Annotated in this window: 118 protein-coding genes, 1 pseudogene and 1 riboswitch; of the genes and pseudogenes, 84 read left to right on the forward strand and 35 right to left on the reverse strand. The window is 36.3% G+C overall.

Translation table 11 applies throughout. The features are described 5' to 3' along the window. Positions 1-282 precede the first annotated feature (282 nt). A complete protein-coding gene (locus tag ACFVT8_RS14100) occupies positions 283-1,464 on the reverse strand; it encodes a pyridoxal-phosphate-dependent aminotransferase family protein (protein ID WP_387081063.1) in 1,182 nt (393 codons plus the stop codon). 200 nt (positions 1,465-1,664) lie between these two features. Here ACFVT8_RS14100 and ACFVT8_RS14105 point away from each other — a divergent pair, with 200 nt between their 5' ends. Continuing rightward, entirely contained in the window at positions 1,665-2,744 is a 1,080-nt protein-coding gene (locus tag ACFVT8_RS14105) for a DUF1835 domain-containing protein (RefSeq protein WP_387081065.1), read from the forward strand. 132 nt (positions 2,745-2,876) lie between these two features. Here ACFVT8_RS14105 and ACFVT8_RS14110 read toward each other — a convergent pair whose 3' ends face one another. Further along, positions 2,877-3,206 carry a hypothetical protein gene (locus ACFVT8_RS14110; protein ID WP_387081066.1) on the reverse strand — a complete coding sequence of 110 codons (330 nt, stop codon included), beginning with the start codon at positions 3,204-3,206 and terminating at the stop codon, positions 2,877-2,879. Between the two features lie 264 nt (positions 3,207-3,470). Between ACFVT8_RS14110 and ACFVT8_RS14115 the strand changes: the two genes are divergently transcribed. The 4 genes from ACFVT8_RS14115 (at position 3,471) to ACFVT8_RS14130 (ending at position 7,737) form a co-directional block, all read left to right on the forward strand. Next, positions 3,471-5,090: an amidohydrolase gene (locus tag ACFVT8_RS14115; RefSeq protein WP_387081068.1), complete on the forward strand. Its 1,620-nt coding sequence runs from the start codon at positions 3,471-3,473 to the stop codon at positions 5,088-5,090. Positions 5,091-5,108: 18 nt separating this feature from the next. Next, entirely contained in the window at positions 5,109-5,960 is an 852-nt protein-coding gene (locus ACFVT8_RS14120; RefSeq protein ID WP_387081069.1) for a nitrilase-related carbon-nitrogen hydrolase, read from the forward strand. Positions 5,961-6,058: 98 nt separating this feature from the next. Then, positions 6,059-6,256 (forward strand): DUF3311 domain-containing protein, encoded by a 198-nt coding sequence (locus ACFVT8_RS14125; RefSeq protein ID WP_387081071.1) that lies wholly within the window; start codon positions 6,059-6,061, stop codon positions 6,254-6,256. Continuing rightward, positions 6,256-7,737: a sodium:solute symporter family protein gene (locus tag ACFVT8_RS14130; RefSeq protein ID WP_387081073.1), complete on the forward strand. Its 1,482-nt coding sequence runs from the start codon at positions 6,256-6,258 to the stop codon at positions 7,735-7,737. Before ACFVT8_RS14125 ends, ACFVT8_RS14130 begins: the two co-directional genes overlap by 1 nt. 219 nt (positions 7,738-7,956) lie before the next feature. On the opposite strand, the gene ACFVT8_RS14135 is transcribed toward ACFVT8_RS14130, so the two are convergent. Next, positions 7,957-8,445, reverse strand: a complete 489-nt coding sequence (locus ACFVT8_RS14135; protein WP_387081074.1) for a hypothetical protein — start codon at positions 8,443-8,445, stop codon at positions 7,957-7,959. Between the two features lie 456 nt (positions 8,446-8,901). Here ACFVT8_RS14135 and ACFVT8_RS14140 point away from each other — a divergent pair, with 456 nt between their 5' ends. The 4 genes from ACFVT8_RS14140 to ACFVT8_RS14155 all read left to right on the forward strand — a co-directional run bounded on the left by ACFVT8_RS14140 (position 8,902) and on the right by ACFVT8_RS14155 (position 10,619). Next, complete coding sequence (locus ACFVT8_RS14140; protein WP_387081076.1) at positions 8,902-9,588, forward strand: nuclease-related domain-containing protein; 687 nt, start codon at positions 8,902-8,904, stop codon at positions 9,586-9,588. Between the two features lie 16 nt (positions 9,589-9,604). Beyond that, a complete protein-coding gene (locus ACFVT8_RS14145) occupies positions 9,605-9,928 on the forward strand; it encodes a pyrophosphohydrolase domain-containing protein (RefSeq protein ID WP_387081078.1) in 324 nt (107 codons plus the stop codon). Between the two features lie 106 nt (positions 9,929-10,034). Continuing rightward, positions 10,035-10,262, forward strand: a complete 228-nt coding sequence (locus ACFVT8_RS14150; RefSeq protein WP_387081079.1) for a YdbC family protein — start codon at positions 10,035-10,037, stop codon at positions 10,260-10,262. A gap of 240 nt (positions 10,263-10,502) precedes the next feature. Beyond that, positions 10,503-10,619 (forward strand): putative holin-like toxin, encoded by a 117-nt coding sequence (locus tag ACFVT8_RS14155; RefSeq protein WP_387081080.1) that lies wholly within the window; start codon positions 10,503-10,505, stop codon positions 10,617-10,619. 211 nt (positions 10,620-10,830) lie between these two features. On the opposite strand, the gene ACFVT8_RS14160 is transcribed toward ACFVT8_RS14155, so the two are convergent. Then, a complete protein-coding gene (locus tag ACFVT8_RS14160) occupies positions 10,831-11,457 on the reverse strand; it encodes a nitroreductase family protein (protein WP_387081082.1) in 627 nt (208 codons plus the stop codon). A gap of 138 nt (positions 11,458-11,595) precedes the next feature. Beyond that, the gene (locus ACFVT8_RS14165) at positions 11,596-12,840 is read right to left on the reverse strand and encodes a ferredoxin reductase family protein (protein ID WP_387081084.1); all 1,245 of its coding nucleotides are present in this window, start codon (positions 12,838-12,840) and stop codon (positions 11,596-11,598) included. Positions 12,841-13,063: 223 nt separating this feature from the next. On the opposite strand from ACFVT8_RS14165, the gene ACFVT8_RS14170 reads away from it, so the two are divergent. Further along, the gene (locus ACFVT8_RS14170; protein WP_387081086.1) at positions 13,064-13,552 is read left to right on the forward strand and encodes a metal-dependent hydrolase; all 489 of its coding nucleotides are present in this window, start codon (positions 13,064-13,066) and stop codon (positions 13,550-13,552) included. Positions 13,553-13,611: 59 nt separating this feature from the next. Here the strand turns inward: ACFVT8_RS14170 and ACFVT8_RS14175 are convergent, their stop codons facing one another. Beyond that, positions 13,612-14,433 carry a squalene/phytoene synthase family protein gene (locus tag ACFVT8_RS14175; RefSeq protein WP_387081088.1) on the reverse strand — a complete coding sequence of 274 codons (822 nt, stop codon included), beginning with the start codon at positions 14,431-14,433 and terminating at the stop codon, positions 13,612-13,614. Positions 14,434-15,320: 887 nt separating this feature from the next. Between ACFVT8_RS14175 and coaW the strand changes: the two genes are divergently transcribed. The 4 genes from coaW (at position 15,321) to ACFVT8_RS14195 (ending at position 17,122) form a co-directional block, all read left to right on the forward strand. After that, positions 15,321-16,157, forward strand: a complete 837-nt coding sequence (gene coaW / locus ACFVT8_RS14180; RefSeq protein WP_387081090.1) for a type II pantothenate kinase — start codon at positions 15,321-15,323, stop codon at positions 16,155-16,157. Positions 16,158-16,292: 135 nt separating this feature from the next. Next, complete coding sequence (locus ACFVT8_RS14185) at positions 16,293-16,529, forward strand: hypothetical protein (RefSeq protein WP_387081092.1); 237 nt, start codon at positions 16,293-16,295, stop codon at positions 16,527-16,529. A gap of 23 nt (positions 16,530-16,552) precedes the next feature. Next, positions 16,553-16,696 carry a hypothetical protein gene (locus ACFVT8_RS14190; RefSeq protein WP_323656514.1) on the forward strand — a complete coding sequence of 48 codons (144 nt, stop codon included), beginning with the start codon at positions 16,553-16,555 and terminating at the stop codon, positions 16,694-16,696. Positions 16,697-16,807: 111 nt separating this feature from the next. Continuing rightward, positions 16,808-17,122: a DUF3889 domain-containing protein gene (locus tag ACFVT8_RS14195; RefSeq protein ID WP_387081094.1), complete on the forward strand. Its 315-nt coding sequence runs from the start codon at positions 16,808-16,810 to the stop codon at positions 17,120-17,122. A 38-nt stretch (positions 17,123-17,160) separates the two neighbouring features. Here ACFVT8_RS14195 and ACFVT8_RS14200 read toward each other — a convergent pair whose 3' ends face one another. Further along, complete coding sequence (locus ACFVT8_RS14200) at positions 17,161-17,715, reverse strand: DJ-1/PfpI family protein (RefSeq protein ID WP_387081095.1); 555 nt, start codon at positions 17,713-17,715, stop codon at positions 17,161-17,163. Between the two features lie 249 nt (positions 17,716-17,964). Here ACFVT8_RS14200 and ACFVT8_RS14205 point away from each other — a divergent pair, with 249 nt between their 5' ends. Together ACFVT8_RS14205 and ACFVT8_RS14210 are read left to right on the forward strand one after the other, a co-directional pair. Beyond that, complete coding sequence (locus ACFVT8_RS14205; RefSeq protein WP_387081097.1) at positions 17,965-18,363, forward strand: MarR family winged helix-turn-helix transcriptional regulator; 399 nt, start codon at positions 17,965-17,967, stop codon at positions 18,361-18,363. Between the two features lie 5 nt (positions 18,364-18,368). After that, the gene (locus ACFVT8_RS14210; RefSeq protein ID WP_387081099.1) at positions 18,369-19,559 is read left to right on the forward strand and encodes an MFS transporter; all 1,191 of its coding nucleotides are present in this window, start codon (positions 18,369-18,371) and stop codon (positions 19,557-19,559) included. 39 nt (positions 19,560-19,598) lie between these two features. Here ACFVT8_RS14210 and ACFVT8_RS14215 read toward each other — a convergent pair whose 3' ends face one another. Together ACFVT8_RS14215 and ACFVT8_RS14220 are read right to left on the reverse strand one after the other, a co-directional pair. Next, a complete protein-coding gene (locus ACFVT8_RS14215) occupies positions 19,599-20,258 on the reverse strand; it encodes a C40 family peptidase (RefSeq protein WP_387081100.1) in 660 nt (219 codons plus the stop codon). 357 nt (positions 20,259-20,615) lie between these two features. Next, positions 20,616-21,008: a ribonuclease HI family protein gene (locus ACFVT8_RS14220; protein ID WP_387081102.1), complete on the reverse strand. Its 393-nt coding sequence runs from the start codon at positions 21,006-21,008 to the stop codon at positions 20,616-20,618. A gap of 262 nt (positions 21,009-21,270) precedes the next feature. Between ACFVT8_RS14220 and ACFVT8_RS14225 the strand changes: the two genes are divergently transcribed. Further along, a complete protein-coding gene (locus tag ACFVT8_RS14225; RefSeq protein ID WP_387081104.1) occupies positions 21,271-21,462 on the forward strand; it encodes a zinc-finger domain-containing protein in 192 nt (63 codons plus the stop codon). A 309-nt stretch (positions 21,463-21,771) separates the two neighbouring features. On the opposite strand, the gene ACFVT8_RS14230 is transcribed toward ACFVT8_RS14225, so the two are convergent. Together ACFVT8_RS14230 and pepF are read right to left on the reverse strand one after the other, a co-directional pair. After that, positions 21,772-22,755: an SEC-C domain-containing protein gene (locus tag ACFVT8_RS14230; protein WP_387081106.1), complete on the reverse strand. Its 984-nt coding sequence runs from the start codon at positions 22,753-22,755 to the stop codon at positions 21,772-21,774. A gap of 227 nt (positions 22,756-22,982) precedes the next feature. Next, positions 22,983-24,797: an oligoendopeptidase F gene (gene pepF / locus ACFVT8_RS14235; RefSeq protein WP_387081108.1), complete on the reverse strand. Its 1,815-nt coding sequence runs from the start codon at positions 24,795-24,797 to the stop codon at positions 22,983-22,985. Between the two features lie 166 nt (positions 24,798-24,963). On the opposite strand from pepF, the gene ACFVT8_RS14240 reads away from it, so the two are divergent. From ACFVT8_RS14240 to ACFVT8_RS14250, 3 genes are all read left to right on the forward strand, one after another. Continuing rightward, complete coding sequence (locus ACFVT8_RS14240) at positions 24,964-25,086, forward strand: hypothetical protein (RefSeq protein ID WP_387081110.1); 123 nt, start codon at positions 24,964-24,966, stop codon at positions 25,084-25,086. Between the two features lie 331 nt (positions 25,087-25,417). Next, the gene (locus tag ACFVT8_RS14245) at positions 25,418-25,861 is read left to right on the forward strand and encodes a Dps family protein (protein WP_387081112.1); all 444 of its coding nucleotides are present in this window, start codon (positions 25,418-25,420) and stop codon (positions 25,859-25,861) included. A gap of 217 nt (positions 25,862-26,078) precedes the next feature. Next, complete coding sequence (locus ACFVT8_RS14250) at positions 26,079-26,426, forward strand: general stress protein (protein WP_387081114.1); 348 nt, start codon at positions 26,079-26,081, stop codon at positions 26,424-26,426. A 160-nt stretch (positions 26,427-26,586) separates the two neighbouring features. On the opposite strand, the gene ACFVT8_RS14255 is transcribed toward ACFVT8_RS14250, so the two are convergent. Then, a complete protein-coding gene (locus ACFVT8_RS14255) occupies positions 26,587-27,486 on the reverse strand; it encodes a DMT family transporter (protein ID WP_387081116.1) in 900 nt (299 codons plus the stop codon). A gap of 135 nt (positions 27,487-27,621) precedes the next feature. Here ACFVT8_RS14255 and ACFVT8_RS14260 point away from each other — a divergent pair, with 135 nt between their 5' ends. The 3 genes from ACFVT8_RS14260 to ACFVT8_RS14270 all read left to right on the forward strand — a co-directional run bounded on the left by ACFVT8_RS14260 (position 27,622) and on the right by ACFVT8_RS14270 (position 29,889). Further along, positions 27,622-28,497, forward strand: coding sequence for a LysR family transcriptional regulator (locus tag ACFVT8_RS14260; RefSeq protein ID WP_387081118.1), 876 nt, complete (start codon positions 27,622-27,624; stop codon positions 28,495-28,497). 201 nt (positions 28,498-28,698) lie between these two features. After that, positions 28,699-29,373 carry a phosphopantothenoylcysteine decarboxylase domain-containing protein gene (locus ACFVT8_RS14265; protein ID WP_387081119.1) on the forward strand — a complete coding sequence of 225 codons (675 nt, stop codon included), beginning with the start codon at positions 28,699-28,701 and terminating at the stop codon, positions 29,371-29,373. Positions 29,374-29,739: 366 nt separating this feature from the next. Continuing rightward, entirely contained in the window at positions 29,740-29,889 is a 150-nt protein-coding gene (locus tag ACFVT8_RS14270) for a YezD family protein (RefSeq protein WP_387081120.1), read from the forward strand. A gap of 253 nt (positions 29,890-30,142) precedes the next feature. Here the strand turns inward: ACFVT8_RS14270 and ACFVT8_RS14275 are convergent, their stop codons facing one another. Further along, positions 30,143-30,631 carry a flavin reductase family protein gene (locus tag ACFVT8_RS14275; RefSeq protein WP_387081122.1) on the reverse strand — a complete coding sequence of 163 codons (489 nt, stop codon included), beginning with the start codon at positions 30,629-30,631 and terminating at the stop codon, positions 30,143-30,145. A 204-nt stretch (positions 30,632-30,835) separates the two neighbouring features. On the opposite strand from ACFVT8_RS14275, the gene ACFVT8_RS14280 reads away from it, so the two are divergent. After that, positions 30,836-31,621 carry a VOC family protein gene (locus ACFVT8_RS14280; RefSeq protein WP_387081124.1) on the forward strand — a complete coding sequence of 262 codons (786 nt, stop codon included), beginning with the start codon at positions 30,836-30,838 and terminating at the stop codon, positions 31,619-31,621. An 86-nt stretch (positions 31,622-31,707) separates the two neighbouring features. Here ACFVT8_RS14280 and ACFVT8_RS14285 read toward each other — a convergent pair whose 3' ends face one another. Then, a complete protein-coding gene (locus ACFVT8_RS14285; RefSeq protein ID WP_079560081.1) occupies positions 31,708-31,908 on the reverse strand; it encodes a cold-shock protein in 201 nt (66 codons plus the stop codon). 214 nt (positions 31,909-32,122) lie between these two features. Here ACFVT8_RS14285 and ACFVT8_RS14290 point away from each other — a divergent pair, with 214 nt between their 5' ends. Next, positions 32,123-33,802, forward strand: a complete 1,680-nt coding sequence (locus ACFVT8_RS14290; protein WP_387081126.1) for a formate--tetrahydrofolate ligase — start codon at positions 32,123-32,125, stop codon at positions 33,800-33,802. A gap of 61 nt (positions 33,803-33,863) precedes the next feature. Here ACFVT8_RS14290 and ACFVT8_RS14295 read toward each other — a convergent pair. Continuing rightward, a pseudogene (locus ACFVT8_RS14295) lies at positions 33,864-34,071 on the reverse strand (hypothetical protein). A 249-nt stretch (positions 34,072-34,320) separates the two neighbouring features. Here ACFVT8_RS14295 and ACFVT8_RS14300 point away from each other — a divergent pair. From ACFVT8_RS14300 to ACFVT8_RS14395, 20 genes are all read left to right on the forward strand, one after another. Continuing rightward, the gene (locus ACFVT8_RS14300) at positions 34,321-36,357 is read left to right on the forward strand and encodes a hydantoinase/oxoprolinase family protein (RefSeq protein ID WP_387081127.1); all 2,037 of its coding nucleotides are present in this window, start codon (positions 34,321-34,323) and stop codon (positions 36,355-36,357) included. A 3-nt stretch (positions 36,358-36,360) separates the two neighbouring features. Then, positions 36,361-38,040, forward strand: a complete 1,680-nt coding sequence (locus ACFVT8_RS14305; protein WP_387081129.1) for a hydantoinase B/oxoprolinase family protein — start codon at positions 36,361-36,363, stop codon at positions 38,038-38,040. Between the two features lie 90 nt (positions 38,041-38,130). After that, the gene (locus tag ACFVT8_RS14310) at positions 38,131-39,705 is read left to right on the forward strand and encodes an OPT/YSL family transporter (protein ID WP_387081130.1); all 1,575 of its coding nucleotides are present in this window, start codon (positions 38,131-38,133) and stop codon (positions 39,703-39,705) included. Between the two features lie 13 nt (positions 39,706-39,718). Continuing rightward, positions 39,719-40,090 carry an S-methyl thiohydantoin desulfurase domain-containing protein gene (locus tag ACFVT8_RS14315; RefSeq protein WP_387081131.1) on the forward strand — a complete coding sequence of 124 codons (372 nt, stop codon included), beginning with the start codon at positions 39,719-39,721 and terminating at the stop codon, positions 40,088-40,090. Beyond that, entirely contained in the window at positions 40,074-40,766 is a 693-nt protein-coding gene (locus ACFVT8_RS14320; protein ID WP_387081133.1) for an S-methyl thiohydantoin desulfurase domain-containing protein, read from the forward strand. Before ACFVT8_RS14315 ends, ACFVT8_RS14320 begins: the two co-directional genes overlap by 17 nt. Positions 40,767-41,486: 720 nt before the next feature. Then, positions 41,487-42,101: an HD domain-containing protein gene (locus ACFVT8_RS14325; protein ID WP_387081134.1), complete on the forward strand. Its 615-nt coding sequence runs from the start codon at positions 41,487-41,489 to the stop codon at positions 42,099-42,101. 465 nt (positions 42,102-42,566) lie between these two features. Further along, positions 42,567-43,988, forward strand: coding sequence for an anion permease (locus ACFVT8_RS14330; protein ID WP_387081135.1), 1,422 nt, complete (start codon positions 42,567-42,569; stop codon positions 43,986-43,988). A 230-nt stretch (positions 43,989-44,218) separates the two neighbouring features. Then, positions 44,219-46,105 carry an ABC-F family ATP-binding cassette domain-containing protein gene (locus ACFVT8_RS14335; protein WP_387081136.1) on the forward strand — a complete coding sequence of 629 codons (1,887 nt, stop codon included), beginning with the start codon at positions 44,219-44,221 and terminating at the stop codon, positions 46,103-46,105. Between the two features lie 12 nt (positions 46,106-46,117). After that, positions 46,118-47,242, forward strand: a complete 1,125-nt coding sequence (locus ACFVT8_RS14340) for a conserved virulence factor C family protein (RefSeq protein WP_387081138.1) — start codon at positions 46,118-46,120, stop codon at positions 47,240-47,242. A gap of 495 nt (positions 47,243-47,737) precedes the next feature. Then, a complete protein-coding gene (locus tag ACFVT8_RS14345) occupies positions 47,738-48,646 on the forward strand; it encodes a hypothetical protein (protein WP_387081139.1) in 909 nt (302 codons plus the stop codon). A gap of 887 nt (positions 48,647-49,533) precedes the next feature. Beyond that, positions 49,534-50,766, forward strand: coding sequence for a M20 family metallopeptidase (locus ACFVT8_RS14350; protein WP_387081140.1), 1,233 nt, complete (start codon positions 49,534-49,536; stop codon positions 50,764-50,766). Next, entirely contained in the window at positions 50,763-51,851 is a 1,089-nt protein-coding gene (locus ACFVT8_RS14355) for a tartrate dehydrogenase (protein WP_387081142.1), read from the forward strand. The genes ACFVT8_RS14350 and ACFVT8_RS14355 overlap by 4 nt, the downstream gene beginning before the upstream one ends. A 1-nt stretch (position 51,852) precedes the next feature. Further along, positions 51,853-52,599 carry an SDR family NAD(P)-dependent oxidoreductase gene (locus ACFVT8_RS14360; protein WP_387081144.1) on the forward strand — a complete coding sequence of 249 codons (747 nt, stop codon included), beginning with the start codon at positions 51,853-51,855 and terminating at the stop codon, positions 52,597-52,599. 10 nt (positions 52,600-52,609) lie between these two features. Continuing rightward, positions 52,610-54,061, forward strand: a complete 1,452-nt coding sequence (locus tag ACFVT8_RS14365; protein WP_387081146.1) for an aldehyde dehydrogenase family protein — start codon at positions 52,610-52,612, stop codon at positions 54,059-54,061. Between the two features lie 14 nt (positions 54,062-54,075). Then, complete coding sequence (locus tag ACFVT8_RS14370) at positions 54,076-55,071, forward strand: ABC transporter ATP-binding protein (protein WP_387081147.1); 996 nt, start codon at positions 54,076-54,078, stop codon at positions 55,069-55,071. Between the two features lie 2 nt (positions 55,072-55,073). Beyond that, positions 55,074-56,051, forward strand: a complete 978-nt coding sequence (locus ACFVT8_RS14375) for an ABC transporter ATP-binding protein (RefSeq protein WP_387081149.1) — start codon at positions 55,074-55,076, stop codon at positions 56,049-56,051. Between the two features lie 38 nt (positions 56,052-56,089). Further along, positions 56,090-57,061, forward strand: coding sequence for a P1 family peptidase (locus tag ACFVT8_RS14380; RefSeq protein WP_387081150.1), 972 nt, complete (start codon positions 56,090-56,092; stop codon positions 57,059-57,061). 18 nt (positions 57,062-57,079) lie between these two features. After that, entirely contained in the window at positions 57,080-58,627 is a 1,548-nt protein-coding gene (locus ACFVT8_RS14385; RefSeq protein ID WP_387081152.1) for an ABC transporter substrate-binding protein, read from the forward strand. Positions 58,628-58,644: 17 nt separating this feature from the next. Beyond that, positions 58,645-59,586, forward strand: a complete 942-nt coding sequence (locus ACFVT8_RS14390; protein WP_387081153.1) for an ABC transporter permease — start codon at positions 58,645-58,647, stop codon at positions 59,584-59,586. A 12-nt stretch (positions 59,587-59,598) separates the two neighbouring features. Beyond that, positions 59,599-60,426: an ABC transporter permease gene (locus ACFVT8_RS14395; protein ID WP_387081154.1), complete on the forward strand. Its 828-nt coding sequence runs from the start codon at positions 59,599-59,601 to the stop codon at positions 60,424-60,426. Here ACFVT8_RS14395 and ACFVT8_RS14400 read toward each other — a convergent pair. Beyond that, a complete protein-coding gene (locus ACFVT8_RS14400) occupies positions 60,415-62,052 on the reverse strand; it encodes a PucR family transcriptional regulator (protein WP_387081155.1) in 1,638 nt (545 codons plus the stop codon). The two genes, ACFVT8_RS14395 and ACFVT8_RS14400, sit on opposite strands and share 12 nt — an antisense overlap. Positions 62,053-62,256: 204 nt before the next feature. Next, on the reverse strand, positions 62,257-62,709 hold the full coding sequence (locus ACFVT8_RS14405; RefSeq protein WP_387081157.1) for a MarR family winged helix-turn-helix transcriptional regulator: 453 nt from the start codon (positions 62,707-62,709) through the stop codon (positions 62,257-62,259). 268 nt (positions 62,710-62,977) lie between these two features. On the opposite strand from ACFVT8_RS14405, the gene ACFVT8_RS14410 reads away from it, so the two are divergent. Continuing rightward, complete coding sequence (locus ACFVT8_RS14410) at positions 62,978-63,409, forward strand: GNAT family N-acetyltransferase (protein ID WP_387081158.1); 432 nt, start codon at positions 62,978-62,980, stop codon at positions 63,407-63,409. Positions 63,410-63,482: 73 nt separating this feature from the next. Here ACFVT8_RS14410 and ACFVT8_RS14415 read toward each other — a convergent pair whose 3' ends face one another. The 7 genes from ACFVT8_RS14415 to ACFVT8_RS14445 all read right to left on the reverse strand — a co-directional run bounded on the left by ACFVT8_RS14415 (position 63,483) and on the right by ACFVT8_RS14445 (position 70,031). Then, a complete protein-coding gene (locus ACFVT8_RS14415) occupies positions 63,483-64,247 on the reverse strand; it encodes an aminoglycoside 6-adenylyltransferase (RefSeq protein ID WP_387081159.1) in 765 nt (254 codons plus the stop codon). A gap of 60 nt (positions 64,248-64,307) precedes the next feature. Then, the gene (locus ACFVT8_RS14420) at positions 64,308-64,697 is read right to left on the reverse strand and encodes an RDD family protein (RefSeq protein WP_387081160.1); all 390 of its coding nucleotides are present in this window, start codon (positions 64,695-64,697) and stop codon (positions 64,308-64,310) included. A 33-nt stretch (positions 64,698-64,730) separates the two neighbouring features. After that, positions 64,731-65,705, reverse strand: coding sequence for a carbohydrate kinase family protein (locus ACFVT8_RS14425; RefSeq protein ID WP_387081162.1), 975 nt, complete (start codon positions 65,703-65,705; stop codon positions 64,731-64,733). Between the two features lie 24 nt (positions 65,706-65,729). Continuing rightward, the gene (locus ACFVT8_RS14430) at positions 65,730-66,608 is read right to left on the reverse strand and encodes a DMT family transporter (RefSeq protein WP_387081163.1); all 879 of its coding nucleotides are present in this window, start codon (positions 66,606-66,608) and stop codon (positions 65,730-65,732) included. A gap of 201 nt (positions 66,609-66,809) precedes the next feature. Further along, complete coding sequence (locus tag ACFVT8_RS14435; RefSeq protein ID WP_387081164.1) at positions 66,810-68,060, reverse strand: glutamate-5-semialdehyde dehydrogenase; 1,251 nt, start codon at positions 68,058-68,060, stop codon at positions 66,810-66,812. Positions 68,061-68,081: 21 nt separating this feature from the next. Beyond that, positions 68,082-69,167 (reverse strand): glutamate 5-kinase, encoded by a 1,086-nt coding sequence (gene proB, locus ACFVT8_RS14440; RefSeq protein ID WP_387081165.1) that lies wholly within the window; start codon positions 69,165-69,167, stop codon positions 68,082-68,084. A 480-nt stretch (positions 69,168-69,647) separates the two neighbouring features. Beyond that, positions 69,648-70,031, reverse strand: a complete 384-nt coding sequence (locus tag ACFVT8_RS14445) for a sodium:proton antiporter (RefSeq protein ID WP_387081167.1) — start codon at positions 70,029-70,031, stop codon at positions 69,648-69,650. 286 nt (positions 70,032-70,317) lie between these two features. On the opposite strand from ACFVT8_RS14445, the gene ACFVT8_RS14450 reads away from it, so the two are divergent. From ACFVT8_RS14450 to ACFVT8_RS14470, 4 genes are all read left to right on the forward strand, one after another. Continuing rightward, complete coding sequence (locus ACFVT8_RS14450; RefSeq protein ID WP_387081169.1) at positions 70,318-70,941, forward strand: LysE family translocator; 624 nt, start codon at positions 70,318-70,320, stop codon at positions 70,939-70,941. 14 nt (positions 70,942-70,955) lie between these two features. Further along, entirely contained in the window at positions 70,956-71,753 is a 798-nt protein-coding gene (locus tag ACFVT8_RS14455) for a DUF1835 domain-containing protein (RefSeq protein WP_387081171.1), read from the forward strand. Between the two features lie 90 nt (positions 71,754-71,843). Further along, positions 71,844-72,131, forward strand: coding sequence for a transposase (locus ACFVT8_RS24570; RefSeq protein ID WP_483869504.1), 288 nt, complete (start codon positions 71,844-71,846; stop codon positions 72,129-72,131). A gap of 232 nt (positions 72,132-72,363) precedes the next feature. After that, entirely contained in the window at positions 72,364-73,149 is a 786-nt protein-coding gene (locus tag ACFVT8_RS14470) for a hypothetical protein (protein ID WP_387081172.1), read from the forward strand. 204 nt (positions 73,150-73,353) lie between these two features. Here the strand turns inward: ACFVT8_RS14470 and ACFVT8_RS14475 are convergent, their stop codons facing one another. Next, positions 73,354-74,235 carry a LysR family transcriptional regulator gene (locus ACFVT8_RS14475; protein WP_387081173.1) on the reverse strand — a complete coding sequence of 294 codons (882 nt, stop codon included), beginning with the start codon at positions 74,233-74,235 and terminating at the stop codon, positions 73,354-73,356. Positions 74,236-74,677: 442 nt separating this feature from the next. On the opposite strand from ACFVT8_RS14475, the gene ACFVT8_RS14480 reads away from it, so the two are divergent. Together ACFVT8_RS14480 and brnQ are read left to right on the forward strand one after the other, a co-directional pair. Next, entirely contained in the window at positions 74,678-75,430 is a 753-nt protein-coding gene (locus tag ACFVT8_RS14480) for an alpha/beta hydrolase (RefSeq protein WP_387081175.1), read from the forward strand. Between the two features lie 179 nt (positions 75,431-75,609). Further along, positions 75,610-76,956, forward strand: a complete 1,347-nt coding sequence (gene brnQ, locus ACFVT8_RS14485) for a branched-chain amino acid transport system II carrier protein (protein ID WP_387081177.1) — start codon at positions 75,610-75,612, stop codon at positions 76,954-76,956. A gap of 51 nt (positions 76,957-77,007) precedes the next feature. Here the strand turns inward: brnQ and ACFVT8_RS14490 are convergent, their stop codons facing one another. Then, positions 77,008-77,766, reverse strand: coding sequence for an SDR family oxidoreductase (locus tag ACFVT8_RS14490; protein WP_387081525.1), 759 nt, complete (start codon positions 77,764-77,766; stop codon positions 77,008-77,010). Positions 77,767-77,939: 173 nt separating this feature from the next. On the opposite strand from ACFVT8_RS14490, the gene ACFVT8_RS14495 reads away from it, so the two are divergent. Further along, positions 77,940-78,509, forward strand: coding sequence for a TetR/AcrR family transcriptional regulator (locus ACFVT8_RS14495; RefSeq protein WP_387081179.1), 570 nt, complete (start codon positions 77,940-77,942; stop codon positions 78,507-78,509). Positions 78,510-78,626: 117 nt separating this feature from the next. Here the strand turns inward: ACFVT8_RS14495 and ACFVT8_RS14500 are convergent, their stop codons facing one another. From ACFVT8_RS14500 to ACFVT8_RS14510, 3 genes are all read right to left on the reverse strand, one after another. Beyond that, complete coding sequence (locus tag ACFVT8_RS14500) at positions 78,627-79,190, reverse strand: cupin domain-containing protein (RefSeq protein ID WP_387081180.1); 564 nt, start codon at positions 79,188-79,190, stop codon at positions 78,627-78,629. A 161-nt stretch (positions 79,191-79,351) separates the two neighbouring features. After that, on the reverse strand, positions 79,352-80,560 hold the full coding sequence (locus tag ACFVT8_RS14505; protein WP_387081182.1) for a YhgE/Pip domain-containing protein: 1,209 nt from the start codon (positions 80,558-80,560) through the stop codon (positions 79,352-79,354). A gap of 54 nt (positions 80,561-80,614) precedes the next feature. Continuing rightward, complete coding sequence (locus ACFVT8_RS14510) at positions 80,615-81,193, reverse strand: TetR/AcrR family transcriptional regulator (protein ID WP_387081183.1); 579 nt, start codon at positions 81,191-81,193, stop codon at positions 80,615-80,617. A gap of 300 nt (positions 81,194-81,493) precedes the next feature. Here ACFVT8_RS14510 and ACFVT8_RS14515 point away from each other — a divergent pair, with 300 nt between their 5' ends. From ACFVT8_RS14515 to ACFVT8_RS14585, 15 genes are all read left to right on the forward strand, one after another. Further along, the gene (locus tag ACFVT8_RS14515) at positions 81,494-81,817 is read left to right on the forward strand and encodes a PadR family transcriptional regulator (RefSeq protein WP_387081185.1); all 324 of its coding nucleotides are present in this window, start codon (positions 81,494-81,496) and stop codon (positions 81,815-81,817) included. Further along, positions 81,810-82,346, forward strand: coding sequence for a DUF2812 domain-containing protein (locus tag ACFVT8_RS14520; protein WP_387081187.1), 537 nt, complete (start codon positions 81,810-81,812; stop codon positions 82,344-82,346). Before ACFVT8_RS14515 ends, ACFVT8_RS14520 begins: the two co-directional genes overlap by 8 nt. Positions 82,347-82,580: 234 nt before the next feature. Then, positions 82,581-83,111, forward strand: coding sequence for a DUF2812 domain-containing protein (locus tag ACFVT8_RS14525; protein WP_387081189.1), 531 nt, complete (start codon positions 82,581-82,583; stop codon positions 83,109-83,111). A gap of 11 nt (positions 83,112-83,122) precedes the next feature. Continuing rightward, positions 83,123-84,028 carry an ABC transporter ATP-binding protein gene (locus ACFVT8_RS14530; protein ID WP_387081190.1) on the forward strand — a complete coding sequence of 302 codons (906 nt, stop codon included), beginning with the start codon at positions 83,123-83,125 and terminating at the stop codon, positions 84,026-84,028. Further along, positions 84,006-85,256, forward strand: a complete 1,251-nt coding sequence (locus ACFVT8_RS14535) for an ABC transporter permease (protein ID WP_387081191.1) — start codon at positions 84,006-84,008, stop codon at positions 85,254-85,256. Before ACFVT8_RS14530 ends, ACFVT8_RS14535 begins: the two co-directional genes overlap by 23 nt. Before the next feature lie 147 nt (positions 85,257-85,403). Next, positions 85,404-85,664, forward strand: coding sequence for a hypothetical protein (locus ACFVT8_RS14540; protein WP_387081192.1), 261 nt, complete (start codon positions 85,404-85,406; stop codon positions 85,662-85,664). Between the two features lie 67 nt (positions 85,665-85,731). Further along, on the forward strand, positions 85,732-86,904 hold the full coding sequence (locus ACFVT8_RS14545; RefSeq protein WP_387081194.1) for a toxic anion resistance protein: 1,173 nt from the start codon (positions 85,732-85,734) through the stop codon (positions 86,902-86,904). Between the two features lie 117 nt (positions 86,905-87,021). Further along, positions 87,022-87,549, forward strand: a complete 528-nt coding sequence (locus ACFVT8_RS14550) for a hypothetical protein (protein ID WP_387081196.1) — start codon at positions 87,022-87,024, stop codon at positions 87,547-87,549. Between the two features lie 108 nt (positions 87,550-87,657). Beyond that, positions 87,658-88,563 carry an EamA family transporter RarD gene (gene rarD, locus ACFVT8_RS14555; protein WP_387081198.1) on the forward strand — a complete coding sequence of 302 codons (906 nt, stop codon included), beginning with the start codon at positions 87,658-87,660 and terminating at the stop codon, positions 88,561-88,563. 365 nt (positions 88,564-88,928) lie between these two features. Further along, positions 88,929-89,228: a hypothetical protein gene (locus ACFVT8_RS14560; protein ID WP_387081200.1), complete on the forward strand. Its 300-nt coding sequence runs from the start codon at positions 88,929-88,931 to the stop codon at positions 89,226-89,228. 395 nt (positions 89,229-89,623) lie between these two features. Continuing rightward, positions 89,624-90,196: a helix-turn-helix domain-containing protein gene (locus ACFVT8_RS14565; RefSeq protein WP_387081201.1), complete on the forward strand. Its 573-nt coding sequence runs from the start codon at positions 89,624-89,626 to the stop codon at positions 90,194-90,196. A 260-nt stretch (positions 90,197-90,456) separates the two neighbouring features. Continuing rightward, positions 90,457-91,695, forward strand: coding sequence for a CynX/NimT family MFS transporter (locus tag ACFVT8_RS14570; RefSeq protein ID WP_387081202.1), 1,239 nt, complete (start codon positions 90,457-90,459; stop codon positions 91,693-91,695). A gap of 36 nt (positions 91,696-91,731) precedes the next feature. Next, positions 91,732-92,166, forward strand: coding sequence for a universal stress protein (locus tag ACFVT8_RS14575; RefSeq protein ID WP_053592903.1), 435 nt, complete (start codon positions 91,732-91,734; stop codon positions 92,164-92,166). Between the two features lie 342 nt (positions 92,167-92,508). After that, positions 92,509-92,727 (forward strand): hypothetical protein, encoded by a 219-nt coding sequence (locus ACFVT8_RS14580; protein ID WP_387081204.1) that lies wholly within the window; start codon positions 92,509-92,511, stop codon positions 92,725-92,727. A gap of 569 nt (positions 92,728-93,296) precedes the next feature. Further along, positions 93,297-95,201 carry an endonuclease MutS2 gene (locus ACFVT8_RS14585; RefSeq protein ID WP_387081205.1) on the forward strand — a complete coding sequence of 635 codons (1,905 nt, stop codon included), beginning with the start codon at positions 93,297-93,299 and terminating at the stop codon, positions 95,199-95,201. A gap of 38 nt (positions 95,202-95,239) precedes the next feature. Here ACFVT8_RS14585 and ACFVT8_RS14590 read toward each other — a convergent pair whose 3' ends face one another. Beyond that, entirely contained in the window at positions 95,240-96,502 is a 1,263-nt protein-coding gene (locus tag ACFVT8_RS14590; RefSeq protein WP_387081207.1) for a helix-turn-helix domain-containing protein, read from the reverse strand. Between the two features lie 139 nt (positions 96,503-96,641). Between ACFVT8_RS14590 and ACFVT8_RS14595 the strand changes: the two genes are divergently transcribed. Further along, positions 96,642-97,928, forward strand: coding sequence for an MFS transporter (locus ACFVT8_RS14595; protein WP_387081209.1), 1,287 nt, complete (start codon positions 96,642-96,644; stop codon positions 97,926-97,928). A 220-nt stretch (positions 97,929-98,148) separates the two neighbouring features. Here the strand turns inward: ACFVT8_RS14595 and ACFVT8_RS14600 are convergent, their stop codons facing one another. The 4 genes from ACFVT8_RS14600 to ACFVT8_RS14615 form a co-directional block, all read right to left on the reverse strand. Further along, the gene (locus tag ACFVT8_RS14600; RefSeq protein ID WP_387081211.1) at positions 98,149-98,865 is read right to left on the reverse strand and encodes a LutC/YkgG family protein; all 717 of its coding nucleotides are present in this window, start codon (positions 98,863-98,865) and stop codon (positions 98,149-98,151) included. Further along, positions 98,862-100,292: a LutB/LldF family L-lactate oxidation iron-sulfur protein gene (locus tag ACFVT8_RS14605; RefSeq protein WP_387081213.1), complete on the reverse strand. Its 1,431-nt coding sequence runs from the start codon at positions 100,290-100,292 to the stop codon at positions 98,862-98,864. Before ACFVT8_RS14605 ends, ACFVT8_RS14600 begins: the two co-directional genes overlap by 4 nt. Positions 100,293-100,307: 15 nt before the next feature. Next, positions 100,308-101,024, reverse strand: coding sequence for a (Fe-S)-binding protein (locus ACFVT8_RS14610; RefSeq protein ID WP_387081214.1), 717 nt, complete (start codon positions 101,022-101,024; stop codon positions 100,308-100,310). Positions 101,025-101,322: 298 nt separating this feature from the next. Continuing rightward, positions 101,323-102,051: a FadR/GntR family transcriptional regulator gene (locus ACFVT8_RS14615; RefSeq protein ID WP_387081216.1), complete on the reverse strand. Its 729-nt coding sequence runs from the start codon at positions 102,049-102,051 to the stop codon at positions 101,323-101,325. Positions 102,052-102,478: 427 nt separating this feature from the next. Between ACFVT8_RS14615 and ACFVT8_RS14620 the strand changes: the two genes are divergently transcribed. From ACFVT8_RS14620 to ACFVT8_RS14630, 3 genes are read left to right on the forward strand one after another with little or no spacing between them, the layout of a single operon-like run. After that, positions 102,479-103,189, forward strand: a complete 711-nt coding sequence (locus ACFVT8_RS14620; protein WP_387081218.1) for a cytochrome c biogenesis CcdA family protein — start codon at positions 102,479-102,481, stop codon at positions 103,187-103,189. A gap of 52 nt (positions 103,190-103,241) precedes the next feature. Beyond that, a complete protein-coding gene (locus tag ACFVT8_RS14625; protein ID WP_387081220.1) occupies positions 103,242-103,610 on the forward strand; it encodes a response regulator in 369 nt (122 codons plus the stop codon). A 22-nt stretch (positions 103,611-103,632) separates the two neighbouring features. Next, positions 103,633-104,130 carry a CcdC family protein gene (locus ACFVT8_RS14630; protein WP_387081221.1) on the forward strand — a complete coding sequence of 166 codons (498 nt, stop codon included), beginning with the start codon at positions 103,633-103,635 and terminating at the stop codon, positions 104,128-104,130. A gap of 876 nt (positions 104,131-105,006) precedes the next feature. On the opposite strand, the gene ACFVT8_RS14635 is transcribed toward ACFVT8_RS14630, so the two are convergent. Next, positions 105,007-105,435 (reverse strand): DUF2621 domain-containing protein, encoded by a 429-nt coding sequence (locus ACFVT8_RS14635; protein WP_387081526.1) that lies wholly within the window; start codon positions 105,433-105,435, stop codon positions 105,007-105,009. A 121-nt stretch (positions 105,436-105,556) separates the two neighbouring features. Between ACFVT8_RS14635 and ACFVT8_RS14640 the strand changes: the two genes are divergently transcribed. From ACFVT8_RS14640 to ACFVT8_RS14695, 12 genes are all read left to right on the forward strand, one after another. Further along, a complete protein-coding gene (locus ACFVT8_RS14640) occupies positions 105,557-105,772 on the forward strand; it encodes a DUF1659 domain-containing protein (protein WP_387081223.1) in 216 nt (71 codons plus the stop codon). 12 nt (positions 105,773-105,784) lie between these two features. Beyond that, the gene (locus ACFVT8_RS14645; protein ID WP_387081224.1) at positions 105,785-106,009 is read left to right on the forward strand and encodes a DUF2922 domain-containing protein; all 225 of its coding nucleotides are present in this window, start codon (positions 105,785-105,787) and stop codon (positions 106,007-106,009) included. A gap of 88 nt (positions 106,010-106,097) precedes the next feature. Beyond that, complete coding sequence (locus tag ACFVT8_RS14650) at positions 106,098-106,220, forward strand: YvrJ family protein (protein ID WP_082337366.1); 123 nt, start codon at positions 106,098-106,100, stop codon at positions 106,218-106,220. A 104-nt stretch (positions 106,221-106,324) separates the two neighbouring features. Beyond that, positions 106,325-106,933, forward strand: a complete 609-nt coding sequence (locus ACFVT8_RS14655) for an SCO family protein (protein ID WP_387081226.1) — start codon at positions 106,325-106,327, stop codon at positions 106,931-106,933. Between the two features lie 106 nt (positions 106,934-107,039). After that, positions 107,040-107,558 (forward strand): RNA polymerase sigma factor, encoded by a 519-nt coding sequence (locus ACFVT8_RS14660; RefSeq protein WP_387081228.1) that lies wholly within the window; start codon positions 107,040-107,042, stop codon positions 107,556-107,558. Continuing rightward, positions 107,551-108,456: a hypothetical protein gene (locus ACFVT8_RS24575; RefSeq protein WP_483869503.1), complete on the forward strand. Its 906-nt coding sequence runs from the start codon at positions 107,551-107,553 to the stop codon at positions 108,454-108,456. The genes ACFVT8_RS14660 and ACFVT8_RS24575 overlap by 8 nt, the downstream gene beginning before the upstream one ends. A 170-nt stretch (positions 108,457-108,626) precedes the next feature. Continuing rightward, on the forward strand, positions 108,627-109,163 hold the full coding sequence (locus ACFVT8_RS14670) for a DUF1572 family protein (RefSeq protein WP_387081229.1): 537 nt from the start codon (positions 108,627-108,629) through the stop codon (positions 109,161-109,163). Between the two features lie 142 nt (positions 109,164-109,305). Next, positions 109,306-109,498, forward strand: a riboswitch (cobalamin riboswitch). A 288-nt stretch (positions 109,499-109,786) separates the two neighbouring features. Next, on the forward strand, positions 109,787-111,397 hold the full coding sequence (nikA, locus tag ACFVT8_RS14675; protein WP_387081230.1) for a nickel ABC transporter substrate-binding protein: 1,611 nt from the start codon (positions 109,787-109,789) through the stop codon (positions 111,395-111,397). Positions 111,398-111,473: 76 nt separating this feature from the next. After that, entirely contained in the window at positions 111,474-112,424 is a 951-nt protein-coding gene (gene nikB / locus ACFVT8_RS14680; RefSeq protein WP_387081232.1) for a nickel ABC transporter permease, read from the forward strand. A gap of 4 nt (positions 112,425-112,428) precedes the next feature. Further along, positions 112,429-113,238 (forward strand): ABC transporter permease subunit, encoded by an 810-nt coding sequence (locus ACFVT8_RS14685; RefSeq protein WP_387081233.1) that lies wholly within the window; start codon positions 112,429-112,431, stop codon positions 113,236-113,238. Positions 113,239-113,249: 11 nt separating this feature from the next. Next, the gene (locus ACFVT8_RS14690) at positions 113,250-114,026 is read left to right on the forward strand and encodes an ABC transporter ATP-binding protein (RefSeq protein WP_387081235.1); all 777 of its coding nucleotides are present in this window, start codon (positions 113,250-113,252) and stop codon (positions 114,024-114,026) included. Positions 114,027-114,038: 12 nt separating this feature from the next. After that, positions 114,039-114,836 (forward strand): ABC transporter ATP-binding protein, encoded by a 798-nt coding sequence (locus tag ACFVT8_RS14695; RefSeq protein WP_387081237.1) that lies wholly within the window; start codon positions 114,039-114,041, stop codon positions 114,834-114,836. Positions 114,837-115,343 lie beyond the last annotated feature (507 nt).

Consider the following 115,343-nt stretch of genomic DNA (forward strand, 5'->3'; position numbering starts at 1 on the left):
AGCCAAGAGCCAAGAGCCAAGAGCCAAGAGCCAAGAGCCAAGAGCCAAGAGCCAAGAGCCAAGAGCCAAGAGCCAAGAGCCAAGAGCCAAGAGCCAAGAGCCATAACGAAAAGTTTGTTTCAGAGATGAAATTAACTTAAATTAATAAACAAACCTCCAAATCCATGCATAGATTTGGAGGTTTAAATCTTTATCCCACATTAGTAACTAGTAAAATGGAGAGTAATTATCCATGTAAGCCCTATTGGTGAAGACTAACCGGTGGATGCAGAAGACCACTGATTAAAATTTCACTTTATCGTGGCATTGTTTTCGCTGAGCGGTTAAAAATACTTCCTGTGCTGCCCGTACACCTGCACCTGGCTCAAAGTCATATTCAAAGTCTTGAAGTGCTGCTTCCATTAAAGAAACTGCCTGTAAAATATCACTTGGGAAGCAATAGCCCATATGGCCGAATCTGAAAATTTTCCCCTGCAAATCTCCAAGTCCTCCAGCGAAATCTAAATGATATTGTTGTTTTAGATGTGACAAGAAGTCACCGAGTGCAATCCCTTTTGGTGCCATAATTGCTGTAATAGTAGGAGAAGCATGCTCATTAGTAGTGAGAAGTTCAATATTAAGAGCATTCATTGCATGACGAACCATGTTTTTCATTAGTTCATGGCGGGCAACTGTCTTTTCAAAGCCGCCTTCTTCCTCTATAAGTTTACATACTTCATGAAGTCCATATATAAGTGTGACAGTAGGCGTGTTTGGAGTCATTCCTTTTTCTGCCCAACTACGATAGTTTAATAAGTTTAGATAATAGGACGGTGTATTATTTTCTTCAATAACGTTCCAAGCTCTATCACTAACGCTCACAAGAGAAAGTCCTGGAGGTAACATCATCGCTTTTTGAGATCCAGTAACAAGAATATCGATTCCCCAAGCATCCATTTCAGCAGGAGCTCCACCTAGACAACTTACACCATCGACAATACATAATGCATCCGTTTCCTCACGAACGACTTGTGCTAATTCAGCAATTGGATTTAAGATACCTGTAGAAGTTTCATTGTATGTGACAAAAACAGCTTTAATATCTTTTAACGGCTGCAAGAATTCTCGTAACTCGTTAGCTGTGCATGCTTGTCCCCATTCTTTTTCAAGCTTATGTACTTGAAAGCCGTATTTCTCACAAATCGAAACAAAATAGTCTCCGAATGCTCCAACAGTAATTACGACAACATTTTCACCAGCAGAAACAGTGTTAACCGCAGCAGCCTCTAAAGCGGCCGTACCACCTGAAGGGAGGAGTAAAATATCCTGTTTTGTCCCGAAGACAGGTTTTACTAATTCAATTGTTTCACGGTAAAGCTCCACAAATTCATTGCTACGATGGCTAATAATATCGCGATTCATCGCAAGCTGAACCTTTTTCGGAATTGGCGTAGGTCCTGGATGTCTTAAAATATTTTCATACATACTCATCAAACCCCTTTGTAATTAAAAATTAGAAATTCTAAATTTTCTAACTATAATATAGCATATTTTACTACTATCTAACTTCTTTTTCAAAAAGAAGGAGGTAATAGATAAGTAAGATGTCATAATGGAGTAACAAATACAACGAATAGTCCCCAATTTTTTTATATGGTAATATTTTTCTATAAGGGGGCAAAGTTATGAAATCGAAAGCAAATTATCCATTTATTTATTTTTTGTTGGATTCAAATATGGTTTTTGTCTATAAAATTAAAACACTTACTTATCTAAACGTATCGGATTTGATAGATAGTAATGAATGGGAGGCATATGAATTACAGCATCATACTCTATTTGAAACATTCAACCATGAAGATAGTAAATCAATTGAGGGTTTTGGGTTCTGGCTAGAACACGATAAATTAAACGATATAGTAGAAATTATTAATGACTGCATTCAGAAACATCAATCTGTAAACCGACGATTCACAACGCAGGCAGTTCATATTGTAAGTTCTGAATCTGCTGCTGGTTCAGTGAGAGCAGCACTTGTACCACCTAAACATGTGATTGGATTCCCTGATTGCTTCTCAATTGGACCATTATGGAAGCTGGAGAAAAAAAGAGGGCAAGCTTTCCGTAATGATTGGTTATTTGAAAATATTAATGATGGACAGGAAGATGTTTATCAAAATAAGTTTACAAATACTTTACGTGAAATAGAAGATATTCCAAAACATGTTCCTATCTATATTTGGTATGGTAATAATGCTGATGAACAGTGTGGGCTTCGTTTTTTCCTCTATTTATTGCGAGATAAATCGAATGAGATTTTTCTTATTAATACAACAGAACATAGTAAGACTCATTGTCCGACAAGTCATCTTAGTTCACAGCAATTGGCGCAGCTTTTTGTGAACATAAAAGAAAAAAGACCTTTGACTATCCAGGACCATCTTATTTTTAAAAATGAATGGGAAACATTATCACAAACTAACGATGTTCTGCGCTTATGGATTAATAATGAAATAAAAGGGGTTCCAGAAAATTATTTTGATCCACTTATTATAGAGACGATAGAAAGGCTACATAATGAACAAGCAGCAAAGGATTTTATAAAGACGGGGATAGTGATTGCGGAACTATTACCTTTAATAGAAGATCTTCCAAGTGTCTTCTTTTTAGAATGTAGAATAAGATTTTTAGTCAATAATGGAGTGTTTGCAATAAAAGGTATTCCTAAGTCCATTAGACATTATAGTGTAAAATTACGTGAATAACTGGAAAACCTCTTTACACACCTTTGAAAGGTGTGAAGAGGTTTTTGTACTTGCATATGTATTATGCAACGAAAGGTTTGTTCATTTTTATTAAGCCGTAGATAAAATAGAAAAGTCCAAATGTAATGAGCGTTATAATAATATAAAGGATTGCTCTATCAAGGTCGCCAGATCGACGATAGAAGAGTCGATATGTGAAATACAAAACATAAACAAAACACCTAAATAAGCGAATAAACCAATAAATGGAATGAACGAAACCAGTAAAAATCCTGCATAAATTAGAACATTCTTTTTCGCTTCAGCATGAACTGTTACGTCATCATCACCCTTTGCTAATAAGAAAAGGCTATAAACGTTAATAATAGGAATCCAAGAAATATTAGCAAGACCATCAAAGCCATTTGTTTTAGATGCCTGATAATAAATAAGTGAACTAATAACATAACCTGCAATACCCATTACAAGAGTGATAATTTTGATAAAAGATTGAGCGATTTGCGAGGATAATAATTAGAACTATCAGGAAAATGATGGTGAAGAATCAATTTATATAATTTTTTCGTGTTTTAGATTCTACACACTTTTAACCTTTTGTCTAAAAAAAAGTAAAATTGATTACCTTTTGTAAAAATATAAGACAATCTATTTTTGGTAAGATAAATGAATAGACTAACGCAATCACTTTTTTCTGAATATTCAATTTATATAACGAGGAGGATTTAGATGCAAGCGAACATTGCTTTTTTAAATGGTGAAGTAATAACTGTAGATGGACAAGATTCTATCCGAGAGGCTCTAGCGATTTCTGATAACAAAATAGTAGCAGTTGGTTCGAATGAGGAGATTAAAGGTTTAATTAGTGATTCTACACAAGTAATTGACTTGGAAGGGAAGTCAATTCTACCTGGAATTATTGATGCTCATTTACATCTGGTCATGTATGGTACTTTTCAACTCAGTATTAGTTGTAAAGAGCCTGGGTTGGACTCTATAGATGCCATTTTGACTGCGTTAAAAGACAAAGCTGCTACTACCCCAAAGGGTCAGTGGATTCGCGCATGGGGTTTCAATGAACGAACGGTTAAGGAAAAACGATATCCTACTCTTGAAGAATTGGACAACATTACGATAGACCACCCGATTGCCATTACCCGTACTTGTGGTCACATCGGAATTGTAAATTCAGCTGCTTTACGTCTATCAGATATTGACGAAACAACACCTGATCCTCAAGGAGGTTTAATTGAAAAAGATACAAAAGGTCAACTAACTGGACGATTGATCGAAAATGCTTATATGCAGTTTAATGAGGTTGCAACTTATTCAAATGAAGAAGTTTATCAAGCCATTCAAATCGCGCAGCAACATTTCTTAAAAGTTGGCATTACAAGCGTTCATGAAGCTGGAACGTTTACAAAAGAAAATTACAGAATGTTACAATTAGCCTCCCAAAAAGGAGATTTGAAAATTCGTGTCTATGCGATGATTGCTAGTTTAAGTGACTGTAAGCAGTTCACATTAAATATGATGGAATCTGGAGTTTTAACTGGAACTGGAAATGAATTCTTTAAAGTGGGTCCTGCTAAATTGTTTACAGATGGTAGTAGTACGGGTCCTACTATTGCTACTCGTGAAGGTTATACAAGCAATCCCTACGATCATGGAATCTTATATTACACCGAGGATGAAATTTATGAAGTACTTGGTAAAGCACACGAATTAGGCTATCAAATTACTGTACATGCACAAGGTGATCAAGCAATTGAAGTATATTTGAAAGTTGTAGAACGCGCGTTAAAAGAAAATCCCCGTGAAAATCATCGACATCGAATTGAACACGCTGGAATTTCTAGCCCAGATTTACAGCAACGAATGAAAGAGTTAAAGATAATTCCAATACCTAATCCACCATTTCCGTATGAATTTGGTGAAAGTTATTTAACGAACTACGGTGAACGTACGGACTTTATGTACCCTGCACGAGACTTTATTGATCAAGGAATTATTTCTGCTGCTGGGTCAGACTCACCAGTTACTACTTACAATCCGTTTATTGGAATTCACGAAGCGGTCAATCGACTCACTGCCAATGGAACTGCATTTGGTGAAAAACAAAAAATAGATGTTCTTGAAGCCATTCGTCTTTATACCTATAACGGTGCGTATGCAAGTTTTGACGAGGATATAAAGGGTAGTTTAGAACCCGGTAAATTAGCAGATATGATTGTACTAGATCGAAGTATATTGAAAGCCCTTCCACAAGAATTAAAAGATATTCAAGTCGAATTAACAATACTAGATGGCGATATTCTTTTCGAACGCTCTAAAACGAAAACATACTGATGAGGATGGGGGACTCTTATGACAATAAAAATTTCAAGCTGTCAATTTGAATTGCAAAAAGTTGATAATTTCTCTACCTTCAAAGATCGAATTTTACATGCATTCAATGATGTGCCACTTACAAGTGATTATGTGCTCTTACCAGAGTTATTTACGATGTCTTTACTAACAACTTATAACAATTACAATCAATTCACAGAAAAAGATTATGAGAAATTAGGTTCCTTTTTAGATGATTACCTTGAATTTTTTAATAATCTTTCACAGAAACGAAGACAGATTATTATTGCAGGTTCAACAATTGAACCGACCTATAAAGGAAATTATAATACGACCTATATCTTTGATGGAGAGGGCAATGTATTAAAACATCGGAAGACACATATTTTCCCTGCTGAATCTGCTTGGAACACTATTGAGGGAGATGAATTTGAAGTTTTCAAAATTGGACCAGTAACATTTGGTATTGCCATATGCTATGAAATAGAGATTCCGGAAATTGCACATATATACAGTCAAAAACGTGCCGATATTATTTTTTGCCCTTCTTATACGTTCTCTGAATATGGTTTCTGGAGAGTTCGCCATTGTGCCCATGCACGAAGTATTGAAAACCAACTCTATGTCGTTCATTGCCCTACGATTGGCAAAATCCAAGGACCCATTCAAAATGGATTTGGGACAACCGCTATTATTGGACCTGCTGACTTACCTTGGACAAAAAATGGCGTAATTGCAGAAACTACAAGTAAATCAAGTACAGTTGTTACAGCTGAACTATCACTTGAAGACCTCTACGAAAATCGTAAAAATGGGGCTGCAACAACTTATAAAGATCGTATCCGTAGAAAAGACATTTATACATTATGAATTCGTGTTTTGAACTCCAAATTTCCATGCTTATTCTCGTTAAACTGAGGGTTACACTACTTTTTGTACGATAAAAAAGAAATTCAAAGGAGGCTTATATGAAAAACATTAAACTGTTATTGTTGATACCGTTTATTGGCATGTGCTTATGTTTGCCCTTTGCAAATAAAATAGAGCCTTATATTCTTGGATTACCGTTTCTCCTATTCTGGATTATCTTATGGATGATTTTATCGTCAATAGTGTTAGTGATTGTGTATAAATTGGATCCTGAAAACCAAGGAGGCGATGAATAATGAATATAGCTTTACTGATTATCTTTGCATTTGCATTGATTGCTCTGTTCCTTGGTATCCGAGCAACACATGGGAAAAAAATGAATGTCGATGAATTTGCTGTTGGTAATAAGGGCTTTGGTACATTATTTATTTTCCTGCTAATTGCAGGAGAAGTTTATACTACTTTTACATTCCTTGGTGGTAGTGGTTGGGCTTATTCGAAAGGGGCCGCTGCTTTTTATGTACCTGCATATATTTGTTTAGCATACGTTTTATCTTATTGGATTGCACCGAAGATTTGGAACTATTCTAAAGATCACCATATTATTTCTCAACCAGAATATTTTGCATCCAACTATAAAAGTCCGATATTAGGATTAGTTGTATCGTTTTTAGGTGCTATCGCATTGATTCCATATATAGTTATCCAATTAAAAGGATTAGGTATTATTGTTTCGGAAGCTTCCTATGGAGGGATTAGCCCCATTATGGCAAGTACTATTGGTGCCATAATTATTACAATTTATGTTACTATTTCAGGAATCCACGGCTCTGCTTGGACAGCTGTATTAAAGGATATCATGATTTTAGGAGTCATTGTATTTTTAGGAATTTATATTCCATACCATTATTTCGGAGGCGTACAACCTCTATTTGAAGCTGTAGAAAAAATAAAACCGGAAAGCTTAACTCTCGCTAGTTCTGGATTAAGTATTTCTTGGTTTGTCTCAACCATTATATTAAATGCGTTCGGATTCTATTTATTACCAAACTCCTTTTCAGTATTATTATCATCTAAGAGTGCAAAAGCATTGAAGAAAAATGCCATTACCTTACCTTTATATACTCTATTACTCTTATTCGCATTTTTCATTGGTTTTGCAGCCATCGTAGAGATTCCAGGATTACAAGGAGCTGAAGGAGATTTATCATTACTCCGATTAACGATTCAAACATTCGATCCTTGGGTAGTAGGAGTTGTCGGAGCTGCTGGGTTATTAACTGCTTTAGTACCCGCATCTGTTATGTTAATGTCTGCTTCAATTGGATTAATGACTGGATTTTACAAGCTTGTTAAACCAAAGGCGACAGATCGCCAACAGTTATTTGCTTCAAAAATGTTTGTGTTTGCTATAATATTGGTTGCATTCATCTTCACGATTACTGGAGGGGATGCACTGGCAATCTTAAACATTATGTCATACAGCTTAATAACACAACTTGTCCCAGCACTCCTATTTAGTTTCTATGAAAATCGTATTTTTAACAAGATCGGTGCAATGGCAGGAATTTTAACCGGTGTAGGAATCGTACTTTATGGTGCCATTACATCACATAAACTAATTGATTTTTTCCCGAACATCCCACATGTAATTAATGACATCAGCACAGGAATGATTGCAGTTATTATTAACTTTGCAGTAGCTATTGTAGTAAGCCTTGCAACTAATCATTTAGTTGTGGAAAAGAAGGACGATATTGATACACTTGTAGCATAAAAATGACTTAAAATACTTATGCTAACTTCTTTTTCAAAATAATAGTGTAAGTGATTGTGATTTTTGTAGAGTGAAAAAATCGATGTATTAAGCTCGGGATTTAAAGTGAAATCTTTTCCTAAGTCCATGAGCCACTAAAGATGTAAAATTACGTTAATAACTGGAAAACCTCTTTATACCTTTGAAAGGTGTAAAGAGGTTTTTGTACTTGCATATGTATTATGCAACGAAAGGTTTGTTCATTTTTATTAAGCCGTAAATAGCATAGAATAGTCCCAATGTGATGAACGATAAAATAGTATAAAGTATAGCTTTCCCAGTTCCGCCAGTCCAACGATAGAAGAGGCGATATGTGAAGTAGGACATAAAAATAAGAAAACCTACTGAACCAATTATATCCAGGAACAAATACGGAATAAATAAAACAATTGTTAATATAGCGTAAATAATAAAATTCTTTATTGCTGCTGCACGAACTGATGCATCATCATTACCCTTTGCTGTTAATAAGAAAAGATTATAAACACCAACAAGTGGAATCCAAGCGATATAAGCTTGTTTGCTAAAGCCATTTGCTTTAGATGACTGGTAATAAATAAGTGAAGTAATCAGATAGTCTGCAATGCTTATCAATGCAATAAAAATTAACATAATAATAAGAAATTCCAAATCTAAACCGTCGAATTCATTGTATGAAGAGTCGTACATATGAAAACCTCCTTTCCAAAAAAATACTTCATAATAATAACAATACTAAAGTCATAAATCTACAGTAAATTATATCCGGAATTTAATGTTAATGATAGATTTATACTATTTTATCGGGTGTGGATATTGTATTAATCGTGAATTTTTGATATTAGATGGATTGGATAAAAATGAGGTTGGCAAACTAGTAATTTTATTCTTCCCAGTGGGGTCAACTAATATTGGAAAGAAAATAATCCCGTAAAAATTAGAGTATTCTTTTTCACTGCCACAATTATTTGCTCTAATTATTAACAAAAGCCATTTGTAATTGATGTTACAAAAAACAGTGCAGACTACTTAGAATAAGAAATAATTTTGAGTATTACATAAAAATGTAAAAAATATCCTTTCGGTATTGGTATAATAGTTTTGGGAATTATTGTATGAAAGAGTAATGAGAAAGGGGAGTTTGTGTTGCTAATTATTTTTTTTGTATTGATAGTTTTAAGCTTTTACCTCATGGAAAAAAATTATCGGAAAAGTGTCTATTATAAACTGACAAAAAATAATTTCTTTACAGTTAAACTCAATAAAGGGAGAAATGGTGAGTACTTAACATCGAAAATTATTGAGAGGCATGTCTTACAAAGTCATAGGCAATTATTAAATGTATATATTCCAAAGAGAAATTCAGATGAATTAACGGAAATAGACCTTCTATTTATTGATCGAACAGGTCTATATGTGATTGAGTCAAAAAACTATAGTGGTTGGATTTTTGGCAATGAAACACAACAGCAATGGACACAAACGATGCCGAATAAGAAAAAATATAGATTTTACAATCCGATCCGTCAAAATGCTACGCATATCCGTGCAATTCAAGATTTTTTAGGCCTTCCGAAAGAAGCAATTCATTCAGTCATTGTCTTTAGTGAACGCTGTACATTGAAAAAAGTGGTAGTAACTTCTCCAAACGTACATGTTATAAAACGAGAAAATTTAAGGCGTTTTATCCAAACACAAATGGAAACTGCGAAACAGCTTTTCTCTCAAGAAGATATTCAAGCAATTTACAATAAACTTGCGCCTCAAATGCAAGTATCCAATGAAGTCAAAAAACAACATACTCAAACGATTCAGCAGAAATATGGAAAATAATCAAGGGGACAATAACATGCCAATATATAATAAATTAGTACGTGATTTAATTCCTCAAGTAATTCAAGCAGAAGGTAAAACATATAGCATAAGAGTATTAGAACAAGGAGAACGCTTAGAGGAAATAAAAGTGAAAATGCAAGAAGAAGCATTAGAGTTTCTAGAGGCAGCCTCTCCAAAAGAGGCCGTTGAGGAACTTGCGGATATTTTAGAATTAGTACTTACAGCTATACAAATATACGACGTGCCCTACGAACAATTGGAACAAATACGTACTCAGAAGAAGACTCAACGTGGAGGATTTTCGAAAGGTATATATTTAATTGAGGTGAAGGAGTAGGAAGAAACGGAGTGTAACTATTTCATGCGTTTTCACTTTTCACGTTTGATAATCCTATTATTTCAAGATATAGTTCTTATTACAGATGAAATAAGGAGGAATGAATATGGCAGAAATTAAATACGAAATTGTTGAAACAGTTGCGGTATTATCGGAGGGCAATAAAGGCTGGAAAAAAGAATTGAATTTAATTAGTTGGAATGGTCGTGAACCGAAATACGATATTAGAGATTGGTCGGAGGATCATACAAAAATGGGCAAGGGTGTTACATTGTCACTGTCTGAATTACAGGTTTTGAAAGAGTCGATAGTTAAATTGTCAGATTTAGATTAATGTACTGAGGTACTCTTTAGGGATGTTTTAGGATTATTGAGAAAGTCGGGGTTCATGTTCATAAAACGATAGATGTAGAGTATAGCTTTTCACCTGACTAACGATATAGGTGGTATAAACAAAAGTAGCAATTTTCAATCTTTTTAGGATTTTCCATAGAATATATTTCGTAAAATTGTTAGACTAACAATAGCAACAATTCATAAAGCAGGTGGCGGCTGAACTCCCTTTTGAAAGGGGGTGAGGCGGTTGACAGTATTTGAAGCATTCAGTTTGATTGTACAGTGTAGTCTTTTGCTAATTGCAGTACTGACACTGATGCTTAGCATTATTGTCTCTCAAAATAAAAAGAAATAGCCACCCTGCCGGCTAAGTAAGGTGACTATTTCTACAACTTTAACTTGGTCAGCCGCTATGGTTGCGGCATGATTGTTGCTTTGACTGGATGTTGACGCATCCAGTCTTTTTTATTCTATATTTAGTGTATCATATTTATTCTAAAAAGAACATTTTATCTACATTCACTGGCGCATCCCAAGTCGTAATTGATAAAGTCTTTATCTCGCGATTAAATGAATTTTGCAATGTCATTTAGCGCTAAACGAGAAGAGCCGTAAGCTGGTGATGCTGCTTTTCCGATGGCGATTAAGACGATTGGCACTAGATTATCTGTTAATTCAAAGCGTTGCGCAAAAGCCTCTTTATTGAAGCCGCCCATTGTAACTGTATCATAGCCCATATCCTTTGCTAAAAGCATGATTTGCATAGAAATTAAGCCCGCATCAAATGTAGCTATATTTTTAAGAACTTCTTTAGGAAGGTTTGCATAAATCTTTAATGAATTTTCAATCATCATATTTTTTGTTGCTTCATCCATATAGCCAAGCTCAAAGTTTTTTGTATAGACTTCCTCTACATTTTTGTACATTTCTGTATCGCCTAATACCGCAATGATGGCAGACGCAGTTTCTACTTGCTCCTGGTTATTAGCAATTAAACGTAGTTCTTTTTTTACTGCCTCATCTTGGATCACTAAAAAGCGCCAAGGTTGTAAATTACTTGATGATGGAGCGGTAGTTGCCTCTACAAGTAATTCCTCTAATTCAGCTTGTGGAATTTTAAAATTTGCCTCATACTTACGCACAGATTTACGATCGTGCATCACTTTATTTATATTACTTTTAGTTGTAGTCATCGTTTATAAAATCCCCTTTATATTTATGATATTTTACTATACGGTATTCTTTTTGGAATTCCAAGTAAACTGCTCGAAATAGAGAGTTTTGATTAACTTTTTTCAGCGGTGTCGCGGAATTATGCCGTGGCATAATTGTTACTTAAATTTAAATGCTTCGAAGTTAATACTTATATCTTTATTGCGGAATTTCAATTGCTTGGCAAAGTGTTTTAGCATTTTTTCAGGGCCGCACATAAAAATACTTGTTTGGGCTGGCACTGTGAAATTTTCAAATGAAAGCCTGTCCATTTGAGTAGTATCAATAAAGTTCACTCTGAATTGTTGATTAGTTTTTGCATACTCTTGTAAAAATTCTTTATAAATAGCATTGTCTTGACCTTGATAAGTGTAAAATAATTCAATATCACGATTGATAGGCTGTGATTGCAAATAAGATAAAAAAGGAGTAATGCCTATACCACCAGCTATCCAAATTTGTTGCGTTGTGCCATTTTCAAAATTTAAATGACCATAAGGACCATCAAGTGTGACCGGTGTATTCAGTTGAACTGAATCATATACCTTTTTTGTGAAATCACCAATTGCTTTAATAGTGACGAATATTTTTTTTCCATCACCACCTGAAATTGAAAAGGGATGAGGTGCCTTTTCTATGCCATCTTGAAAAATCTTGATAAAAATAAATTGTCCATGTCGATAAGGTATTTTTTTATCAAGTGTTAGCTCCAGTTCAATAACATTAGAGCCCAATTTTTTGATGCCCGTAATGTTACCTTTATATTTAAAGTACATATCCTGATACATCGTTAACATATATAACGCTGACATAAATCCAATAGTAGTAGTTATTGCTGTAAAAATTCCTAAAGGTGTAATCTGCAATAAATCGTATCTGCTTGAAAAATAGGCATGATAAATTCCAAATGTATAAGGAATAAGCATTAACCGATGAAAGATCCGCCAGTGCTCATATTTTAGAAATTTAGCAAAAAGCGCAATTACAATTAGCGCTATGAAACCATATTGCCCAAGTGAACCTAGTTCTTTCGCAAATTCGCTGAGTGAAGTTCTTTGCACTTTATCCCAGTGGGGAACGAGATCTTGTAATTGCCCATGTATAACCACTAATGCTAGTGAAAGTATTGCTAAATATTTATGATAAATATAAACATTTTCTAGACCATGGAACCAACGCTCAAAAATTTTCATTCTTGTTGCTAACAAGAAGACAAGAAAGAAGCCTGTAATGGCCATGCCCCCAATGATATGACTGAGCCTGTTAACTGCCTGGATAGGCTCTATAGGTGTAGCAAAATACCACAGTAAAGCACTACTACTCATTATTAATATGATAAACAAAATTCCTTTGATAGATTTCATAAATAACCTCCAATATTCATTTTTATCTCTAGTTATCCTATATATACAATGAGAACCTGAAATGTTTCTGATATTTGAATTTTTATATGAGAGTTTTTTTGTCTACAAAAAAGTAAGTGTTGAAAAGGGATTGTACGTTCGGAATATATGTTCCCTTTTGCGCTGGAGTGTGTTAAATTAAGGAGGTTAAAAAATATCAAGATATAAGGAGCAGAAGTAAATAATGCAAGGGAATACACATATTATCGGGGGCATCACGACAAGCCTTGCTTTTGCACAAATTTCTAATGATAATCCGCTTGTTTTAGTTGGAGCGGGCGTTATCGGTGCGTTACTTCCGGATATTTGCCATGGAGGTAGTAAAATTGGGAGGAAGTTTCCCATCATATCAAAAACTGTGAATTCGCTGTTTGGACATCGTTCGTTTACACATAGTTTACTTTTTTTATTTTTGGTTTGGATGCTACTACATACATTTATACCTTACGAATCCATCTCGCTAGGTATTTTATTAGGAATGGCAAGTCATATTTTCCTTGATATGGGGACAAAAAAGGGTGTTAAGCTGTTTTTCCCAGTATCCATTTCAATACGTTTACCACTTACTACAAAAACGGGTAGTAAAGCTGAAAAGGTTGTATTTATGTTGTTAACGATGCTTTCAGTCTTTTTTAGCTATGAAGTGATTGTTAAGCTAATTCAGAGCTTATAATTAAAGAAGCCCCAGTACGAGATTTTTCATACTGGGGCTCTTTTTAAAGGTGACAGTTTTTAGTCACCCTGTACCTCTTCAACTGTTTGTTCTACTTCAGCTCGTGTCATTTTTTCACGACCTTCTTGCATGGCCTTTAATGTTTTATGAGCTAATGCAAGTGGTAATCGACAGAATAATAATACCGTTCGTTTATTAATATCTTTCATATAAAGATCAGCTTTCGCGAGATTTTCCTCCGCATATGCAAATAAATCTTCACGTGTCCATCCATCAGGAACGAAACTTACTCCGCGCTCGTCCATATCCTCATGTTGATTGCGTAAAATATTGACTGCTTGGAGACCTCGGCCATAGCCAATCGCTAAATCGCGATCTGTTTGAATGTCTGCACCCCACGCCCAAAGCTCGGACAGCATTGTCCCAACAAGCCCTGCAACGTAGTATGTATAATCATCTAAATCCTCTCGTGTATGCACCTGCCAGTTTGCCTTTGCCCATTTCGCCATCCCAAATGCCATTTCACTCGTTGAATCTTGGACAATTTTACGTGAGCCCTCAGGACAAAACGTTAGCCAATCTGCTAAACGAAGAGATACTTCAGGTAGCTGATCTGCATATGGCGCTAATAAAGTTTCATAGGCTTCTGCGTTAAATGATTCCTTTAATAGCTCGCTTGTTGCATTAAGTAAATCAAATTTCACATCATTAGAAAGGTTTTCATGATCCTCAATTTCGTCTATAGCACGCATTGCTAAATATGCGGCTGCCACAGACAATTTTAAATCATTTTTTAAAAAAGTAATCGGTATATAAAAAGTGCGACTAGTTTCCTTTAAAACTTGCATCGCTTCTTTATAAAGTTTCTTTTGATCTTTCACTTGTATTCCTCCGTTCAAATGGTAACACATCTATAGTATATCGTATCGTAAAAGTGATGAAAGATAAAACAGATTGTTCAATTTATATTCAACTATTTTCAATTGGTATAGATTAAAGATAAAGAGAGGGTAGAAAACAAATTTGTAATTATTACAGATTGTGCGTCAGGGATGGGCGCAGCAATGGTAAAAGTGATATTGAAAAGCGAACTAGAGATGTTGGAGGATATCAGATGATCCCCAAGGAGTCGCCCAGCATCCGCTCCAATCAACTAGTTTAGATGACATACATTTAACAATATGACATCCAACTTATAGTTTTATCGGAACACTTTCAGGAATTATAGCCCAACTTTTAAGTTTTAACGACACCAACCTGCTAGAATTGCTATAGAATCGATGATGCATCGAGTTTCATTGCATTTTCACTTCTTTTGTGTTTTTATAGTAGAATAATGTTGAAGTTATAAAATGCGACGAAAATCGTGTGATTAGTAGAAAATAATTGATATTTTTCGTGTTTTTTTCATGAAAGTTTGCTAAGTTATTGCACATTTATTTCAACAGCGTTAAAGTTTAGGAAGGACAAAGATACAACTTCACTTTTCGAGTAATTGTTGCTGCCGCTGCGCTTTCGCACAGAAAAAAAACATTTGTTGCTGCCGCTGCGCTTTCGCGCAGTAAACAATTGTAGCTGTAGATTTGCTTTCGGTACTGAAATACAATTCACCGGATTTTGACACAATAACTCCTTGCAAAATCCGTGACATTTGTGGAGGCATGAACGTTATTCAACAGGCTTCAAACGCCTCTTGAATAAAAGCAAAATCTAGTATATATCTCACCTTCTGAAATAGAGATTATACGTAAAGTCAAAGGAGAATGGTATGCCAAAGGCTATAGGTATTGATGCAGGTGGAACATTGACAAAAGTTGCTTATTTAGATGAGCATAATGAGCTCATTTTAACAACTTTCCCGTCAAATGATTTGCTAGCTGTGCAGAATTGGATTATTAATCATCCAGATATTGAGGATATTGGTGTTACGGGAGGGCGTACAGAACAATTACTGGATGTCATCAAAACAATGAAATCGATTCATTATATAGTAGAGTTTGAAGCCACATTGAAGGGCGTTCGATTTTTGTTGCATAAAGAGGGGTACTTCTTTGAGAGAAGTATGATTACTAATATTGGTACTGGTACTTCAATTCATTATATGGAAGATAATACGCATGTTCGTGTTGGTGGGACAGGCGTTGGTGGTGGAACATTGATTGGATTGTCAGCGCTTACAACTGGCATCACGGATTATAATGAAATAAGAGAACTGGCCTCTAAAGGTAATCGAGAAGAAATTGATTTACTAGTAAAGGATATTTATCAAGGGATGGACACACCTATAGATGGGCAATTGACAGCTAGTAATTTTGGGAAAGTTGGTATTACAGAGTCTCTCAAACATCCAACTGAAGATATTATTGCAACTGTACAAGGGCTTGTAGGTGAAGTTATTACTACACTTAGTATTCAATATGCCGAAGAGAAAAATGCGCAGCATATCGTTTATATCGGTTCAACTTTAAGCAATAATGATCATCTTACACGAGTGATTGCCAATTACACACGTACGAAAAAACATACACCAGTCTTTATAAATGACCACGGTTTTTCAGGTGCAGTCGGTGCATTATTAAATATAACTGAATATACAATTGTCTAATTACAATGTACATTACTAATTATTATTAGTGATGTACATTTTTTTATACTGTAACAGTTTTAGTAATGTCTGTAGTAATCCCCAAAGCATAAATCCTTCTATCCTGAGCACATTACATGTAGGAGGTGAATATCCGTGGCCAATAGAAATACCAATGGAAACAACAAAAACAACAATAAAACAATGAATGTTAGAACGCATAATCCTTTTGATACCTACAAAAAAATAGACCTCGATAAATCAAATAGTAATAACAATAACCCGAATGACAATCTCAATGAAGAATTCGGTGCAGAATTTGATGCGAAAGCAAAAAATAAAGATAATAAAACGAACCATAAGAAAAATCAGCAGTCCAACAAAAACAAATAAATGAAACATTGGAGGCTTTAATAATGGCAAAGAAGAATAAAACAAGCTTCAAAAAGAAAAAGAAAGAAGATACACATAAAAGAAATGATCGTGAAGAATATTCTGCAGAGTTTAATCAAGTAATTCATAACAATCCTCAACAACCTAAACAATCCAGCAAAAAATAATGAAAACTGCTCCTTAAGGTTGAGAATACTTAAGGAGCACTTATTTTTTGCTGTTTTGGCTACTTTATACCAAAAGAATATGAAAGGTTGAGTAACTTGCGAAAATTTTGTATGAAACTTGGCATTTTTCTTGTACTGTTTGCTCTATTTATAAACACCCCAACAATTACTTATGCTCAACAGGGAATTCCAGCCCATGCTCAATGGGGGAAAGTAGCGATAAAAGAGACACATGCAAAATACCCTCAAGCAAAAATCCTCGATTATTTGCATGTGGGAAGCGAGGTTATTGAAGACTCCACTATTGAAAAATTTAAACTTTGGCTAAAACAAAATGACAAGGAATTCGGTGTACATGTTCGAATCAAATATGTAACCAATACAAATAAAGTAGTGAAAATTGAATTCCAAGAAACCACTCCATAAAATAAGAGGATGCCTACTTTCAGGCATCCTCATTCCGTTTAGCTTTCTAGCTTTTTAATAAATTCTCGCATTAATCCAGGTAAATCTGGCCATGCGTGACCGCTAATTAAATTGCCATCTGTGTGAAGGTTAGTATCGATATACGTCGCTCCGGCTACTTGAACTTCGGGCTTGCAGGCAATATAGGCTGTTAGTTCACGTCCTTTCAGAACTTCAGGAATGGTCGCGAAAATTTGAGCTGCGTGACATACAGCAGCGATTGGTTTATTAGTTTCAAAGAAATGGCTCACTAGTGTCGGAACATGTTCATTTAAACGAATGTATTCTGGCGCCCGTCCACCAGGAATGATGAGTCCGTCAAATTGTGCAGGATCTACTTCTGCAAAGGATAAGTGTGCTTCTAATCCATATGCTGTACGCTCGATGTATGTATCAACTCCATCGACAAAATCGTGTAATACAGTCTGTAATTTTTTTGCGGATGGTGCTGCAATCGTTACATCATAGCCAGCCTCTAGACAACGATAATAAGGATAAAAAATTTCTAAAGCTTCAACTGCGTCTCCTGCAAGTATTAATACCTTTTTCCCCATGCTTCCATCTCCTTTTATTTGTAATCTATTAGCTTAATTCGACACTTTCAAAAAATTCCCTTCTGATATGTAGTAAGTCAGAGAAAATCGCATATAAATGCAAGAGATTCACTGATAATAGTGAATCAAACGTCAGTCGGCTAAGGATCATTGCCATCAAAACCTCAAAAAACAACTTGCTTTACAACAGAAAAAATGAGGCGTATAGTATTTATTTAGCTAGGTAAATAAATTTGAGAGGATGATAACATGAACCCTATATTTCATGCTTTATTCCAAAAAAGTCGTTATTTAACGAATTGTTTAAATGAAGTACTGAAACAGCACAACTTATATAGCTCACAATGGGCTATTTTATATTGCTTACATAATCACGGGCCAATGACATTAACACAAATTTGGAAGTATTTAAACGTTGAGGCACCGAGTATAACTAGAGCAATTACTCGACTCGAGACACTAGGTTGGGTACTAAGAATTGATGGTGAAGATAAACGTGAAAAAATCGTTACCTTATCACCATATGCAGAGGAACATTTACCTGCTATCACTAAAACCATCTTAGCTTTTGAAGAAGAAATGGTAGGGTCATTGACTGTCGAGGAACAACAGCAATTTATAATTTTACTGGAAAAAATGAAAGGTTGATTGACATGCAACAAGAGGGGAATACAAAAATATGGACGAAGCGGTTTATTAGTCTCTTTTTAACAAATATTTCGGTATTTTTTGTTTTCTATGGGCTGGTAACGACTTTGCCGCTTTATGCGATTGGTGAGTTGCATCAGACAGAAAAGGAAGCGGGATTGTTACTGTCAGGATTTTTATTATCTGCCATTATCGTTCGTCCCTTTTCAGGTAAATTATTAGATGTTTTGGGGAAGAAAAAGCTTTTAGTTATTTCAATTATCGGCTATTTTTTATGTACAGTTTTATATTTATTCATTCATCCTTTTGGACTTTTATTAGGACTACGTTTTATTCAAGGGATTTTCTTTAGTATTATTACAACAGCAGCTGGCTCTTTAGCTGCAGATATAGTGCCAGCCAATCGAAAAGGTGCAGGTCTAGGCTATTTCACAATGTCTACTAACTTAGCAGTAGTTATTGGACCATTTATCGGTTTGCTACTTATTCAATATAGTACCTTCAATGTTTTATTTATTGTGATGAGTATTTGTATATTAGCAGGGGGCATCCTAGCTGTAACGATAAAAACTGATGATTTACCCAAGCCTGAACATCAGGGTAAATTGACATTTAAATTTGATGATTTATTTGAACGTCGTGCGCTACCAGTTGCGGCGATTGCAAGCTTAGTAGCTTTTTCATATTCGAGTGTTTTATCGTTTTTATCAGTCTACGCACAGCAAAAAGATTTAATGGCTGTAGCGAGTCTATTTTATGCAGTTTTTGCAGCAGCAATGCTTATTACACGTCCATATACAGGAAAACTTTATGATACAAAAGGGCCGCAGTTTGTTATTATACCTGGTATTATATTCTTTGGTATCGGTCTTGTAATGCTTGCATTTGTCTCAGGTCCGGCATTATTTTTATTTGCAGCCATCTTTATTGGATTTGGCTACGGAGCAGTGACTACAAGCTTACAAGCATTAGCTGTACAGTCTGCGTCACATATACGCAGTGGTTATGCAACCGCAACGTACTTTACGATGTTTGACATTGGCATTGCACTTGGCTCTTATATTTTAGGAATGGTAGCTGTGCAAGTAGGCTATGCTTCTGTATATCTCGCTGGAGCAGGCTTGCTAGTTGTTGTCTTCATCATTTATTTAGTACGTTTAGCAAAAATAAAATCGAAAAAAGTAGCACATGTATAAAGAAAAAACAGTTGGGCATCCCAACTGTTTTTTTATTTCCTATATACGACCATATCCAGTAAAGTGTGTTTTCCAATAAGAGCTATTGATGTTAGCAATAGAAACACCACCGTCACTTGCGCTAATCATTTGATTATTTCCAATATAAATACCTACATGTGAAATACCGGCTTTATATGTATTAGAGAAAAATACTAAATCTCCTACTTGTGGTGCACTTACTTTTTTAGCTGTACTGTAAAAACCTGCTGCTGACTTACGAGCTGTCGAAATACCAGCATTATTATATACGTAAGTGACATAGCCTGAGCAATCAAAACCTGTACTAGGTTTACTTCCACCAAATGTATATTTTACGCCTAATTGTCGTTTAGCAACTTGCACAAGGTTAGTTGTTGGTTTAACTGTAACTGTTGGTTTAGGTGCAGCTACAGGTTTAGGTGTAGGTGTTGAAATTGTTGATGTGGTATTGAGGTTTAACTTTTGTCCAACGCGAATTGTTGAAGAAGATAAGTTATTCCATTTCATCAATGTTTGATAAGTAACACCGTACTGATTAGCAATCTTCCATAAAGAATCACCAGATTTTACTGTATAAGTTGCTGCTGATGCTGTGTCAATTGTTGAAAAAAGTACAGATGAACTTAAAGCAAATGTAGCTAATTTCAATCCCCATCTATACTTTTTATTCTTTTTCATAATATGTATCCTCCTAAAAACTTAAAAACTTAATATATATATGATATTAACATTGTAATATTACAATAGTATGTCAATAAAACAACATTAAGGATACAATTTATACAAATAATAAATGGAAAATATATTACTTTATGGCACATCATCAAAAATCAGGGGTGATATTTGTATATATGCGCCATGTGTGTAAGTTAAATGGATGAGGACTTGGTGATTTCTATGCGTTTCTTTATAAGCATATATTTTATTTATAAATAAACGAAGATGATAAAAATGAATTATTGGGGGATATTAAGTATCTGAATGAAATGAAGGAGGAGACCGACTCTTGGTAAAGCAAGTGACAGTCCCCTTTGTTTAATTTTTTTCTTTTTGAATTGCTTTACGTGCAAGTGCATCTGCAGCTTTATTTTGCGTATCTGGAACCCATTTGATGAAAAATAAATCGAAGCTACTCGCAAGTGTAAGTGCCTGATCAAGATAGGGTTTAAATTCCTCGTTTTTCACATATTCTTTTTCCATAGAGGCAACAACAATTTTTGAATCAGAGCGCACTGAGACTAGGTTTGAACTTAACTTTAGTGCTTCTTCAAGGCCACGTACTAAGGCAGTAAACTCAGCAATATGATTATTGGCTTGTCCTATATACTCACTGATTTGTATATGATGTCCTTCGCCTTTAATAAATATACCAATACCACTTGGGCCAGGGTTTCCTGCACTAGCAGCATCTATATATACTTCTAACATAAAATCCCTACTTTTTAATTTAGTTTTTACTTTATTGTACATCAATAGTGCTTTTTCACAATATCTAAGTAGATGATCAATTATGCCTCGGCATAATTGCCGCTGTCGCGCAGAAAACATTTGTAGCTGACGCTTTGCTTTCTCTACAAAATATATTTGCTGAAAGTTATAAAATGGTTAAACAAAATAGTTGCTTGTTCAAAATGTTCACTTCATAATAGTAAGAAGTGAAATTTGGACGTGAAAGGAGCGAGAGTTCAATTTGGATAAAGTGACGGTTATGAAAGATATTGATGAACTGCATGATACGTATTGTGCTGATTGCTTAGTGATACAGCAATTACGAAAAGAGCGTGGGAAACCTGGAGCTCACCGTTTCTGTATTGAAGCCTGCTCAGTAGGAGAGCGACTCCAATTTCTCGGAGAAGAGCTCCTGAAGGTATATAGTAAATAATGTTTTTAGCATATAACAGAAATGTCTTTTCAATTGTGGCACAACAATCATAGGTACTAAACGGACTATGTTTAAATAAATTAAAGCTTAATGATAAAAGTTTCATTTTTGATCAATAAATAATCATATTTACTAATTTCGATGCATAAATAACAATATGTTCGGAAAAAATAGTATTGGTTGGTTACCATAGAAAAAGCTACTTTGTTGTCGGTTCATTGCCGATAACAATAGTAGCTTTTTTCTATGTAGACAAAAATACGCCGCACACTTCGAGATTGCTTAGAGTGTGTGGCGCTATTTTAAACATTATTTAGCTGAAGCATAGTTACTTAGGTCTTGGTAGTATTTTGTGAGAGAGGAAGCTGAAATATCGAACGTCGCTGCAATTTCTTTTACTGTCATTGATAACGACTCGAATAGCTCGTTTTCTTGACCATATCGAATCGCGCCAGCAGCAATGGCAGCCTCTTTGCGCGCAGATGGTTGCCCTTCAATTAAGTAGTCCTCTAAAAGCTCTAACATAGGAGCTGTTTCGCGCTCATTTTGCTCAAGAAACTCTTTAACTTGTGTAATTACATTGCTCTCAAAGTTCGTGAATTCCTCGCCTTTATAACCGTTCGACACAAGTAACTCCCAGAAGGATAAATGCTCTTCTTTTAAGAATGCACTAACCTTCTTCTCAGAAGCCTCAAAATTTTGCTTAAATTGCTCAAATACCTTTGCATGGTCTTCCGGGAAGAAGATAAGCGTTGAAACAGCTAAATAATACTCTGATTTTTTTGTACCATCTGGTAAGATGAATGCAAAAACATGCATACCTTCAGGGATTGGTTTGTCATTTTCACGACGAATATAAATTTCTTCATTTGTTAACACATGTTTAGCTTTGAAATATTTTTCTTCTACAACTGACACGGAACCAATAAATAGATGTGGTTGTGACCACTCTTCCAACACTTTTACTGTAGAAGGTCTTACCGTTTTTTTCTTTGTTTTCTTTAAGTAACCTTTCCAAATAGATGGCTCTTGATGGAAGAAAAAGTCGTCTAACGCGATTGCCTCAATTAGCTCTCTTTGTAGTACGCTCTCTAATTTAGGTTGCCATGTACCTACATGTTCGATATAAGCACGAACATCTTTGCGTTCTGGATATTCTAAGTAAAATGTTTGTAGTACACGCTCTAATTCTTCGATTGCTACAGCTTCTACTGTAACCTGCTGTTTACCTTCGCAACATTTTTTATATTTTTTGCCGCTACCGCATGGGCATGGATCATTACGTTTTACCATAATTAGAACACTTCCTTTGAAAATTGTTAGTCGAATTTTGCTAAATAAATTGCATACATTTAATAATAACGGTACATTTGTATGAAGAAAAATGATAGTCTATTTTGAAATATCAAAAAATGTGGATGGACGCCCTGATTCTATTATATGTACGAATTTATCTGCTTAGAACTAAAAATAGAAAACCATCTATGCTTTAGAGATAGCATAGATGGTTCTCGCTTTGCTTAGCCTTTAATAGCTTCCATTTCTATCGTTAATCGTTCAAGCTCTTCAATAAGGTGACCGATATAAGCAATTGTATCACGAAGCGGCTGGTCTGTTGTAACATCGACACCCGCCATTTGAGCTAGCTCTACAGGTGATTTCGTACCTCCAGCTTGAAGGACTGCTAACCATTCATCTACAGCCGTCTTACCTTCTTTTAAGATACGTTTGGATACTTGTGTAGAAATTGTTAAGCCAGCGCTATATGTGTATGGATATAGGCCCATATAATAGTGTGGTTGACGCATCCAAGTAAGCTCGGCTCCCTCAGTAATATCGACAGCGTCACCCCAGAAATCTTCTAATACGGAGCGTTTTAATTGATTTAAAACGGTTGCATTCACAGCTTCTCCAGCATCGATTAATTCATACACTTTTCGTTGATATGCTGCCTCTAGTAAGTGTGTGACGAAGTTATGATAATACGTTTTGGATACAATATTTGAAATTACCCAACGTTTGAAGCGAAGATCATTGTTATGGGTTAATAAATAATTGGCTAGCAGCATTTCATTCATTGTCGATGGTGCCTCGATGAAGTATAACGAAGGCCGACTGTTAAAATAAGATTGATGGGCATGTGCATTCGCGAAATGCCCTGCGTGCCCAAGCTCATGAATTAAAGTGAATACCTCATTCATACGTTCATTCCAAGACATTAAAATATACGGATGACTACCATATGGACTTGAACAGAATGCTCCAGTCGATTTTCCTTTATTTGGTGCATAATCAATCCAGCGTTCGTTAAACGCCTTTTCAATCATTTCTTTGTAATCCTCACCCATAACGTCTAATGCTTTCTCAACATATTCTTTTGCTTCAGCCATTGTTAGTTTCGGATCATAGTCTGGATCAAGGGCTATCTTTAAATCAGCAAATGTCATTTTTTCAATGCCATTTGCTTGTTGAATAAGCTTTGCATAACGGCGCATATGAGGTGCAAGCTCTTTTGTAATCAAATCTATTTGACGATTATAAAGCGTACGATCAACATCTTGATCGAATAATAAATAGTCAATGACAGAATCAAAACCTCGTAAATCAGCCACTGTTTTTTCCTGCTGAATATGTGTGTTATAAATTTTTGCAGTTGTGTGCTGATAATCACGTAATTTATTCGAAAATGCTTGGAATGCAGCATGGCGTACTTTTGTATCAGCGTCAAACTCCCAGTCATTTTCGTATAACACAAAGCTCAGTGGATGTTTTTCGCCATTGGCCTCAAATTCTCCAAAATGCATATCTACAAGCTTTGTCGTATTATACGTTTCATATGGTGCATCAAAAGTAGAGCTAAATGCAGCTAGTGCTTTTTCTACCTCTGGATGTAGCTGATGAGGCTTTTGTTTTAATAATTCCTCTATATAGACTTTATAATTAGGGTTTAATGTAGCAGCTTCTTCTAAAATAGACTCATCTAGTGCTAGTAATTCACTGCGTACAAAAGAAATTGTACTACTTATTTTTCCGACTGCTGCACCATATTTTGCAGCACGCATTTGGGCTTCGTTATCTGTATGATCAGCTTGATTATTCAAGCTTGCATAAGTACCAATAGGAACTATGCTTTCATAAAGTTCTTCATAAGCTGTTAAAACATCAATTACCTTTCGAGCATCCGTAATTGTACCTTGATACGTACGTTCAAAATTTTTTGCATCTTCCACAAGCTGCGTTAAAGCAGGCTCAAAATTCTCGCCATTTTCAAGTAAATCTGTTAAATCCCATGTTTGTTCCACTGGTACATCTTTTCGTAATGGTAATACCTCCATCAATTAACACCCCTTTTTAAGTAAGTGATTCCATTATAACGAAACTATTTCGGAATGTGAAATAATTATAGAGAATAGTTTTAATGTTCTTAAAAATATAACAACGGTACATAAACTTATGTTCGCAATAGCTATAATGGATTTAAAGTTAAGGGAGGATGTAATTATGATGCAATTAGTTTGCGAGAAACCAGATGTGTATGGGGAGGAAGAAATTTTGCATCTAAATAAAGAAGATTTACCGCCGACACTTGCTGGAGTTTTGGAAAGAAAGGCAAGAAGAATTTGAGCAAGGTAGGAAACAAATAATTACTGGTTTGATTGAAAAGAGGGCCGAGGATGAATGGATTGCAGAAGTTACGAAGCTTCCAGTGATAGAAAAAAGAAATTCGTAAGGAACTAAAGTAGTCTAATGTAATGACAATCTCTTATTAGGTTTTTTGTGATTTTAAACGTCCAATTGATGTAATCCATCTGTTTTTTAGGATTGTCTATGTAGCGGAAAATGTTTTGGTTTTATATTTGACCTTAGAATTTTTTCAATGAAAAAAAGTGTGTATAGCAAGCATACTTTACAACGCATACTAATGGCTAGAACACTGGACATTGGAGGAGAAATAATGACACAAAACTTAAACAAACACTTAAATAAGCTTGTCGCTACATGGTCTGTACTTTATACGAAATTGCACAATTATCATTGGTATGTTACGGGAAATGCCTTTTTTACACTACATGCAAAATTTGAAGAATTATATAATGAAACAACGTTAAATCTAGATGAAATTGCAGAGCGCATTCTTTCGAAAGATGGAAAACCAGTTGCTACATTAAAAGAACATCTTGAACTGTCCTGTATAGAGGAAGCGACAGGGAATGAGACGACGGAGGAAATGGTGGCTACAACTATTGCCGATTTCCAAACTCTTATGAAAGCTTTAAATTCAACAATGGAGCTTGCGGCAGAAGAAGGGGACGATCGAACAGAGGATTTACTAAATGCTATGTACCAGTCCCTTGAAAAACATACCTGGATGTTGAAGGCCTTTCTTGGGCACAAATAACCGTAAGTAAGTGATAGGCAATGGGGCTCTTTAGTGAGCTCCCATTGTCTATTTTTTTGACGTTTCATATAAGTACATAACCATTGTTTCAAAACGTGAACATGTATCGCAAAAAGATAACATATATTACAGTTCTATAAAAAACAGGCAAAATAGGTTTTATTTTTAAATAGGTAGGGTAAATATATAGTAAGCCATAGATTAGGAGGAATTGAGCATGAAGAATGTACAAAATCCGGAAATTGAAGTGGCCCATACAAGGGAAGAAATGCTTCATATTTTAGAAAGTATGCGATTAGATGCATATCAAATAGAGGATATTCATGTTATAGCAAAGGATCCGAGCCATTTTGAGGATGTTAAATGGGATGCTAATGTGAAAACACACGAGGTAGGGAATTGGATGGATCAATTTAAATCATGGTTTACTGGTGAATCGGCTGTAACAGAGGGAATAAAGCGATTTGATCTTACAGAAGGACAAACAGCTTACTATGCGCATCTCGTAGAACAAGGTGTTATTGTATTGTTTGCTGAGCAGCCAACTGCATACAAGACAACATAATTAGATGATTGTTAGTCGTCTTGATTCACGTGTAACAGGGAGAGTTTCCTCTCGAAAAATACGTGAGCGATTAAACGCAGAAGCAAAAAAATATTTAGATTAAACAGAGTGAGTGCGCGTGCATCACTCTGTTTTTTGTATAGAGAGGATTCAAAGCTGATTAATGTATAGCTTTTTCATGTTCATGTTTTTTAATAAAGCGTAAAACATGGAGATGCTCTAATTGAGCAACAAGGTTACCCATTAGAATAAAGCTACCACCTATCATTAATCTTACTGTTATTCCTTCCCCTATAAACATCATGGCAAACATCGCTGCAAAAATAGGTTCTAAGGAAAATATTAGTCCAGTATGTGTTGCAGAAGTGAACTGTTGTGCAACAGTTTGACCTACGAAGCAGAATGCACTACAAATGACACCAAGGCCAATAATAGCAATCCAAGAAGTTGTTGAATTTGGAAGTGTTGGTGTTTCGAAAATTAGTGTTAATACAAGTGCATAAAGTCCAGCAAAACCGAGCTGATAAATGCCATAGGAAATTGATTCAACGCTCCGTGTAAAAGTACTGTTTAACAGTAAGTAAATTGAATAACATAGTGCAGCGATGGCTACTAGAATATCCCCTTTTTGAAAGGTAAATGAGCCATGAGCAGTTAACACTGTAATCCCGATCATTGTGCAAACAATCGCAAAACTAACTGCTCTTGAAGGTAGTTTCTTTTCAATAAAACTGCTGAAAATAGGGACTAAGACAACTGTTAGACTTAAAATAAATCCAGCATTTGACACCGAAGTTGTTTCTAGTCCAAATAAGCTGAGAATGAACACAATGAATAGTAGAAACCCTTGGATAGCTGCATATTTTAAAGTTTTAGCATTGACCTTAATCATGCGTTTATAAAAGATGATACCTGCTGCGAAAAATGCGATGATACAACGCAATGCCACCACATTAAAAACCGCCAATGTTTCAAGCCCCATGACCATAAAGGTATAAGATAATCCCCAAAACATTGTCACTATAACCATTAATAAATTTGCTTTTTTTTGGACACTCATTATGCTCACCTACATTCTGTGTACTAAAACAGTTTTTATACTAAAATTTACTATATATCTTGTATTGAGATTAGTAAAACGAATGTTTATAATGATTAATATTAAAAAAATTCATGTATAAAGAGGACCAGCCAAATGAGCATAGTCAAATATGAGATTTTGAATAAAGTTGCTGAGGTAGCTAGCTTTACAAAAGCAGCAGATGCATTAGGATTAACCCAATCTGCAGTAAGTCATGCTGTTTCAAGCTTAGAAAAGGAGTTCGGCTTTGCACTTATTCACAGAAGCCGGGCGGGTGTCACATTAACGAGTGAAGGAGATACAATGCTTAGGGCAATGAGACATGTCCTCGACGCACAGGAACTATTACAGCAAAAAGCAGCACATATACTTGGTGTTACTCGAGGAAAAGTGCGAATTGGTGTAATTTCAAGTATTTCTTCCAACTGGATGCCTGAAATTGTTCGTATTATGGACAATCAATTTCCTGGTATACAAGTGGAATTGCGAGAGGGAGATTATTATGAAATTGAACAGTGGCTTTTAAGTGGAGAGGTCGATGCAGGGTTTTTAAATGGTCAAAAGTCTAAGCAATTTCAGTATACCGAACTACAGCAGGATCCATTGCTTTGTATTGTCTCCGATAAAAGTCCGCTTTATGATAAAGCAGAAATTGATATTGTTGAACTAGAAGACATGCCATTTATCATGACTTCATATAAAGGAACAAATGATGTAAAAGTACTGTTAGAGCAATATCACGTGAAGCCAAATATTCGCTTTGAATTATCGGAAGAAGTAGGGATCATTTCGATGATTGCTCACCAGCTTGGAATTAGTATTTTACCGAAATTAGTGATAAATAACTTACCTCCTACGATAAAAGCCATACCTTTAAAACAAGGTGGCTATCGTACAATTGGATTAGCTATGAAACACCAAGCATCACCAGTAACGAAGAAATTTGCGGAGATATTATGTTCCTGGTTAAAAGAACAAAATATGAAATGATATTTTTAGAGAGCAACATGCGCGATAAAAACAACATTGAAGCATAGCAGGACATTACGTTAAAATAGTATTTGTATATTTATCTTCATTCAGCAAATGTTTGTTGTAGCGATAGCAAAGAGGCAGCTACAGAAGATTCCCACCTCTAAAGATGGTGAGAAATTACGCCAAGGCGAAATTGATTAGAAAAAAGGTGAGTGTATGGGAACATTACGAGGTAAGACCGTACTCATTACAAGTGGGGGAACACTTGAAAAATGGGATCGTGTGCGTGGGCATACGAATTTATCAAAAGGGTCAATGGGCTGTTATTTAGCTGAAGCGGCACTAGAGGCTGGGGCAAACGTATTGTATATGCACGGTTATTTCGCACAGCTTCCAACAAATAAAGATAAAATGCGTACCGTTCGATTTGAAGGCATTGAAGATTTAGGTGAGAAAGTTCGGCACGCTGTTCAAGAAGAACAGGTTGATATCGTTATTATGGCAGCTGCAGGTTCTGATTGGCTCATTGACAAAGTATATGACCAATCAGGGAATTTAATGGAAGAAAAAGGTAAAATGCCATCTGACGAGCCACCTATTATTCACTTTAAAAAGGCACCTAAAGTATTAGGTCAAATAAAAGCGTGGCAGCCGAAAGTTACTTTGGTAGGCTTTAAACTTGAGGCAACAGATGATGAGGAATTTTTACTATCCCGCGCACGTCTACGAATGGAATCGGCCAACGCTCAGTTTATGGTAGCTAATAGCTCACAGTCTTTATATGGTGGGGATGAACCCCATTGGATTGTACCAGCTCAAGGCGAACCAATAAAGATTATGGGCAAGCAAAAGACAGCGAAAGCATTGATAAATGTTTTACAAAATGATTAAAGCAAAAACTGTGTAGAGGTAATTGATCTGCACAGTTTTTGTTTTTTTTTGTCTATAAAGATGATGGTAATACTTATTGCCATAACTAAAATACGAAACTAAAAAATACTTCCTTTTTCTTAATTACATAGTATTCAGCTAGGTTTTATAATATTTATATTGACAATAGGTTTTCTGAATTATAGAATTATTTCCAAGAAACGTAATATACTTATTTAAAGAGGTACAGAGATTGACCCAAAACGAAGCTTCAATCACAAATTGTGTAGGTCAAGTCCAACAGAGCTACCAAAGAGAAAAGGGAGCTATGATTAACGTGTTGGTCTCTTTTGTACAAAAAATATGGTAAAAGAAGAGGTGTATCAGGTGACTCAAAAGGTAGATGACAAAAAACTAGAGGCAATTGCAAAGGCGATTCAAAATTTGGAATTTGGAGAAGTGCACGTTACGATTCAAGATGGCGTCATTGTGCAAATTAACAGACTTGAAAAGCAAAGGTTTCCACAGAAAAAGTAACCGATATAATGATCGTGTTTGGTGGCCACAGAAATTATTTCCTTTGCATATATGTGGCTATTTTTTTATTTAGGTACAGCTGAGCGGGCTAACCTTTATACTGAATTTGAAGAGGATTTTCTTTAGATTGCTTTTAGAAATACATTTTCATCAACCAAACTTAGTATTTCGATAAAGTGCTAGAAAATACGACAAAAAACAGGATGATTTCGATGAATCACCCTGTTTTTGCGTATATTTTCCTTGCGATAGCCTATTCATAAAAACCTTTTGGAATTTCACCAATATGTCTGCGATGATAAAGTAAAGGTTCCTTTTGTGAATCATCAATTTCTAAGACCTGCCCAATAAATATCGTATGATCCCCAGCATCAATTTGCTGAGATATTTTGCATTGCAAAATGGCTGCAGTATCATGTAAAACTGGTAGACCTAAAGCAGAGGTTGACCATTTAGCCTGGGCGAAACGATCTGGGATTTTACTAGAAAATAGCGTACATAAATGATCTTGATTGCTCGCTAAAATATTAACAGCAAACTTCTGAGCTACAGTAAAATAAGGATGCAGCTGTGATTTTTTATCGAGCGACCATAAAATAAGGAGTGGATCTATGGAAACCGACGTAAAGGAATTGACGGTTAAACCGATTGGTTCATTTACGTCATTACAAGCAGTGACAACTGTAACGCCTGTTGGATAATTACCTAATGCAAGTTTAAAAGCTGTTACTTTGTCTGTCATTCTAATCACCTCTTCATTGATTTACAGAAATGAAAAATCTTTTTTGATGAACCTTCAGCATTGAAATCATTTCGTTGCCGAGTATTTTAAAATGGATATCATAAAATATAGTAACTTCTTAAAAATTATAATATTCTTAATTTTATTTTAAACCAACAAAACTAACAGGTAAAGTATATAATGGAGGAAAAAGGAGGTTTAGTCATGACTTTATATTTTGACCATCTAGTTCATCAAGTTCAATCGCCAGAGAATTCAAAGGTTTTCTTAAATAAACGTAATATCCATACAGTTAACGGTGGTCAACATACAATGTGGGGGACATACAATACGTTAAGCTATTTTGGATTAAACTATATTGAGCAAATAGCAATTTATGATCGTAATTTATTTGAAAATGCAGTGAATTTACCTTATTCCCTACATTATACGTTTAAACGTGCTAATGAGCGCTATGGTTTTTCAAGAATTGCATTACGTACAAAAAAAATCGAGGAAGAGGCACAACGTTTACGTGCACTTGGCTTTGATGTATATGGACCTGATGCTTGTAGTCGTACTAGACCAGATGGCTCCGTAGTCGAATGGAAGCTATTGCATTTTGGCAAGCCAGAGCAGGTAATTGATTTTCCATTTTTGATTGAGTGGGCGGATGCAGATGAGGAACGTATTGCACAATTAAAGGCAAATGGAGCTATTGATATGAATCAATCAATATCAATGGAATCTGTACAATTTTATGTAAAAGATGTGCAAGCTACTGTTAATTTGTGGAGGGAAGTATTACAGTTACCAGAGCCTGAACAACAAGAACAGTTTATATCTTTACAGTTACCAAATATACGTCTAGATTTTTATGACGAAATCGCGGCTACTACTATGACGCTTGGCCATTTAAATGAAGGACCGTTTGGGGTTACACTTACGGATGCTGACAGAACGAAGGAAACGCTAGTTTTTCCAGGAGCTTTTTACTGGATCAATCGTTGAAATTGTCGTAGATGATAAAGCAAAGCTAATACAATTAAGAGCATTTGAAAAAAGGAGCCATTCATCAACGAACGGCTCCCTTGTGATTAAAATTTAACAACATTTGACGCCTGTGGTCCTCGATTACCTTCCACTACATCAAATGATACCTTTTGACCTTCTTCAAGTGTACGGAAGCCTTCCTCTTGGATTCCCGTAAAATGTACAAATACATCTTCTCCATCATCACATTCAATAAAGCCATAACCTTTTTCATTATTGAACCACTTTACGATTCCCTGTTGCATAAGCATTCGCCTCCCATGCGCTTGAAATGTAGAATAAAATCAATTAAGTCGTGACATAACCTGCGAAAATGTGAAAAAATGCATTTTCATTAAGAACATACATGAATTGAGCAAAGTTGTCAATTGATTGTCGAAATGCTTGTATAACTAACTATGATTTCTTTCACAAAAAAGTCTATAATGGAAAATAACAACATAGAAAGTAGGATGCCAAATGACAAAGAAAAAACAACCATTAACTGATCTAGAAATCGCTAGTCAAGCAGTTATGAAGCCAATTACAGAGATAGCGAAAGCTGCAGGTATCCCTGAGGATGCGCTTGAGCAATATGGTCGCTATAAAGCAAAAATTGATCCATTAAAAATAACAGCACATGGTGAGGACGCAAAAGTTGTTTTAGTTACAGCCATTAGTCCAACTCCAGCAGGTGAAGGGAAATCAACTGTGACGGTTGGACTTTCTGATGCACTTCATCAATTGAATAAAAATGTTGTTGTTGCTTTACGTGAGCCATCACTCGGCCCTGTAATGGGTGTGAAAGGTGGAGCAACAGGTGGTGGGTACGCACAGGTTGTACCGATGGAGGATATTAACTTGCACTTTACTGGTGACCTTCATGCAATTACGACTGCAAATAATGCATTATCAGCTTTTATTGATAATCATATCCACCAAGGAAATGCTTTAAACATTGACCCTCGCCGTATTATTTGGAAGCGTGTAATGGATTTAAATGATCGCGCTCTTCGTAAAGTTGTTGTGGGTCTCGGTGGTCCTGTTCAAGGGATGCCACGTGAGGACGGCTTTGACATTACTGTTGCATCAGAAATTATGGCAGTTTTCTGTTTAGCTACAAGTATTGAAGATTTACGTGAACGTTTAGCAAGTATCGTAATCGGCTATACATTTGAGCGTGAGCCTGTATTCGTCCGTGATCTTCAAGTAGAAGGTGCCTTAACATTATTATTAAAAGATGCCTTCAAACCAAACTTAGTGCAAACACTTGAGGGGACACCTGCCATTATTCACGGTGGTCCATTTGCCAACATCGCACACGGCTGTAACTCGATTATGGCTACACAAACTGCACGTAAATTAGCTGATATTGTTGTAACTGAAGCGGGATTTGGTTCAGATTTAGGTGCTGAAAAATTCATGAACATTAAAGCGCGTAAAGCTGGCTTTAAACCAAGTGCGGTTGTCATTGTAGCGACGATTCGTGCATTAAAAATGCATGGCGGTGTTGAGAAAACAGAATTAGTTGGCGAAAATGTAGAGGCACTTTTACAAGGAATTGAAAACCTAGAGAAGCATGTCGAAACGATTCGTACATTTGGTGTGGAGCCAATTATTGCACTTAATCGCTTTATTACAGATACAGAGGCAGAACTTGATGCTGTATTAAATTGGTGTCAAGAGAAGCATGTTCGCATTGCTCGTACGAACGTCTGGGAGGAAGGCGGAAAAGGTGGTTTAGCCTTAGCAGAACAAGTGCTAGCTGTTCTTGATGAAGAAAATAATTTCTCACCTTTATATGATGTAACTGAATCTATTGAGGAAAAAGTACGTACAATTGTGCAAAAAGTTTATGGTGGGAAAGATGTGCAATTTACCGACCAAGCGAAAAAGCAAATTGCCCAAATCGAAAAATTCGGCTGGGATGTACTACCGATTTGTATGGCCAAAACACAATACTCATTATCGGATCAACCAAAACTATTAGGACGTCCAGAAGGCTTTACAATCACTATTCGCGAAGTCATTCCTAAGCTGGGTGCAGGCTTCCTAGTTTGCTTAACTGGGGATATTATGACAATGCCAGGTTTACCAAAAGCACCTGCTGCTTTGCGTATGGGTGTTGATAATGAAGGACATGCGGTAGGATTGTTCTAAAAAAGAAAAAAATAAATACAACATACAAAGCTGCTCCTTTAAGTTATAAAGGGCAGCTTTTTTATTTTATATCCGCCATATTCAATAAGGAAAAAGCAACTAACCATAAAAATATTGCAATTCGAATGATATTCAGAAAAAGAAAGTTTTCTTTCACGTTTTAATTTTTTTAAAAGCCTCACGGAAAAAACAGAACATAAGAGTAGAACTGCTATAGATATTTGATATACGTTCTCTAAAAAATCCACATTTTCAAACAGAATCAACATGATCATCCTCTCATCCTAGAATGTATGAATTGTCTTTTTTAGTATGCTGATCCTTTAGTAGAATCGTAGGCTAAATAAACTATTTAGTTAATCTAAATTGTGATATCTAGGACTCTGATTAATAGCTAGAATCTTATCAAATTAATATTTATTTAAAAATATATTGAATTTTCTTTCTTCTTTGAATATAATTTATTTAATTTTAAAAGGAAACGCTGTACCTATAATAGAAACAAAGAGGGTGGAGACTTGAAAATAGCAACAGATATTGGTGGTACTTTTACCGATTTAGTGTATACGGATGACAAAGGGAATCTTCATTTTGACAAAGGGCATACGACCCCAGGGCATTTTGAGGATGGCATACTGAATGTATTAGAAAAGCATGTAACGGAAGATTCATTGGTCGAATCATTTATTCATGGTTCTACGGTCATTATTAACACGTTAACAGAAAGAAAAGGAGGCAAAGTCGGTTTAATTACGACGAAAGGTTTCCGTGATGTTTTAGAAATTGCTCGTGGGAATAGACCAGATTTATACAATTTTAAATATAAAAAGCCGACACCTTTTGTGGAGCGCTATTTAAGACAAGAGATTGATGAGCGGATCGATTATAAGGGCAATGTTTTGAAGGCGTTAAACATTGAGGAAGTAAGTAAAATAGTAAATAAATTTAAGGAAATAGGTGTAGAAGCTATCGCCATTTCATTCATTCACGGCTATAAAAACCCTATACATGAAACACTACTAAAAGAAGAGATTCTAAAAATTTGGCCAGAGGTGTATATAACACTTTCAAGCGAAACGATTAAAGAATATAGAGAATATGAAAGAACAAATACTACTGTCTTAAATTCATATGTAAAACCGATTGCTCATGCTTATTTAAAAAGCTTAAAAGAAAAATTAAGTACAATCGGTATTACAGAGCATTTAAATATTATGCAATCGAATGGAGGAACGACAAGTTTTGAAAAAGCAATGGAGCTTCCAATCAACCTAGTGGAATCTGGTCCAGTTGCAGGGATGTTCGGAGCAGCTAAGCTAGGAGAGCTATTAAATGAATCCAATATTATCGCTTTTGATGTAGGTGGAACGACTGCGAAATGTTCCCTCATAACAAATGGAAAAGTAAATGTAACAACAGATTACTATATTGAAAGAAATGAAAAATTTGCAGGCTATCCTATTAAAACACCTGTCGTAGATATTGTGGAAATTGGAAATGGTGGCGGTTCCATAGCAAGAGTAGATCAATTTGGCTCATTAAAAGTCGGCCCAGATTCTGCCGGAGCTAACCCAGGACCCGTCGCCTATGACTTAGGAAACACACAACCGACCATAACGGACGCTAATGTCTATTTAGGAAGATTGTCATTAGAAAACTTTGATCATCCGGCTTCTATTAACAAAATTGAAGAGGCACTTATTGCATCAATCGCTAAGCCATTTCATGTTACAGCTGAAGAGGCAGCACAAGGAATTCTAGATATTGCAAATTCTAATATGTTAAATGCTCTAAAATTAATTTCTATTCGTAAAGGATACGATCCAGAGGATTTTACAATGGTTGCCTTTGGTGGTGGTGGTCCACTACATGCTATTAATTTAGCGGAAGAATTGAACATGAAAAAAGTGATTATTCCATACGGGTCATCCGTTTTTTCAGCATTAGGTATGATGATGACGGAATACCGACAAGATTATATTCAAACAAATTTAACGGACTTTAATAACGATTGTATAGCTGATATTCAAAAAAATATCGATACAGTTATTGAACGTGCAAGTTCTGATGTCCCGTTATCAAGAGATCATTATCATTTTGAGATTAATTACGATTTACGCTATAAAGGTCAGGAACACGCTGTAAAATTGAACGCATCCAATATCGCAATCAATGAAGTGGAGCTTAGTCATTTAGTGGAAGCGTTCCATTTTAAACATAAACTGGAGTTTTCTTTTGATTTACCAGATACCCCAATTGAATTAGTGAATTTACATCTCACTATTTATGGAAAAGATGAGGCAGTTCAATTTAAGGAGTTAGATTTCTCTAACGTTGACGTAACTACATGTATAAAATCGAAACGTCAACTATATGTCAAGGGAACCGGATGGATAGAAGTAAATGTTTATGATCAGCAAAAGTTAGTACCTGGATATGTGATTTCTGGGCCTGCAATTGTCGAAAATCCTACATCTACGGTCGTTATAAGTGAAAAACAATCTATTGAAATAGATACTTATGGAAATATGATTGTGGAGATGGAGGGGAAGTAAGTGATGAAAAAAGACGTTTTTGCTGTAGAAATTATTCAGGATTCATTGCTAGCAATTGGAGATGAAATGTTTGTCGCCTTAGCTCGTTCATCAATGAGCCCAGTAATATATGAGGTATTAGATTATGCCTGTGGTTTAACAGATGCGCAAGGTAATTTAATTAGCCAAGGAAACGGTGTGACAAGCTTTATAGGAATGCTAAGTCCTATGGTTCAGCATGTTATTGAAAAGTTTAAGTGGGGAGAAAATTTACACGAAGGTGATGTCATCATTATTAATGATCCTTATGTTGGAGGAGGATCTCATTTATCAGATGTTGGTTTAGTCTTACCGATTTTCCATAATGGAGAGATTATCGCTTATTCCGCCAATAAAGCTCATTGGACAGAAGTTGGTGGAATGGATCCAGGTTCGTTTACGAGTAATTCCAATGAAATTTATCAAGAAGGTTTACAGCTGCCAGGAGTGAAACTATATCAAAAAGGGGAGTTAAACGAAGCAATCTATGAAATTATATCTACGAATGTTCGTTTACCAGAGCTGTCAATCGGAGATATGTTCGCTCAAGTTGCTGCATTAAAAACTGGTGAAAAACGAATCACTGAACTTTGTCAGAAATTCGGTGCTGAATCTGTTAAGTTGTCGATTGAAAAATTATTGGGCAAGGGTGAAAAGATTGTGGAGCATGAGCTACAACAATTACCCAAAGGAGAGTTTTATGCGGAAGACTTTATTGAAGGAGATCCATTAAAAGGCGGACCTTACCCTATCAAAGTAAAGGTGACGATAAATGATGAAAAATTCATTTGTGACTTTAGAGGATCCCATCCTGCAGTTCATGTACCTGTAAATTGTTCAGAATTTGGATTAATGGCTAGTGTGAGAGTTATGTTTTTAGCGTTACTTGATGATATTGATGTGATTAACGAAGGTATATTTAAACGGTTAACAATCATTACAGATGAGAATTCCATTGTTTCTGCCAAACGACCACACCCAGTCTCGATGAATTTTGAGGCACGCATTGGAGCAGCAGATTTAATTTGGAAAGCACTTGCACCTTACTTACCAGAAAGACTTTCAGCGGGACATTTACAGTCTGTTTGTACATTTATTTTAACAGGTAAAAACCCAGACAACGACGAGTCATTCTTAATTGTAGAGCCATCTGTTGGTGGTTGGGGAGCCTCAAATGATGAAGATGGTCAAAGTGGACAATATTGTATGGGAGATGGAGAAACGTATAACCTTCCTGTTGAGATTGCGGAGACAAAATACGGTATTCATATTGATGAATATAGCTTAAATTCTGATGGGGCAGGAGCTGGAGAATTTAGAGGTGGTTTAGGTGTACGTCGTGTGTATAGTGTTAATCATGATGGACAAAAGGTCTCTGTCAACTTAGGTAGACATCAATTTTCACCATTTGGCTTAAATGGTGGGATGGAAGGCTCTCATAACTATTTAGTGATTCATAAAAAGGATGGAACAAAGCTCGGACCAGTTGGTATACTAGCTAACTATGAGTTGCAAAAAGGAGACAAAATAGAACTTGTTACAGCAACAGGCGGAGGGTATGGTAATCCGAAAGAGCGCAGTATTCAAGCGATAGAAAAAGACTTGTTAAATGACTATATTTCTTTAGAAGTAGCAGAAAAGCACTATGGCTATAAAAATGCTTAAAAGGAGAAATATTATCTGAAGAGTTAATAAAAAGTACTCATCAATTTTAATCCCATATCTCAAAACATTAAATATATAGGAGTTGACTCAATGAATAATAAAGTATTACAGCCTAGAACTTTAGAACCTGTGACTCTATTAATGGTAGTTTTAACATCTGTAATTGGTGCAATAATTGGGATACAACTGATTACTACTTTAGGGATTTCTGCTAATACATCGATTGTTGGTGCTATATTTGCAATGATTTTAGGAAGGATTCCTATTGGGAAGCTGATCGAGTTCAAATCCGTTCATAGACAAAATATAATTCAAACGGCGATATCATCCGCAACCTTTAGTGCCGCGAGTAGTTTAATGTTGCCAATTGGTATTCCCTATGTTTTAGGCTATGAAAACTTAGTATTACCATTGTTTATCGGTGTTATTTTAGCGATGTTTGTTGATGCTTTATTATTATATAAATTTTTCGATACGAAGATTTTCCCAGCAGCAGGTACTTGGCCTCCTGGGATTGCAACTGCTGAAGCGATTAAAGCTGGAGATAAAGGCGGTAATAATGCAAAGGTACTAATTGGTGGTGTTTTTGTCGGTATTGTGGGAGCTGTACTTAAAATTCCAATGTCAGCTTTTGGGGTAGCGTTTATCGGGAATATTTGGGCGCTTACAATGTTCGGGATTGGTCTTTTACTAAGAGGCTATTCTGTTCAACTATTTAATGTAGATTTAAACGAATATTATATTCCACATGGTGTAATGATTGGTGCCGGAATCGTGGCGCTGTTCCAAGTAGGCTTTACTTTATTAAATAAGAAATCTACTGAAAAGACAGAAGAGTTAGCGTATTCAAAGGATTCTAAGGAAATTAGACAGGGCTTTGGCGCAGGGTTTATTGCTTATTTATTGATTGCTGTATTAATCGCACTTTTGGGTGGATTGATATCACATATGTCTTTCGGCATGTTGATAGGCTTCGTTGTTTTCGCAACAATTGCTGCATTTGTACATGAATTAATTGTTGGGATTGCAGCCATGCATGCAGGTTGGTTCCCGGCATTTGCTGTAGCGTTTATAACGCTTATTGTCGGAATTTTGATTGGTTTTCCACCTCCAGCGCTTGCTTTATTAGCCGGATATAGTGCAGCAACAGGTGTCGCCTTTGCTGATATGGGCTATGATTTGAAAACGGGTTATATTTTACGTGGTCATGGTAGTGACCCCGCATTAGAAAAAGAAGGTCGTAAGCAACAAATGATCGCTGGTATTATAGCCTTCTCTATCTCTGCCATTGTTGTTTTACTTTCTTATCAATCTTATTTTGCACAAGGTTTAGTGGCACCTGTAAATCATGTATATGCTGCTACAATTAAATCTGGTGTGACAGGTGACGTGGCTCAACAATTATTGATTTGGGCGATACCAGGCGCACTTATTCAACTGATCGGTGGTTCAAAGAGACAAATGGGTATCCTGTTTGCGACGGGTTTATTACTGATCAACCCTATTGCTGGATGGGCTGTTTTAGTAGGCATTTTACTTCGCGTTATTTTCACTTCTGTAACGAAAGGTAAGAGAGAATCTGAAATGACTGTATTTGCAGCTGGGGTGATTGCTGGAGATGCTTTATATAGTTTCTTCTCTTCTATTTTAAAAATAGGAAAATAGAAAGGAGTAATGGATGATGGTAAAAGTTCTATCTTACGAGGATGGTATTGCCGCTGTTTATGGTGGTGTAATACTTGGAGGGGGCGGAGGAGGCCTTCTAGAGGAAGGTCTAAAACTGGTTGAAGAAATATTTGCTGCTGGTGTACCTCAGTTACTCGATGTAGAGGAATTAAATAATGAAGATTTGGTCGCTTGTGTGGCGATAGTTGGAGCCCCTTCAGCAGCTGATCAATTTATTTCTAATGAACAACTATGCTGGAGCTATAGAAATATGGATGAGTATACTGATAATCGATTAAAAGGAATTATTACGAACGAAAATGGAGCTATTACGACCATAAACGGTTGGTTGCAGTCGGTTTTATTGAATGTACCGGTCCGTTGATGCTCCTTGTAATGGACGAGCCCATCCAACTGGAATTATGGGCTCCTTGAATTTACATGAACTTGAAGAATATAAATCTGTTCAATTTTATGCGGGTGGAAAGAATGATTTTGCTATTCAAGGTTTTGTCGAGGGTGATTTACAAAATACAGCAAAAACCGTTCGCCATGCCTCTATTTTAGCTGGAGGAATGGTAGGGGTAACGCGCAACCCTGTTACCATTAGTTATTTAAAAGAACATGGTGCCCCGACTGCAATTTCTGCGGCGATAGAACTCGGTTATTGCTTCTTGAGTGGACAAACAATCGAAGAAAAATTGGAAAATGTCATTCGTCAGTTGAATGGGGTGCATATCGTATCTGGTCTAGTGACGGATTATTTATTAACAAAGGAAAATGGCTTTGATGTAGGTAAATTAACAATTGAGGATTATCAATTAACTTTCTGGAACGAGTATATGACTTTATCGAAAGAGGGTAACATTGAATCCAAATTTCCGGATCTTATCATGACTTTCGATGTGGACAAAATGATTCCTGTTCCTAGTGCAAGCATTAGAGAAGGGATGCATGTTGCCGTTATTCAAGTTGATCAGCGTAATTTAAATTTGAGTACAACGATGAAAAATAAGGCATTATTGCAGGAAGTTGAGGATGTTATTGGAACTATTCTATAAATAGCAGTTGAATAAGAATAAATTAATAAAAGCTGCCTTCATCTACAATAAATAAGATGGGCAGCTTTTATTGTTTCTTCAGCGGGTGGGTATTACATAACATAACTATCGTTCCTACTTCCTTCATCACTTAATACTTCATTTACGGCATAAACGAAATTCGGAAAAAATGTTGCCTAAAAAAATTCTCTAGTTTTGTAAGCACGACTCTGATGATTCAGCTTTTCGCATATGTTGGCAAGAAATTGGTGTATTATTTGCCACTAATGGGAGGAGTTACGTTCACATATATTCAAGATTATGAATAGAAGAAGGTAACGTCAATTAATGATAAAAATATCACACGTTTGCGACATTTGGTCAAAGCTTTTTTGGTCGTGAAAACAGGCTAACTGTTTGTTCACTTATTTCGTCATGTACATTCGCTATGCGGGTTAAAACAAAGAATTTCTAAGGGAAAGTGTTCACTTTTATTTGTTTTTTTAGATGATTGCTTTACTCTATAAGCACGTCATCTTTCAACACAATATTCAATTGTAATCCCGCTGAAGTTGTAAAACATAGTTTTTGTACATTACTGAAATAGTGAGCTTACAGAACAAAGCTAGTTGTTCTGTATATTCATCTTACAATATTCTGAAAAATTAGTCAATTGAAAACAACTACTAACTATTCTAAGCAATACAGTATAATAAAGTATGAAGGGACTGAACAAAGAATATGAACAATTTAATGATCAAAGTACGAGAAATTTATGAGCAATTTGATGCTAGTCATGATTTTCAACATATAGAACGTGTTTATCAAAATGCGTTAACTATATTACAAACAGAGCCGGAAGCTGATGCAGAAGTTGTGAAAATTGCTGTGCTTTTGCATGATGTAAGTGATAAAAAGTATACAGATAGTAAGGAGCAAGAAAATAAGCTAATTGCCGAGCTATCTTTAAGTGAGGAGAAAAAGCAACATATTCGAGATTGCATCGCACAAGTATCGTTTAATGGTGGCAACGAGCTAGAAGCAACTTCTATCGAAGCAAAAATAGTACGAGATGCAGATCGCTTAGATGCGATTGGGGCAATCGGTATTGCACGCACATTTGCTTTTGGTGGAGCTAAAGGTCGCAAGCTTTACGATAAGGAAGAGGACGCACGTACGGATATGACAGAGGAGGAGTATCGCAAAAAAAATACATCCTCAGTTACACATTTTTATGAGAAGTTATTATTGCTAAAGGATTTAATGATTACTGACAAGGGCAAGCAAATGGCTGAAGAACGCCATCAATTTATGGTACAGTTTTTAGAGCAATTACAAAATGAAATAGGTAAGTAATTCCACATGCTGCTAAAAAAATCCGATGTCTATTTCAATAGACATCGGATTTTTTATACTTCAATTTTATAGACAGCCGCTCGAGCAGGATATGAGTTTGCAATTGTATCATCAATATGAAACTGTCTGAAATGCGGGGGATTGATTCTCGCATTGAAGTTCATGATATAAGTATCTTTTCAGTTGATCTGGCGCATGCTAACTTCGATGAATTTGATATTGTCAAAAGTTTTTAACAAGAAAGTTAAAATAAAAAAAGGGCGATATTTCTAATTTTTATTCATTAAAAAAAGAGAAATGAGTCAAAACTCTTTTCATCCGTTACATAAAGCATATATAATAACTTATGTTTTTTCGACAATGGGGATCAAAAATTAGGTCTATATTACATTCAAATAATATTAGATCATGGGAGAAATCTCTTTATAAAATACATTGGGGTAACCGTCAAAGGAGTTTTACATCATGAAAGAAGCAAAAAGCACAGTAAAATGGATTCCTTTCCTCATTACCCTTGCTGTTGGCGTAGCTATCTGGTTTTGTCCAGTACCTACAGGAGTAGATGAAAAAGCGTGGCATCTGTTCGCTATTTTTGTTGCGACAATTATAGGATTTATATCTAAACCATTGCCAATGGGGGCTATCTCCTTTATTGCTATGGCTATGATTGCCATAACTAATACATTAACTATTGAAGAGACATTAAGCGGTTTTGGAAATTCAACGATATGGCTAATTGTTATTGCCTTCTTTATTTCTCGTGGATTTATTAAAACTGGACTAGGGGAACGAATTGCCTATGTATTTGTTCGTCTTTTTGGGAAAAAAACTTTGAGTTTGTCTTACTCTTTACTAGCGAGTGACCTAATATTAGCGCCAGCTATTCCTAGTAATACAGCTCGTGCTGGTGGTGTTATATTCCCAATCATCCAGTCATTATCTCATACTTTCGGATCTAAACCAGAAGACGGGACAGAGCGTAAGATGGGTGCCTTTCTTTTAAAGGTAGGCTTTCAAGGGAATTTAATAACGTCTGCTATGTTTATGACAGCTATGGCAGCAAATCCTTTAATTGTTAAGCTAGCTAGTGATTCAGCTGGAGTAACTATTACTTGGTTTGGTTGGGCAGTTGCAATGATTGTCCCTGGGTTAACAGCTTTAATTGTTGTTCCTTATGTTATTTATAAAATTTATCCGCCTGAAATCAAGGAAACACCTGAGGCAGCAGCAATCGCTAAACAGAAACTGGATGAATTTGGTCCACTGAAAAGTTCTGAGAAACGAATGATTGTAGTATTTGTAGCTGTGTTGTCGTTATGGATTGGTGGAGACTACTTAGGCATTAGTGCCACTACAGCAGCTCTTATAGGTCTTTCATTGCTGTTATTATTAAATGTATTAACATGGGCAGATATCAAAAAGGAAGAAGGAGCATGGGATACGTTAGTTTGGTTTGCAACGCTATTTATGATGGCATCTTTTATGAACAAACTAGGGCTGATTCCATGGTTTAGTAATGAAGTTGGTGGACTTGTATCTGGGTATAGTTGGATATGGGCTGTTTTAATATTAGCATTAGTCTATTTCTATTCTCATTATTTCTTTGCGAGTTCTACTGCCCATATTAGTGCGATGTATGCTGCATTTTTATCTGTTATGCTGCAAGCAGGAGCACCTGCTATGTTGGCAGCTGTATTATTAGCGGCATTTAGTAATTTATTTGGTGCCACTACTCATTATGGCTCTGGTCCAGCACCGGTCTTCTTTGGTGCAGGTTATATTGATCAAAAAAAATGGTGGACAGTTGGATTTGTAGTTTCCGTTGTTACTATCCTGATTTTTGTTATAGTAGGAGGACTATGGTGGAAGCTTCTAGGTTATTGGTGAAATAATTAGCTTCTTTATCCGGATAGAAAATATTTCTATCCGGATATTTTTTTTGAGATTTTTAATTCTTCTTCATTAGGCACAATTTTTTTAGATAGGTAAGAAGAGTTTGTTGTCCTTTGTTTACCTGTCATTTGGTGTTATGATAAAAATGGATATCAATAATAAACTACATATAAAAAGTAGTATGGACACTAAACAACACCTAATGAAAGAGATGGACAAGTGTAATGAGTCATTTAATAGTACAAAATTTAACGAAAACAGTGGGCGATAAAACGCTCTTTCAAAATATTGAATTTACGATTTATGAAGGGGAGCGAGCTGGGCTAATTGGTATTAATGGTACTGGTAAATCCACATTGCTTTCTATTTTAGCAGGTGAAATCGAAGCGGATTCAATGAATGTTGACCGCCCAAATAAATACCGTGTAGCTTATTTACCACAGGAACCTACTTTTGAAAGTGGAGAAACTGTGTTACAAGCAGTGTTTGCAGGGGATTCACCTATTTTAAAACTTAATCGTGAATATGAGGAAACGGTTGCTGCACTTGCATTAAATCCGACTTCGGAAAGTTTACAAAAAACGCTATTTAGCTTGCAGCATCGTATGGATGAGGAGCAGGCATGGGATGTCAATGCACTTGCTAAGACAGCACTAACGAAGCTTGGCATTGAAATGTTTGATAAAGAAGTATTAACTTTGTCAGGCGGTCAGCAAAAGCGCGTTGCTTTAGCTAAAGTATTAATAGAGCCGGCAGATCTTTATTTATTGGACGAGCCTACCAACCATTTGGATGTGCAGTCAACGGAGTGGCTTCAGGAAATGGTGTTACGATTAAAGGGAGCAGTAATCTTTATTACCCATGATCGTTATTTTTTAGATGAGCTATCTACTCATATTTACGAGCTAGCTGATCAAACATTATACCGACATACAGGGAATTATGGGGATTATTTAGAAGCACGTGCTATTCGTGAGGAAATGAAAGCAGCATCTGCACAAAAAGATCGCAATCGCTATCGCTCAGAATTAAAATGGATTCGTCGTGGAGCAAAAGCGCGTTCTACGAAGCAAAAGGCACGTATCCAGCGTTTCGAACAGTTAGAGGATAACTTGGAGCGTAAATCAGAGGATGTTTCTCTTGAAATTGGCCTAGCAACAACTCGTCTTGGTCGGAAGGTTTTAGAGGCTGAAAATATTTCAAAGGCTTTTGGTCAACAAAAAATCCTCGATCACTTTTCATTTTTACTACAGCAGGGCGATCGTATCGGTATTATCGGAGCAAATGGTGTAGGAAAATCAACATTATTGAACATGCTAGCAGGAGAATTGACACCTGATGCTGGTGAAATTCTTGTTGGTTCGACAGTGAAGTTAGCACATTTCAAACAAACTTTACCAAAAATGAATGAAAATGAACGCATGATTGAATATATCCGCGAAGCTTCAAATGATATCACAGATGCAGAGGGTGTACGTTATTCAGCCGCTCAAATGCTAGAGCGCTTCTTATTCCCACTTCATGCACACGGTACACCTATCGGTAAATTATCGGGTGGTGAGCGTAAACGTCTGCATTTATTACGATTATTAATGGAGCAACCAAACGTATTGTTACTAGATGAGCCTACAAATGATTTGGATATTGAAACATTAGGTGTGCTCGAGGATTTCATTGAGCATTTCCCTGGAGTCGTTATCACTATATCCCACGATCGCTTTTTCTTAGATCGAATTGCGAAAAAGCTGTGGATTTTAGATGGTCTTGGGCATGTTAATGAGACGCTTGATATTTACAGTGAATATTTACAAAAGCGCGAACAGGAAGCCGCTGTAAAAGTAGAGGCGCCAAAAGTCGAAAAACCTAAGACCGAAAAGCCTAAATCGGATAAGAAAAAATTATCCTTTAAAGAGCAGAAAGAATGGGAAACGATTGCTGATGAAATAGAAAAGACGGAAACAGCGATTATGGAGACAGAAGAAGGTATTGCCAACGCTGGTTCTGATTTTACAAAGCTACAGGAATTAACGGGGAAGCTAGATGAACTAAATGCACAATATGAGCACCTTATTGAAAGATGGTCATATTTAGATGAAATCGTAAATGGATAAGGAGCGATATACATGAAGATTATTACAATTGAACCGACACCGAGCCCTAATTCTATGAAGATTGTCGTTGATACAGAGTTACCTTTTGGCAAAAGCTATAATTTTACAAAGGATAATAAAGATGAAGCAACTGGTGAAGCAGCTGCAATTTTAGCAATCGAAGGTGTTAAAGGCGTTTATCATGTAGCAGATTTCTTTGCTGTTGAGCGTAACGCAAAGTATGCATGGGAAGGTATTTTAGCAAGCATCCGTCAAGTTTTAGGTGAAAATGTACATGAAGTAAACACAGAACAAGTAGCTAATGAATTTTATGGTGAAGTGTACGTTCATGTGCAGTTTTATAAGCAAGTACCACTTCAAGTAAAGGTCTTTGATAACCAACGAGAGCACCGTGTAAGCTGTGGTGAGCGCTTTGTGAAAGCTTTCAATAAAATTATTGAGACAGCTGTTGATGAAAATTATATTTTCCAACGTAAATGGATTGACTATGGTGTACGTTATGGAGAGCTTGAGGAAATTGCGGAAGTAGTAAAAGAAGAAATCGATGTCACATATTCTGAAGAACGTTTAGCAGAGATTGTCGCAATGATTAATGATTCTGAGAAAACTATTGAGAAGTCAGCTAAACTAAAAATAACTGTTGAACAGTTTAAGCAACCGGAATGGGAAAAACGTTTCCAATTGCTTGACCAAATGGCAGATCCAGAGCTAGATGATTTACCGTTATTAGATTTGGCGTTACAAGATGAGCAAATGTCAATTCGTCGACTGGCAACCGTTTATTTAGGAATGATTGAAGATGTGGCAGTTGTTCCATATTTAGAAAAGGCATTACAGGACAAAAGTGCAGCGGTGCGTCGAACTGCAGGAGATTGTATGAGTGATCTTGGCTTCGTGGAATTTGAAGACGCGATGCAACAAGCATTACAAGATAAAAACAAACTTGTTCGTTGGCGTGCAGCTATGTACTTATATGAAGTCGGTACCGAGAAATCATTAGCGGCATTAAAGGCTGCTGCAGAAGATAAAGAGTTCGAAGTGAAGCTACAAGTAAAAATGGCGATTGCCCGCATCGAACAAGGTGAGGAAGCAAAAGGATCTGTTTGGAAGCAAATGACAGAGTCTCGCCAGCAATAAAACGAAAAAACCAGCATCTATTTGAGCAATTCAAAATAGATGCTGGTTTTTTATATTTCATTTCCGTTTTTTCATTAGACTGGCTTCCTAGAAAATACTGATTATGGTTGATTTTAATGCATTTTCAGGAGGCGTTCAATAATTTGGAGATATGTGTATGAAGCAGTCGGAGATTTGGGGAAATCAGATCAACTAGCCGTATGAAGGCAATGAAACAAGGCCTATATCCAAAAGAAGTAAATAAAATGGAAAAATTATTTCCTAAGATCAAGTAGTTTCGCTTTGATATTCTTTCAGTCATGTTTTTTTCACAAGTTTCATACATTGAAATCTCACAAGTTATTTTATAGTGGAACAGGAGAACAGGAACTTAGGAGAGCGGGGGCATATTGTATATCGGTACCCCTGAAATTTAAGCTATAAGAGCACAGTGCATAATAAATAATAACAAATGACAAATAAAACAAGATTATAGTTTTTAAGGAGGGAAGATAAGTGAAGTTGAAATACGATTTCGTAGACTTGCCTTTAAATGAAATTAGAGTAGGCGCTACAGGAAGAACATTATTGGATTATTGTCTTAACCGTAGCCTTATATTTGCCTTAGCAATGAATGAAGTCTTTGGATATGACATCATTGCAATTTGGCGCCCAATAATACAAGACAACAGAGTTTTGCAAATGAAACTATTAAAAGTATATTTAGAAACATCTTATTTAGGCAAACGATGCTTGTTCGATCCATCAGGTAATATCCAAACATCTGAAGTAATTAAATATGAAGGGGCCATTACAGAGCTTATCCCCCCCCAACAGTTTAGAAGTCAAATGAAAGATTTGACTAAAAAGTATTTCGAGGGAGATTTTGATGAAACTAATTTCGACAACTCATTCGCTCAAGAACTTGAAGAAATAAAACAATTCATACTAGAAAACACAATTCGATACGTCCCTATCTTTAGTTATATTGAGAATGCCCTTACAGAAAGTGGTTGGGAGCAAGTAGAGAGAAGCTTGTATCATCCGGATAAAGAAGAACCATTCCACCGGGCTGTTACAGGATGTAGATATTCTGCTACTCGTTCAGTTGGTCAATTCCAACATATAATCGTAATCGATGTATTAAAAGACGGGGGAGTTATATACCACATTGAGACCGATGATAATCATCGTATCTTCCAGACTGGTGTTTGCTCTATGGAACAATTCATCCTTGTTCTAAAGGAATGCGTCGATATTAAATATCCTATCAGATCACAAGTGATGATATCCGCCTTAAAGATAACGGGTGAAGTAATTTATACCACTATTACTAACAACTACAAACCGCTTTATTTAGTTGATTTTCTCGGCGGTAAACACTGGCTAGAAAATGATGATTTAATGGCCATATCCACTAACTAATTAGAGTAACTTCACGACACAGACACTTTAACGTTTGGTACAAAGGTTCATTAATAAGGCGCATCCTGTTAAAGCATGATTCTTTGTATATTCCTGATATTCGTAAGAAGTAGTGAAAATGGAGGGTGATAATTTAGTTTGTAAGACTTGTGGTAATGATTCGTTTCCCAAGGTGAATTAGGCGGATCTTATGCAAATGTAAAAACAATTAGGCTCGTTAAGCTAAATTTTTCGGGTTCACCAATGATTTTATCTATTTGTAAGCATTTTGGAGAAGTATCTTCAATGAAAGTTAAGAAACTAGATAAGTTCAAAAAGTATCGTATAGTTATACTTTGGGTCACTTCCAGCAGAGTGACCCTTTATTAATTTCTTACTTCAGTACGCTTCACCTTACGGAACATTTTCTTTCAAACGCGATATAAGAAATATTCTTCTCTTAGTGAACTAACTTGCAGCGTTAGTTGAATAGTAACAATCTTTTCGAAAACAGACTTTCACTAAATCCTCTAATGTTCTCCTTAAATCTTCAAAAGTCGTAGCTCTAACATTTTGTGTCCAGTAATACGTTTCCTCGTAGTTACCTGTGGTTAGGTAACCTTTAACATCATTAAATGTTTTAACTGTGCGAAAGTGAAGCGTCACCGGCAAAGCACTCAATCAGAACGGAAATCAACCACACATTAATTTTATAGGGCCTCTCTTAAGTCTCTTTTTATCGAAAAATAACATAATATATATTATTTTGTGTTTTCTAGCTTTTCACTACTAAACATAAAGTTAAAAGCATTTTATATATTATTAACAAATTGTCTAATACTTGTTTAATAGGACAATGATAGAATTATTTAAATTCGGAATATTCTATAAAATGAGGAGGCGTTTGAATGACAGTTACAAGTTTAAAGACAACGGAATCTTATATGCGTGACCGAGAAACAGTTATCGAACTTACACAAAAGCTAGTGCGTATAGAAAGCGTTTATCGAGAAGGCGATCCAAATGGCAATGAACAAGAAGTTGCGAATTATGTCGCTCAATATTTACGTGATATTGGGATTGAAACACATATAGAGGAAGTAGTGCCAGGTAGGCCAAATGTCATTGGTATTATTGATTCGGGTAAACCAGGAAAAACACTACTCTTTGAAGGACACACAGATGTCGTTACTGAAGGAAATCGGGAAGCATGGACGTACGATCCATTCGGTGCAGAAATTATTGATGGTCGAATGTATGGCCGAGGTACAAATGATACAAAAGGAAATCTTGCGTGTATGATTACAGCTTGTCAGTCGTTGTTACTGGATCAGGAAGAATTTACTGGCAAGATTATTTTATGTATTCCATGTGATGAAGAAGGATTGATGCTTGGGATTAAACATTTTATAAAAAATGGCTGGGCAGATGATGTGGATGGGGCGATTATCTGTGAGCCAGAGGAAAACAATGTTTGTATCGCACAGCGTGGGGCAATACGATTGAAAGTTGATATCTTCGGTAAAATGGCGCACGGTGCAATTTCTTGGAGTGGCATTAACCCGAACTGGCGAATGGCACGCTTTATCGTGGAGCTAGAAAAATTGGAAAAAGAAGAGCAAGCACGTTTAGGGCGTGATCCGATGCTTAATTGGCCATCTATTACACCAACGATTTTACGAGCACCCGTAAAAGGAGATGCGCAAATTAATGTCATTCCTGATCATTGTATGACGACGCTTGATATTCGTACTGTACCAGCACAGGATCATGAAGAGCTTCTTGGTAAAATTGAGGAAATTATTAAGCGTCTGCAAGCAGATGATCCGGATTTTAAAGTGGAGCTAACAGTGCTTGATAACCGTCCTGCAACAGCAACAGCGAAGGAGGATCCTGTTGTACAAGCCATTTATGAGGCAGTCGCTGAGGTAACGGAAAAAGAGCCGAAATATAACGGTGTCCCAGGGGCTACGGATGGAACGTTCCTTCATGTCCATGGAGTACCGATCGTAACCGTTGGAGCGGGTGATCGTGATATTCCCCATCAAATTGACGAATATGTAGATATCGAAGAATTAGCAGAAACAACAGCCATTTATCGTTTGGCAGCATTAAAGTTTTTAGGAGGTGATGTACAATGACTCTAACAAAAATCGCAGTGATCCCAGGTGATGGCATTGGAAAGGAAGTTATGGAAGAAGCACTAAAGGTACTAAATTTTCTTCAGGAACATGATTCATCTTTACAAATAGAAACAACAATGTTTCCTTGGAGCTCAGATTATTACCTCAAACACGGTTGGATGATGCCAGACAATGCATTAGAGATATTGAAAGAATATGATGCGATATTATTCGGAGCTATTGGAGATGCTCGTGTTCCAGATGATGTGACAGTATGGGAATTAATTATGCCGATACGAAAAAGCTTCCAGCAATATGTTAATTTCCGTCCGATTAAATCACTACCTGGCATTGCCTCACCGCTTGCCAACGGAAGAGATATTGATTTTGTTATTTTCCGGGAAAATGCGGAGGGGGAATATTCCGATAGTGGTGGGCGAATTTATCATAATCAACCACAGGAAATGACGATTCAAAATACGATTATGACTCGAATCGGTATAGAAAAAATTGTCCAAGCAGCTTGTGATTTTGCCTATAAAAATGGCAAAACAAAAATTACGAGTGCGACAAAATCGAATGCAATTATCCATTCAATGAAGTTCTGGGATGAGCATGCTAAGAGAATTCTAGCACAAAGTTCACCAGCACTAGAGTTAGAATCTATCTATATCGATGCTTTAGTAGCTTATTTCGTAGAGCGACCACAAGATTTTCAGGTTGTAGTTGCCTCTAATTTATTCGGAGACATTTTATCAGACTTAGGGTCAGCTATTGTTGGGGGGCTTGGATTGTCACCGTCAGCTAATTTAAATCCGGAGAAAGAATTCCCATCAATGTTTGAGCCTGTGCATGGGTCAGCACCAAATATTGCAGGAAAGGGCATAGCAAACCCAATTGCACAAATTTGGTCACTTGCTTTGTTACTCGGGCATATCGGAAGACCGGATATAGAACAGTTAATTGTACATGCGATTGAGACGGTTCTTCGAGAAGGTGTTGTGAAAACTGCAGACATTGGTGGACAGGCTACAACCGCACAAATGGGTGATGCGATTTGTCAGGAGATTATTAAAATGAATTTAGCGGCAAGGGGTGTATAGCATGGCAGTAGAACAACAGGTCATTATCGTTACAGGTGCTGGCGGCGGTATGGGAAAAGCCATTATTCAGGAGCAGCTTGCAAAGGGCAATATTGCAGTAGGGCTCGATTTATCAGTAGCTTCTCTTAGTGATTTAGCGCAGGATGCCTTGCAATGCTTTGAAGTCGATGTCTTACATGAGGAGCAAGTGAACGAAGTATTCACGCAGGTTTTCGACAAGTATGGACGGATTGACGGACTTGTCAATGCGCTTGGTATAGCACAGGCAGCAACACCAATTGAGCAAGTAACGATGGACGAGTGGAATCGGTTAATGGATGTCAATGTTAAAAGTTTATTTATTACAACAAAGGCAGTCGTTCCTTATTTGAAAGAGCGGAAAAAGGGTGCCATTGTAACAATCGCATCCATTTCTGCTGTACGTCCACGCCCAGGTTTGCAAGCCTATATTGCTTCTAAAGGGGCGGCAGAAAGCTTTACACGTGGTTTAGCTATTGAGCTAGCACCGTTCCAAATACGTGTTAACACGATTCATCCAGGGCCAGCTGATACACAGATGCTCGCTCAATTTACAGCACAAGGAGCAGACATCGAGCAAACAAAGCAAAGTGTTTTTGTTCAATCAGTCCCCCTTGGACGTTTAGTAGATCCAGTAGACATTGCAGGAGCAGTAAGTTATTTACTCTCTGATGCAGCGAGTATGGTTACAGGAACGACATTACATGTAGACGGTGGTCGCGGACTTTAGGAGGGATAAAGTGAAAAAAATTCCGATGTTTATAAATGGTGAGTGGGTTCACGCTAGTATGGAGGCAGTATTAGATGTTATGAACCCTTCTACTGGTGAAATCATTGCCCAAATTACGAATGCGAGTAAAACTCATGTCGACGAGGCTGTACGTGCTGCACGTGTAGCGTTTGAAAGTGAAGAGTGGCGGAAAATAAAGGCCTATGAACGAGGACAGCTACTTGTTGAATTCGCCCACTATATACGTAAGCATGCAGAGGAATGGAGTTTATTAGAATGTCGTGATGTTGGAAAGCCGTTAACACAAGCGAGAGCAGATATTGAAGCAGCAGCTCGCTATTTTGAGTTTTATGGGGGGGCAGCAGATAAAATAATGGGGGATACGATTCCCATTGAGGACGGTATTTTAAATGCGGTAGTGTTAGAGCCTGTCGGGATTACCGTACATATAGTGCCTTGGAATTATCCTATTCAAATCACCGCGAGAAGTGTAGCGGCTGCCATTGCTACTGGCAATGCAGTAATTATCAAAAGTGCTGAGGATACGCCATTTACTACGCACGCCATAACGGAATGGTTTGCGGATAAATTGCCAAGAGGTATTTTTCAGCATATTACAGGTTTAGGTCGTGATGTTGGGCCGTATTTAACATCTCATCCTGATATCAATCATATTACGTTCACAGGTTCTGTTCCAACAGGTATTGCAGTGATGAAATCAGCTGCTGAAAATGTTGTACCCGTAACGTTAGAACTTGGTGGAAAATCCCCAAATATAGTTTTTGCGGATGCCAACATGGCGCAAGCACTTGATGGAGTTGTACGTGCCATTATTCAGAATGCCGGACAAACATGCTCAGCAGGGGCTAGACTACTAATTGAAGAGAGTATCAAAGAAAAATTCATTGCTCAATTAGTGCAAAAATTCCAAGCTTTAAAAGTTGGTCCGGGTGAGGCAGACTTTGATATGGGGCCACTTCTAAATGAACGACAATATACGAAGATTTCAACACTGTTGCAAAAGGCGAAGGAAGATGGTTATGTGGTCACTGGCGGTGAAACACTGACGATTGAAGGATATGAAAAGGGCTATTATGTTGAACCAACAATACTGGCAGGGGTAGAAGCTAACGATGTACTTGCACAGGAGGAAATTTTCGGACCGGTGTTGACTGTATTGACGTTTACGACAGTTGAGGAAGCGATTTCTTTAGCGAACAGTACAGACTACGGTTTAGTTGCAGGGGTTTGGTCGAAGGATTTAGATACTGCACATTATGTCGCAAGCCGTGTAAAAGCGGGACAAGTGTTTGTTAATAACTATGGAGCAGCGGGCGGAATTCAAATGCCGTTTGGTGGCTATAAAAAGAGCGGCATTGGTCGAGAAAAAGGTTTTGTCGCGTTAAGAAATTATACGCAAATGAAAAATATCGCGATACGCTATGCACCACCAAATCGATAGATGGAGGGATGCATATGGATCAGCCAAAAGAAGTGCTACTAGAGGTAAATCATTTAAAAATAAAATTCCATTTAAAAAATGGTAAGCAGGCAAAAGTGGTTGATGATGTAAGTTTTACGATCCGTAAGGGAGAAACCGTTGCGCTTGTAGGTGAGTCTGGAAGCGGTAAAAGTATTACATCGTTATCCATTATGCGGTTACTACCTATACCACCAGGGGAAATCTCAGCTGGTACGATTAAATTGAATGGTAAAAATCTCTTAAACTATAAAAATAAAGAGATGAGCAATATAAGAGGCAATGAAATTAGTATGATTTTTCAAGAGCCGATGACGTCATTAGATCCAGTTTTTACAATCGGTAATCAAATGATGGAAGGCATTCGTAGACATCAAAGGATTTCAAAAAAAGAGGCATGGGAGAAATCACTACAGCTTTTAAAAGAAGTCGGTATTGCCAATGCAGAAAAGATTATTACTGAATATCCGCACCAATTATCAGGTGGTATGCGCCAGCGTGTCATGATTGCCATTGCAATGTCCAATAACCCTCAGTTGCTGATTGCTGATGAGCCAACAACGGCACTTGATGTAACGGTACAGGCACAAATTTTAAAGCTTATGATGAAGATGAAGGAAGAACATCGTTCGGCTATATTATTTATTACGCATGATATGAGCGTTGTAGCAGAAACGGCAGATCGCGTTATGGTCATGTATGCCGGACAAATCGTAGAAGAAGCACCTGTGCGAGAGCTTTTTACGAATCCAAAGCATCCGTATACTACAGCTCTTTTAAAAACAATGCCTAATCTAGACGCAGATGTTAAAAGATTGCCCTCAATCCCAGGAACTGTTCCACCGGCTTATGCGTTGCCAGGGGGCTGTCGCTTTGCACCACGCTGTCCATTTGCGATGGAACAATGCCATGAGGTGCAGCCTGAGGTAATCCATATTCAAGACGAGCATAAAGTACGCTGTCATTTATTTACGGAGAAGGGGGGCGCTTGATCATGACGAAGAAAGAAGTTTTGCTTGAAATTAATCATTTAAAAGCCTACTTCCCTGTGAAACGTAAGTCGATGAAGGAAGAGAAAAAAGTCATTAAAGCAGTCGATGATATTTCTCTTGAAATTTTCCGTGGCGAGACGCTTGGGATTGTAGGAGAATCTGGCTCCGGAAAATCGACGTTTGGCCGAACTATTTTAAAACTCGTTGAACCGACCGGGGGAGAAATTTTCTATAAAGGTCAGCCCATTCAGCAGTTAAAGGGAAGTAAGCTCCAAACCTATCGCAATCAAATGCAAATGATTTTTCAGGATCCTTTTGCATCACTCAATCCTCGTATGCGAGTAGGTGCCATTATCGAAGAGCCGATGAAATTACAATTAACATTAACTAAAGAGCAACGAAAAGAACGTGTAAAGGAGCTTTTACAAAAGGTTGGCCTACCAGAAGATGCTATGCAAAAGTTCCCGCATGAATTTTCCGGCGGTCAAAGACAACGAATCGGGATTGCGCGGGCTCTTGCTATTCATCCAGAGTTCATTATTGCGGATGAGCCCGTATCTGCATTAGATGTTTCGGTGCAGTCACAGGTCTTGAACTTAATGATGGATTTACAAGATGAATTTCATTTGACCTATTTGTTTATTTCACATGATTTAAGTGTTGTGAAACATATTAGTGATCGAGTGGCTGTGTTGTATTTAGGGAGAGTAGTGGAAATTGGCACGAAGAAAGAATTATATGTGAATCCTCTGCATCCATATACCCAGGCATTGCTATCAGCCATCCCAGTTATCAATTTTGATAAACCGAAACAAGAAATATCGTTACAGGGAGAATTGCCAAGCCCTATGAATCCTCCTGTAGGCTGTGTGTTTCATACGCGTTGTCCATATGTGATGGAAAGATGTCATCAGGAACGTCCAGAACTTAAGGAAGAAAATAAACATCAACGGGTAGCATGCTTTTTGTATGAAAAATAAACTGAAAATTTAGTTTTTTATAAAGTGAGGTGTGTATTATGTTTGGAAATATTACAGATGTGCCTGGAGTTAAGGTTGGGCATGCAGAAAATAGTAAAGGAATTACTGGCTGTACAGCGATTTTAGTGGAAAATGGTGCAGTTTGCGGTGTCGATGTAAGAGGCTCAGCGCCAGGCACTCGAGAGACGGATGCACTTGATCCTATTAACGAAATTAATCATGTACATGGGATTTGCTTGTCCGGAGGAAGTGCATTCGGATTGGATGCAGCGACCGGAGTAATGCAATTTTTAGAAGAGCAGGGTATTGGTGTGGATGCAGGTATTGCTACCATTCCAATTGTTCCTAGTGCTGTGCTATTCGATTTATTTATCGGTGATCCAAAGACAAGACCTACTGCTCCAATGGGATATGAAGCCGCTAAGAGTGCGGTTATTGGTCCATTTGCAAATGGTAATAAAGGAGCCGGTTATGGTGCGACTGTAGGGAAATTAGCAGGCCCTCAATTTTGTATGAAAGGGGGGCTAGGTAGTACCTCTATAGCTGGTAAAGAAGGTGTTGTAGTTGGGGCAATCGTTGCTGTCAACGCTGTTGGGGATGTAAAAGATCCAAATACAAGAGAAACGCTAGCGGGTGCAAGGGATCCGAAAACAGGGGAATGGATTGATTGCTGTTCTTATTTAGAGGAGTATGTGCAATCGGAGGGATTGTCTGGTACGAATACGACAATCGGTGTCATTGCAATGAATGCCAGATTGACAAAAGCAGAGGCGAAAAAAATAGCCCAGCTTACACAAAATGCCCTCGCACGGACGATTTATCCTGTTCACACAATGCTGGATGGAGATACGATTTTCGTGCTAGGTACAGGAGATAAAACATATCCAGTTGACTATTTGGGCCATTTGGCTACAAGAGCTATGGAGGAAGCGATCATTACTGGCATTAAAGCCGCTAATAAATTAGCTGAAGTAGAAAGCTATAAAAGTATACAAATATCGAGCACATAGGGGATAGGGGGAAATGTCATGAGGTTGAAGAACAATTGGTTGATGTTGTTGTTGATATTGATAGTAGGTTTACTAATAGGTGCCTGTTCAAGTGATGACAAAAAAGATGCAAGTTCTGATGGAAAGTCAGTAGCAGATTTACCGCAAGAAATCGTAGTACGTGTGAATGATGATCCAGATTTTTTAGATCCACATAAAGCAACAGCATCAATATCGTACCAAATGATTTTCAATATTTTTGAAGGACTAATGGCACCGGAAACGGATGGTACTTTAAAAGAAGGGTTAGCCGAAAGCTATGACATATCTGACGATGGTTTAACATATACATTCAAAATTCGTCCGGGTGTGAAATTTCATAATGGTGAAGATTTAACTATTGAGGATATTCAGTATTCATTTGATCGTTTAATGGGGAAAAACGGTGGCGAAAAGATGTCAAACAGCTTTGATAATGTTGCGTCAACGGAAGCACCAGATGCCAATACATTTGTGATCAAGCTAAAGGAGCCAAACTCCAACTTCTTATATTCATTAACTGCTCGACAATCAGCAATCTTACCAAAAAGCAATGATGGAAAGCATAATGAAAACCCAATAGGTACTGGGCCATTTGCATATGTAAAATACTCTCCAGGTACTAATTTAGAATTGAAAAAAAATGAACACTACTGGAAGGAAGGGTTACCTTACTTGAATAAAGTGACGTTTACCTTCCAATCGGATGATCAAGCAGCGATTATGAGTTTAATGGCCAATGAAGTCGATTTAACGAGCGTTCCTTGGCAGCGCGTTAGTGAAGTAGAAAATAATTATAACTTATCTCATCAAAATAATAACTCATCATTAATCGTTACATTTAATGAAACTAAAGCACCTTTTGATAATGTAAAAGTCCGTCAAGCAATTAACTACGCTATTAGTAAGTCCGATATTATTGACTCAGTGTTTGCAGGTTATGCTGTACCACTTGGTTCGAATATGAGTCCAGCGATGGGGGACTATCAAAAGAAAGGCTTAGAAAATATGTATAAGCGTGATGTGGAAAAAGCCAAAGCATTATTAGCAGAAGCGGGCTATCCAAATGGCTTTAAAACAAAAATTACAGTGTCTTCGCATAATGATATGTATTCAAATATCGCGCAAATCGTAGCGGCTAATTTAAAGGAAATCGGTATTGATGTGGAAATTGAAGTTGTAGAATGGGGCATTTGGCTAGACCGAGTTTACTTTGGTCGCGACTATCAAATGACAACGATCGATTTAACAGGTCGTGCATCTGCCTATGAAATTTTGAATGATTACATTTCAACAAATGATAGTGAAAACTTCTTCAAATTTAAAAATGATGAATACGACAAATTTATGGCAGACGTTTTAAAGGAAAAAGATCAGGCAAAACAAATTGATTATTACCATCGTGCACAGGAAATTTTAGCTGAGCAGGCAGCAGCGGTTTACATCGCAGATTATCAGATTGTTTGGGGTTCTAATAAAAAAGTTACTGGATTAAAGAGCTACCCATTTTGGTTCCATGATATGTCTGAGGTTAAATTTTCTAACTAGAAAGGGATGAGTGCTAGATGATGTATATATTACGTCGATTCATCCTGTTAATAACAACCATCCTTCTAGTGTCGATCATTACATTCGGTGTTTTTCAAATTTTACCTGGTGATCCGGTTCGGACAATGTTAGGCACTGAAGCGGATCCCACGCAAATTGAAAATTTGCGATCAGAGCTTGGCTTGAATCGCCCCCTTTATGAGCAATATACAGATTGGATGAAGGGATTATTGACAGGGGAATTAGGAAATTCCATTCGTTTTTCAATGCCAGTAAAAGACTTACTGTTTGATAGATTACCCGTAACAATGTCATTGGCAGGGCTCACCCTCTTAATCGTGTTACTTATTTCCTTACCATTGGGGATGTTTGCGGCGAGAAGACAAAATAAGCTTAGTGATGTGTCGTTGTCGACAGTGACGCAAGTTGGCATGGCCATTCCTTCTTTCTGGCTTGGCATGATACTCATTTTATATATTGGCATGCAGTTCAGCTTCTTTAAAATAAGTGGGTATATTCCGTGGACGCAAAGTGTAGTAGGGGCGTTAAGTACGCTCGTTCTCCCAGCGTTAACAATTGCAATTCCACAAATTGCGGTCAATTTTCGTTATGTTCGTACGGCTATATTAGAGCAAGTTCAGCTCGATTATGTACGTACGATTCGTAGTAAAGGGATGTCTGAGCAAAATGTTATGTATAAGCATGTCTTAAAAAATTCGATGATTCCAATATTAACGGTATTTGGATTAATCATGGCAGAAGTTGTTGCTGGAACGATTATTGTGGAGCAAGTATTTTCACTCCCAGGTGTCGGTCAACTCCTTATCACGGCTATAAGTAATCGTGATTTTCCATTAGTACAGGGAATCGTAATGTATATTACTGTTGCGGTGGTTATGATCAATTTTATGGTCGATATTTTATATTCCGCGTTAGATCCTAGAATCCGATTACGATGAAAGGTGGATACGATGAAAAATATACAAAGATACATGAAAAATATCAATTTAATCATTGGTCTACTAGTCATTGTAGGTTTTCTAATTGTAATGATTATCAGCTTTTTTTATACACCACATGATGTGAACTCGATGAATATACCTCAAAAATTACGAAGCCCAAGTAGTGATTATCTTTTTGGTACGGATGAATTTGGTCGTGATATTTTTAGCCGTATGATGAAAGGAACACAAACAGCCTTTGCAGTCGGTTTACTGACGGTATTTATCGGAACAATTTTTGGTATTTTAATTGGGGGTATAGCGGGGTATATAGGAGGCTGGATCGATGAAATTTTTATGCGGATGATGGATGCATTAATGGCCTTTCCAGGAATTATTTTAGCTTTAATGCTCGTTGCGGTATTTGGTCCAGGGATTGTTAATACTGCAATTGCATTAGGCATTATTGCCATACCAGCTATCGCTAGAATTACGCGAAGTGGATTCGTCCAACATCGTGACACTGAATATGTCTTAGCTGCAAAATTAATCGGCGTAAAACCTTTTAGCATTATGTTTCGTCATATTTTACCTAATATTTCTTCTCAAATTATCGTCGCAGCAACTGTAACCTTTGCCACTGCGATGCTTGCGGAGGCGGCACTGAGTTATTTAGGGCTTGGAGTGCAGCCACCAAACCCTAGCTGGGGACGGATGTTAAAAGATTCACAAGCCTATCTAGTTGGAGCACCTTGGTACACTTATGCGCCAGGTGGAGCCATTACTGTACTAGTATTAGGTTTGTATATGCTTAGCAATGCGTTACGTGATTTTATGGATCCCCGGTCAAAAGCGTAAAATATCGGGAGCTGTTTTTTTCAATAATTCATAGGCCTTCACCGCTATTTCTATATTGAGACGGTGAGGGGCCTGTAAAAAATCAGCTCCTAAAATATTTTCTAGTCGTTCAATTCGTTTATAGAGTGTTTGACGAACAATAAATAATTGCTCGGCAGTATCATTTTTGGCACCATTGCATGCTAAATAAACACAGAGCGTTTGATAAAGGTCGTTACCATTCTTTTGATCAATCAACAGTATTTCTTGTAAATAATCTTTAACGTATTGCAAAAGGGCAGCATGGTCCTGATGTAATAACAATCTGTAAACACCTAAATCCTTGTAATAAATAGAAGAAGCAAGTTCATTGTGTTGCATTTGAATGGTTGTTTTTGCCTCTTTATAGCCTTGCTGAACGCTATTAATGGATTGATAAACATTGCTAATGCCAAAGGTAAGAGTTATTTGCTCGAAAAGCTGTGGTGTTTTTCGAGCGATAATCTGCTGTATAGCTTGATTAAAAGGGTCACGATTTTCTTCCATATCATCAGCTGCGATGTAAAATGCAAGGATAATAATTTCGTGCTGTCGAACTGACATGGTAGGGAAAAAGCCAAGTTTTTTTATAATGGAACGAACAAACATAACATTTTGTAGCTGTATTTCTTGCCAGTCTTCCTCTGAAAAGGTATTGGCATAATCAAGCATATTAAACACGACTACGCGATAAAACAAGTTGCGACTTTCCATAGGCAAATAACTTTGATAATACTGAAGATCGATGGGATCTCCTTGTATTAAGGCGAGGATAAATTCATCCTCACGACTTTGCTGCCGTTCCTGTAGCATTCGATTACGCATTAATATTTGGGCAATAGACATCGTTGCACGTTCAAGGTTTAACAATGTATAATCACTTGGCTGCGGCAGAGCAGAACGCATACATAAATAGCCCCATACTTGTCCAAGTCCGTTGACTGGGATGATGACGAAATGATTTCTATCAATGGACAATAATTGAATGGGTTCATGTAATTCTAGTTGCTGACAGTGGTCCTCCATAAGTTGTAAATACTTTTTGGCTTCTATTGGATAATAAAAGCTTTTTGTATCTTCAGAGACAAATAAAAATAATGCATCAGTATATTGATGAAGTACCTGTAAAATTTTTAAAATCCCATTTGGCATTAACGATAATTCCATAAAAGTCCTTGATATCGTATCAAGCTGTGTTAATGCTTGCTGATGCTGATTAATAATGTAAGTATGTAGATCCTGTGTAATATCGATAAATCTAACAATCTCTTCAAAAATGATGATAGGAAAATCATGAGCATTAGCCATTGCAACCAGTTCTGCAGGGACATAATTAAAATAATCACCAATCTCAATACAAAGAGCTGCAGCACCGTTACGAATAAGGTTTTGCAAGTAAGCAATTTGTGTTTCACGTTCTAACTGTAAACCTACACCGGTTGTTAATATGAGCTCACCGCCATTTATTAAAGTATCAAAATTTTTTATTTCTAAAATATGTGTCCATAGTACTTGTCGATTTAAGCCTTGTTGTCCTGCGATTAGCTTGGCAGATTCAAAATGCTTTCGCTTTAATACATCACGTACAAGTAGAGGATGTTTCGACATAAATAAGCACCTACCCTTCGAATGTACAATAATAATTATGTTGTATTAGTCAGAAAATTTCAACATTAACTAGAATAATAGAGTAAATTTGGTGAATAAGAGTTCCTGGGATAGGGGCGGACGGATGTAAGGGATGTAGAGATTAAAAGGTATTCTTCACAAAGAAAGGCGATTCCAAATGCTCAGAAGCGCATGGAATCGCCTTTAATAATTTCGTGTATGACCTTTCTTTACATATTCCCAATCAGTTTCAATGTTTTGACGAATACGTATTAATAAGTCGTGAATACTGTCAATTTCTTCAGGAGAAAGACCATCTAATGCTCTAGCATTCGAATAGTCTCCTTCTCGCTTTAATAATGGATAAATCTTTAGACTTTTTTCTGTTGGGAAAAGCTGTTTGTTTTTCTTGTTACCAATTTCATTACGCTTTTCTACAAAGCCTTTTGTCTCCAACTTTTGAATCGCTCGAGAGGCAGTTGTGCGATCTACCTTTAATAGTTCAGCAACCTTTTCCTGAATAATACCAGGATTTTCACAGATGCGGGTGACGTACAAATATTGTCCCTTTGTCAAATCGAGTTCTTTAAACTCAATATTACTAATGGAATCAAGTGCTCGAGCAATCGCACCAATATCTCGTAAAATTTCCTTCATTGATTGCCTCCGAAAAATTTATTGTATTTGCAATAAAAAATACACTATACTATATATTATCATCCATGCAAGGAAATTTCACTTCATATCTACAGTGGGGTTCTTTTGCAAAGCGGTTCTAGTTGCGGAGTGAACGGCTTTAGCGGCGGAAGAAGTGGATTTAGTGGCGCAAATGACAGGTTTACCAGTGCAATAGACAGGTTTACCGGCGGAAAACAAAGTTTTACCAACGGAGAGTACGCTCCGAAAAACAAGGAGGAATATAAAAATGAACACGAAAAAAATTACAGATGAACAAGATTTACAAACTGCATTTGCCATTCGTCAAAAAGTTTTTATAGAGGAACAAGAGGTTCCAAAGGAAGAAGAATTTGATGAATTCGATACACTAGATGCAGCATGTGATCATATTCTTGTGTACTATAACGAACAACCTGTTGGCACGGGCAGACTGCGAGTTGTTGATGGCTATGGCAAACTAGAGCGTATATGTATATTAATAGAATTCCGCAAATTTGGTTTAGGAAAAGAGATTATCAAAAGTTTAGAGGAAATAGCACTTGAAAAAGGTTTAACAAAATATAAATTAAACGCACAATCCTATGCAGAAGGCTTTTATGAAAAATTAGGCTATAAGCGTGAAGGTGAAGAATTTATGGATTGTGGCATCCCACATATTTTAATGAAAAAAACAATTTAATAGGGTGTAATGGTTATTATTTTTCATTTTAAAAAATAGCAAACTAGGTTTAATGTTAGTTTGCTATTTTATTTTAATGCAATAGTTCTTTTGTTTTCTCCCATAACGGCTTAATTTTTTCTTTATTCGGCACATTTTCAAATATCCAATCTGATTCATTGTTGAAGGCGTTCACTAATTTCTTTACTGCCATCTCATTAGTTATATGGCTCATACAATTCATGATATCGACTATTTCATGTAATGGGTCAGGGGGTAATGAATTAGACAACGTTTTAAGTCCAAGTAAAGCCCGCTCAGGACAATACTTATGCAGTAGTACTTTTGCGAAGTGTTCTAAACTATTCCGCAGTAAATGAACACTCCAAATCTCATTTCCACGTTGAGCACTCCAATAATATTGATACAAATACCAGACGGTATCATCTACAGCATCTTGAAATTCGAGTGGAGTTAATGACAAAGTTGTATTCTTTTGTTTTGCTGTAAGAATCCCATTTGGATCAAATAATATTTTAATCGCATCGTTTTCACTTATTTCAGAGGAAGTTACCGTAAATAAATCGATATGAATCATATCTTCATATATGACTAATAGCTGAGGAGCAATAATATAGATATCATCAACAAAAATTGTTTTCTTATAAGCTTCAATATGTTGATTGCGGTTGGGTAAAAAAACTTCGACATTTTCTTCCTTCACAACGCAATAAATATCGATATCCGAAAATTCATCATGCTCCTCTCTAGCCATTGATCCTCTTAAAAATACAGCTTCAATATATTGATCATCTCTTAAACTTTCAAGTAAAACCTCAACTACAAGATCTAATTTCAAGTGTATCCTCTCCTTCTAATAAAACAGGCCACTCAAGTTATTTTGAACAGCCTTATTTTGCTAGATTTCCTTAACAACAGTGCCTGAGAAGCTATCGTGGGGAAGAAGTTGTCCATTTTGTTGTTCGAATGCTTTTGGATTTTTCAAGTAATCGAATGTACTAATTGAGTCACGGTAAGCCATGCGTTTTATAATTTGGGAGGAAGTCACCCTAGTCCCATTTTTATTTTCGAGAACTAGTCCCATTTTTTTGTAGCCAACTGTTTGCCCTTTTTTACGTAATTGCGCTAATTCAAGTGACCACATAACGACTGTCGGTGTAACGATGGCATGAATCGCCTCGTTTTTTACCTTTTTCCGGAGGATATACTCCACGCCAGCTGTGACAGCCGACGAAATAGCAATATCGATTAGAAATGCTTTTGTTCGTTTTTTTGAAATAGAGTTCACCAGATCTCCTCCTCGTAATAAGTTGTGAAATATTTAAAAGAGCATATTATCTTTAAATGGCAATTCATTCTTAGTAAGGTAAGATGCAATGGCACCATGTTTTGTTGTCGAAGCTCCTGCATAGCCATTCGCGAAAGTAAGAAGGGAGACAGCATGTTGCTTACAAAACTCAATTAGATTGGTCGCTGTAATTTGCTTGCGAAGGAGAGTAGCTAATAATGCTCCAATAAAGGCATCGCCCGCTCCTGTAGTGTCAATCGCATGAACTTTGTCAGCCGGCACCTTTACATGAAGCTTTTGAGTATAAAGACATGCCCCTTCTGCGCCACGAGTAATTATGATTACTTGTACTTTTCCTTGAAATAATGAATGGACTGCTTTTTCCTCATCCTCAATCGCAGTTAAAAAGAAAAGTTCCTCCTCGGACAATTTAACGATATGGGCCTTTGGTAAAAACTCTAAAATGGTTTGATGGCATGCCTTCTCATCGTTCCATAGAGGCAAACGAACATTTGGATCAAAAGAAACAAGACAACCCGCCTGATGAGCCTGTTCTATCAGGGCCATATGTGCATGTTTCATTGGGCTTTCTACTAAATTAACTGAGCAAAAATGAAGAATATCTTTATCTGTTAATAGGTTAGGAGGTAGTTGCTCTTTGCTGTAAAGTAAATCTGCTGCATGGCGACGATAAAATAAGAAGTCACGGCCACCATCACTTGTCAAGGAAACAAAGGCTAGACTTGTTTCACCCTCAACAGTTTGAACAATATAGTTCGTATCGACATTCGTTTTTTTTAACGTTTCTACGAGAAAATCTCCAAAAGCATCCAGACCTACCTGTGTAATGAGGGCCGCTTGTTGCCCGAGTTTTGCACAAACAGCTGCAACATTAGCAGGAGCCCCACCAGCATTTTTAGTAAATTGCTCAACTGTAGCAAGGGAAGCATTTTGTTCAGTAGGTGTAAAATCAATTAATAATTCACCAATTGAATAAAGTTTACTCATGGGAAAAATCTCCTTTACTAAGAACTAAGTCTGAGGCACACGTTTTTTCTTCGGTACGTAAATTGTGTAAAAAATACCACCAAAAATTAATACAATACCAAATGTTTGCATGAAACTCGGCATAAAATCAAGCAACAGCATATCAAGCAATATAGCAACGACTGGGTCAACAAATACTAATACTGAAACTAGAATAGTAGAGAGGCTTCGAATACTATCAAAAAATAAATAGTAAACAAATCCTGTATGAATAAAGCCTGTTCCTAAAATATATAGCCAATTTGTAGTCGTTAAGCCATCGAATAGCGAAAAATTAATAAATGGGAATAGTATGATAATTCCAACTGTAGTTTGGATATATGTTAATGCATAGGAGCTAAGCTTTGTGATTGTTTTACTTGTAAGCATCGTAAACGCGTAAAACAATGCAGATAGTAATGCCCAAATAAAGCCGGATTTCATAAATTCAGAGAATGACATAAAATTATTTAAGCCAATGATGAACATACTGCCAATAAAACAAGTCAATGTTGCTAGCAATGCTTGAATAGTCATCTTTTCTTTTAAAAACAATGCCCCAAATATTAATACGAATATTGGTGCTAAATTATAGATAGAAATTGCAATGGAAATTGACATTTCTTCAAAGGCTTTAAATAAAAATACCCAGTTTAAGACTATAAAGACACCACATATAAGTGTTCGTAATATTTCCTTTTTATCCCACACCTCTGTTTTGTGACCACCTGTGATTAGCCACATTCCTCCTAGAAAGAGGGTAGCACAAATACATCTAACAAAAACTAGCTCGGTAGCAGGTACGCCAGTATGAACAGTAAAAAATCCAATAGAGCCAAAAAGGGCCATTGAAACAGTTAGTTTGATAATAGCTGAAATGTTCATCCAAAACCTTCTTTCTATTAAAATTATTATTATTCTAGTCACTTGTGAAAGTAGGGGGTGACTTAACGTTATTTAGCTTCGTTTTCAAAGTTTTTTCGCTCTGGTAGAGTTTGGAACCTCTTTAGCTAGCTTAAGGTTCAAAAAAGGAAAGAAAGCCGACAGTTGACATTCGCTGTCGGCTTTTCATTAATAGTTCTACAATTATTCTCGGATTTGGCCATTACCGTGAATGTAATACTTTGTAGATGTTAACGCTGGTAAGCCCATTGGCCCACGTGCGTGTAATTTTTGTGTACTAATACCGATTTCTGCACCGTAACCAAATTCAAAGCCGTCTGTGAAGCGAGTGGAGGCATTGTGATAAACAGCTGCAGCATCCACGCTATTTAAGAACGTATCTGCTACTAACTGATCCTCGGTCATGATGGCTTCAGAGTGGTTCGTGCCGTATTTATTAATGTGTTCGATTGCTTCATAAACGTTTTCCACAATTTTAACGCTGATCTTTAAATCTAAATATTCGGTTGCATAATCTTCAGCAGTTGCTAGTTGAGCGAATTCAAGAGCTTGACAAACGGTTTCATCACCAATAATTGTCACACCTGCTTGATGCATAGCACTTAGTAGCTGTTTGCCGTGCTTACTAAACCAATCAGGATGAATAAGTAAGCTTTCCGCCGCGTTACAAACCGAAGGACGCTGTGTTTTCGCATTGATACAAACTTTTTCTGTTTTTATGTAATCGGCCGTTTGGTCCACATAAATATGACAGTTACCAGCACCTGTTTCTAGTACGGGCACAGTAGCTTCATTCACTACTAAGTCTATAAGTGCCTTTCCTCCACGAGGAATCAATACATCTAAGTATTCTTTTAAATGGAATAATTCTTTGACAGTTTCACGATTTGTATCCTCGATTAATTGTACAGCGTCCACTGGGATGGACGTTTTGCTAAGTGCACGGTGAATACTTGCCACAAGTGCTATATTAGAAAATTTGGCAGAAGAGCTACCGCGTAAAATGACTGCATTACCTGTTTTCAATGATAATGTTGCTGCATCAACTGTAACATTAGGTCGCGCCTCGTAAATCATCCCGATAACCCCAATTGGCACTAGACGCTTTTCAATCAGTAATCCATTATCTTTTTCTATTCGCTCTATGAGACTGCCTACTGGATCATTTAATTCTACAAGTAACTGAATGGCACTTGACATAGCTTCTACTCGTTCTTTGTTTAGCATGATGCGATCAAGTGTAGAAGCAGGCATTCCTTGTTTCTCACCATGAGCTAAATCTTTTGCATTTTCAGCAATGATAGAATCTTGGTCGATTATTAATTGTTCAGCAATTTTTGTGAGAGCCTCATTTTTTTCGCAAGTTGTTTTAATATTTAAAATATAGCTGGCGGCCTTTGCTAACTTTCCCTTTTGTTGCACTTCACTTGTCATGTGATTTCCTCCTTAATTTGTTTATATTTTTAGCCATTTATCTCGGTGAATGACCTCGATTGGATAGTTCGCTAACTCATCTGTACGTTTTCCCATCGCATGTGCTAACTCGAGGGAAGAATATAAGACTTCACCGCGGCCTAGTAACCCATTGTCACTATAGACCTCGACAACGTCGCCATTTGTGAAGTCGCCTTCGACACGATATACACCAGCAGGCAACAAGCTTTTCCCGTTTGCTAATAATGCATGTTCAGCACCGCTATCTATAAAAATCTTACCAGATATTTCCGTGAGTGCAATCCACTGTTTATTATTTGTTAAAATAGCAAGAGCGTCATGCTCAACATACGTACCATCACCACGTCCTTCAACGATGTCGACAAGCTTATTAGCACCGTGACCAGTTCCAATAAACACCTTAACACCTGCATTTAAAGCTGCTCGAGCCGCCAATAATTTGGATTCCATACCACCTGTACCGACCTTCGAACCTGCACCATCTGCGAAGCCAAGCATCTCATCAGATACCTCTGTTAAACGATCAATACGTTTGGCATCTGGGTTTTTATTTGGGTTGGCGTTATACAATCCATTGATGTCAGTTAAGATAATGAGCTGATCGGCATGAACAAGACCACTTACTAGAGCCGATAACATGTCGTTATCTCCAAAGGTTAATTCGCTGACAGATACCGTATCGTTTTCGTTAATGATTGGCAGTATGGAGCGCTCTAATAATTCCTCAAATGTGGCATAAGCATTTTTATAGCGCTCTTTTTTTGAAAAATCAGTGCGTGTTAGTAAAATTTGAGCTGGTACAATATCATAAATACTAAACAAAGCATTGTAGGTTTGAATAAGTAAACTTTGCCCAACTGCCGCTGCAGCCTGTTTACCTTTTACTGTAACGGGACGAGAAGGGTACCCTAGCTGTTTAAAGCCTGCTGCAACGGCACCTGACGAAACAAGCAATACTTCATGACCGTATTTTTTTAATTCAGCTATCGCTTGAACATGGTCCATTAAACGTATTTTATCAATTTCACCTTTTGCATTTGTTAAGGAGCTACTCCCAATTTTGACGACGATTCTTTTTCTTTCCATAGCAATACCTCCAATTCGCCATTACATTTGCATTATGATTTAAACTTTAGCAGCTGCTAAAATTCGCTGAAAATTAAAAATAAAAAGCCTTTTCATCCTAAAAAATTAGGACGAAAAGGCTTGCTTTCCGTGGTACCACCTACATTGAACGTCATTGACATTCCACTTTGCTCATAACGCTTGAGACTGCGCCTAGTTTAGCTAGGACGTTTTACGAAGTAGGTTCTTTAGTCTTTCTTGTACAATGCCTTACAGCCGATGGGCATCGCTCTCTGATCAAGCAGTTTCTAGGTACTAGTCTTCGCCGCTTCTATTTTTATAATTGAATGATGTCTCATTCCTCAAAAAGTAATTGAATAAAGAATGCACTACTTTAGCAAGTCTGTCAAGCTGATTAGGAATGTTAATAAAAAGTTTAGAATAAATAAGTAGATAATACTGAACAAACGAAGGTACGTTGAGAGGGAAATGCAACTTTGTTTAATTGTACCACCAGATTGCGACTAATAGTGGGAGCATCGCTATAACAATTACGAAAAAGCTCCATAATAGTTGTTTTCCTGAAGACATATTTTTTGGTTTTATACTCATTTGTTCATAAAGTTCGTTGATGGCACGTTGTTCTTTAGCATAAAGCATGGTTTGAAATTCATCGTAATCTTGAATATAACTTGAGGGAGGGCGAGGGCTAAAACGTAAACTTCGAATATCATCAGTAATCTCTTTTTCACCCATAAAATAAGTTATAACTGGCACTAACCCTGAATTTTGCGCAGCTTGTACCTCGATATCATGTGTTTTCATTTTATAATAGACATTTCCTTGCTCGTCTTCATATTGCTTTACAATATCACTTACTGCCATCGACAAACACCTCTTTCTCCAAAACAATACGATCTTTACGTAATGATAATATTTATTATAATGTATTAAAAGAGAAAAGTGTTGCTTAAACCAGCATAATTGGTTAGAGGTTTTTGTAAAAATTTAGGAACAGTGAATCTCCATGTAGTATAATGGAATGAAAACCATATTATAATGGTTCTTTTCTAAAAGTAATTGTCATTACCTAAAGTTGGGTGTGACATTTTGTTAAAACGTATGTTAAGTTGATGGGCCTATTTAAAAGTAATGGAAAGAAGGGGTAGTATTGACGTTTTCAACGTTATTGGCGTTTTTAGGAGCAGCAATTATTCTAACACTAATGCCAGGACCAGATAATTTATTTGTTCTTGCGCAAAGCATTACACAGGATAAAAAGGCAGGTATAGCGACATCACTTGGTCTCTGTACAGGGTTACTCGTTCATATAGGAGCGGCTGTTTTAGGAATCTCAGCTATTATTTATCAATCCACAGTTATTTTTTCTATTGTTAAGTTTGCAGGAGCAGCGTATTTATTGTATTTAGCTTGGCAATCGTTTCGCGCTAAAGGTGATCCATTCACGCTGGAACAGCGAAATGAACAAACCTATATGACGTTATACCGAAAAGGTATTTTAATGAATATTTTAAATCCAAAAGTTTCTTTATTTTTCTTAGCACTATTGCCACAGTTTGTAAATCCTTCTAATGGCCATGTAGGTTTGCAGATGTTAATTTTGGGTATTGTATTTTTAGGACAAGCGCTTATACTATTCTCATTATTTAGTATTTTTGCAGGTAAAGTAAGAAAAGTAATTATTGGAAAGCCTGCAATTGCTAAGCGATTAAATATGATTCAAGGTGTACTTTTTACTTTTATTGGAATACAAATAGCGCTGAGTAAACAGTAAAGAGGAGAAATTTCATGGCAATTTTACATATAACGTTTAGCTTATCTACACAAGGTTCGATAAAACATGCGATACGACAACATCATTTACAACGAGATGAGACTGTGCTTTGTGTCAATGAGATATTTTCGATTGGTCCATTAAGCAGTCAAGAAGAACGAAAAAGTTGGTTAGAAACCTTTATTTTTAGGGACAATGAAGAACGTGAATTGTACGAGGATTTTCAGAATGCTTGGAAGAAAAAAATCGCAGGTTTACCGTGCGATGTTGATGTCTGGGTTTGGTACAGCCAAAGTACTCATGAAGAGATTGGATTACGTTTTATCATGAGCGAGTTGATCAATAAATGTAGTATGGTATATGGGATTGATGCTACAGAGGGCTTGAAACGTGTGCTGCCAAACATGATGATTCGTCAATCAGGTGAACTTGCATCAGACTTGCTAATGAAGCTCCGTTCTGAGTCAAAGCGCTTTTCAATTGATGAGTGTCAGCAACTTGCAAAGGAATGGGAAGAGCTGAAACAAAATCCTAGTACACTGCGAATTTGGCAAGATGGAATTGTACATGTAGCGGAAGACGCATTGGATTCTTTCATTATGGAAAGTGCGGAAAGAGCACATGCCGAACTAAATGAAGAATGGCTCATACCGATGCGTATTATCGGTGAAACAATTGGTGCAATTGATGACTATATAAGTGAAGAATTTGTGGAAAAACGCTTGATGACCCTTGCAAAGCAGGGACTTTTTGAGATTGATGGAGATACAACAGATATGTATTCGTATAAAGTGAAATACGTAGGAAAGTAATAATAAATTTCTTTGCAGCAACCACCTTTCATATTGATCTGCCCCGTAAAAGTTAGACACAAAATCTAACTTTTACGGGGTGTTTTTATAATCAAATTTACATCAGATGAAAAAATAAGAATCGTACTCTGTTTTATAAATGGACAAGAAAGTATCCTTCATATTGCTCGAGAAGAAGGGGTAAATAAACCAGAATTAAGGACTTGGGTTCGTTTATATGAACAACATGGTGCTGAAGCTTTCGTGAAATCCTATACAAGCTATTCTCCAGAGTTTAAAATGGATGTACTTAATTATATGAACGAAATGGGCATGTCCCTATCACAAACGTATAAAGGCAAAATTAAAATATCTGAGCCCAGTGGAATACCGAACTAGATATTAGAAGAGGTCTAACAGATATGTCTAACTGTCTTGGGTCAGATCAAATCAACCCTGTTTTTATTTTAGTATTTAGCTCAGTTTAACTTTAAAGTTTATTCAAATGCGTATTCGAATTATTCTTTTGTAAATTCAATAACTGTTTATGTCTGCTTTTATTATTCTAACGGGACAGGATAGTTGAATAATATTCGGGAAAGATACCTATAAAAAAGATAGGTGGGCATTATTGAAGAAAAAACTCTACGTCTTTTTTTGTATTCTATTTCTCGTAAATAATACTGTTGTTTTTGCGAAGAATACCAATCAAACTTTTCTGGAGCAATTAATGACGCGTTCATTAGAGCATAATGATGTTCAAAACATTAAAGTTGAAAACAATTCTGGACTTCAGCGTGTATTCAGTATCAATGATGGTTTTCAAGAGCGTGTACTCAGAAAAGTGATTTACTGGCTTAATAACACTAGCCGAGTGAATGGAACAATCGAGGTATCTTTAGATAATCCATCCAATAAATTGACGTTAAAAACGGCAAATGATGAAGTGATCACTATTGAACCCGCTTATACTTGTGTAATTGATAATAAACACAAAATATGCACGGCTAAAGAAGGGGAATTAATCGTTTCGGAAAATAGACAAAAAGTGCGATTAAAGTCACAACCTCTTTATGAATGGCTCTTGGTAGGGTGGAAAAAAGAAGTGAATGGATTGACTAAAGAAGAGTTACTTGAACAAGCGTTGTTTACACGTTATTTATATCATTTGGGCCCATCTTATTCGGAATTTTTTATGTGTCCAAAAATTAAAATTGAACCCATTGATGGAGATCCTAGGAGACATCTTATTTTGGGCAGTGCATTAAATTATTCAGGACACCACGGTGGGGATTACGATAAACTTACTTTTTCTGTAAGTGATTCTAACCTAACAGGGTTACAAGTGACAAACGTAAAAATAAAAAAACATATTTCGAAAGAAGAAAGCCGAAAACAATGCCAAACATTTGATTAAATATAGTTTTTACCAAAGGAGTGCTTCTTTAGAGAAAGGAACGCTTCTTTTTATTAGAGTTATTTCAATAAATCAAAGTGATAATTAAAGAGGATAACCAGCCTCTATAATAGACTAATTATCCTCTATTCATATACCTTCATATAACTATCGTTACTCACTTTTCGGCTTTAGACCATATTTTATGAATTTAGAAGCTTTCCATTATTTTTTATCGTAAAAATCGAATACAAATTGTTGAAATTGTCGTGCTGATGGTGGAAGGTATCGATTTTCAATCCAAGCCATACCAATTATCCGCTCACAAACCATATCCTCCACACGAATTTTCGCCAATTTATTTGGATTCAAATCCTCGTCAACAGGTAGTAACGATACGCCGAGGCCAGCACTTACAAAACCGGCTACTGTTGATACCTCATCACCTTCAAAAGTAATCTTCGGTTTGATACCTGCAGCATTTAATAATCTATCAGCTGTACGACGCAATGCGTAACCCTTTTTCAAAAGAACAAAATTCTCATGTTCAAGTTCCTTCATTTTAATGCTTGTCCTGTTGGCGAAGGGATGGTCGATCGGTACCATAATATAAAGCTCATCACGCCATAGCTCCTTCCAGCATACAGGTGGCTCCGTATCAATCGCTGCAAGTAAGCAAAGGTCTAACTCTCCCGCGAGTAATTGCTTAAGCTGGGAATGAGAGTAATTTTGTGTAAAGTGAAAGCGGATATGCGGATGCTTCTGACGGAAAGCGCGGATCAAATCAGGTACGATGCTAGTCCCTAGTGTATGTAAAAAGCCGAGTGATACATCTCCTAGCTCTGGATTATTAAGTTCCTGTAATTCTAGAACTGCTTTTTCATATTCTTTACGCATGCGTTGGACACGATACAAAAAAAGCTCGCCATATCGGTTGAGCATAATCGAACGTCCCTGTCGGTCGAACAAGGGTACTCCTAATTCCTCTTCAAGCTTTGAAATCGAACGACTTAATGCTGGTTGAGAAATCGCCAATGCTTCAGCAGCACGAGTCATATGCTCAAGCTTTGCTACTGCTACAAAATATTCTAATTGCTGCCATTCCATTTTTTCACCTCAATTTCTCTTTATTTTTGAGTTAACTGCATTATAACGGTAAAAGAGTAGGAAGTATAGGCACATCAAGTGAAACTTTAATCAGTGAAGGTTTTCCCTACTGATTAAAAGTCTTTACCAATCGGGCTATTACGGGCAGTTAATTTCTTTGTCTAAGTACTTTGTTATTGCTGAGTTTAGCTTCGTTTTCAGTACAGATAAATTACTGCCTGTTAAAGCATTTAAAAATTTTTTAAAAAACGGAGCACGTAAAATGAAGAATGCAAAATGAAAGTAGCAGAAAGTGTGATATAACAGTCATTAACCTCACATCGTTAATGCACAAAAGACATTAATATGATAAAAACTATAAATTGTACATTATGAATAAAGGGTGTTAAGATAGACACATAAATTACACAATTACAAGTTTCCGTGAAGGGGATATTATAAAATGAATTTATCAAAGCCACAACCTCTAACAATTGAGGGAGGCAAAAAAGCCGTACTATTACTGCATGGATTCACAGGTAGCACAAAAGATGTAAAAAAGCTAGGTGAATTTTTATCAAAACGTGGTTATACAGTTCATGCACCGATTTATAGTGGGCATGGCGTAGAGCCAGAAGCGTTACTTGAAACAAGACCAGAAGACTGGTGGAACGATGTTGTGGAAGGTTATAACTTCCTAAAAAGTAAAGGCTATCAAGAAATCGCGGTAGTGGGAATTTCACTTGGTGGCGTATTCTCGTTAAAAGTAGCTGAGACGTTTCCTGTGAAAGCATGTGTTGCTATGTGTGCACCAATCACACGTGATAACTCAAAAGGCTTATTTACACGTTTATATCATTACGCTCGTTTATATAAACATTTTGAAAATAAATCAAAAGATCAAATTATTTCAGAATTACATGAATTACGTATTACACCTAAGGATTCATTAGATGGTGTGACACGTTTAACTACAGAAACACGCGATGAATTATCTACAATCAAAGCACCTACATTAGTATTACAAGGTTCATTAGATGATGAACTTTATCAAGAAAGTGCACCATTCATTCTAAACACTGTGGAAACTGATGATAAAGAGATTATTTGGTATGAAAATTCTGGCCATATTATTACATTAGACAAAGAGCGTGAAAAAGTGTACGAGGACGTATACAAATTTTTAGATCATGTAGAGTGGTCAGTAGCAAACTAAGGAGCTGTCAGCAGACAGCTCTTTTAGTTTTGTCAATATAAAGCTAGGAACTGTATAATTAACGATTTTAAAAGAAAAAACTATTGTTTTTATAATAAATGCTTGATACCATAGTGGAATTGTAGCGAGAAATTTCTTCGATTTTGCAATAGTTAAATACATCTAAGGAGTACATCAAAATGCAACAGAAAATACCTTTTTCAACATATGCAGTCATTGGTACGATGCTTTTCGGACTGTTTTTTGGAGCGGGGAATCTTATTTTTCCAATTCAACTTGGGCAATTAGCTGGGACCAACTTTTGGTTAGGCCTAATTGGATTTTTAGTAACAGCTATCGGTTTACCGTTTCTAGGTATTTTAGCTATTGGTTTATCAGGTAGTAACGGTTTGCGTGACTTAGCGAATCGAGTTCACCCTATATTCGGTGTCATCTTTTCATTAGCTCTCTATTTAACAATCGGTCCTTTTTTTGCGATTCCACGTACAGCAACAGTTCCGTTTGTTGTCGGCTTTGAACCATATATACAAGCTGAGCATACAACACTTTTCCTTGCTTTATTTAGCTTCGTATTTTTTGCCATCGTTTTTTACTTCTCATTGAATCCAGCGAAAATTATGGATTATATCGGAAAATATTTAACACCAGCATTTTTGATTGTGTTATTTATTTTAATTATTATTAGTATTGTAAAACCAATGGGGCATTTCCAGCAACCAATGGGAGACTATATTGATTCCGCATTTATGACAGGCTTTAAAGAAGGCTATAACACAATGGATGCGTTAGCCTCATTAGCTTTTGGTATTGTCGTGATTAATGCGATTAAAAGCGCAGGAATAACAGATAGAAAGGGAATTGCTAAAACAACGTGGAAATCAGGTATTTTTGCCATGGTATTAATGATGTTAATATACGGTTTAATAACGTATATGGGGGCATCGAGTATTAATGCGGTTGGTACATTTGATAACGGTGGCTTAATTTTTGCGGCAGTGGCAGACCACTATTTTGGCTCATTTGGGGCTATTTTATTGGCAGTTATTATTGTCCTTGCTTGTTTAAAAACAAGTATTGGTTTAATCACATCTTGTAGTGAATTTTTCCACGATGTATTTCCGAAAATAAGCTATAAATGGTTTGTTTTATTATTGTGCGTTGTATCATTTACAATTGCCAACTTCGGATTAACGAATATTATAAAGTTTGCTATTCCGGTGCTGATGTTCCTATATCCGCTAGCGATCGTCTTAATTGTCCTTGCATTATGTTCATCACTATTTAAAAATAAGCAAACGGTCTATGCGATTGCTATGATTTTTACAATTTTTATTAGTGTAATTGACGGTTATAAAGCATTAGTAGCCAGCATTCCTACTGCGAAATTAAGTTTTTTTGATGCGATTGAGAAAACTTATTCGAACTTTTTACCTTTATACGACATAGGCTTAGGATGGATATTACCAGCGTTAATTGGAGCATTTATAGGATATTTATTCCCAGCAAGAAGAGCAGAAAAGTTTTGAATTTAAAAAGCACGCACAATTTCATGTGCGTGCTTTTTCGTATATTAAAGCTTAGTAAGCAGTCCATCCACCATCAACAGCAATTACTTGTCCGTTGACAAAGCTTGCTTCATCGGAGCCAAGGAAAATAGCGAGCTGAGCAATCTCCTCAGGTTGTCCAGCACGTGGGTTAATAGACAAACCTAATGCTTGGCGTGCTGCACCAGTTTGACTTACATTTGTCATGGTTGAAGCAATGTTTGTGATAACTGCACCCGGAGCAATACCATTACAGCGAATATTTTTATCAGCATACATAAATGCTGTGTTTTTTGTAAGACCAACAACAGCATGCTTAGAAGCAGTGTAGGCAGCCCCAGCACGAGCTCCATATAGACCGCCAGCAGAAATATTGTTAACAAAGACGCCATGTCCTTGAGCAAGGAAAATTTCTGTCGCCATACGCATTGAACGCATTACAGCAGTAGTGTTTACCGCGAATACTTTGTCCCATCGTTCATCAGAAACTTCACCAATTGGCTCCATACCATCCATAATACCAGCATTATTCACTAAAATATCTAATTTGCCATAAGCATTTTTTGTTTCATCAAATAAGCGTTGTAAATCTTCTGTTGAAGCGACATTTGTTTGAACGGCAATCGCTAAGCCACCAGCTGTTTGAATACCTTCAACAACAGCTTGTGCACCTTCTAAATTCAAGTCAGAAACAACAACCTTTGCCCCTTCTTTTGCATAACCTTCCGCAATTGCTTTACCCATACCTGACGCTGCACCTGTTACGATTGCTACTTTACCTTCTAATCTCATCACAAAAAACCTCCAATTATCCTAGCGATTCTTAGATATATTATGTTAGATATTGAACATATGTTCATTAAAATAATATAATGAATTTGTAAGCGATTTCAATACGCAAAAAACTCAGAACTGTTCAGTAATCAACACATTTGAAAAAATCTGTTTAGTAAGGGGATAAAAAGATGAGTGCTAACGATTTAAGGGTTGTCAAAACGAAGCAAGCATTACATAATGCTTTACTAACTTTATTAAGTGAGAAACCTCTAGAAAACATTACAATCGCAGAAATTTGTCGAGTGGCAAAGGTGAACAGAGGAACATTCTACTTGCACTATGAGCAAAAGGAAGGGCTATTTGAGGAATACTTTCAGGAAATTATGGAGGATTTGTATAATTCCTATGAGGAACCATACCGTGCAGTCACAACACTGGATAAAAACCAAATAGATCCAAAGACAATTCGTATTTTTCATCATATTGAGCGCTTCAAAATGTTCTATCGCATTGTTTTTTCAAAAAATGTGCCGTTAACATACTATTATATGCTATTTGATGGAATTTTCTCTCTGTTAAAAAGGGATATAACAATTCATAATAAAATAGATGATGAGATATCCATCGAGTATTATAGTGCGTATCAAGCAAACGCAATCATCGGCTTAATTATTCAATGGTATCGTCAAGATTTTGAGGACAGCGTAAGTATCTTAAATAAACAGCTTGCTGCTATTTTGCGGATTGGTATTAATTAACCTAGCCGTTTAAAAATAATGAGGTTTTTTGCGTTCGTGGGTTCATTAAACGTACAGAAGACTATTTTGTTTCATTAGGAAATAATCATTGATGAAACAAAATAGTCCTCTAATAATTTATTTGAATTGAATAAATAATGTATCAGGGTCTTTTAACGGATAACAATCATTACAATTAAGTTCTCTTAATTCTTTTGTTTTCCAATTATAACTCAACGTATTTTTTTTGTATTTTTCCATTATACCTGTAGAAAATACCGTACGTGTTGAACCTATTTCTTGCATAGATGGTGAAAGTTTTGCTGACCGAATTGCCGTATATTCATCTGCAGGTAAACTATCTTTATCGTATACGCTCCAATTTTGCTCAGGAGTTGCAAATATAATAATATGCAGTGGATTTGAATTTTGATTATGATAACCATGGACATAATTAGTCCACCCAAAAACAATTTCATTTTCATATGCTTTCAATTGTTGTTCGAAACTTATATCATAAATGAGTTCTCCTTGTAAAATAATTGCACTGTCTTCTCCATATGGATGATAATGTGCAGCAATTCCTTCATCATCTTCATTAATTTGGAGATATAAAATACGGTGATTGATGCATAAACTTTCCCATAATTTCTCGAACTTTGTTTCTGAATTTATTAGATCGCTAAGCTGAATAATTTTCATATCAATACCTCCTACAAAAAGAGTGTATTACTTTTCTTTTGAATTGTAATTTAGACTTTTGTCTGAAGATATACTTGATTTCTTCGCTTTCAAATTAAGAAAATATGTTAGTTGCGTTCGTTTTTTCTAATAAACTTAAAAATATTTTTTTAGAAATAAAGTTATTGAATTGTAGCAGGAACACTTTCTTCACTGTCATTGTTTATGTTTGATCTTCTTAAAGCAACAGCCATAGCAGAAATGCCCAGAGTTACAGCTATGATAATTCCTAACGAGCCACAATTACTCATTATATTATCAGTGTTTCCACCAAAAATAATAGTGTAATAGCCATCTGCTCCATAAGTAGCTGGGAGAAGTACAGCTAGTCTATTGTAAAAATCAGATAGCATTGCTTGTGGAACAAGAACACCTGAAGTAACAAGCTGTATCGAAAGAGCACAAATATTAAAAATCATTCCCAAGTTACCAAAAATTACGATAAAGGCTTGTGCCAAGCAAAGGAAAGCCCAAAACATTAATGCTTGAAAAAGATATATTGTTAAAAAGTTTACTTTACTCGAAATATTAAATAGATGCATTAACCCAATAGTTAATAGCGGAAGGATGAAGGCTACACCGATATTAATAAGCTGTCTTGCTAGGAACAATTGCCATTTCGAAATAGTATCTTGGACAAGTTGTGCAGCCTGCTGATGCTGCATAATCATTACCATTGCACCTACAAACGACGAAATAATAACCATCAATGGCACAAAATTCGCGGCAAACTCTTCAATATTATTCGTTTTAATAATAGTAGTATCTATCGCACGATCCTTTACACTCATAATTGTTGTAGCAACGGCTTCGTTAATTTGTTGTGCTGTATTTTGCTCCATAGGAAGCTGTGAGAACTTTTGAGAAAATACATCAATAGTCTTGCCCTGTAGTAAAGGATAAATATTGTGGTTTATTTCCTCAGTTAGTTGTTTGGCTACTCCGTCCATCATATTTTTTGCGATGCTTGCATTTGCTTGATTAATAGAGTAAATAATTTCAGCCTCTTTACCTGCTTGTAATTGACTAGTAAAGTCGCTGGGAATATGAATAAACATATGGATATCACGTTGATTTAATGCTTTCTCAGCTTTGTCTAGAGAGGTGTAGTTTTCTATTGTAAAAGGTAGTTTTTCTTTTATTTCATTTACTACTTGTTGCCCCATCTCAGTATCTTCGCTAATTAGTCCAATCTTTAAATTTTCTGTTCTGTCATTTACACCATCATAAGCAGTCATCCATACACAAAAGAAAATTACTTGAAATGCAATTGTGACCGCAATGCCAATATAAGTTTCTCGAATTTTAAATAAAGCTTGTAACCCTTTCATATAAAAACCTCCTGTAATGTAAGTACTTACTTGCATCTAGTAGAAAAATTTTTTCTAGGGAGTCAATCCCCTAGAAAAAATTGAAATGCTCGTTTTTAACAATATTTCAGTTGGCATATCAGAAACGATTGTTCCTAAACGCGCCCGTGAAATAAAATGACCGAAATTAATAGCGATAAGGGATAACGCTGCTGCTTCAAAATCAATTTCTCTGATTTTTCCTCTTTCATGCATTTCCTGCAAATAATGAATTAGCTCATTTTTAATATGAAGTGGGGTATTAGCAATCTCTTCATTAATTTCAGGAAACTGCAGCGCTTCCTTGAAGCCAATCATTACAAAGTCTTTAATAGACATTAAAAAGTTAAAATGCTTCATAGAGAAATTTAGTAAATCTGTTTCCAAATCCCATGTAACATTTTTGACCTCTTCCTGCAAAAGAGGAACATAGGAAAGTTGCTCAATAATGGCTGTCAAAATGCCACGCTTGTTACCGAAATGCCGAAAAATTGTTACTTCATTGACCCCAGCTAATTCAGCTATTGCTTTAGTCGTTGCCGCAGTATAGCCCTTCTCGCTAATGAGTTGTAAAGCTGCTTCAATGATTCTTTCTGCGGTGCTTTTTGTTGACAATAGAATTCTTCCTTTCGTGCAAGTAATTACTTACATGCTAGCATAGAGCAATCCCTTATGCAATAAAAATATTACCAGACAGTGGAAATCAAATAATGTTTGGGGCAGAAAGAATAGCAAGAGTAGCCAGGAAAATCACTCAAAGTGAATCAAAATAACAACATAGTGCCACACTGCGTATATGAAAAGCTTTAGTAACTTTTTATGGAAAAAACACATTGACAACTATATCGTCTGCTGATATATTTTAGATATATCGCCAGACGATATATTGTTAGGCGATATAAAAGGGGGGGTTGTATGACGCAAGAGCATCCGCCATTAACAGAAGGCGTTTATTATATTTTATTAGCTTTATTTGATGCAAGGCATGGTTACGGCATCATGCAATTAGTAGAGGAAATGAGCAATGGTCGCGTTCGGCTTGGAGCGGGGACGATATATGGAGCAATCAAAACATTACTCGAACGAGGATGGATTGAAGCGCTAGATGGTGATGGACGAAAAAAGGAATACATCATTACAGAGAGTGGAAAAAAAGTGGTTGAATATGAAATTTTGAGATTAAGGGAACTTTTTGACAATGGCATCCGTATAACAAAGGAGGATGGAACAAATGGATAAATATCGATTAGCCATCAACCCGTATGATATTGAGAAATGGGTTAACGATATGGCAGGTCAAGGCTGGCATTTAAAAAAGTTCACTTGGATACGTTTTACGTTCGAACGTGGGGATCCTGGTAGCTATATTTATCGTCATGATGAATTGGCCCGAAATGGTGCCTCATATGAAGACGAATACTTAGATTTTCTAAAGTTCTCGGGAATTGAACAGGTAGATCGTTCTGGCAATTTCGTCTTCTTTAGGAAACCAGCAAATGATGGTCCTTTTGAACTTTTCTCTGATAAGAAAAATAAAATTAGTAAGCTGTCCCAAAGAATTTCGCTGCTACTATCGCTCATCCTTCTTAATGTGGCTGTGGGATTAATTGGTCTAAGTGGGTTTTTTTCGACACAGGCAATAGACTGGATTAAATTAATATTAAATATCGCTAATATTGTTGTGGCCGTGTTATTTTCTATACCATTATTAAAACTTGTGCGTGTGCGCAATAAATTGAAGAAGGATTTGGATCTGTTTACAGATTAGTATATGAGAAGGTATGGCTGAAAAATAGTTGCATAAACTACTATGCTTATAGTACTTAAAGATAATAAGAAAGCTACATTAGTATGGGATTTCATATTTACTTCAAATTATTTTCCGGGAAATCAGAAAAATCAATTAATTTAAATGCGTAGTGATAAAACTACTAATAAGGCGCATATTTAACCAAGAGTTCACATCAGTTTTATAAGATTAATAGAATGGAGGTGTTACTTTATGAAAAAAAGGGTGTATCGTTTTTTTCTTGATTATGAAAAGGAAGAAGCATGGGTTAATGATATGGCGGCACAAGGTTGGCATCTAAAGCGTACAATGGTGGGATACTTTATTTTTGAAAAAGGGGAACCCGGTCAATACATATATCGGAATGAACTAGTCAAAGGTAAAAAGCAGGACTACTTTGATTTTTTAGAGACGATGAATATTGAGTTTGTTTCAAAATTTGGAGTATGGGCTTATTACCGAAAAAAGAAATCAGAAGGTCCATTTGAATTATTTTCAGATAGTTCTTCGAAAATAAAATATTTAACATTAATAAGCCGCCTTTTTATTGCTGTAACATTTCTTAATTTATTAATTGGATTTATCAATCTTTATATTTTACTTGGTGAATCAACAGAAATAATCTTAACCACGGGAGTATCATCTATAAATTTTGTAGTCGTAATAATAATGTGTACACAAATTTTGAAGGTTGAAAGACGTAAAAAAGGGCTGCAACAAGAATTACATATATTTGAAGCGTAGGAGGGAAAAGAATGACATTACAATTAGAGCGTGTCACAAAGAAATACAAAGATTTCACAGCAGTCGATAATCTAAACTTTACGATTGAAAAAGGGGAGATTTTTGGGCTGATTGGACAAAACGGAGCCGGTAAAACAACGACGTTCCGAATGATTTTAGATTTACAGGAGACAACGGCTGGTACGATTACATGGGATGGCAAACCCGTTAATGCCATCAACCGTGATGTACTTGGCTATTTACCAGAGGAACGAGGCATTTTTCCGACGATGAAGGTAGAGGATCAGCTTTACTTTTTCGGCGAGCTACGTGGCATGAAGAAGTCGGAGTTAAAGAAGGAGATTGATTATTGGATTAATCGATTTGAGCTCGATGAAAGACGAAAAGATAAGGCTGAAACGTTGTCAAAAGGGAATCAGCAAAAAGTACAATTGATTGCTAGCTTTATTCATAAACCGCAGTTCTTAATACTAGACGAACCATTCAGTGGACTGGATCCTGTGAATAAAGATTTACTGAAAGATGCAATATTACATTTAAAAGAACAGGGCACAACGATTTTGTTCTCTAGTCACCAGATGGATAATGTAGAGGAGCTGTGCGATCATCTTTGTCTCTTAAAACGTGGAGTCTCTCTATTTTCAGGTAGTTTACTAGATTTAAAGAAACAATACGGAAAAACGAGATTAGCAGTGCGTACAGAGTGGTCGACCACTCAATTGTTGACACTAGAAGGAGTCAAAGATGTCCGAGTGGAGAAAGAGCAAACTGTGCTTACTCTAGAGGATGAGAGCTATGCACAAAGTATTTTCGAGAAGCTTTCCAATGGTAAATATATAGAAAAATTCAGCTTAGATTATTTATCATTAGATGAGATCTTTAAAGATAAGGTAGGTGGCAACGTTGTCGAAGTTTAATTTATTAATGAAACAGCTTTACACATCAAAAATAAAATCAAAATCCTTTGTTGTAATGACAGCCATTTATATACTTGGGATGTCCGTTGCAGTATTCTGGTCAGATATTAAAGAGCTTTTTACAGGTGATGATCAAGCGCAACAAATTGCAATCGTCAATGAAACAACAGCTGATTTAAGTGGTCTCTTTGTATCGAATGGCGATATGGAATTTATACAAAAAGAATCGAATATATCGGAGCTAGAGAAAAAGGTCAAAGACGAAAAGCTAGATGCAATCGTTAAAATAACAGATCAAGATGGACAGCTACATGCTGAAATTGCCACTTTCACTCCGTTGAAACTAAATGATCAAGGTGCGATAAATTCGATATTGCAACTTGCTGGCCAAAATTATGCTGTACAACAGTTATCATTAACACCAGACCAAGCAGCTCAAATTATGGATGCCAAAACGATTATTACTGATAAAAACTTAAATACAGAGTCTACTGGTGGTAAAAGCGAAGAAGAAAAACAATCAGGACAATTTGTATCTTATGCAGTAGGTATTTTAATTTATTTCTTTATTTCTACATTCCTATCTATGATTACAACGGAAATTGCGACTGAAAAAGGTTCACGTGCAATGGAAATGCTACTAGTAAGTGTTAAACCAGCTACCCATTTTAAAGCAAAAATTGCTGGTGTATTGTTACTCGCATTAACACAGATGGGGATTATTATAGTTGTCTTCCTAATCTATGCGAAATTTGCGAAGAACGGTGTTATTTGGGATATGGCAGCTAGTATCGTTAGTGAATTATCGATTGGTTATGTCATATATGCCGTGCTATTCTTACTATTAACAATTATTCTTTATTTAATTGTTGGCGCACTATTCGGTTCTTTAGTGTCTAAAGTTGAAGAAGCAGGTCAAGTATTAATGCCAGCCATGATGATTACATTAATTGGTTTCTATGTTATGTTATCGGGAATGGGGAATCCGGATACTCTTATCATTAAGATATTCTCTTATATTCCATTTACGTCTGGAATGATTATGCCGATGCGTATCGGGGCTACTGATATAGGCGTAACGGTACCACTTTTATCGTTAGGTATTTTAATCGCAACAATTATTGTAGCTTACTTATTCAGCATATCATTCTATAAACGCAGTGTGCTAACTTATAGTACAGGTGGCGTTATTCAAAAAATTAAGACCGTACTAAAAGTGACAACATGATGATGGAAGCAGCTACATTAAGTAGCTGCTTTTTTATATGGTATGTAACCCAAATATTCTAATAATAGAAAACAATGTAAAGTATTTCGTGGTTTCAGTCGAATTTCCTACTGAAACAAGCTATAATTTATGTAAGAGGGTGAAGTTATGTTATCTCAAACAGAGATTGAAGCATTATTAAAAAAAACACCAATTCAGCGCCTAGCAACTCAAGAGGAGAGAGAACAGTTCTTTGTGAAGCTTGAGCAGCAGCTACCTATGAGAAATGAATTGGCAGAAATTTTAAATAACCGTGAGCGATTAAAGCTTTTTGTCAATAGTCCTAATACATCTCATTATAGCTTTCAACTTGAACATCATGAGGGTTCATATATATTAAGTGACTCTTATTTTGTAAGACTTGACTAAAATGAAACTTTTTTAGCTTGAAATCGTATGTAAATAAAAGAGATAAATCGCAGGGGGTAAAATTTTTATGTCTGAATTCGACAACGACCTATTAAAATCAAAAGATCCATTTGCATCAGAAAATCCATTATTACAGCCTAATCCATTATTACAAGTGGAGCAAGAGCCAAAAAAACCAGTACTTGTTTCTGAGCAAGAACTATCACAAATTGCTCAAAATCAACTTGCTTTAAAGCAAGATCCTGAGGTTCATGCATTAGCACAAAAAATTGATGTCAAAGACCAAATTGCTATGCTGGAGCTTGGAAAAGAAACTGCGAATGGTATTTCTACTTTTTCAGATAAAATGCTAGCAACGATGAAAACAAGTAAGCTTGAGGAATCAAGTGTATTATTAAATAATTTAAATAGAATTATGGATAAATTTGATCCTCAAGATTTTGCGGAGGACAAAAAAGGTGGTTTCCTTACTAAGCTGTTTAGTAAAGGAAAGGAACAATTAGAAAAGTTTCTATCCAAATATGACAGCATGAACAAGGAAGTTGATGTCATTTTCCGTGAGGTTCAAAAATACGAAGGTGAAATGAAACGTAATACAATTGATCTTGAAAATTTATATGATCAAAATTTAAATTACTTCCAAACTTTAAGTAAATTTATTGCTGCAATTGAAGTGAAAACAGATGATGTACGTTCATCATTACCAGCACTAGAACAAAAAGCACAAACTGGTGATCAAATAGCGGCAATGGAATATGAAACGATGCTACGTGCCGTTGATTTACTAGAACAACGTCGATATGATTTAGAAATGGCACAGCAAGTTTCATTCCAGTCTGCTCCACAAATTCGATTAATGCAGCAAGGGAATAACCATTTAATTGCTAAAATTAACTCTGCGTTTGTGACGACAATTCCTATTTTTAAGCAAGGACTTATTCATGCTGTGACGTTAAAGCGCCAAAAGCTTATTTCAGATTCAATGAGTGAATTAGACCGTCGTACGAATGAAATGCTTGTACGAAATGCAGAAAATATTAGTAAAAATAGTGTTAATATCGCCCGTGCGGCTGGTAGCCCAAGCATAAAAATCGAAACAATTGAAACGACATGGCAAACAATTATGTCTGGTATTCAGGAAACGAAGCAAATTCAAGCCGAAACAGCGAAAAATCGTGAAGAAGGCCGTAAACGTATTGAACGTTTGCAACTTGAATACGAAAAGCTGAAAAAAATGTAATCGTAAAGCTTCTTGCGTCTCTCTTCGCAAGAGGCTTTTTTTATATTGACAAATAAGAAATAAATATGATAATTAGACCAATGAGAATTATTTTGCAAATGTGAAGGAAGCGGGAAAATGTTAAACAAAGCTATACCGTTATGTGAAACATTAAAAGATGGAACACTTGCTATTAATATGACAGAACCACTTAATCTATTATCGCAAAGACGCTATCAAGAATTAGTGCATATAGAAGAGCTATATCATGCTTTACATAAAAATTTAGATGAGAAGCAATATGTTTTAGAGCGGGATCAAAAAAATTTAAAGAAACAAAATATACAGCTTATAGATGATATGCAAAAAATGAAGCATCAAAATGCGGTCTTGCAAAAAAAGTTAATGGAATATAATTGTGTCGTAGAAGAGCTGAAGGAGATTCGTAGACAAAATACAGAGCTATTAATTGAATTAAGTAAACATACTGCTTTATCTAAGGAATCACTGTCAGGTCCGTTAAAATCTATGATACGCGATATGCGGGAGCAGGGCGTTGGTATAAAAGAAATTCACATTCGTATTAAACGTCAAATTAATCCTGATATCAGCTATAGTATGGTGCGTAAATATATTTCTGAGCTTGAATCAGAACATAAAGAGTAAATTTGTCATTTACAGTTTTCAATCAAAGCCCTATAATTAGTCTATTCTTCAAAGGTAATATTACGCAAAGTCTTATAGATTCAAAACAGAGTAGGAGAGTTAGAGGCAATGTCAAATGAGAAAAAAGGGGTTTTGGCAGCATTTTTTGCCTATGCTTTTTGGGGTGCATTTCCGCTTTATTGGAAACTACTTGAACATGTACCGAGTATGGAAATTTTATTATCGCGCGTCATTTGGTCCTTTGTCTTTACAGTACTAGCAGTAATAGTATTTGGAATGCGCAAGGATCTTCTCGCAGACTTAAAATATTTATGGTCACACCAAAAGCATTTTTGGCAGCTTGCTGGAGCTTCATTTGTTATTTCGATGAACTGGTATTTATATATTTGGGCAGTTAACCATAACCACTTAATTGAAACAAGCTTAGGTTATTATATTAATCCTTTACTGTCAGTTATTTTAGGGGTTATTTTCTTTAAAGAAGCACTTAGTCGTGCGCAGTGGGTGGCTACCGGAATTGCCTTTATTGCTGTTATTATTTTAACGATAAATTATGGATCAATCCCATGGGTAGCTCTTCTTATTGCTATATCCTTCGCTATTTATGGTGTTCTGAAAAAGAAAATTAAGCTTGATGCGACAAGAGGTCTAGCCATTGAAACGTTATTTATTTTACCGTTTGCATTAGGCTACTATATTTACCTTTTTACAACGGATCAAGCTTCATTTTTACATGTTGATGTGCAAACAGACATCCTCATGATTATAAGTGGTATCGTGACAGCAGTACCGTTAATTTTATTTGCGAAAGGTGCACAAAATATTCCACTCTATTTATTAGGCTTTATTCAATACGTATCGCCAACGATTACGTTAGTTATAGGGATCGTACTTTATAAGGAACCGTTTAGTCAAATAGAGCTTTTGGCATTTAGCATTATTTGGGCAGCCTTATTACTGTTTTCAGGATCGAAAATCATTGAAGTAAGAAGGGCTCATCATAAATCTGCCTAAAAAAGGACTTGTAGATATTATAATATAGGGTAAATAGTATAATAAAATAAAACCAGACCTTATGTTTAGAGGATTTGAGTTTGATTATATATAATCAAACTTTTATTTGTATATAAAAATACATCCATTAAATCTTTATTGAGATAATGGATGTATTTTTTATTGTGGTCTTTTAATAAAGTTTGATAATTTTCTTATTCAACAATCGGGCCAGATTGTTGAATAACAACTTTTATGGAATATTACCAGACGACGCTTTGCGAACTTAAAATATAAAGCATATAATTACATTTATTGTATTATCCATTATGCATGTAGAATTCTACAACTTGCAAAATTCAGTACATAAAAAGGGAGAATGTAACATGATTGTTAAAGTAGGATTTGATTATGAAGATGATATAGAGTATATGATTTGTCCTACAAAAGTAGGGAGAAATATTAATCGGTTACAAGAGGAATTTTGGGATTGGTTATTTGACAGAAAGAACCAACATCCTTATTGGTTTGAATATAGAGAAGATGGAAATATTACTTATTGTGTTTCTTACCGTACAGATGCTTTTATTTATTGGTTGAACAAGGTGAAATTTAATAAAGGCAAGAATGTCGCGAGGTTAATAGATGTTCCAAAGACACCACCTAAAAAAACAATTAGGTTTTAATGGTTATAAATCATGGAGTTTCATTTAAAATAATGTTCCCGAATGAAAGTTAGGAAAGAGATCGAAATTCAAGAAATGCGGTTAAACCAACATTTTTTGGATTTTTCTTTGAACATTGCTTATACAGCTTTTAATGCAATAGACAGGGCTAGAATAGTACTTTTCAAGATTATGCAGAGTATGTTATCTGAATAAAAACCTGTATATTTGGGTCTGTTGATGCGAATCTCAATTTCATTACAGCTTCCATACAGTAGAATAGTTAGAAAAGCATAGGTCAAGGGGCTTTTTGTATATTATATAAACTGGTTTGTTTATTATTATTTTATCCACTATAATATAAAAAAATTAATTGACTTTATATTTTCTCATGATATTGCAAAGGGTGGCTTTAAATGAATTTAGAAACTGAGGATCCAAAACAAGTTGTTTTACAAGTAGGAGCTGTACTAAAAAAACTTCGTAAAGAAAAGCGTTTAAGTCTTGAAGATTTATCAGAATTATCAGGTGTGAGTAAGCTTACGCTAGGAAATATAGAACGCGGAGAAACAAATCCTACAATAGGGATTTTATGGAAAATCTCGAAAAGCTTATCCATACCACTTATGGCATTATTCCCAACTGAAAACAATGTGAATCTGTCTCGGGCTGGGGAAGGGCTTAGATTTAATGGTGACGGAAATGACTGGGTAATTGAGCCGATTTTTCAAAATAGTACAAATAAAGATATGGAAATGTACCGTGCTTATTTACAGCCAAATAGCTTCTACCATCCGGAAAAACATCATCATAATACAACTGAACTTGCAACTATCATGTCCGGAACAATTACAATTAATGTTAATAATGAGTCATATATCTTGAATCAATATGATTCGATTAGTTTTTCTACAGATGGCACACATTCATATGCCAATCGTACTAACGATGTTGTAGTTATTCATATCATATTGAAATACGGAATCTAAATTTCTTTTCTCCTATCTTAACCCGATGCAAGGAATGCTTCAATCCACTTAATGGATTGGAGCATTTTTTTACTATTTATGAATAGACAAACCTAAATAAATATATTATAGTATTCATTACTTAAGTTAATTGTATATTATAATATACTAAATGTGATTGGTTATGAATATTATTTTTTCGTTTATTATTCATCTTTAAAGTAAATCATCATGAACAAACTACAATATATGAGTTTTTCAAAAATCTAGGAGGAAATAAGATGAGTTCAATGGACAAAGTAACTAAAAAAGAAAATAAAGGAGCCATTTCAACTGTTGGTAAATCTGCCGTTTGGCTAATGATTGTTGGTATTGTATTTATTGCTGCTAACTTACGGGCCCCTTTGACCTCAGTAGGACCAATAGTTGGTCTTATCAAGGATGATATGAATATTTCAAATACATTGGCAGGAATGGTTACCACGCTACCATTATTAGCTTTTGCGCTTTTTTCACCTATTGTACCTAAATTGGGACAAAAACTTGGGGTGGAACGAATTATTTTGGGTTCCATTGTCCTTCTGACTGTTGGTATTATTATACGTTCCCTTTCAGGTGTTGTAGCTTTATATATCGGTACGGCTGTTCTTGGTTTGGCTATCTCAGTCGGTAATGTATTGTTACCTGGCCTGATCAAACGTGAATTTCCTGAACGAATTGGCTTAATGACGGGTGTGTATTCCATTTCTATGAATTTATTTGGAGCAATAGCGTCGGGTGTAAGTGTTCCTATTGCTCTTGGGATGGGATTTGGCTGGAAAGGTGCATTAGGAATTTGGGGCGTTTTAAGCTTTATATCTATTTTATTCTGGTTACCACAAATGAAACATCGTAACGAGAAAAGGGATAGAGTTCACAATAAAACTGCTGATAGTCATGTGAATTTGTGGGGTTCGGCACTAGCCTGGCAAGTAACTTTATTTATGGGACTGCAATCCATGATTTTTTATGTACTTGTTGCATGGCTGCCAGAAATTCTTAAGCAACAGGGATTGAATTCGAGTCAGTCTGGCTTGATGCTTTCTGTTATGCTGTTAGCTCTTCTTCCTTTTACTTTCATCGTCCCGGTCATTGCAGGACGCATGTCTGGTCAACGTTCGTTAGTGACTATTACATCGATTTTACTTTTAATCGGGACGTTCGGGTTACTATACGGTAGCTCTAAATTAATCGTGTTGTGGATCATCGCTCTAGGCATAGGAGGAGGCTTCGCATTTAGCCTATCCATGATGTTTTTTGGCTTGCGCACAAGGAATGCGCAACAGGCTGCGGAATTATCCGGTATGGCCCAATCAATTGGGTACCTACTTGCGGCTGTTGGTCCAACCCTATTTGGTTTTATTCATGATGCAACTAATAGCTGGACGATTCCACTTTTAATATTAGTTGGTGCATCGGTCCTACTCTTTGTGTGTGGTCTTGGTGCAGCCAGAGAGCGATATATAGGTCCAGCCAAATAATATAACATATAATTTTGGAATGAAAGGATGATAAATATGTTAAATAAAATTCTTGTCGCTATAGATGAATCCGATATGAATAGCAAAGTATTAGAGGCAACGTTGAGTATTGCCAATAACGAGAAATCTAATGTAACACTAGTGAATGTTAGTAAGGAAAATGTAACAACGGGTTTAACCTATGTCCCAGAGGATTATCTGGAGGATGTATTGAATGAATTGGAAAAGTCGAGTATAAGAATACTGGAAAAGGCCAAAAACAAACTAATATCTGCTGGGGGAATGTCCATAAAAACAATCCATCTTAAAGGAGACCCCTCCCATCAAATTTTAGAATATGCCAAAGAACATGAACAGGAACTTATTATCATTGGCAGTCGTGGACTTAGTGGAATGAAGGAATTAATGCTTGGTAGTGTCAGCCATAAAGTCGCTCAATTATCAAAATGTTCCGTCTTAATTGTACATTGATGAAACAATGATTAGATAATTTCTATCTAGGAGATCCTCTAGTTTCAAAATAGAATTGTTTTCGGGAGCAATTCCCTCATTAATGTATCTATTCGCAATATAAGGTTAGCCAGGTTAACTAAAATGTACCCTATAAGATAGACACTTTTAAAAAGGTCATCTTATAGGGTATTTTTATTTATAATGAAGAAAAAAACGAGCGGTGGTACGAATGCTCTGAAAAAACTATTGACTTGTAGAGAAATATCAAGTCCTAAAAGATTAGGTCATCTAAATTCTTAAGGGATGATTTTAAAATTAGAAGAAACTATTAAAATAGAAAGGCAGAATGCTTTGGATAGTATGAGTATTATTGTGTTAATCATTGGAATAGGTTTCTTAATGTTTGGAATTCGACATAATCCGAAAGTACATGAAGTTGAAGGTTTCGGTGGGAGTGACTCTATTCTTTGGGACTTATTAGCACTTTGGTTAGATAAATTACCTTATTGGGTTACTAAAATAATTTACATATTAATTGGTCTAGGTTGCTTATTTGTAAGTTTTTTTGTTTATAGGTAATCGAATTTCCTTTATTGTTAGACAAAAATAAGGAACTTTACTTTTTTGCCAGCATATAGTAATATGATGTCAATCAATTAGATAACAATGATTATAAATTATATAAATGAGAGGTGCTTTTGATGAGTGCGGTAGGTTCTAAATAGGAACAACTAAATGAAGTAAATTTAATGACGACAGGGGATTTGTGTCATAAAATGACCCCTTATTTAGTCGTAGATTTATTTCGATACCTATGAAGATACCTACAATACTTTATAAAGCGTGTAATGCACTGAATGTCTTCGTTTTGATGAGGTCTTTTTCACGATGCTTTTTACACATGCCTTGTAATGTAAAAGCTGTGGGATCCCCACAGCTTTTTTGTTTTTTAATTGAATATAAAGGTTTTCAAACTATTTGTTGAGGAGTCCCTACAAAGGGAAGGACAGTTGTCGTAACCTTGGTGAGACTTCACCTAGTGCCTCACTCCAACATTAGATGTAGAGCCAATATAAAATCATTGCTATCTAATGAGTAGGTATCTTCATGAATGATTATGGAAAATCATAGTGAGGAGAAATTATAAAATGAATCATACTACTTTTGAAAAGTTACAATACAATGAATTGAAGGAAGTCGTTAAATCATACTGTGTCAGTGGATTAGGTAAACAATTATTAGATAAATTAACGCCGAGCGCAAATTTGAAAATTGTTAAAAATCGTTTAAATGAAACGACTGAGGCACGAGCGATTTTAGATGCGAAAGGTCATGTCCCATTTTTAGGGGTATCGAATATTGAAAACACCATTAAAAAACTTGAAAAGGGGATTATTTTAGACCCTAGTGAATTGGTTAGCATCTCTGACTTTTTAAGAGGCTGTAGAAAAATTAAAAAATTTATGCTGGAGAAGGAATTTTTTGCACCAGTACTTGCATCTTATGCTAATTCGATGTCTGAGTTTAAAAATGTGGAAGAGGAGATTAACTTTGCGATTAAAGCAAATCGTGTTGATTCAGCTGCTAGTAGAGAGTTAAAGCGTATTCGTAATCATATCGAAACAACAGAGGAAAAAATTAAAGACCGCTTAACTAAATTTTTAAATAATAGTGCCAATAAAACATATATCCAGGAATTCTTTATAAGTAAAAAGGATGATCGATACACGATTCCCATTAAAGCTTCTTATAAAAATCATGTGCAAGGGACAATTGTAGAGGTTTCATCTAAAGGTGCAACGGTCTTTATGGAACCAAGTGCAGTAGCAAAATTTAATGTGGAATTGGCCACTTTAAAGGCAGAGGAAGCGGTGGAGGAATATCAGATTTTGGCGACATTATCTGGGCTCTTGATGGAAAATGTTCGTGAAATCAATATCAATATGGAGTTAATTAGCCAATATGATATGGTGTTTGCCAAAGCCAAGTTTAGTAAGCATATTGGAGGCGAAGAACCAACCTTAAATGATTATGGCTATATTAAGCTCGTTAATTGTAAGCATCCACTGTTAACAGGTAAGGCGGTACCACTTCATTTTGAAATTGGTAAAGATTATCGCAGCTTAATCATTACAGGACCGAATGCTGGTGGTAAAACCGTGGTCCTAAAAACTATTGGCTTATTAACATTGGCTACAATGTCGGGTTTCCATATTGTTGCCGATAAAGGTACTGAAATAGCTGTATTTGATCATATTTTTGTAGATATTGGGGACAATCAAAGTATTGAAAATGCACTTAGTACGTTTTCATCCCATATGAAAAATCTTTCAGATATTATGAGGGCATCCAATAATAATACTCTTTTGCTATTTGATGAAATAGGAAGTGGTACGGAACCAAATGAAGGAGCAGCTCTGGCGATTTCCATTTTAGAGGAGTTCTATCATATGGGCTGTATGACAGTGGCAACTACTCACTATGGAGAAATTAAGCGTTTCTCTGAAATGCATAGTGATTTTATGAATGCGGCTATGCGTTTTAATAGTGAAACATTAGAACCTTTGTATAAATTAGTTATCGGAACATCAGGAGAAAGTAATGCCCTATGGATTTCTAAGAAAATGAATATACGTGAAACCGTATTACAAAGAGCGAAGGGCTATATTGATAATAAAGAATATCATCTAGAAAGAGTAAATGACAGTAAAATCAGGACGCCTAAGATTTTGCATGAGGGAACCAAAGTAAAGTATGAATTTAAAAAGGGAGATCGTGTAAAGCTGTTAGACTATGATGACGTTGGAATTGTTTATCAAGAAATGGATAATTTCTATAATGTTGTTGTGTTCTATGAGGGAGAATTCTTAAAGGTAAATGTTAAGCGACTGGAATTAGAGCTACAGGCAACAGAATTATACCCAGAAGGATACGATGTAGAGACATTGTTTGTAGATTATAAAGAACGCAAGCTTCAACATGACATAGAGCGCGGTTCGAAAAAAGCCCTTCGCAAGATTCAGAAGGAAATGAAGAGAGATAAATCGAGCTAAAATAAAAGGGATTGCACATTGTGCAATCCCTTTTATATCTATTGAACCGAATTTATTTGTGCTTTAATTGAAAAATAAGTTTCTTCAATTTTCTCTTTATAAGGAAGATCAATTAAATCCTGAGAATCCATATAGGCCATTTTGGCGATTTCGTAGGCAGTTGTTAACTCACCGAAATGAGCATAGCAAAGAGCTTTATAGGAAAAGCACTCATTTAAACTTAATATGTCAAATGGATGTAAGATAAAGGGGGGAACGCTTGTAAAATGTTCAAATGCTTCCTTAGCTTCTTCATATTGACCAAGCAAATATAAGGATTTTCCTTTTTCTGAATAGTAAAAATTTTTATCAAGTTTAATCGGTTTAATCGAACCCTCTTCATGCATAAGTGCGCCATAACGTTCTATTTCTTCTAATGCCATCTGATAATCGTGAGTGTAACTGTTATAATAATGTGCACGTAATCCGAAAATAAAAGCGTCAACATCCACTTGTTCGGCAAAAATCCGATACTGCTCAAGCTTCTTCAACATATGCTCTACTTGCTCGAAATCATGGTCAATCATGGCGCAAAACGCCCCAATACGATACATATCATCTATATAAGAGTAAAATTGATTTTTATGTGCATTATTAATGGTTTCATTAATGAGCTGTTTACCTGCTTCAAGTTCGCCAATTGCTACCTGAAAAACGCTGATATAATAAGCCATTTTCACAGTATCTCGCGAATCTAATTGGTAATTTTCCTGCTCAGCCTCTTCTTTCGCCTGTAAAATACAAGAATAAGCCATTTTGTAGTTTCGTTCTTCCGATAATATTCCCAACTGTAATATATAGGTTTCAAACCAATGACTTAGTAAATTAATTTCTTTAAACATAATCCGAGCTTGTTGAAGCGGTGATTCCCATGTCGTTAATTCAGCAAAATATTGTGCTGCAGCGTATATATACAGTAAACGACCTGCTTCATAACTTAGCGGAAGCTCTTCTACATAAGGCTTAATCATCTCTATAATTTGCTGCGCATTTTCTATATGACCAACGTTTAATGGTGCAAACAAAATTTCTGCCTGCTCTAAAAGTTGACGTAGCGAGGAAGGTGTTACTTGTTCAAGTAACTCACTTGCTTTTACTCCCAAACGTTCCGCTATATAATCAAGACTTTCCATCGAAGGCTTGGCCTTATCATTTTCAATTTGGCTTAACATACCTTTTGTTAGACGATCACCGGCAAGTGCCTCTAATGTTAATTTTTGTTCCTTCCTTAATTTACGAATTCTTGTACCTAAAGAGTTCATTGCCTCGCCTCCTTTTTATTAATGTGCCCTTTGTTTAATTATATTAAACTTTTTCTTGCGTGGAAAGCGGAAGATATGTTATATTTTGTTTAATTAAATTAAACTTTTTAACCTAATTAAAAATATGGAGGGATTTTAAATGAATGAAGAGCAAAAATATAAAAAGGCGACATATCATTTATGGACATTTACTGCCAGTAAAATGATTGCCATGTTAGGATCTCATGTGATGGCTTTTGGAATTAGTTTGTATATTTTAGCTATGACAGGTTCGGCGATGAGCTTTGCGACCAATATGATTTGTTCCGTGTTACCACGTGCACTTGTAGCTCCATTAGCAGGTTATGTGGCTGATAATTTTTCGAAAAAGCGTACAATTCTACTTGCACAAGCTGGTACCATTTTGACAGTAGGGGGCTTATTGCTTTACACAGAAACGGTAGGCTTATCGGTGTATGCGGTTTATACAGCTACTGTGTTCAATACAATTTGCTCTGCTTTTTCTGGGGTAACGTTTTCATCTGCGATTGCAACGCTTGTTAATCCAGAGCGTTTACAGCGTGCCATGTCATTTAACCAATTGTCGACGTCTGTAGCTATGATTGGGGGACCAGTAATTGGGGGAATGATGTACGGCTTCTTTGAGATGGACGCATTTTTAATGGTCAATATGGTGGCTTATGCCATTGCCTTTTGCTTAGAAGCAACGATGAATTTTAACCTCTATAGTACAAGAAGGGAAGATGTGAAAAAAGAAAAAATGTGGGAAGGGCTTAATGGTGGCTTTCGTTATATTAAACAACAAAAAGTCATTAAAACGATTATGTGGGTTGCCTTATGGATTAACTTATTCTTCTCAGCAATCGCTGTTGGAGGAACTTATATTATTATTGAATTGCTCAAAGTAAAGTCCACGCATTTTGGCTTTATTGAGGCTTCGGGTGCAGCGGGTATGCTAGCAGCTTCCCTTTATTTTGCGACAAGATCAGAGGTGAAGGCACCATTACGTTTCTCGAAAATTAGCTTACTGCTATTGGCTGGTAGTGTTGGGCTAGCAGTGATTCCATTAGTAACTGAATTTTCATATGTAACAATTGTTATCTTTTACCTTATCATTTATTTTATTTTCGCTATTTTTGAAATGGGTATTAATATGCCAATCGGGGTGTATATGCAAAAAAATATTACCGAAGAATACCGTGGGCGTGTCTTTGGGTTAATGGAAACGATGGCTATGTCGATGATGCCAATTGGTATGGTGGTTTATGGCATGTTATACGATACTTTACCAGCGATTGTTATTTTGCCAGTAACAAGTGTGATTATTATTACCCTCTCACTAGTCTTGCTACGGACATCTATCTTAAAAGAAGCTCATCCAGAGTTTTATGAACAAAAGATAGTAAGTGAGAGTGTAGCAAATTAATGTCCGTCTTTGAAGATAAAGGTGGAAACCATATTTATGAGGCTTATCAGCGATAAAAGCAGTTTTATCGGCGATTAATGAGGGTTTATCAGCGATAAAAGCAGTTTTATCAGCGATTAGTGAGAACTTATCAGCGATTAACCATCCATCAACTAAATTTTATAGCAACATACAAAACCAGGCATTTCTTCAATGTTGAAGTATGCCTGGTTGATTGGTATTACTGATCCTCAATCACAATATAAGTGGCTTTAATTGGTCCATGTACACCAACTATCAGAATCATTTCGATATCTGCTGAATTACTTGGTCCTGTTATAAAGTTTATGCAGGATGCAATTTGCTCGCCATTTCTAACTTTTTCGCTAATTAAGCGGGCTGCTTGTGTCATTCGTGGAACGATGGTACTTTTAGGAATTAAAATAATAGACTTCTCTGGTAAAAAGCTAACTGATCTACCTTTATCCTTATCACTAAAAAGTACAGCAGTTCCTGATTCTGCTAATGTAATTTCACTAATTGTAATGCCAATGTTGGCTTTTTCAGCCTGTCGAACATTCTCCTCAGGCTGCTCGGAATTCCATTCATATAGCTGAATATTTTTTTGTGGCCATTGCTCGGTCATCAATGATGATAGGCCATAGCTTTTAAAACGTTCATCTTTCCATGTTATAACTGAATTGCCTCCAAAATTTTCAACTACTTTTTGTAAATCTGCAGGAAGGTTAGCTGTATTTGAAATGACAATATCCGTATGAATATTTTTACATTGTTCCACTAAAACCTCTACTAACTCATCTTTTGTCGCTTCTTTTAGAATGCGATCTTGTGGTTGATACTGCCATGTAGGTCGTGCAAGTTCTGTTTTTTGTGTACGTCCGAGCTGTTTCGCGATGTTTGATAAAAATACATCTCTATTTTTAATAGTACCTGTCATTTTTCATCGCCTCCTCTTTGGCGGTGTTTAAACCAGTCACGGAAATTATCTTTATTCGGGGCTGGAAAATCCCTTGCTTCCGTCCATGCTTTTAGTGGGCCTGGACCATTTGAAATTTTCTGATCTTTTGTAAATGGTGCCATTGCTGGTGAAGCCATTTTTGCTGCCATTTTATATAGGGTAGGGGAGGAAGCACCTAAACCAAAGGCTTTCATTAATAGCTTTTCTGATACTGGAGCTTTACCTTCGTTTTCAACAATTACTTGTCGATGTCTATGAATAAGCTGATGTAACGGTATTTTAACAGGACAAGCATCAGTGCAGGCACCACATAATGTAGAGGCATATGGTAACTCTTTATAATCCTCATAGCCGCCTAATAATGGTGAAAGTACGACACCTACTGGCCCAGAATAGATAGAACCATAAGCATGCCCACCAACGTGTCGATAAACAGGACAAGCGTTAACACATGCCGCACAGCGAATACATTGTAAAATAGGCTGGAATTCGCTGCCTAAAATATCAGAACGTCCATTATCAACGATTACTAAATGGAATTCCTCTGGTCCGTCTGTGTCACCTTCATCTTTGATCCCTGTTAATGTAGTAATATAGCTTGTAAGCTTTTGCCCAACTGCGCTTCTTGTTAATAAGCTTACTAGTACTTCCATCTCTTCAAATGTTGGAACAATTCTTTCCATTCCCATTACTGTAATTTGTGTTTTTGGCAAGGCGGTTACTAAATCTGCGTTTCCCTCATTTGTCACGAGTGTAATCGATCCGCTCTCCGCAATAGCAAAGTTACAGCCTGTAATGCCAATATCTGCTGTTAAATATTCATTTCTTAATTTTTCACGTACATATAGGGCTAGTTCTTCAGGCTTTTCGGTTTTCTCATAACCTTGTTTTTCTTTAAAAATGTCACGAATCTGCTCTTTATTTTTATGCAAAGCTGGGGCAACAATATGAGAGGGGGGTTCGTGATCATCTACTTGCAAAATGTACTCTCCAAGGTCTGTTTCAATGACTTCACACCCGAGTTCTTCTAAAGCGGCGTTTAAATCAATTTCCTCTGTTACCATAGATTTTGATTTCACAATTTTAGCAGCATTTTTCTTTTTCGCGATACTTTGAATATAGTCTGTCGCTTCTTTTGCTGTTTGTGCAAAGTAAACATGGCCACCTCTACTAGAGACGTTTTCACTTAGCTGATATAAGTAATAATCTAAGTTCGCTAACACATGCTTTCGAATTTCTTCTCCGTGAGAGCGCCATTCCTCCCAATGTCCGAGCTCATCAGCTTGTTTTAGCCGACGTGTTTGAAAGCGCTCCTGTGCACTTGATACAGCTCCGCGCATAAACGTATTTTCTAACTCTTTCGCTACCCGATGATTAAAGCGTTCATCACTTGTTCTCATGGACATTTCTTCTACCCCCTCTTAGTGACAATTTAATACTTCTGCAATATGCATGACTTTAATAGGCTTACCTTGTCGATTAATTCGACCACCAATATTGATTAAGCAACCAGCATCTGCACCGATTAAAATGTCTGCCCCTGTTTCTTCAATATTTTGTACTTTTTCATTGACCATTTCTCCAGAAATATTGCCCATTTTTACTGAAAATGTTCCGCCAAATCCACAGCATCGATCTTTTCCTGGGAGTTCCACATACTGTAAGCCTTTCACTTGATTTAATAGTTTAAACGGTGCATCTGTAACACCGAGTAGACGTGTCATATGACAAGAAGTATGATAAGTAGCCTTGCCCTCTAAATGTGCTCCTACATCTTCGACCTTTAATACATCTACGATAAACTCTGTAAATTCATATGTTTTGTCTGCTAATGCTTGCGCTTTTGGCTCCCAAACAGGATCACCTTTAAACACTTCTGGGTATTCCTTAAACATATATGCGCAGGAACCAGAAGGGGAGACGACATATTCGGCATGTTCAAAAGCCGTGATCATTTTTTTCATTGCATTTTTAGAGTCTTTTACATAGCCACTATTGTAGGCAGGTTGCCCACAGCAAATTTGATTTTCAGGGAAGTCTAAGTCGCAGCCGAGCCTTTCAAGAACTTCAACAACGGCTTTTCCTACATCACCTTGAAACATATCAACTAAACAAGTAGCAAAAAGTGTTACTTTCATGATAATCGCTCCTTTTTGTCTCTATATTACCCCTCAAATAACTAATCAACAGGTCATCTGATGACTTTGTTTTTATATTACTACAATTGTACAGATGAATAAAAGGTGTTTATTATTAATTTTCAAAAAATTTAACCTCTTTCAGCAGGTGCCCAAACACCTGCTGAAAGAGGTTAAGGCCTCCGGTGGATGTCACGGAATCGGAAAGGAGCTCTTTGTGCTTGCACAATGCCGATTCTGGACGCACTTATTCCGAGGCATAGATAAACTGCCTATAATAAAATACAGGCAGCTGTTGTTATTTCATAGATTCAGTTGTTTCAAAATATTGCATTAAAACCTTTTCCACATTACTTAAATGCGAAGCCATAGCATGTTTTGCAAGCTCTTCATTTTGCTGTTTAATCGCGAGGAAAATTTGCATATGTTCATCATACAGCTTTTCACTTGTAATGTTTTTAGAGTACAACCAAATTCGGCGTGTCTCTTTCATTGTTTCAATCATCAAACCTGAAACTTGATCTAATATAGTTGCAAGTAGGGGATTTTGAGATGCTGCAGAAATGGTCGCGTGAAATTGAAAATCCACTTTTTCTCCTAGCTCCCCATCTCCATGTACTTGTTTCATTTCATCCAAAATCTGCATCATTGACTGTATGTCTTCTTCTGTTCGATGAATGGCTGCGCTAGCCGCTGCACCTACTTCGATAATTTTGCGTACTTCTAACAAATGTGAGATATCTTGCTTATTTGTTAAAATGGCAGTTGATAAGGGGAAATCGAGCTGATTGGATTGATTACTTTTAACAAATGTACCTGAGCCTTGTTTGATATCAATGAGCCCCATTGCTTTTAAAGCGGAAAGAGCTTCTCGGATGGCAGATCTGCTTACTTGTAATTGTTCAGCTAGTTGTTCTACTGAATCAAGTCGATCACCAGGCTTTAGCTCGCCAGCTCTAATTTTTTCATAGAGGATTTCTGATACTTCTTCATATATTTTTTTTGATTTAATTTTTCTTAATTCCAAGGAATACACCTCATTTATCTCTATCAATTGCTCTATTGTTTTTTATTATACATGAAGGAAAGTAATTTACTTACTATTTAACGGTAAATACTTTATGTCAATAAAAAGGGTACTTCAACACTGCGGAAAACTGCAGGTAACGCCTTTACAACAGGTTATAAAATAAATGCATCTTCACTATAACTTGATATGTAGAATTATGGCGTATTTTGTTGACAGATAATATAAGGGGAGCGCATAATGCAAAAGTACATGAACAAATACACTTTGATTAAATAATGTCTGAAAAAAATTTGTATGATAATATGATGGAACTTCACTCTTTTAACATCTTTTTGCCATGAAACGTTCACAAACAGGAAGGGCGCAATTTACAGTGATTTTTGGTACGATGGAGACATTAACTGTAAGGAGCGAGTGAGAAAATATGGGAACTGATATTAACGTATTTTTAGCTTTAGGTGCAGGGTTTTTAAGTTTTATTTCACCTTGTACTCTACCGCTGTATCCAGCATTTTTATCATACATAACAGGTATGTCATTAGATGAGCTAAAATCGGAACGAGGTATGATGCAAAAGCGTGCAATTTTGCACACCCTCTTCTTTTTACTAGGATTTTCAATCATCTTTATTTTGATTGGTCTAAGTGCATCATTAGCAGCCGAGTTCTTCCTTAATTATAAAACATTATTACGTCAGGTTGGAGCCATTTTAATCGTTGTGTTTGGATTAATGATTGTGGGATTACTACAAATTGACTTTTTAATGAAGGACCGAAAATTCCAATTTAAAAACCGACCATCGGGTTATTTTGGATCGGTATTAATCGGAATAGCCTTTGCGGCTGGTTGGACGCCTTGTACAGGTCCAATTTTAGCATCGATCATTGCATTAGCAAGTGCAAATCCAACAGCAGGATTTAGCTATATGTTAGCTTATTATTTAGGTTTTGCAGTTCCGTTCTTCGTGTTATCTTTCTTTATAGCACGAATGACGTGGATTCGTACACACAGCCAAAAAATTGTAAAAATAGGCGGTTATATTATGATTGTCGTTGGTGTAATGTTATTCTTTGACGGATTATCGTATTTAACACGTATTTTACAGCCTATTTTTGGTGGATTTACAGGCTTCTAATCTGCTAAACTAAAGAGGCCATACCGTACTTTAACGTGAGGGAGATGAACATGTGCCTACAGTTTTAGTAGTGGATGATACGCTCTTTATGCGTGTTGCAATAAGTAATATGTTTACTGAATGGGGTTATGAGGTAGTCGGCAAGGCAGCTAATGGTAAAGAAGCTGTGGCGATGTATCGTGAGTTACAACCAGATTTAGTAACGATGGATGTAACAATGCCCGTTATGACAGGTATAGCAGCAGTAAAAGAAATCATCCCCGAATTTCCAGATGCGAAAATAATTATGATTACAGCTTTAGGACAACAGAAGTTAATCGTGGAAGCGATTGAAAGTGGTGCGAAGGATTTTATTACAAAGCCATTCGAGCCAACAAGATTAAAAGAAGTAGTTGATCAATTACTTGGACAAAATTGTTAATGACGTTAGAGGAGGAATTTTTATGTTTAGCAATATCCCTTCTCAATATTATGTAATAGGTTCGACCATAATGGCCATTTTTATGGGTACCTTTGTCATGGTTTTACGTATGCGAGCATCTAAGAAACCGACAAATGAGAAGAAAATTATCATTCCACCTATTGCGATGTCTTCAGGTGCGTGTATGTTTTTATTTGAACAATTTAGAGTGCCACCCATGCAAATTCTTGAAGCGGTAGCAGTCGGCATGGTGTTCTCAACAATCCTAATTGCCACTTCTAAATTTGAAGTAAAAGGTCAAGATATTTATTTAAAACGTTCAAAAGCATTCGTTTTTATACTAATCGGACTATTAGTGTTCCGTATAATCGCAAAAATGATATTAAGTAGCTCCATTGACGTTGGTGAGTTAGCAGGAATGTTTTGGATTTTAGCGTTCGCTATGTTACTCCCTTGGCGAATCGCAATGCTTATTCAATTTATTAAAATTAAAAAAACAATTCCGCTGAAGAATATTTAATGGGAAGACTACACTAGAGAATTAATCTAGTGTAGTTTTTTTATTGCGCGTAGTTTGGCTGATGGATAGGGTTGTCAGAGCAAGGAATAAGTAGACTGAGCGACGGAAAGAAAGGTAAAGGCGACGGATGGGAGAGCCAAAGTGACGGATAGAATTGCCAAAGTGACGGATGGAAGAGCTAAGGTGACGGATAGAAATCAGAGCGACAGATAGGATTGCCGAAATGAAGGAAAGAATCGAGCCAGCGACGGAAAGAAGAGCCAAGGTGACGGATAGAAATCAGAGCGACGGATAGGATTGAGCAAGCGACGGATAGAAATGAGCAAACGACGGAAAAAAAGACCGAAGCGACGGATGGAAGAGCTAAATTGACGGATAGAAATCAGAGCGACGGATAGGATTGTCGAAGTGACGGATAGAATCGAGCAAGCGACGGAAAGAAAGACCGAGGCGACGGATGGAAGAGCTAAGGTGCCGGATAGAAATCAGAGCGACGGATAGGATTGTCGAAGTGACGGATAGGATCGAGCAAGCGACGGAAAGAAAGATCGAAGCGACGGAAAGAAGAGCCAAAGTGACGGATAGAAATCAGAGCGACGGATAGGATTGTCGAAGTGACGGATAGAATCGAGCAAGCGACGGAAAGAAAGACTGAAACGACGGATGGAAGAGCCAAAGTGACGGATAGAACTCTGGACGACGGATAGGATGTCGAAGTGAAGGATAGAATCGAGCAAGCGACGGATGGAAGAGCCAAGGTGACGGATAGAAATCAGATACTGGCGAATAGACTTCAGGAAACACTTATAAAAAATATATGACGAAACTTATCTAAGGGCAAAAAAACGCTGCACAAAATCAGTGTGCAGCGTTTCTTCATTCAAATAGATGTTCGTATGGAGCGATGTCAATTTGCATTTCGTCTAATTTTTTTCGTAAAAATTTATGGTCGCGCTTAGGTGTTGCTTGAATATAGCCACGAATAATCAAATCATGGCTAATGGCAGGTGCCTTTTCTTCTAAAGCAAGCTCGCCGATTTTTCCTGCAATTTTTTCTTTTGCTACTTGTCTAAATAGCTCAGGTACAGGGCTTACAAGTTCATATAAAAGTTCTTTCTCAGGTTGTCCCCATAAATGAATGGTTTTATCTAAATAATACTCTTGCCAATCTAAATCGGATTTACCGTCCTGCTTTGGTAGAGCCTTTAAAAATTTGCGGAACATGAAAAATCCGCCTATCGCCATAAGTGAAATGAGTACAACTACCCAAAATAGGATAAACCATAAAAACCAACCACTTAACAAATCGTTCACCTCTTTGCCTTCTCTCACTCTATTATAAAAGCTTACATTAAAAAATTCATCCTAAATGTCCCTTTTTTAGCAATAAGTCTGTATATATTGTGAAAGAGAGGAGGTGACCCTTATGGCAAAAGTCAATTTCGTAGGTGCTACATTGCGTTTAAAGTATGTCTCTGGAAACAATGCACAAAACGAGCCTATGTTCACAACAAAAACGTATCGAAATTTAAACGAATCGCATACGGCAGAGGATTTAGTAGCGGTAGCATATGCTATTGCAAGTCTTTCTTCACACGCACTAGACAGCATTGTAAAACAAGAAACAACAGATTTATACTAAGGGGGGAAAGTTATGACACAAGTTTTAGAGCTGCAATTTGAAACAGCTACGGGGAAAACAACGACGATTGCGATTGATGCTCCGAAGCCAAAGGTAACAACGGAAGAAATTCAACAAGTAATGCAAACAATCATCGCTAAAAACGTTTTTGATGGACAAGCTGGCGCTCTGGTTGCAATGAGCGGGGCTCGAATTATTGACCGACAAGTAACAGAATTTGAATTAGGGATCGAATAATCACGAAATGGTCTTTGCGGAATTTTCTGCAAGGACCATTTTCAGCAATGGGCAATTTTATTAATTTAGCTGTGAGGGAGGGGTCAAAATGGAACAGTGGTTAAACATGATATCGGATATCGGTTTTCCTATCTTAGTGTCGTTTTACTTACTGCACCGGGTAGAAGTTAAATTAGATGCAATTCATGATGCACTTGTTTCCTTAAAGTGAAATCGATTTCACAAAGATGTACGAAAGCTGTCACTTGAGTGTCCTTGTCAATATTTACATCGTACGATAGGATGAGGATAGTGTAAGTAGGGAGCGTGTTAGAGATGAGAAAAAAAATAGTTGGGCTTGTTCTACTTTGTGCATTAGCTGCAGTGCTTAGTGCGTGTGGAAATACAAAATTTAAAGCAGATTATAGCTTGGAATTACCAGACTTTGAACATGTCAATCAACGCGGAGAAAAAGTTTCTTTAGAAAGTTTAAAAGGGAAACCGTGGATTGGTATGTATATTTTCACAAATTGTACATCGATTTGCCCACCCATGTCCTTTAATATGGCGCAAGTTCAAGAAAAGCTGAAGAAAAAAGGTGTGGAAGATTATAATATTGTTGCGTTTTCCGTTGATCCTGACGTTGATAAGCCAGAAGTACTAGCTAATTATTTGAAAAAATATAATGTTCCAGATGAATCAAAATGGAATCTACTTACTGGTTATTCACAAAAGTATATTGAGCAGTTCGCCGTGAAATCAACAAAAATAATCGTCAAAGATGATCCTAACACCGATCAAGTGATCCATGGTAATCAATTTTTCTTAGTCGATAAAAATGGCGTAATTGTAAAAATGTATACAGGGTTTGCTAAAAATGTCGAGGATGTACCAATTGACACAATTGCATCAGATATAGAAACATATATTGATGAAAATTTATAATGATAGAAGGAAACCGTCTCAATTAATGAAGAGACGGTTTTTTTTTGATGAAATTTAATCTTTTATAACTTTAGCCTCGTTTATAGTGTAGAAGGAGGGAAAAATTTTGGCTGATTCAGAATATTTAGAGCAACTAATGGAACTACATACAGAGCATTTATTTCGAATCGCTTACTACTATTCGAAAGATCTACAAATAGCTGAGGATATTGTTCAAGATGTTTTTATTAAATTCTATCATCATCAAAAGCATTATGAAGAAAGAGGAGAGATGAGGGCTTACTTAGCACGTATGACCATAAATAAAAGTAAAGATTATTTAAAAAGCTGGGCATATCGGAAAATTTCAGTTCAATCCAAGCTTTTCCCAAAGCAAAAATCCATTCTAAAAGATTCACTAATTCAACAGGATGAACAAACGATTTTAGATGAAGCGATCTTGAAATTACCGTTAAAGCAACGAGAACCAATTGTATATTTTTATTTAGAGGATATGTCAATTAAAGAAATTGCAATGCTACTCGAAATTCCTGAGGGTACGGTCAAATCACGTTTGAATAAAGGGAAGGAATTATTAAAAATAGACTTACAACATATTGAATGGGAGGTACTTTTCCATGGATAAGCATACAATGCGCGTATTGAAGGATGTCTCATCTCATAAAGAAGCAATCATTCATAAGGTTCGTCAACAAATTCAGCAAGAGAGGTATCCTTCAAAGCAACTTTGGCCGTATCGTACACTGGCCGTAATGATGACATGCTCTATCTTATTATTTATTGCATGGCAAGCTTCGAAACCGATTGACCATGTAACGACAGAAATACTTCATGAAGAAGAAAAACAATCATTCACCGATTTATTTCAAACAGAAGTTGAAGGAACAAAGACAACGTTCAGTCAGTTTTTTCAAATAGCAGATCGATTAGAACACCGCGAAAATATCAAATTTTATGCACCACTTCAGGGCTTCGAGGCTATGCAAGCAGTGGCGGATACTATGGAGAATGCTGTCCATCTAATAGATCCTGAAAATCTTCCATTTAAATCAAATACACAGGAGGTCTATGCTATAACGTCAGAGATGGAAGATGGTACCCTGCAAAAGCAATTTCAGTTTAGTTATAAAGAAAAGTCTCTCACTGGAGTGGATCGTCAATATATTAATTTGACGGTAACAAATGTAAATCATAATCCTTTAGGAAACTATAACGTTACGGAAGATAGTCAGCACTTTTCAGGGGAAATCACGAATGTAGGTTTGAATTTTATGAATCCTTTGTATTATCGTGCGATGACACCAGATAAATTTTTCGCGTATGTATATTATAATTATAATGATACAGACAAGCGCATTTATCAAATGAATACAAGAGCCAATGAGTTTTATACATATTATAATGGCTATGTATATCAAATAGGCTATCAATTAAATGGTGATCAACAGGAAGCACAAGAAAAAATGGTTGCTCTTGTAAGAGAATTTATCCCACACTTAAATTCATGGAAAGCAAAGAAATAAGGTGGAAGATAAACTGACTGTAAAAGCTCGATTGGTGAAGGCTTAGAAATTAGTGGTGATTAAAACCCTCTAGTAAGTATTACTTAATTTTTGTCACCAACTAGTTACCAAATTGGCACATCTCATTCTGTCTATATTAAAATAGTAGAAAAGAGGATGGGGGTTCAACAATGACGGTAGCGCAAACGTATTTAAATGTAGTTCAAAAAAGATTTAAAAGTGTGAAAGAACAAGGTGATAAAACACTCTCACAATTGGATCATGAACAACTACACTGGGCTTTTAACGAGGAATCCAATAGCATTGCCGTTATCGTAAAACATGTTAGTGGCAATATGATATCGAGATGGACTGACTTTCTAACGACAGATGGCGAGAAAGCAACGAGAAATCGTGATGATGAATTTACTGATAGCCTTCAGACAAAAGAAGAGGTTATAACAGTATGGGAAAAGGGATGGCAAGTATTTTTAAATGCTTTACAAAGATTAACGGAAGCTGATTTACAAGGGTTTGTAACGATAAGAGGAGAACAGCATTCCGTGATAGATGCTATCGAAAGACAAATGTCCCACTACTCACAACATGTCGGTCAAATTGTTTACATCGCAAAGCAACTAAGGGGCACTGATTGGCAAACATTAAGTATTCCAAAGGGTCAATCTCAGGCTTTTACAGAGTCTATGGTAAAAAAACATCAACAATAGAAATGGGGCCGTCTCACTAGTGTGAGATGGCTTTTATGATGGAATATACTATAATAAAGCCTTTAAATATCTCAAAACTTTATTATATTCAGAAAATAAAATTGACGTGTGTCTTTGAAGCATGTTATGTTTATTACTAAATTTAATAATTATCATTACAAGTTTGAGTGAAATAATTTTTCACTCAATTAAAAGGAAAATGGGTGTAAATCCCATGCTGTCCCGCAGCTGTAAATGAGGAGTTTTGTTTCAAATACCACTGAGTAAGTACTTGGGAAGGTGAAGCAAAATGAAGATTCATAAGCCAGAATGCCTGCTTGTAGTTAGATTCATTGTAGAGCTACGAAAGATAGGGAGATGGATGGAAGGCTTTTAATGATGAGTTTTTCTATCCTTATTCATATTTGAATAAGGATTTTTTTATGCCTTTTTCTAAACATAGTAGTTTACATCAAAGTGAGGTGCGAATAAGGTTAGCGGCGGAATATCGGGTTTTAGCGGCTTCATATGCTTAGTTAGCGGCGCAATTTACACTTTTAGCGGCGTTCCCCGAATGCTATGAGTTTTAAATTAGAAGTATTTTGTGTCTTTCTAGCACCAATAAATAGACAGGAGCAGAAATAATGTTATTCAAAAAGAATTTATTACCTTTCATTCTATTGCTGATGTTAATCATTTTAGCAGGGTGTTCAAGCTCGAATGAAGGTAATGGAAGTACAACAAAAGATAACGAAGGAAAAATGATAACAATTGGCTGGCCACTAGATATAGGGCCATTAAATCCGCATACTTATCTACCAAACCAAATGACTGCCCAAGCAATGGTGTATGAATCATTGGTAGAATATAACGATGACGGGACAATATCGCCGAAATTAGCAGAGAGTTGGGAAATCTCCAACGATAAAAAAACTTACATATTTCATCTTAGAAAAGATGTCAAATACTCTGATGGGACAGCCTTTAATGCAGATAATGTCATTCGTAATTTTAATGCAGTTTTAGCAGATCGTGAAACACACTCCTGGATGGGGATGGTGAATCATATTGTAGATGTTGTGAAAAAAGATGACTATACAATTCGTTTACAGTTAGATGAACCATATTACCCTGTATTAAACGAACTGGCGTTTGTTCGACCATTCCGCTTTTTAGGGGATAACGGATTCCCTGAGGGAGATGCAACTAATAAAGGAATAAAAGCTCCGATTGGAACAGGTCCATGGGTATTAACCGAATACAAAAAAGATGAATCCGCAATTTTTAGCCGCAACGAACATTATTGGGGTGAAAAGCCACTGGTGGACAAAGTAAAAGTGAAAATTATTCCTGATTCAGAATCTATGTCACTGGCATTTGAAAATGAAGAATTAGATTTAATTTATGGCCGTGGCATTATTAGCTTAGATAACTACACTTTCTTAAAAGATAGCGGTAAATACAAAACGGCTATATCTGAACCTTTATCTACACGTGCATTGCTATTTAATACACAATCTGGTCCATTAGCAGAATTAAAAGTACGTCAGGCTATTCAATACGCTATTAATAAAGAACAAATGGTTGAGAGCATTACCCATGGTACAGAAAAAGTTGCCAATACACTGTTTTGGGATGCTATTCCGTATGCCAATATTGATTTGAAACCAATCCTATTCAGTCCAGAAAAAGCCAAGCAGTTATTAGATGAAGCAGGTTGGACATTACAAAAAGGTGATAAAATCCGTTCTAAAAATGGGCAACCTCTTAAACTAGATTTAATCTATATTGCAACAGATGCCATCCAAAAACCTATGGCAGAATTAATGCAAGGAGAATTAGCAAAAATAGGCGTCCAACTAAATCTTGAAGGCGCTGATGTTATGGTAGGGCTCCAAAAATTGATGGATAATCAAGTAGATATTAATTTTTGGCGTACTAATGGTCCACCAACAGACCCGCATAGCTTCGCAAACGAATCAGCAACACTGAATGCAAATGGCGTTTATGAAGCGAAATTAGGCCTAGATAACGCAGCACAAATTGATGACAAAATACATCAATTATTAATTGGTACGGATGAAGCGGAACGTGTTCAATTGTATAAAGATATTTTAACAATGTTCCATGACAAAGCATTATTCTATCCGATTTCATATGAAACGAATACCGTTATATACCATAAAAATATGAAAGATTTTAACCCTCGTGCATCTGAATATGATATTCCATATGCTCAGATGGATTTAAAGTAAGAGAGTGAAAAGAGAGTGGGTCTAAACACGACTCCTCTCTTTTTGCACTATGAAGACTTGGGAAGTGATAAAAGAAATGTACGAATCAACTTGGCTTTTTTGTCTAAAACGAGTTATTACATTACCATTTGTTTTACTAGGGGTTTCAATCATGACCTTTTTATTTATTCGTTTTGTTCCAGTAGAGCCAGCGGAAGTAATAATTAGGCTGTCAGGGGTCGCACCGACGGCAGAAGCAATACAGTCGCTACGATCGGAATTGGGCACTGATCAACCTTTGTTGATTCAATATTTTATATGGCTAAAAGGTGTGTTGCACTTCGATTTTGGTACATCGTTTGTGAGTAAATTACCCGTTGCCCAAGAAATATTAGTAAAACTACCAGCAACTTTTGAATTAGCACTAGCTGCATTTGTATGTATTATTGGCTTTAGTATTCCTCTAGGTATTTTAAGTGCTCTTTATAAAAATTCCGTATTTGATAAGATTGTTAGCTTATTATCCATTATCAGTGTATCCATCCCAACTTTTTGGTTAGGTTTTTTTCTTTTGTACTTATTTAGCTTGAAGCTAGGCATTTTCCCGACAAATGGTAAAGGTTCTATTTTACATATAATTTTACCAGCAGTATCTTTAGCGTTACCAACTATTGGATTGTTTGTTCAGTCAATTCGTACAAGCGTCATAGAAGAATTACAAAAATATTATGTTCAGTATGCACATTTAAGGGGTTTAAAAAAATCTGTTATTCTCAGTCGGCATGTCTTAAAAAATGCTGCTATTCCGCTGACGACAATGCTTGGTATAACACTGGGAAATTTATTGGGTGGGGCTGTTATTGTAGAGCAGGTATTTAGCTGGCCAGGTTTAGGTCGTTACTTAATAGAATCAATTATTAATAGAGATTATCCAGTTGTGCAATGTTATGTTCTAATAATCGCTATCATCTATGTTTTTGCTAATTTATGTACAGATATATTACATAGAGTTCTTGATCCTCATCTAATGATGGTGAGGGGGAGGTAGTAGAGTGATTAAATTGCACAAAAGATTAAACGGCAAACAATTAATTAGTATAGCTTTACTCTCATTCATTGGACTGTTAGGGCTTTTTGCTCCTTTTATCATGCCGAATGATCCTTTTTTGGTGGATGTGTCTAAAAAGTTTTTAGGTCCATCATGGGCGTATCCTTTTGGCACAGATCATTTAGGGCGATGTATACTTTCTCGTATACTGCTGGGAATTCGCTATTCTTTAGGATCAGCTTTATTCATTCAATTAATAGCAAGTTTTTTTGCTATATGCATAGGGGCAATAGTAGCTTTTAAGAGAGGGATTATTGATTATTTATTTATTCGTATCTGTGATATTTTATTAGCGTTCCCAACACTTGTTCTTGCATTCGGACTACTAGGTATTTTGGGTCCAAGTTTAAGAAATGTATTATTGGCGCTTATTTTTACCCAAACTATTTATTATTCAAGAATTTTAAGAGGCTTATTTATAAGCGTTAATGAAAAAGAGTTTATAAAAGCTGCCAAAATTAGTGGAACTTCAGGGGTAAAGTTAATCCAACGCCATTTCGCGCCAAATATAATGGCGCCGATGCTGACGATTATTTCTTTAGATTTAGGAAAAGTAATTTTAGAAATTGCTGGCTTTTCATTTATTGGTTTAGGTGTTCAAGCTCCTACTCCTGAGTGGGGAATGATGATAAGTGAAGGTAAACAGCATATTCGACAACATCCTGAGCTTATGCTTTATCCAGGTACGGCAATAATCATCGTAGTCCTATTATTTAATATTTTGTCTAGTCGTAACAAGCAAGTTGATCATTGAAAGGGATTGCTATGGAAAGAAAAATCTTATTACAAGTCAAAGATTTAAATGTGCAAATAGGTGAGAAGAAAATCTTATCTTCTATAAATTTATCTGCTTATAAAGGGCGTGTTTTAGGAATTATCGGGGAGAGTGGTAGTGGGAAGTCAATGCTATGTCAAGCAATTATGCAAGTTCTCCCGGCTAAGTCAAAATCTACGGGCCAAATTTTATATCAAGATATTGATTTAACATCTGTAACAAAAGAAGAATTGAGAAATTACCGAGGAAAGCATCTATCGATGATTACACAAAATCCATTGGTAGCGTTTGATAGTAATCAAACAATAGAAATGCATTTTTGGGAAACATTAAAAGCACATCACGTTATGAGTAAAAAAGAAGTAAAGCAGATTGCTATTTCGGCAATGGATAAAGTAAATTTACCTAATCCAGAAAAGCTTTTGCAATATTACCCTTTCCAATTAAGTGGAGGGATGTTGCAACGTATCATGATTGCTCTTTCTTTTGCGATGCAACCCACATTATACATTGCCGATGAACCTACAACGGCACTTGATACAGTCAATCAAAAGAAAATATTAACATTGTTCAATCAAATTCGAAATGAAACCGAAGCAGCGATTATTATTGTTACACATGATCTTGGAGTTATTGCGGAACTTGCCGATGAAGTGGCTGTTATGTATAAAGGAGAACTCATTGAACAGGCGAATGTCTTTGATTTTTTTGACGCTCCACAGCATTGGTATACAAAAAAACTTTTACAATCGAGAATTATTTTTTAGAGGTGGTAGAAGATGGCTCTACTAGAAGTGATAAATGTTGAAAAGCATTATAATCAGAGACATTCATTTATACAAAAAGAACTTGGAATACCGGTATTACAAGAGGTCACATTTTCACTACAGGAAGGAGAATGTTTAGGAATAGTCGGTCAAAGTGGCTCAGGAAAAAGTACATTAGGTCGGATAGTTTTAGGCATAGAGAATCCAACGAGTGGGACTGTACGATTTAATAATGTGAATTTATATCAGGCTAGTTTTAAAGAAAAAAAGGGAGTTCGAAGAGATTTACAGGCTGTTTTTCAAAATAGTTTTAACTCCTTTAATCCAAAGCAAACTATTTTAGAGATAATAGAAGAACCATTTCTTAATTTCGAGAATTTTTCCAAAACAGAAAGGCAACGTAAAGTCGAGGAGCTACTTGACTGTGTCGAATTAGAAAGCAATATTAACAATAAATATCCTTCACAGCTAAGTGGAGGTCAACAGCAACGCGTAAATATTGCCAGAGCAATTGCTATAAACCCAAAACTGATTGTGTTGGATGAAGCTATCAGTAGCCTCGATATGGTATTACAGAAAAATATATTGCAACTACTTCAATCGCTACAAAAGCAAATGAAGTTATCGTATATTTTTATTTCTCATGATTTAAATGTAACACGCTTTATATCGGATAGAATACTAGTGATGCATAAAGGTCGGCTTGTTGAGGAAATAAATAAGGACGATTCATTTAAACATCCTGCTTCACTCGAACTATTCAACGCTATTTTGCCTATGCATCCACGAGACAGACAAAAAACTTACTAGCCGTAGGAGAAGATTAACAATAAATATAGAAAAAGAAAATAAAAAATCGTAGCCAAGTATAAAGCTACGATTTTTTACTGACTTCTTCTATACCTCAATTCCTCTGTTCTAAAACCACCTATTAAATCCTCGTCATACCCTTATCTAATTGCTATTGTGCGAACAAATCCGTTGGTAAACTTAATAAAAGTATTACTTAATCTCCATTTGGATTTAATGGCCAATCAATATTTTCAGGCAAGAAGCTATATCAGACAAGTCGAGGTTTAACGGATTCATTTTCAACATCTATAGTCGACAAACTAAATACCCTCGTAAAATGCATGGCGTTATACGATTTTCGTTGTTCCTCGGGTATCTCATTTCCCTGGAAATTTGTATGGTAATTCGGGCAATACTCTAAACTATCATTCAACAACTCTGTTCTCTTACTAAGCGACGATTCGAAGATTGAAATGTTTAGAAGGTTAATTTCTCTTTATTAAGAAGTTCTAACACATATATTTG

It is taken from the genome of Lysinibacillus sp. NPDC058147 (assembly GCF_042884205.1).
In the GTDB taxonomy this organism is placed as follows: Bacteria; Bacillota; Bacilli; order Bacillales_A; family Planococcaceae; genus Lysinibacillus.

Coding starts and splice junctions, on each gene's coding strand:
- ACFVT8_RS14100 (WP_387081063.1), bottom strand. CDS start 1,464: ATGTATGAAAATATTTTAAGACATCCAGGACCTACGCCAATTCCGAAA.
- ACFVT8_RS14105 (WP_387081065.1), top strand. CDS start 1,665: ATGAAATCGAAAGCAAATTATCCATTTATTTATTTTTTGTTGGATTCA.
- ACFVT8_RS14110 (WP_387081066.1), bottom strand. CDS start 3,206: ATGGGTATTGCAGGTTATGTTATTAGTTCACTTATTTATTATCAGGCA.
- ACFVT8_RS14115 (WP_387081068.1), top strand. CDS start 3,471: ATGCAAGCGAACATTGCTTTTTTAAATGGTGAAGTAATAACTGTAGAT.
- ACFVT8_RS14120 (WP_387081069.1), top strand. CDS start 5,109: ATGACAATAAAAATTTCAAGCTGTCAATTTGAATTGCAAAAAGTTGAT.
- ACFVT8_RS14125 (WP_387081071.1), top strand. CDS start 6,059: ATGAAAAACATTAAACTGTTATTGTTGATACCGTTTATTGGCATGTGC.
- ACFVT8_RS14130 (WP_387081073.1), top strand. CDS start 6,256: ATGAATATAGCTTTACTGATTATCTTTGCATTTGCATTGATTGCTCTG.
- ACFVT8_RS14135 (WP_387081074.1), bottom strand. CDS start 8,445: ATGTACGACTCTTCATACAATGAATTCGACGGTTTAGATTTGGAATTT.
- ACFVT8_RS14145 (WP_387081078.1), top strand. CDS start 9,605: ATGCCAATATATAATAAATTAGTACGTGATTTAATTCCTCAAGTAATT.
- ACFVT8_RS14150 (WP_387081079.1), top strand. CDS start 10,035: ATGGCAGAAATTAAATACGAAATTGTTGAAACAGTTGCGGTATTATCG.
- ACFVT8_RS14160 (WP_387081082.1), bottom strand. CDS start 11,457: ATGACTACAACTAAAAGTAATATAAATAAAGTGATGCACGATCGTAAA.
- ACFVT8_RS14165 (WP_387081084.1), bottom strand. CDS start 12,840: ATGAAATCTATCAAAGGAATTTTGTTTATCATATTAATAATGAGTAGT.
- ACFVT8_RS14170 (WP_387081086.1), top strand. CDS start 13,064: ATGCAAGGGAATACACATATTATCGGGGGCATCACGACAAGCCTTGCT.
- coaW (WP_387081090.1), top strand. CDS start 15,321: ATGCCAAAGGCTATAGGTATTGATGCAGGTGGAACATTGACAAAAGTT.
- ACFVT8_RS14190 (WP_323656514.1), top strand. CDS start 16,553: ATGGCAAAGAAGAATAAAACAAGCTTCAAAAAGAAAAAGAAAGAAGAT.
- ACFVT8_RS14195 (WP_387081094.1), top strand. CDS start 16,808: ATGAAACTTGGCATTTTTCTTGTACTGTTTGCTCTATTTATAAACACC.
- ACFVT8_RS14200 (WP_387081095.1), bottom strand. CDS start 17,715: ATGGGGAAAAAGGTATTAATACTTGCAGGAGACGCAGTTGAAGCTTTA.
- ACFVT8_RS14205 (WP_387081097.1), top strand. CDS start 17,965: ATGAACCCTATATTTCATGCTTTATTCCAAAAAAGTCGTTATTTAACG.
- ACFVT8_RS14210 (WP_387081099.1), top strand. CDS start 18,369: ATGCAACAAGAGGGGAATACAAAAATATGGACGAAGCGGTTTATTAGT.
- ACFVT8_RS14215 (WP_387081100.1), bottom strand. CDS start 20,258: ATGAAAAAGAATAAAAAGTATAGATGGGGATTGAAATTAGCTACATTT.
- ACFVT8_RS14220 (WP_387081102.1), bottom strand. CDS start 21,008: ATGTTAGAAGTATATATAGATGCTGCTAGTGCAGGAAACCCTGGCCCA.
- ACFVT8_RS14230 (WP_387081106.1), bottom strand. CDS start 22,755: ATGGTAAAACGTAATGATCCATGCCCATGCGGTAGCGGCAAAAAATAT.
- pepF (WP_387081108.1), bottom strand. CDS start 24,797: ATGGAGGTATTACCATTACGAAAAGATGTACCAGTGGAACAAACATGG.
- ACFVT8_RS14240 (WP_387081110.1), top strand. CDS start 24,964: ATGATGCAATTAGTTTGCGAGAAACCAGATGTGTATGGGGAGGAAGAA.
- ACFVT8_RS14245 (WP_387081112.1), top strand. CDS start 25,418: ATGACACAAAACTTAAACAAACACTTAAATAAGCTTGTCGCTACATGG.
- ACFVT8_RS14250 (WP_387081114.1), top strand. CDS start 26,079: ATGAAGAATGTACAAAATCCGGAAATTGAAGTGGCCCATACAAGGGAA.
- ACFVT8_RS14255 (WP_387081116.1), bottom strand. CDS start 27,486: ATGAGTGTCCAAAAAAAAGCAAATTTATTAATGGTTATAGTGACAATG.
- ACFVT8_RS14260 (WP_387081118.1), top strand. CDS start 27,622: ATGAGCATAGTCAAATATGAGATTTTGAATAAAGTTGCTGAGGTAGCT.
- ACFVT8_RS14265 (WP_387081119.1), top strand. CDS start 28,699: ATGGGAACATTACGAGGTAAGACCGTACTCATTACAAGTGGGGGAACA.
- ACFVT8_RS14275 (WP_387081122.1), bottom strand. CDS start 30,631: ATGACAGACAAAGTAACAGCTTTTAAACTTGCATTAGGTAATTATCCA.
- ACFVT8_RS14280 (WP_387081124.1), top strand. CDS start 30,836: ATGACTTTATATTTTGACCATCTAGTTCATCAAGTTCAATCGCCAGAG.
- ACFVT8_RS14285 (WP_079560081.1), bottom strand. CDS start 31,908: ATGCAACAGGGAATCGTAAAGTGGTTCAATAATGAAAAAGGTTATGGC.
- ACFVT8_RS14290 (WP_387081126.1), top strand. CDS start 32,123: ATGACAAAGAAAAAACAACCATTAACTGATCTAGAAATCGCTAGTCAA.
- ACFVT8_RS14305 (WP_387081129.1), top strand. CDS start 36,361: ATGAAAAAAGACGTTTTTGCTGTAGAAATTATTCAGGATTCATTGCTA.
- ACFVT8_RS14310 (WP_387081130.1), top strand. CDS start 38,131: ATGAATAATAAAGTATTACAGCCTAGAACTTTAGAACCTGTGACTCTA.
- ACFVT8_RS14315 (WP_387081131.1), top strand. CDS start 39,719: ATGATGGTAAAAGTTCTATCTTACGAGGATGGTATTGCCGCTGTTTAT.
- ACFVT8_RS14320 (WP_387081133.1), top strand. CDS start 40,074: ATGTACCGGTCCGTTGATGCTCCTTGTAATGGACGAGCCCATCCAACT.
- ACFVT8_RS14325 (WP_387081134.1), top strand. CDS start 41,487: ATGAACAATTTAATGATCAAAGTACGAGAAATTTATGAGCAATTTGAT.
- ACFVT8_RS14330 (WP_387081135.1), top strand. CDS start 42,567: ATGAAAGAAGCAAAAAGCACAGTAAAATGGATTCCTTTCCTCATTACC.
- ACFVT8_RS14335 (WP_387081136.1), top strand. CDS start 44,219: ATGAGTCATTTAATAGTACAAAATTTAACGAAAACAGTGGGCGATAAA.
- ACFVT8_RS14340 (WP_387081138.1), top strand. CDS start 46,118: ATGAAGATTATTACAATTGAACCGACACCGAGCCCTAATTCTATGAAG.
- ACFVT8_RS14350 (WP_387081140.1), top strand. CDS start 49,534: ATGACAGTTACAAGTTTAAAGACAACGGAATCTTATATGCGTGACCGA.
- ACFVT8_RS14355 (WP_387081142.1), top strand. CDS start 50,763: ATGACTCTAACAAAAATCGCAGTGATCCCAGGTGATGGCATTGGAAAG.
- ACFVT8_RS14360 (WP_387081144.1), top strand. CDS start 51,853: ATGGCAGTAGAACAACAGGTCATTATCGTTACAGGTGCTGGCGGCGGT.
- ACFVT8_RS14370 (WP_387081147.1), top strand. CDS start 54,076: ATGGATCAGCCAAAAGAAGTGCTACTAGAGGTAAATCATTTAAAAATA.
- ACFVT8_RS14375 (WP_387081149.1), top strand. CDS start 55,074: ATGACGAAGAAAGAAGTTTTGCTTGAAATTAATCATTTAAAAGCCTAC.
- ACFVT8_RS14380 (WP_387081150.1), top strand. CDS start 56,090: ATGTTTGGAAATATTACAGATGTGCCTGGAGTTAAGGTTGGGCATGCA.
- ACFVT8_RS14385 (WP_387081152.1), top strand. CDS start 57,080: ATGAGGTTGAAGAACAATTGGTTGATGTTGTTGTTGATATTGATAGTA.
- ACFVT8_RS14390 (WP_387081153.1), top strand. CDS start 58,645: ATGATGTATATATTACGTCGATTCATCCTGTTAATAACAACCATCCTT.
- ACFVT8_RS14395 (WP_387081154.1), top strand. CDS start 59,599: ATGAAAAATATACAAAGATACATGAAAAATATCAATTTAATCATTGGT.
- ACFVT8_RS14400 (WP_387081155.1), bottom strand. CDS start 62,052: ATGTCGAAACATCCTCTACTTGTACGTGATGTATTAAAGCGAAAGCAT.
- ACFVT8_RS14405 (WP_387081157.1), bottom strand. CDS start 62,709: ATGAAGGAAATTTTACGAGATATTGGTGCGATTGCTCGAGCACTTGAT.
- ACFVT8_RS14410 (WP_387081158.1), top strand. CDS start 62,978: ATGAACACGAAAAAAATTACAGATGAACAAGATTTACAAACTGCATTT.
- ACFVT8_RS14425 (WP_387081162.1), bottom strand. CDS start 65,705: ATGAGTAAACTTTATTCAATTGGTGAATTATTAATTGATTTTACACCT.
- ACFVT8_RS14430 (WP_387081163.1), bottom strand. CDS start 66,608: ATGAACATTTCAGCTATTATCAAACTAACTGTTTCAATGGCCCTTTTT.
- ACFVT8_RS14435 (WP_387081164.1), bottom strand. CDS start 68,060: ATGACAAGTGAAGTGCAACAAAAGGGAAAGTTAGCAAAGGCCGCCAGC.
- proB (WP_387081165.1), bottom strand. CDS start 69,167: ATGGAAAGAAAAAGAATCGTCGTCAAAATTGGGAGTAGCTCCTTAACA.
- ACFVT8_RS14445 (WP_387081167.1), bottom strand. CDS start 70,031: ATGGCAGTAAGTGATATTGTAAAGCAATATGAAGACGAGCAAGGAAAT.
- ACFVT8_RS14455 (WP_387081171.1), top strand. CDS start 70,956: ATGGCAATTTTACATATAACGTTTAGCTTATCTACACAAGGTTCGATA.
- ACFVT8_RS14475 (WP_387081173.1), bottom strand. CDS start 74,235: ATGGAATGGCAGCAATTAGAATATTTTGTAGCAGTAGCAAAGCTTGAG.
- ACFVT8_RS14480 (WP_387081175.1), top strand. CDS start 74,678: ATGAATTTATCAAAGCCACAACCTCTAACAATTGAGGGAGGCAAAAAA.
- brnQ (WP_387081177.1), top strand. CDS start 75,610: ATGCAACAGAAAATACCTTTTTCAACATATGCAGTCATTGGTACGATG.
- ACFVT8_RS14490 (WP_387081525.1), bottom strand. CDS start 77,766: ATGAGATTAGAAGGTAAAGTAGCAATCGTAACAGGTGCAGCGTCAGGT.
- ACFVT8_RS14495 (WP_387081179.1), top strand. CDS start 77,940: ATGAGTGCTAACGATTTAAGGGTTGTCAAAACGAAGCAAGCATTACAT.
- ACFVT8_RS14500 (WP_387081180.1), bottom strand. CDS start 79,190: ATGAAAATTATTCAGCTTAGCGATCTAATAAATTCAGAAACAAAGTTC.
- ACFVT8_RS14505 (WP_387081182.1), bottom strand. CDS start 80,560: ATGAAAGGGTTACAAGCTTTATTTAAAATTCGAGAAACTTATATTGGC.
- ACFVT8_RS14515 (WP_387081185.1), top strand. CDS start 81,494: ATGACGCAAGAGCATCCGCCATTAACAGAAGGCGTTTATTATATTTTA.
- ACFVT8_RS14520 (WP_387081187.1), top strand. CDS start 81,810: ATGGATAAATATCGATTAGCCATCAACCCGTATGATATTGAGAAATGG.
- ACFVT8_RS14525 (WP_387081189.1), top strand. CDS start 82,581: ATGAAAAAAAGGGTGTATCGTTTTTTTCTTGATTATGAAAAGGAAGAA.
- ACFVT8_RS14530 (WP_387081190.1), top strand. CDS start 83,123: ATGACATTACAATTAGAGCGTGTCACAAAGAAATACAAAGATTTCACA.
- ACFVT8_RS14540 (WP_387081192.1), top strand. CDS start 85,404: ATGTTATCTCAAACAGAGATTGAAGCATTATTAAAAAAAACACCAATT.
- ACFVT8_RS14545 (WP_387081194.1), top strand. CDS start 85,732: ATGTCTGAATTCGACAACGACCTATTAAAATCAAAAGATCCATTTGCA.
- ACFVT8_RS14550 (WP_387081196.1), top strand. CDS start 87,022: ATGTTAAACAAAGCTATACCGTTATGTGAAACATTAAAAGATGGAACA.
- rarD (WP_387081198.1), top strand. CDS start 87,658: ATGTCAAATGAGAAAAAAGGGGTTTTGGCAGCATTTTTTGCCTATGCT.
- ACFVT8_RS14560 (WP_387081200.1), top strand. CDS start 88,929: ATGATTGTTAAAGTAGGATTTGATTATGAAGATGATATAGAGTATATG.
- ACFVT8_RS14565 (WP_387081201.1), top strand. CDS start 89,624: ATGAATTTAGAAACTGAGGATCCAAAACAAGTTGTTTTACAAGTAGGA.
- ACFVT8_RS14570 (WP_387081202.1), top strand. CDS start 90,457: ATGAGTTCAATGGACAAAGTAACTAAAAAAGAAAATAAAGGAGCCATT.
- ACFVT8_RS14575 (WP_053592903.1), top strand. CDS start 91,732: ATGTTAAATAAAATTCTTGTCGCTATAGATGAATCCGATATGAATAGC.
- ACFVT8_RS14580 (WP_387081204.1), top strand. CDS start 92,509: ATGAGTATTATTGTGTTAATCATTGGAATAGGTTTCTTAATGTTTGGA.
- ACFVT8_RS14585 (WP_387081205.1), top strand. CDS start 93,297: ATGAATCATACTACTTTTGAAAAGTTACAATACAATGAATTGAAGGAA.
- ACFVT8_RS14590 (WP_387081207.1), bottom strand. CDS start 96,502: ATGAACTCTTTAGGTACAAGAATTCGTAAATTAAGGAAGGAACAAAAA.
- ACFVT8_RS14595 (WP_387081209.1), top strand. CDS start 96,642: ATGAATGAAGAGCAAAAATATAAAAAGGCGACATATCATTTATGGACA.
- ACFVT8_RS14600 (WP_387081211.1), bottom strand. CDS start 98,865: ATGACAGGTACTATTAAAAATAGAGATGTATTTTTATCAAACATCGCG.
- ACFVT8_RS14605 (WP_387081213.1), bottom strand. CDS start 100,292: ATGTCCATGAGAACAAGTGATGAACGCTTTAATCATCGGGTAGCGAAA.
- ACFVT8_RS14610 (WP_387081214.1), bottom strand. CDS start 101,024: ATGAAAGTAACACTTTTTGCTACTTGTTTAGTTGATATGTTTCAAGGT.
- ACFVT8_RS14620 (WP_387081218.1), top strand. CDS start 102,479: ATGGGAACTGATATTAACGTATTTTTAGCTTTAGGTGCAGGGTTTTTA.
- ACFVT8_RS14630 (WP_387081221.1), top strand. CDS start 103,633: ATGTTTAGCAATATCCCTTCTCAATATTATGTAATAGGTTCGACCATA.
- ACFVT8_RS14640 (WP_387081223.1), top strand. CDS start 105,557: ATGGCAAAAGTCAATTTCGTAGGTGCTACATTGCGTTTAAAGTATGTC.
- ACFVT8_RS14645 (WP_387081224.1), top strand. CDS start 105,785: ATGACACAAGTTTTAGAGCTGCAATTTGAAACAGCTACGGGGAAAACA.
- ACFVT8_RS14650 (WP_082337366.1), top strand. CDS start 106,098: ATGGAACAGTGGTTAAACATGATATCGGATATCGGTTTTCCTATCTTA.
- ACFVT8_RS14655 (WP_387081226.1), top strand. CDS start 106,325: ATGAGAAAAAAAATAGTTGGGCTTGTTCTACTTTGTGCATTAGCTGCA.
- ACFVT8_RS24575 (WP_483869503.1), top strand. CDS start 107,551: ATGGATAAGCATACAATGCGCGTATTGAAGGATGTCTCATCTCATAAA.
- ACFVT8_RS14670 (WP_387081229.1), top strand. CDS start 108,627: ATGACGGTAGCGCAAACGTATTTAAATGTAGTTCAAAAAAGATTTAAA.
- nikA (WP_387081230.1), top strand. CDS start 109,787: ATGTTATTCAAAAAGAATTTATTACCTTTCATTCTATTGCTGATGTTA.
- nikB (WP_387081232.1), top strand. CDS start 111,474: ATGTACGAATCAACTTGGCTTTTTTGTCTAAAACGAGTTATTACATTA.
- ACFVT8_RS14690 (WP_387081235.1), top strand. CDS start 113,250: ATGGAAAGAAAAATCTTATTACAAGTCAAAGATTTAAATGTGCAAATA.
- ACFVT8_RS14695 (WP_387081237.1), top strand. CDS start 114,039: ATGGCTCTACTAGAAGTGATAAATGTTGAAAAGCATTATAATCAGAGA.